The 114234-nt window shown below is 62.7% G+C and carries 100 protein-coding genes and 1 tRNA gene (1 of these 101 only partly in view); 47 read left to right on the top strand and 54 right to left on the bottom strand.

Annotation, left to right across the window (positions count from 1 at the left end; genetic code table 11):
* From glnE to A0O30_RS17475, 8 genes are all read left to right on the top strand, one after another.
* Window positions 1-2371, top strand: partial view of a bifunctional [glutamate--ammonia ligase]-adenylyl-L-tyrosine phosphorylase/[glutamate--ammonia-ligase] adenylyltransferase gene (gene glnE, locus A0O30_RS17510; protein WP_105947325.1) — the 3' portion only. Its footprint begins 563 nt before the window's first position; the window shows 2371 of its 2934 coding nt (coding positions 564-2934); its start codon lies off the left edge, out of view; it ends in the stop codon at window positions 2369-2371.
* Window positions 2372-2511: 140 nt separating this feature from the next.
* Window positions 2512-3561: a lipopolysaccharide heptosyltransferase II gene (gene waaF, locus A0O30_RS17505; RefSeq protein ID WP_105947324.1), complete on the top strand. Its 1050-nt coding sequence runs from the start codon at window positions 2512-2514 to the stop codon at window positions 3559-3561.
* Window positions 3562-4620, top strand: a complete 1059-nt coding sequence (gene waaC / locus A0O30_RS17500; protein WP_105947323.1) for a lipopolysaccharide heptosyltransferase I — start codon at window positions 3562-3564, stop codon at window positions 4618-4620.
* Window positions 4620-5744: a glycosyltransferase family 4 protein gene (locus A0O30_RS17495; protein ID WP_105947322.1), complete on the top strand. Its 1125-nt coding sequence runs from the start codon at window positions 4620-4622 to the stop codon at window positions 5742-5744. The genes waaC and A0O30_RS17495 overlap by 1 nt, the downstream gene beginning before the upstream one ends.
* Window positions 5741-6547: a lipopolysaccharide core heptose(I) kinase RfaP gene (gene rfaP / locus A0O30_RS17490; RefSeq protein WP_105947321.1), complete on the top strand. Its 807-nt coding sequence runs from the start codon at window positions 5741-5743 to the stop codon at window positions 6545-6547. The genes A0O30_RS17495 and rfaP overlap by 4 nt, the downstream gene beginning before the upstream one ends.
* The gene (locus tag A0O30_RS17485; RefSeq protein WP_016714545.1) at window positions 6547-7281 is read left to right on the top strand and encodes a lipopolysaccharide kinase InaA family protein; all 735 of its coding nucleotides are present in this window, start codon (window positions 6547-6549) and stop codon (window positions 7279-7281) included. Before rfaP ends, A0O30_RS17485 begins: the two co-directional genes overlap by 1 nt.
* Entirely contained in the window at window positions 7278-8030 is a 753-nt protein-coding gene (locus tag A0O30_RS17480) for a lipopolysaccharide kinase InaA family protein (protein ID WP_105947320.1), read from the top strand. The genes A0O30_RS17485 and A0O30_RS17480 overlap by 4 nt, the downstream gene beginning before the upstream one ends.
* The gene (locus A0O30_RS17475; RefSeq protein ID WP_105947319.1) at window positions 8030-9472 is read left to right on the top strand and encodes a lipopolysaccharide kinase InaA family protein; all 1443 of its coding nucleotides are present in this window, start codon (window positions 8030-8032) and stop codon (window positions 9470-9472) included. Before A0O30_RS17480 ends, A0O30_RS17475 begins: the two co-directional genes overlap by 1 nt.
* Here the strand turns inward: A0O30_RS17475 and A0O30_RS17470 are convergent.
* From A0O30_RS17470 to A0O30_RS17440, 8 genes are all read right to left on the bottom strand, one after another.
* Window positions 9433-12462 carry a dermonecrotic toxin domain-containing protein gene (locus tag A0O30_RS17470; protein WP_105947318.1) on the bottom strand — a complete coding sequence of 1010 codons (3030 nt, stop codon included), beginning with the start codon at window positions 12460-12462 and terminating at the stop codon, window positions 9433-9435. The two genes, A0O30_RS17475 and A0O30_RS17470, sit on opposite strands and share 40 nt — an antisense overlap.
* A gap of 71 nt (window positions 12463-12533) precedes the next feature.
* The gene (locus A0O30_RS27870) at window positions 12534-12710 is read right to left on the bottom strand and encodes a hypothetical protein (protein WP_177410290.1); all 177 of its coding nucleotides are present in this window, start codon (window positions 12708-12710) and stop codon (window positions 12534-12536) included.
* Complete coding sequence (locus A0O30_RS17465; protein WP_105947317.1) at window positions 12707-13819, bottom strand: PepSY domain-containing protein; 1113 nt, start codon at window positions 13817-13819, stop codon at window positions 12707-12709. The genes A0O30_RS27870 and A0O30_RS17465 overlap by 4 nt, the downstream gene beginning before the upstream one ends.
* A gap of 56 nt (window positions 13820-13875) precedes the next feature.
* The gene (locus A0O30_RS17460) at window positions 13876-16281 is read right to left on the bottom strand and encodes a TonB-dependent siderophore receptor (RefSeq protein ID WP_105947316.1); all 2406 of its coding nucleotides are present in this window, start codon (window positions 16279-16281) and stop codon (window positions 13876-13878) included.
* A gap of 108 nt (window positions 16282-16389) precedes the next feature.
* Entirely contained in the window at window positions 16390-17346 is a 957-nt protein-coding gene (locus A0O30_RS17455; RefSeq protein WP_105947315.1) for a FecR domain-containing protein, read from the bottom strand.
* Window positions 17343-17861, bottom strand: coding sequence for an RNA polymerase sigma factor (locus tag A0O30_RS17450; protein WP_019097171.1), 519 nt, complete (start codon window positions 17859-17861; stop codon window positions 17343-17345). The genes A0O30_RS17455 and A0O30_RS17450 overlap by 4 nt, the downstream gene beginning before the upstream one ends.
* Before the next feature lie 257 nt (window positions 17862-18118).
* Entirely contained in the window at window positions 18119-18829 is a 711-nt protein-coding gene (locus tag A0O30_RS17445) for a PolC-type DNA polymerase III (protein ID WP_105947314.1), read from the bottom strand.
* Window positions 18826-20763 carry a DUF294 nucleotidyltransferase-like domain-containing protein gene (locus A0O30_RS17440; protein WP_105947313.1) on the bottom strand — a complete coding sequence of 646 codons (1938 nt, stop codon included), beginning with the start codon at window positions 20761-20763 and terminating at the stop codon, window positions 18826-18828. Before A0O30_RS17440 ends, A0O30_RS17445 begins: the two co-directional genes overlap by 4 nt.
* Before the next feature lie 116 nt (window positions 20764-20879).
* Here A0O30_RS17440 and A0O30_RS17435 point away from each other — a divergent pair, with 116 nt between their 5' ends.
* Entirely contained in the window at window positions 20880-21419 is a 540-nt protein-coding gene (locus A0O30_RS17435) for a response regulator (RefSeq protein ID WP_105947312.1), read from the top strand.
* Between the two features lie 34 nt (window positions 21420-21453).
* On the opposite strand, the gene A0O30_RS17430 is transcribed toward A0O30_RS17435, so the two are convergent.
* Window positions 21454-23631 (bottom strand): malate synthase G, encoded by a 2178-nt coding sequence (locus A0O30_RS17430; protein ID WP_104833571.1) that lies wholly within the window; start codon window positions 23629-23631, stop codon window positions 21454-21456.
* Window positions 23632-24080: 449 nt separating this feature from the next.
* Here A0O30_RS17430 and A0O30_RS17425 point away from each other — a divergent pair, with 449 nt between their 5' ends.
* Window positions 24081-24599, top strand: a complete 519-nt coding sequence (locus tag A0O30_RS17425) for a glycine cleavage system protein R (protein WP_105947311.1) — start codon at window positions 24081-24083, stop codon at window positions 24597-24599.
* A 332-nt stretch (window positions 24600-24931) separates the two neighbouring features.
* On the opposite strand, the gene rarD is transcribed toward A0O30_RS17425, so the two are convergent.
* The 4 genes from rarD to A0O30_RS17400 form a co-directional block, all read right to left on the bottom strand.
* Window positions 24932-25819 carry an EamA family transporter RarD gene (gene rarD, locus A0O30_RS17420; protein ID WP_060499101.1) on the bottom strand — a complete coding sequence of 296 codons (888 nt, stop codon included), beginning with the start codon at window positions 25817-25819 and terminating at the stop codon, window positions 24932-24934.
* Between the two features lie 64 nt (window positions 25820-25883).
* A complete protein-coding gene (locus A0O30_RS17415) occupies window positions 25884-26858 on the bottom strand; it encodes a serine/threonine protein kinase (protein WP_060499100.1) in 975 nt (324 codons plus the stop codon).
* A gap of 162 nt (window positions 26859-27020) precedes the next feature.
* Window positions 27021-27785 (bottom strand): TOBE domain-containing protein, encoded by a 765-nt coding sequence (locus tag A0O30_RS17405; RefSeq protein ID WP_105947310.1) that lies wholly within the window; start codon window positions 27783-27785, stop codon window positions 27021-27023.
* A 59-nt stretch (window positions 27786-27844) separates the two neighbouring features.
* Complete coding sequence (locus A0O30_RS17400) at window positions 27845-28576, bottom strand: ComF family protein (protein ID WP_105947309.1); 732 nt, start codon at window positions 28574-28576, stop codon at window positions 27845-27847.
* A gap of 89 nt (window positions 28577-28665) precedes the next feature.
* Here A0O30_RS17400 and bioB point away from each other — a divergent pair, with 89 nt between their 5' ends.
* The 9 genes from bioB to A0O30_RS17355 all read left to right on the top strand — a co-directional run bounded on the left by bioB (window position 28666) and on the right by A0O30_RS17355 (window position 39007).
* Complete coding sequence (bioB, locus tag A0O30_RS17395; protein ID WP_016714563.1) at window positions 28666-29724, top strand: biotin synthase BioB; 1059 nt, start codon at window positions 28666-28668, stop codon at window positions 29722-29724.
* Window position 29725: 1 nt separating this feature from the next.
* Entirely contained in the window at window positions 29726-30898 is a 1173-nt protein-coding gene (gene bioF / locus A0O30_RS17390; RefSeq protein WP_105947308.1) for an 8-amino-7-oxononanoate synthase, read from the top strand.
* Window positions 30891-31622 (top strand): alpha/beta fold hydrolase, encoded by a 732-nt coding sequence (locus A0O30_RS17385; RefSeq protein ID WP_105947307.1) that lies wholly within the window; start codon window positions 30891-30893, stop codon window positions 31620-31622. Before bioF ends, A0O30_RS17385 begins: the two co-directional genes overlap by 8 nt.
* Window positions 31615-32433: a malonyl-ACP O-methyltransferase BioC gene (bioC, locus tag A0O30_RS17380; RefSeq protein ID WP_105947306.1), complete on the top strand. Its 819-nt coding sequence runs from the start codon at window positions 31615-31617 to the stop codon at window positions 32431-32433. Before A0O30_RS17385 ends, bioC begins: the two co-directional genes overlap by 8 nt.
* Before the next feature lie 10 nt (window positions 32434-32443).
* Window positions 32444-33124 (top strand): dethiobiotin synthase, encoded by a 681-nt coding sequence (gene bioD, locus A0O30_RS17375; protein WP_105947305.1) that lies wholly within the window; start codon window positions 32444-32446, stop codon window positions 33122-33124.
* A 146-nt stretch (window positions 33125-33270) separates the two neighbouring features.
* Window positions 33271-33567: a pyrroloquinoline quinone biosynthesis protein PqqE gene (locus tag A0O30_RS17370; protein WP_105947304.1), complete on the top strand. Its 297-nt coding sequence runs from the start codon at window positions 33271-33273 to the stop codon at window positions 33565-33567.
* A gap of 290 nt (window positions 33568-33857) precedes the next feature.
* Window positions 33858-35663: a phenylacyl-CoA dehydrogenase gene (locus tag A0O30_RS17365; RefSeq protein ID WP_105947303.1), complete on the top strand. Its 1806-nt coding sequence runs from the start codon at window positions 33858-33860 to the stop codon at window positions 35661-35663.
* A gap of 157 nt (window positions 35664-35820) precedes the next feature.
* Window positions 35821-37104 (top strand): diguanylate cyclase, encoded by a 1284-nt coding sequence (locus A0O30_RS17360; protein ID WP_105947302.1) that lies wholly within the window; start codon window positions 35821-35823, stop codon window positions 37102-37104.
* A 124-nt stretch (window positions 37105-37228) separates the two neighbouring features.
* The gene (locus A0O30_RS17355; protein WP_105947301.1) at window positions 37229-39007 is read left to right on the top strand and encodes an acyl-CoA dehydrogenase C-terminal domain-containing protein; all 1779 of its coding nucleotides are present in this window, start codon (window positions 37229-37231) and stop codon (window positions 39005-39007) included.
* 280 nt (window positions 39008-39287) lie between these two features.
* Here A0O30_RS17355 and A0O30_RS17350 read toward each other — a convergent pair whose 3' ends face one another.
* A complete protein-coding gene (locus A0O30_RS17350) occupies window positions 39288-40211 on the bottom strand; it encodes a LysR family transcriptional regulator (protein ID WP_012270171.1) in 924 nt (307 codons plus the stop codon).
* Between the two features lie 210 nt (window positions 40212-40421).
* Here A0O30_RS17350 and A0O30_RS17345 point away from each other — a divergent pair, with 210 nt between their 5' ends.
* Both A0O30_RS17345 and A0O30_RS17340 read left to right on the top strand, forming a co-directional pair.
* Window positions 40422-41702 carry an aspartate aminotransferase family protein gene (locus tag A0O30_RS17345; protein WP_104833565.1) on the top strand — a complete coding sequence of 427 codons (1281 nt, stop codon included), beginning with the start codon at window positions 40422-40424 and terminating at the stop codon, window positions 41700-41702.
* Between the two features lie 152 nt (window positions 41703-41854).
* Complete coding sequence (locus A0O30_RS17340; protein WP_009681539.1) at window positions 41855-42013, top strand: YqaE/Pmp3 family membrane protein; 159 nt, start codon at window positions 41855-41857, stop codon at window positions 42011-42013.
* A 33-nt stretch (window positions 42014-42046) separates the two neighbouring features.
* On the opposite strand, the gene A0O30_RS17335 is transcribed toward A0O30_RS17340, so the two are convergent.
* From A0O30_RS17335 to A0O30_RS17295, 9 genes are all read right to left on the bottom strand, one after another.
* A complete protein-coding gene (locus A0O30_RS17335; protein ID WP_105947300.1) occupies window positions 42047-43870 on the bottom strand; it encodes a S9 family peptidase in 1824 nt (607 codons plus the stop codon).
* Entirely contained in the window at window positions 43836-44996 is a 1161-nt protein-coding gene (pqqE, locus tag A0O30_RS17330; RefSeq protein WP_105947299.1) for a pyrroloquinoline quinone biosynthesis protein PqqE, read from the bottom strand. Before pqqE ends, A0O30_RS17335 begins: the two co-directional genes overlap by 35 nt.
* Window positions 44968-45243 (bottom strand): pyrroloquinoline quinone biosynthesis peptide chaperone PqqD, encoded by a 276-nt coding sequence (gene pqqD, locus A0O30_RS17325; RefSeq protein WP_105947298.1) that lies wholly within the window; start codon window positions 45241-45243, stop codon window positions 44968-44970. The genes pqqE and pqqD overlap by 29 nt, the downstream gene beginning before the upstream one ends.
* Window positions 45240-45995, bottom strand: coding sequence for a pyrroloquinoline-quinone synthase PqqC (gene pqqC, locus A0O30_RS17320; protein WP_003255592.1), 756 nt, complete (start codon window positions 45993-45995; stop codon window positions 45240-45242). The genes pqqD and pqqC overlap by 4 nt, the downstream gene beginning before the upstream one ends.
* Before the next feature lie 9 nt (window positions 45996-46004).
* Complete coding sequence (pqqB, locus tag A0O30_RS17315; protein WP_105947297.1) at window positions 46005-46916, bottom strand: pyrroloquinoline quinone biosynthesis protein PqqB; 912 nt, start codon at window positions 46914-46916, stop codon at window positions 46005-46007.
* Window positions 46917-46995: 79 nt separating this feature from the next.
* On the bottom strand, window positions 46996-47067 hold the full coding sequence (gene pqqA, locus A0O30_RS17310) for a pyrroloquinoline quinone precursor peptide PqqA (RefSeq protein ID WP_003243383.1): 72 nt from the start codon (window positions 47065-47067) through the stop codon (window positions 46996-46998).
* Between the two features lie 171 nt (window positions 47068-47238).
* Window positions 47239-49527, bottom strand: a complete 2289-nt coding sequence (pqqF, locus tag A0O30_RS17305) for a pyrroloquinoline quinone biosynthesis protein PqqF (RefSeq protein WP_105947296.1) — start codon at window positions 49525-49527, stop codon at window positions 47239-47241.
* A gap of 157 nt (window positions 49528-49684) precedes the next feature.
* A complete protein-coding gene (locus A0O30_RS17300) occupies window positions 49685-50479 on the bottom strand; it encodes a carbon-nitrogen hydrolase family protein (protein ID WP_105947295.1) in 795 nt (264 codons plus the stop codon).
* 14 nt (window positions 50480-50493) lie between these two features.
* Complete coding sequence (locus A0O30_RS17295) at window positions 50494-52176, bottom strand: NAD(P)/FAD-dependent oxidoreductase (protein ID WP_019097148.1); 1683 nt, start codon at window positions 52174-52176, stop codon at window positions 50494-50496.
* Window positions 52177-52786: 610 nt separating this feature from the next.
* Here A0O30_RS17295 and A0O30_RS17285 point away from each other — a divergent pair.
* Window positions 52787-53077: a hypothetical protein gene (locus A0O30_RS17285; RefSeq protein ID WP_019097147.1), complete on the top strand. Its 291-nt coding sequence runs from the start codon at window positions 52787-52789 to the stop codon at window positions 53075-53077.
* 4 nt (window positions 53078-53081) lie between these two features.
* Here the strand turns inward: A0O30_RS17285 and A0O30_RS17280 are convergent, their stop codons facing one another.
* Entirely contained in the window at window positions 53082-53543 is a 462-nt protein-coding gene (locus A0O30_RS17280; protein WP_016484597.1) for an Lrp/AsnC family transcriptional regulator, read from the bottom strand.
* A gap of 274 nt (window positions 53544-53817) precedes the next feature.
* On the opposite strand from A0O30_RS17280, the gene A0O30_RS17270 reads away from it, so the two are divergent.
* Window positions 53818-54372 (top strand): serine acetyltransferase, encoded by a 555-nt coding sequence (locus A0O30_RS17270; RefSeq protein WP_105947293.1) that lies wholly within the window; start codon window positions 53818-53820, stop codon window positions 54370-54372.
* A 48-nt stretch (window positions 54373-54420) separates the two neighbouring features.
* Here A0O30_RS17270 and A0O30_RS17265 read toward each other — a convergent pair whose 3' ends face one another.
* Window positions 54421-55047, bottom strand: a complete 627-nt coding sequence (locus A0O30_RS17265) for a hypothetical protein (protein ID WP_177410289.1) — start codon at window positions 55045-55047, stop codon at window positions 54421-54423.
* A complete protein-coding gene (locus tag A0O30_RS17260) occupies window positions 55044-55739 on the bottom strand; it encodes an F-box domain-containing protein (protein ID WP_256589697.1) in 696 nt (231 codons plus the stop codon). The genes A0O30_RS17265 and A0O30_RS17260 overlap by 4 nt, the downstream gene beginning before the upstream one ends.
* 176 nt (window positions 55740-55915) lie before the next feature.
* Between A0O30_RS17260 and A0O30_RS17255 the strand changes: the two genes are divergently transcribed.
* Window positions 55916-56587 (top strand): hypothetical protein, encoded by a 672-nt coding sequence (locus A0O30_RS17255; RefSeq protein ID WP_105947292.1) that lies wholly within the window; start codon window positions 55916-55918, stop codon window positions 56585-56587.
* A gap of 48 nt (window positions 56588-56635) precedes the next feature.
* Here A0O30_RS17255 and A0O30_RS17250 read toward each other — a convergent pair.
* The 5 genes from A0O30_RS17250 to rpsU form a co-directional block, all read right to left on the bottom strand.
* Window positions 56636-56712: transfer RNA gene (locus A0O30_RS17250), tRNA-Ile, on the bottom strand.
* 16 nt (window positions 56713-56728) lie between these two features.
* On the bottom strand, window positions 56729-60472 hold the full coding sequence (locus tag A0O30_RS17245) for a bifunctional diguanylate cyclase/phosphodiesterase (protein WP_105947291.1): 3744 nt from the start codon (window positions 60470-60472) through the stop codon (window positions 56729-56731).
* A gap of 126 nt (window positions 60473-60598) precedes the next feature.
* Window positions 60599-62449: an RNA polymerase sigma factor RpoD gene (gene rpoD, locus A0O30_RS17240; RefSeq protein WP_060499073.1), complete on the bottom strand. Its 1851-nt coding sequence runs from the start codon at window positions 62447-62449 to the stop codon at window positions 60599-60601.
* A gap of 67 nt (window positions 62450-62516) precedes the next feature.
* Window positions 62517-64499, bottom strand: a complete 1983-nt coding sequence (gene dnaG / locus A0O30_RS17235; RefSeq protein WP_105947290.1) for a DNA primase — start codon at window positions 64497-64499, stop codon at window positions 62517-62519.
* 301 nt (window positions 64500-64800) lie between these two features.
* Window positions 64801-65016, bottom strand: coding sequence for a 30S ribosomal protein S21 (rpsU, locus tag A0O30_RS17230; RefSeq protein ID WP_003255575.1), 216 nt, complete (start codon window positions 65014-65016; stop codon window positions 64801-64803).
* A 204-nt stretch (window positions 65017-65220) separates the two neighbouring features.
* Between rpsU and tsaD the strand changes: the two genes are divergently transcribed.
* Window positions 65221-66246: a tRNA (adenosine(37)-N6)-threonylcarbamoyltransferase complex transferase subunit TsaD gene (gene tsaD / locus A0O30_RS17225; RefSeq protein ID WP_016715759.1), complete on the top strand. Its 1026-nt coding sequence runs from the start codon at window positions 65221-65223 to the stop codon at window positions 66244-66246.
* Between the two features lie 3 nt (window positions 66247-66249).
* On the opposite strand, the gene plsY is transcribed toward tsaD, so the two are convergent.
* Window positions 66250-66819, bottom strand: coding sequence for a glycerol-3-phosphate 1-O-acyltransferase PlsY (plsY, locus tag A0O30_RS17220; RefSeq protein ID WP_105947289.1), 570 nt, complete (start codon window positions 66817-66819; stop codon window positions 66250-66252).
* Between the two features lie 74 nt (window positions 66820-66893).
* Between plsY and folB the strand changes: the two genes are divergently transcribed.
* Both folB and folK read left to right on the top strand, forming a co-directional pair.
* Window positions 66894-67250 carry a dihydroneopterin aldolase gene (gene folB / locus A0O30_RS17215; RefSeq protein ID WP_016715761.1) on the top strand — a complete coding sequence of 119 codons (357 nt, stop codon included), beginning with the start codon at window positions 66894-66896 and terminating at the stop codon, window positions 67248-67250.
* Complete coding sequence (folK, locus tag A0O30_RS17210) at window positions 67241-67750, top strand: 2-amino-4-hydroxy-6-hydroxymethyldihydropteridine diphosphokinase (RefSeq protein ID WP_060499071.1); 510 nt, start codon at window positions 67241-67243, stop codon at window positions 67748-67750. Before folB ends, folK begins: the two co-directional genes overlap by 10 nt.
* Before the next feature lie 115 nt (window positions 67751-67865).
* Here the strand turns inward: folK and A0O30_RS17205 are convergent, their stop codons facing one another.
* From A0O30_RS17205 to A0O30_RS17155, 11 genes are all read right to left on the bottom strand, one after another.
* On the bottom strand, window positions 67866-68972 hold the full coding sequence (locus A0O30_RS17205) for a multifunctional CCA addition/repair protein (protein WP_105947288.1): 1107 nt from the start codon (window positions 68970-68972) through the stop codon (window positions 67866-67868).
* A gap of 55 nt (window positions 68973-69027) precedes the next feature.
* Window positions 69028-70596: a SpoVR family protein gene (locus tag A0O30_RS17200; protein WP_105947287.1), complete on the bottom strand. Its 1569-nt coding sequence runs from the start codon at window positions 70594-70596 to the stop codon at window positions 69028-69030.
* Entirely contained in the window at window positions 70593-71867 is a 1275-nt protein-coding gene (locus tag A0O30_RS17195) for a YeaH/YhbH family protein (protein WP_025754030.1), read from the bottom strand. The genes A0O30_RS17200 and A0O30_RS17195 overlap by 4 nt, the downstream gene beginning before the upstream one ends.
* Before the next feature lie 130 nt (window positions 71868-71997).
* On the bottom strand, window positions 71998-73920 hold the full coding sequence (locus tag A0O30_RS17190) for a PrkA family serine protein kinase (RefSeq protein ID WP_003255563.1): 1923 nt from the start codon (window positions 73918-73920) through the stop codon (window positions 71998-72000).
* 284 nt (window positions 73921-74204) lie between these two features.
* On the bottom strand, window positions 74205-74534 hold the full coding sequence (gene glpE / locus A0O30_RS17185) for a thiosulfate sulfurtransferase GlpE (RefSeq protein ID WP_060499068.1): 330 nt from the start codon (window positions 74532-74534) through the stop codon (window positions 74205-74207).
* A gap of 14 nt (window positions 74535-74548) precedes the next feature.
* Window positions 74549-75415, bottom strand: a complete 867-nt coding sequence (locus tag A0O30_RS17180) for a symmetrical bis(5'-nucleosyl)-tetraphosphatase (protein ID WP_105947286.1) — start codon at window positions 75413-75415, stop codon at window positions 74549-74551.
* Window positions 75415-75795 carry a Co2+/Mg2+ efflux protein ApaG gene (apaG, locus tag A0O30_RS17175; protein WP_012270198.1) on the bottom strand — a complete coding sequence of 127 codons (381 nt, stop codon included), beginning with the start codon at window positions 75793-75795 and terminating at the stop codon, window positions 75415-75417. The genes A0O30_RS17180 and apaG overlap by 1 nt, the downstream gene beginning before the upstream one ends.
* A 206-nt stretch (window positions 75796-76001) precedes the next feature.
* Window positions 76002-76805: a 16S rRNA (adenine(1518)-N(6)/adenine(1519)-N(6))-dimethyltransferase RsmA gene (gene rsmA, locus A0O30_RS17170; RefSeq protein ID WP_105947285.1), complete on the bottom strand. Its 804-nt coding sequence runs from the start codon at window positions 76803-76805 to the stop codon at window positions 76002-76004.
* Window positions 76802-77791, bottom strand: coding sequence for a 4-hydroxythreonine-4-phosphate dehydrogenase PdxA (gene pdxA / locus A0O30_RS17165; protein ID WP_105947284.1), 990 nt, complete (start codon window positions 77789-77791; stop codon window positions 76802-76804). The genes rsmA and pdxA overlap by 4 nt, the downstream gene beginning before the upstream one ends.
* The gene (gene surA, locus A0O30_RS17160; RefSeq protein WP_105947283.1) at window positions 77788-79107 is read right to left on the bottom strand and encodes a peptidylprolyl isomerase SurA; all 1320 of its coding nucleotides are present in this window, start codon (window positions 79105-79107) and stop codon (window positions 77788-77790) included. Before surA ends, pdxA begins: the two co-directional genes overlap by 4 nt.
* Entirely contained in the window at window positions 79088-81889 is a 2802-nt protein-coding gene (locus tag A0O30_RS17155; protein ID WP_105947282.1) for an LPS-assembly protein LptD, read from the bottom strand. The genes surA and A0O30_RS17155 overlap by 20 nt, the downstream gene beginning before the upstream one ends.
* Window positions 81890-82019: 130 nt before the next feature.
* Between A0O30_RS17155 and A0O30_RS17150 the strand changes: the two genes are divergently transcribed.
* The 3 genes from A0O30_RS17150 to A0O30_RS17140 are packed head-to-tail and all read left to right on the top strand — an operon-like array spanning window position 82020 to window position 84476.
* Complete coding sequence (locus A0O30_RS17150) at window positions 82020-83039, top strand: aminoglycoside phosphotransferase family protein (protein WP_105947281.1); 1020 nt, start codon at window positions 82020-82022, stop codon at window positions 83037-83039.
* Window positions 83036-83707, top strand: coding sequence for an N-acetylmuramate alpha-1-phosphate uridylyltransferase MurU (gene murU, locus A0O30_RS17145; protein WP_105947280.1), 672 nt, complete (start codon window positions 83036-83038; stop codon window positions 83705-83707). Before A0O30_RS17150 ends, murU begins: the two co-directional genes overlap by 4 nt.
* Window position 83708: 1 nt before the next feature.
* Window positions 83709-84476: a TerB family tellurite resistance protein gene (locus A0O30_RS17140; RefSeq protein WP_105947279.1), complete on the top strand. Its 768-nt coding sequence runs from the start codon at window positions 83709-83711 to the stop codon at window positions 84474-84476.
* A 108-nt stretch (window positions 84477-84584) separates the two neighbouring features.
* Here the strand turns inward: A0O30_RS17140 and A0O30_RS17135 are convergent, their stop codons facing one another.
* Window positions 84585-85583 (bottom strand): alpha/beta hydrolase family protein, encoded by a 999-nt coding sequence (locus tag A0O30_RS17135; RefSeq protein WP_105947278.1) that lies wholly within the window; start codon window positions 85581-85583, stop codon window positions 84585-84587.
* A gap of 95 nt (window positions 85584-85678) precedes the next feature.
* Between A0O30_RS17135 and A0O30_RS17130 the strand changes: the two genes are divergently transcribed.
* The 9 genes from A0O30_RS17130 to trpE all read left to right on the top strand — a co-directional run bounded on the left by A0O30_RS17130 (window position 85679) and on the right by trpE (window position 96725).
* Complete coding sequence (locus tag A0O30_RS17130; protein WP_105947277.1) at window positions 85679-88066, top strand: PAS domain S-box protein; 2388 nt, start codon at window positions 85679-85681, stop codon at window positions 88064-88066.
* 7 nt (window positions 88067-88073) lie between these two features.
* A complete protein-coding gene (locus A0O30_RS17125; RefSeq protein WP_173401663.1) occupies window positions 88074-88706 on the top strand; it encodes a response regulator transcription factor in 633 nt (210 codons plus the stop codon).
* Window positions 88707-89010: 304 nt separating this feature from the next.
* A complete protein-coding gene (locus tag A0O30_RS17120) occupies window positions 89011-90135 on the top strand; it encodes an ABC transporter ATP-binding protein (protein WP_016715779.1) in 1125 nt (374 codons plus the stop codon).
* Window positions 90136-90175: 40 nt separating this feature from the next.
* Window positions 90176-91210 carry an ABC transporter substrate-binding protein gene (locus A0O30_RS17115; RefSeq protein ID WP_105947276.1) on the top strand — a complete coding sequence of 345 codons (1035 nt, stop codon included), beginning with the start codon at window positions 90176-90178 and terminating at the stop codon, window positions 91208-91210.
* A gap of 159 nt (window positions 91211-91369) precedes the next feature.
* Window positions 91370-92617 carry an ABC transporter permease gene (locus A0O30_RS17110; protein ID WP_105947275.1) on the top strand — a complete coding sequence of 416 codons (1248 nt, stop codon included), beginning with the start codon at window positions 91370-91372 and terminating at the stop codon, window positions 92615-92617.
* Window positions 92618-92628: 11 nt separating this feature from the next.
* Window positions 92629-93456, top strand: a complete 828-nt coding sequence (locus A0O30_RS17105; protein WP_016715782.1) for an ABC transporter permease — start codon at window positions 92629-92631, stop codon at window positions 93454-93456.
* A 228-nt stretch (window positions 93457-93684) separates the two neighbouring features.
* Window positions 93685-94359: a ribulose-phosphate 3-epimerase gene (gene rpe, locus A0O30_RS17100; RefSeq protein WP_016484625.1), complete on the top strand. Its 675-nt coding sequence runs from the start codon at window positions 93685-93687 to the stop codon at window positions 94357-94359.
* A complete protein-coding gene (locus tag A0O30_RS17095; protein ID WP_105947274.1) occupies window positions 94356-95174 on the top strand; it encodes a phosphoglycolate phosphatase in 819 nt (272 codons plus the stop codon). The genes rpe and A0O30_RS17095 overlap by 4 nt, the downstream gene beginning before the upstream one ends.
* 69 nt (window positions 95175-95243) lie before the next feature.
* The gene (gene trpE, locus A0O30_RS17090; protein ID WP_105947273.1) at window positions 95244-96725 is read left to right on the top strand and encodes an anthranilate synthase component I; all 1482 of its coding nucleotides are present in this window, start codon (window positions 95244-95246) and stop codon (window positions 96723-96725) included.
* Between the two features lie 141 nt (window positions 96726-96866).
* Here the strand turns inward: trpE and estP are convergent, their stop codons facing one another.
* A complete protein-coding gene (estP, locus tag A0O30_RS17085) occupies window positions 96867-98747 on the bottom strand; it encodes an esterase EstP (RefSeq protein WP_105947272.1) in 1881 nt (626 codons plus the stop codon).
* Window positions 98748-99116: 369 nt separating this feature from the next.
* Between estP and A0O30_RS17080 the strand changes: the two genes are divergently transcribed.
* The 4 genes from A0O30_RS17080 to A0O30_RS17065 all read left to right on the top strand — a co-directional run bounded on the left by A0O30_RS17080 (window position 99117) and on the right by A0O30_RS17065 (window position 102409).
* The gene (locus tag A0O30_RS17080; protein ID WP_016715787.1) at window positions 99117-99710 is read left to right on the top strand and encodes an aminodeoxychorismate/anthranilate synthase component II; all 594 of its coding nucleotides are present in this window, start codon (window positions 99117-99119) and stop codon (window positions 99708-99710) included.
* Between the two features lie 9 nt (window positions 99711-99719).
* Window positions 99720-100769 carry an anthranilate phosphoribosyltransferase gene (gene trpD / locus A0O30_RS17075; protein ID WP_019097608.1) on the top strand — a complete coding sequence of 350 codons (1050 nt, stop codon included), beginning with the start codon at window positions 99720-99722 and terminating at the stop codon, window positions 100767-100769.
* Window positions 100766-101599, top strand: a complete 834-nt coding sequence (gene trpC / locus A0O30_RS17070) for an indole-3-glycerol phosphate synthase TrpC (RefSeq protein ID WP_105947271.1) — start codon at window positions 100766-100768, stop codon at window positions 101597-101599. The genes trpD and trpC overlap by 4 nt, the downstream gene beginning before the upstream one ends.
* 105 nt (window positions 101600-101704) lie before the next feature.
* Window positions 101705-102409, top strand: coding sequence for a lipoate--protein ligase family protein (locus A0O30_RS17065; RefSeq protein WP_105947270.1), 705 nt, complete (start codon window positions 101705-101707; stop codon window positions 102407-102409).
* Here the strand turns inward: A0O30_RS17065 and crp are convergent.
* Window positions 102406-103050: a cAMP-activated global transcriptional regulator CRP gene (gene crp / locus A0O30_RS17060; RefSeq protein WP_012270218.1), complete on the bottom strand. Its 645-nt coding sequence runs from the start codon at window positions 103048-103050 to the stop codon at window positions 102406-102408. The genes A0O30_RS17065 and crp overlap by 4 nt on opposite strands.
* 191 nt (window positions 103051-103241) lie before the next feature.
* Between crp and A0O30_RS17055 the strand changes: the two genes are divergently transcribed.
* A complete protein-coding gene (locus A0O30_RS17055; RefSeq protein ID WP_016715792.1) occupies window positions 103242-103664 on the top strand; it encodes an OsmC family protein in 423 nt (140 codons plus the stop codon).
* Window positions 103665-103831: 167 nt separating this feature from the next.
* Here A0O30_RS17055 and A0O30_RS17050 read toward each other — a convergent pair whose 3' ends face one another.
* From A0O30_RS17050 to hemJ, 6 genes are all read right to left on the bottom strand, one after another.
* A complete protein-coding gene (locus A0O30_RS17050; RefSeq protein ID WP_105947269.1) occupies window positions 103832-104872 on the bottom strand; it encodes a DUF2157 domain-containing protein in 1041 nt (346 codons plus the stop codon).
* Window positions 104873-104882: 10 nt separating this feature from the next.
* A complete protein-coding gene (gene coq7 / locus A0O30_RS17045) occupies window positions 104883-105530 on the bottom strand; it encodes a 2-polyprenyl-3-methyl-6-methoxy-1,4-benzoquinone monooxygenase (RefSeq protein ID WP_105947268.1) in 648 nt (215 codons plus the stop codon).
* Window positions 105531-105595: 65 nt separating this feature from the next.
* The gene (locus tag A0O30_RS17040) at window positions 105596-105934 is read right to left on the bottom strand and encodes a histidine triad nucleotide-binding protein (RefSeq protein WP_003255518.1); all 339 of its coding nucleotides are present in this window, start codon (window positions 105932-105934) and stop codon (window positions 105596-105598) included.
* A 63-nt stretch (window positions 105935-105997) separates the two neighbouring features.
* The gene (locus A0O30_RS17035) at window positions 105998-106780 is read right to left on the bottom strand and encodes an SDR family oxidoreductase (protein ID WP_105947267.1); all 783 of its coding nucleotides are present in this window, start codon (window positions 106778-106780) and stop codon (window positions 105998-106000) included.
* A 67-nt stretch (window positions 106781-106847) separates the two neighbouring features.
* Complete coding sequence (locus A0O30_RS17030; RefSeq protein ID WP_105947266.1) at window positions 106848-107804, bottom strand: nitronate monooxygenase family protein; 957 nt, start codon at window positions 107802-107804, stop codon at window positions 106848-106850.
* A 28-nt stretch (window positions 107805-107832) separates the two neighbouring features.
* Window positions 107833-108258: a protoporphyrinogen oxidase HemJ gene (gene hemJ, locus A0O30_RS17025; RefSeq protein ID WP_060501620.1), complete on the bottom strand. Its 426-nt coding sequence runs from the start codon at window positions 108256-108258 to the stop codon at window positions 107833-107835.
* Window positions 108259-108400: 142 nt separating this feature from the next.
* Between hemJ and argC the strand changes: the two genes are divergently transcribed.
* Both argC and erpA read left to right on the top strand, forming a co-directional pair.
* The gene (gene argC, locus A0O30_RS17020) at window positions 108401-109435 is read left to right on the top strand and encodes an N-acetyl-gamma-glutamyl-phosphate reductase (protein WP_019472953.1); all 1035 of its coding nucleotides are present in this window, start codon (window positions 108401-108403) and stop codon (window positions 109433-109435) included.
* 146 nt (window positions 109436-109581) lie between these two features.
* On the top strand, window positions 109582-109932 hold the full coding sequence (gene erpA, locus A0O30_RS17015) for an iron-sulfur cluster insertion protein ErpA (RefSeq protein ID WP_003255511.1): 351 nt from the start codon (window positions 109582-109584) through the stop codon (window positions 109930-109932).
* Between the two features lie 59 nt (window positions 109933-109991).
* Here erpA and A0O30_RS17010 read toward each other — a convergent pair whose 3' ends face one another.
* Entirely contained in the window at window positions 109992-111083 is a 1092-nt protein-coding gene (locus tag A0O30_RS17010) for an anhydro-N-acetylmuramic acid kinase (RefSeq protein WP_105947265.1), read from the bottom strand.
* A gap of 3 nt (window positions 111084-111086) precedes the next feature.
* A complete protein-coding gene (locus A0O30_RS17005) occupies window positions 111087-112508 on the bottom strand; it encodes a peptidoglycan DD-metalloendopeptidase family protein (protein ID WP_105947264.1) in 1422 nt (473 codons plus the stop codon).
* A 213-nt stretch (window positions 112509-112721) separates the two neighbouring features.
* Between A0O30_RS17005 and tyrS the strand changes: the two genes are divergently transcribed.
* Window positions 112722-113921, top strand: coding sequence for a tyrosine--tRNA ligase (tyrS, locus tag A0O30_RS16995; protein ID WP_016715801.1), 1200 nt, complete (start codon window positions 112722-112724; stop codon window positions 113919-113921).
* The last annotated feature ends 313 nt before the right edge of the window (window positions 113922-114234 follow it).

The following is a 114234-nucleotide window of genomic DNA, read 5'->3' as shown; positions in this document are numbered from 1 at the left end:
GTCGTCGGACATCGACCTGATCTTCGGCTTCCCCGAAGGCGGCGAAACCGAAGGGGTGAAGCGCTCGCTGGAAAACCAGGAGTTCTTCACCCGCCTGGGCCAGCGGCTGATCAAGGCGCTGGACCCGGTGACCGTCGACGGCTTCGTGTTCCGCGTCGACATGCGCCTGCGCCCCTATGGTTCGGCCGGCGCACTGGTGCTCAGCTTCAATGCCCTGGAGCAGTACTACCAGGACCAGGGGCGCGACTGGGAGCGTTACGCGATGATCAAGGCGCGGGTGGTGGCCGGTGACCAGGCTACCGGCGCGCAACTGCAGGAGATGCTGCGCCCGTTCGTGTACCGCCGTTACCTGGACTTTTCCGCGATCGAAGCGCTGCGCACCATGAAGCAGTTGATCCAGCAGGAAGTGCGGCGCAAGGGCATGGCAGACAACATCAAGCTGGGGGCCGGTGGTATCCGCGAGGTTGAGTTCATCGCCCAGGCCTTCCAGCTGATCCACGGCGGGCGCGACCTGAGCTTGCAGCAACGGCCGTTGCTCAAGGTGCTGGCCACCCTCGAAGGCCAGGGTTACCTGCCGCCGGCGGTGGTCGCCGAGCTGCGCGAGGGGTATGAGTTCCTGCGTTATACCGAGCACGCCATCCAGGCCATTGCCGACCGCCAGACGCAAATGTTGCCAGAGGGCGAGACCGACCAGGCGCGGGTGGCCTACATGCTCGGTTTTGCCGACTGGCAGAGCTTCCACGACCAGTTGACCTACTGGCGTGGCCGTATCGACTGGCACTTCCGCCAGGTGATCGCCGACCCGGATGATGAAGACGGTGAAGGCGAACTGGTGGTGGGGGGCGAATGGTCGCCACTGTGGGAACAGGCGCAGGATGAAGAAGCCGCTGGCCGGCAGCTGGAAGAGGCTGGCTTCAAGGAGCCTGTCGAAGCCTTGCGGCGTTTGGCGGGGCTGCGCTCCAGCCCGCAGTTGCGGTCTATGCAGCGCATTGGCCGTGAGCGGCTGGATGCCTTTATTCCACGTTTGCTGGCCCAGGCGGTCGAGCACGACAACCCTGACCTGGTGCTGGAACGTGTGCTGCCGCTGGTCGAGGCCGTGGCGCGGCGTTCGGCTTACCTGGTGCTGCTGACCGAAAACCCGGGTGCCCTGCGCCGTCTGCTGACCTTGTGCGCCGCCAGCCCGTGGATTGCCGAGCAGATTGCGCTGTACCCGTTGCTGCTCGACGAACTGCTTAACGAAGGCCGCCTGTTCAGCCCGCCCTTGGCTCCAGAGCTGGCCAGCGAGTTGCGTGAACGCCTGACGCGCATCCCCGAGGATGACCTGGAGCAGCAGATGGAAGCGTTGCGCCACTTCAAACTGGCCCACAGCCTGCGCGTGGCCGCCTCGGAAATCAGTGGCAACCTGCCGTTGATGAAAGTCAGCGACTACCTGACCTGGCTGGCCGAAGCCATCCTCGACCAGGTACTGGCCCTGGCCTGGCGCCAGACCGTGGCCCGCCACGGCCAGCCCAAGCGCAGCGACGGCAGCCTGTGCGATCCGGGATTCATCATCATTGGTTATGGCAAGGTCGGCGGCCTGGAGCTGGGGCACGGCTCTGACCTGGACCTGGTGTTCATCCACGACGGCGACCCGCAAGAGGAAACCGACGGTGCCAAGCCCATCGACAGTGCGCAGTTCTTCACCCGGCTGGGCCAGCGCATCATCCACCTGCTGACCACCCAGACCAACTCAGGCCAGCTGTATGACGTGGACATGCGCCTGCGTCCGTCCGGCGCCTCCGGTTTGCTGGTGAGTTCGCTGGGCGCCTTCGAGCGCTACCAGCAGAACGAAGCCTGGACCTGGGAGCATCAGGCCTTGGTGCGAGCTCGCGTGCTGGTGGGCTGCAAACAGGTCGGCACCGCGTTCGAAGGCGTGCGCGCCAAGGTACTGGGCCAGGCCCGCGACCTGGAAAAACTGCGCACCGAAGTGAGTGAAATGCGCGCCAAGATGCGTGACAACCTGGGGACCAAGGCCACAGCTGCGGGCACTGCGGCTAACGCGTTCGAGGCCGGTGTGCCCTTCGATATCAAGCAGGATGCCGGCGGTATCGTCGATATCGAATTTATGGTGCAATACGCCGCTTTGGCCTGGTCCCATGACCACCCGGCCATACTCCGATGGACCGATAACATCCGCATTCTGGAAGAGCTGGAACAGGCGAGTTTGATGCCGGCCAGTGACGCGGTGCTGTTGCGTGAAGTGTACAAGGCGTTCCGCTCGGCCTCGCACCGCCAGGCCCTGCAGAAGCAGGCCGGGGTGATCGACGCGGCGCAGTTTGCCGATGAACGCCGTCAAGTGCGGCGGATCTGGGGGGAACTGGGTTTGACCTGAAGGCCACCGTCCCCACAGGGGCTGTGATCAGCCATGGACTTGCCTGAGTGGTACACTGTCCGCCACATAGCCTGAATATAAAGAGGGGAGGCCAGGCTGTACCGCAGTCTGTAGCCTCCCCGAGCGTTTCTGGACTAAGCATGAGAATACTGATCATTGGCCCCAGCTGGGTCGGCGACATGGTGATGGCGCAGACCCTGTTCCAGTGCCTGAAACAGCAGCACCCCGACTGCGTGATCGACGTGTTGGCCCCCGAGTGGAGCCGGCCGATCCTGGAACGCATGCCCGAGGTGCGCCAGGCCTTGAGCTTCCCGCTCGGCCACGGCGCGCTGGAGCTGGCCACGCGCCGGCGCATCGGCAAGTCCCTGGCCGGCCAGTACGACCAGGCCATCCTGCTGCCCAACTCGCTGAAGTCGGCACTGGTGCCGTTCTTCGCCGGTATCCCCAAACGCACCGGCTGGCGCGGCGAAATGCGCTTTGGACTGCTGAACGATGTGCGCAAGCTGGACAAGGCCCGCTACCCGCTGATGATCGAGCGCTTCATGGCCCTGGCCTACGCGCCCGGTGCCGAGCTGCCGCAGCCGTACCCGCGGCCCAGCCTGCAGATCGAAGCGCAAAGCCGCGAAGCCGCGCTGGCCAAGTTCGGCCTGGAACTGGACCGCCCGGTGCTGGCGCTATGCCCTGGTGCCGAGTTTGGTGAGGCCAAGCGCTGGCCGTCCGAGCATTACGCTGCCGTGGCCGACGCGATGATCCGTCAGGGCTGGCAGGTGTGGCTGTTCGGCTCGAAGAAAGATCACCCGGTCGGTGAGCAGATCCGTGACCGGTTGATCCCGGGTTTTCGTGAAGAGTCGTCCAACCTGGCCGGCGAAACCTCGCTGGCCGAGGCCATCGACCTGATGTCCTGCGCCCATGCCGTGGTGTCCAACGACTCCGGCCTGATGCACGTGGCCGCCGCGCTGAACCGCCCATTGGTGGCGGTGTACGGCTCGACCTCGCCCGGCTTTACCCCGCCGCTGGCCGAGCAGGTGGAAGTGGTGCGCACCGGCATCGAGTGCAGCCCGTGTTTCGACCGTACCTGCCGTTTCGGCCACTACAACTGCCTGCGCCTGCTGGAGCCGGGCAAAGTCATTGCCGCCCTGCACAGCCTGAGCGGGCCGGACCTGATCGATACCGTGGCCGAGGTCGACTAAGTGCGGGTACTGATCATCAAGACTTCGTCGCTGGGTGATGTGATTCACACCCTGCCGGCGCTTACCGATGCCGCCCATGCCATCCCGGGCATCCGTTTCGACTGGGTGGTGGAAGAAGGCTTCGCCGAAATCCCCAGCTGGCACCCGGCGGTCGACCAGGTTATCCCGGTGGCCATCCGCCGCTGGCGCAAGAACCTTTGGCAAACCCTCAAGAGTGGCGAGTGGAAGGCGTTCAAGCAGCGTGTGCGCGAACGCAAATACGACCTGGTGATCGACGCTCAGGGTCTGGTGAAGTCGGCCTGGCTGACCCGCTACGTGAAGGCCCCGGTCGCCGGCCTGGACCGCTACTCGGCCCGCGAAGGCTGGGCCAGCCGCTTCTATGACCGGCGTCTGTCGGTTGCCACCGGCCAGCATGCGGTGGAGCGGGTGCGCCAGTTGTTCGCCATGGCCCTGGCCTACGACCTGCCGGAAGGCATCGGCAACTACGGCCTGGACCTGGACCGCCTGCAGCTGCCGCCGGCTGCGCCCTATGTGGTGTTCCTGCATGGCACCACCTGGGCAACCAAGCATTGGCCTGAAGCTTATTGGCGCGAACTGGCCGAGCGCATGGGCCGGCGCAAGCTGGAAGTGCGTCTGCCTTGGGGCAACCCGGCCGAGAAGGCGCGCGCCGAGCGTATCGCCCAGGGCTTGAACAACTGCCAGGTACTCCCCAAATTGAACCTTGCCGGCGTTGCCCGCGTACTGGCAGCGGCAAAAGCCTGCGTGGCGGTCGATACCGGCCTTGGCCACCTGGCCGCAGCACTCGATGTACCCACCATTTCGCTGTTCGGCCCGACCAACCCGGGCCTGACTGGCGCCTACGGACGGACCCAGATTCACCAGGCCAGTGACTGGCCTTGCGCTCCCTGCCTGCAGAAGAAGTGCACCTACAAACCGAGCGCCGATGACCTGCGCCGGTTCGATCTGAAACGCGAGTGGCCACTGTGCTTCACTCGCCTGAATCCCGAGCATGTGGCGGGCCGCTTGAGCGCGTTGCTGCTGGCTGAGGATGTCCGTTGATGCAACTGGCTTTCGTGCTTTACAAATATTTCCCCTTCGGCGGGCTGCAGCGCGACTTCATGCGCATTGCCCTGGAATGCCAGAAGCGGGGCCACCAGATCCGTGTGTACACGCTGATCTGGGAAGGTGACATTCCGCCGGGCTTTGAAGTGCTGGTGGCGCCGGTGAAGGCGATTTTCAACCACCGCCGTAACGAGAAGCTCAGCGCCTGGATGGCCGCCGACCTGGCCAAGCGCCCGGTCGACCGCCTGATTGGCTTCAACAAGATGCCGGGGCTGGATGTGTACTACGCCGCCGACGGCTGCTTCGAGGACAAGGCGCAGACCCTGCGTGGTGGCCTGTACCGTCGCTGGGGCCGCTACCGGCACTTTGCCGAGTACGAGCGTGCGGTGTTCGCCAAGGACGCCCACACCGAAGTGCTGATGATTTCCGAAGTGCAGCAGCCGCTGTTCATCAAGCATTACGGCACCCCGGTGGAACGCTTCCACCTGCTGCCGCCGGGAATTTCCCAGGACCGCCGTGCGCCGGCCAATGCCGCCGAGATCCGCGCCGAGTTCCGCAAGGAATTCAACCTGGGCGATGACGACCTGTTGCTGGTGCAGATTGGCTCGGGCTTCAAGACCAAGGGCGTGGACCGCAGCCTCAAGGCGCTGGCCGCACTGCCGTCGGCCCTGCGCAAACGCACGAAGCTGATGGTGATCGGCCAGGACGACCCCAAGGTGTTCCAGCTGCAAAGCGCCACCCTGGGCCTGGGCGACCAGGTGCAGTTCCTCAAGGGCCGCAGCGACATCCCGCGCTTCCTGCTGGGTGCCGATGTGCTGATTCACCCGGCCTACAACGAGAACACCGGTACGGTGCTGCTCGAAGCGCTGGTGGCCGGCCTGCCGGTGCTGGTGTCCAAGGTGTGCGGCTACGCCCACTACATTGCCGAGGCCGACTGCGGCCTGGTGCTGGACGAGCCGTTCGAACAGGACCAGCTCAATGGCTACCTGCAACGCATGCTCGAAGACTCGCAGGCCCGCGCCAGTTGGTCGCGCAACGGCCTGGCGTTCGCTGAAACCGCTGATCTGTACAGCATGCCGCAGCATGCTGCCGACGTGATCCTGGGGCAGAAAACCGCATGAAGCTGATAGTGGCCGAGCCCTTCAAGCGCCTGTGGGCCGGGCGGGATGCCTTCGACGCCGTCGAGGCGCTGCAAGGCGAGGTCTATCGCGAACTGGAAGGGCGCCGCACGCTGCGTACCGAGGTGGAGGGCGAAGGGTTTTTCGTCAAGATCCACCGCGGCATCGGCTGGGGCGAGATCTTCAAGAACCTGTTCACCGCCAAGCTGCCGGTGCTCGGTGCCGGCCAGGAATGGCGGGCCATCCAGCGCCTGCACGAGGTGGGCGTGCCGACCATGACCGCCGTTGCCTATGGCGAGCGCGGCAGCAACCCGGCTGCGCAGCACTCGTTCATCATCACCGAGGAACTGGCGCCGACCATCAGCCTGGAAGATTTCAGCATCGACTGGGTCAAGCAGCCGCCCGCGCCACGCCTGAAGCGCGCGCTGATCGCCGAAGTGGCGAAAATGACCGGCGGCATGCATCGCGCCGGGGTCAACCACCGCGACTGCTACATCTGCCACTTCCTGCTGCACACCGACCGCCCGGTGACGGCGGATGACTTCAAACTGTCGGTTATCGACCTGCACCGTGCCCAGACCCGAGCGAAAATCAGCCGCCGCTGGCGCGACAAGGACCTGGCCGCGCTGTACTTCTCGGCGCTGGACATCGGCCTGACCCAGCGCGACAAGCTGCGCTTTTTGCGGGGTTACTTCCAGCGCCCGCTGCGGCAAATCCTCAAGGACGAAGCCCGGTTGCTCGCCTGGCTGGACCGCAAGGCGCAGAAACTCTACGACCGCAAGCAACGCTATGGGGATGCACTCTGATGGCGGGTTGGACACTGGCGCCAGGCTATGAACACCTGGCGGCGGACTTCGGCAGCCTCGATGCGGTATTTGCCCTGCAAGGCGAGCGCCTGACCCGCGACCCGCTCAGCGAGGTGGTGCGCATCGAGCGTGACGGGGTCAACTACTACGTCAAACGCTACACCGGGGCCGGCAAGCACATGCGCCGCTACCTGGGCCGGCCACGCATCAAGGCCGAATGGCAGAACCTCAAGCAGTTCGCCAAGTGGGGTATTCCCACTGCCGAAGTGGTGGCGTGGGGGCTTGAGCGCAATGGCCTGGCCTTTGGCCGTGGGGCGATGATCACCCGTGAGCTGCCGCGCACCGAAGACCTGTCGGCGCTGGCTGAACGCAACGATGCACGCTTGGCCGACCGGGCCTGGGTCGATCACCTCAGCCGTCAGCTGGCGCGCCATACCCGGGTGATGCACGAGCACCGCTTTGCCCATAACGACCTGAAGTGGCGCAACCTGCTGGTCGATGACCAAGGCACGCTATTCTTCATCGACTGCCCTACCGGCGACTTCTGGCGCGGCTTCATGTGGCGGCACCGGATGATCAAGGACCTGGCCTGCCTGGACAAAGTGGCCAAATACCACCTGTCGGCCACCCAGCGTCTGCGCTTCTACCTGCAATACCGTGGCCGCGACCGGCTGAATGTGCGTGACAAGAAGCGCATTCGCCAGGTGCTGGGCTTTTTCGAGGGAAGGGAATGACCGATTACCTGGCCAGCGCGGACCTCGCGCTGCTCAAACGCCATGGCCTGGACGACTTCGAGGCGCTGTGGGCGCTGCAACTGGATGCCGTGGACGAACCCAACACGGGCCGTGGCGGCTGGAGCAGCGTGTTCCGCCTGGAGCTCGAAGGCAAGGGCTACTACCTCAAGCGCCAGAGCGACTACCTGACCCGCACCCTGCACCGACCGTTCGGCGAGCCGACCTTCGCGCGAGAATTTCGCAACATCAGCCGCTACCAGAAGCTGCACATCCCGGCCTTGCAGGCGGTGTTCTATGGCGAGCGCAAGCAAGGCGGCAAGCACCGGGCCATCCTGATGACCCGTGCCCTGGACGAGTGGGCCGACCTCGACAGCCTGCTGGCCCAGTGGCCGCAGCTAGGTGACGGCGAACGCACCGGTATCCTGCAGGCCTGCGGTCAGCTGGCGCGCACCCTGCACAGCGCCGGCCAGGTGCACGGCTGCTTCTACCCCAAGCACATCTTCCTGCGCCAACGCCGCGATGGCTGGGACGCGCAACTGATCGACCTGGAAAAGACCCGGCCTTTGCTGTTCGGCATGCGCGACCGCCTCAAGGACCTGGAGCCGCTGCTGCGCCGCGCCCGGGCCTGGGGCGAGGCCGATGTGCGCACGATGCTGGCGACCTACCTGGCGCAGCCGGCTGACAGCACACTGGTCGATACCTGGCTGCAACGCCTGACGCAACGCCGTCGTGAAAAAGAGGCCCGCTGATGTGTTTGTCTGAACTGAAGGACGCCGGGCGTAGCCCGTCGTTACCCCTGAGTATCACCCTGGCTGATGCCGCCGGCAGCGCCGACCTGCAACTGCTCAGCCTGCTGCGCGTGCTGCCGGGCCAGCGCTATGTGGGCGCTGGCGTCTGGCGCGGCACCCCGGTGCTGGCCAAGTTGCTGGTAGGCGGTAGCGCCGCCCGGCATTTCCAGCGTGAGCTGCAAGGCGTGAAGCTGCTGGCCGAACAGGGGCTGACCACGCCGAAGCTGCTGGCTGACGGCCTCAAGGAAGGCGAGGGCGGCTGGCTGCTGTTCGAATTCCTCGACGGCGCCGAAAGCCTCGCCGATGCCTGGGCTGCGGTGGAAAACCTGCCGGTGTTGGCCGACGAGCAACACCTGGTGCTGGGCGAAGCGCTAACGGCTGTCGCGCACATGCACGCTCAGGGCCTGTGGCAGGAAGACCTGCACCTGGACAACCTGCTGCGCCATGGCGGCAAGCTGTACCTGATCGATGGTGCTGGCATCAAGGCCGAAACGCCTGGCCAGCAACTGTCGCGCCCACGCGTGCTGGAAAACCTCGGCGTGTTCTTCGCCCAGCTGCCCAAGCGCCTGGAGCCGTTCATCGAAGAACTGCTGGTGCATTACCTGCTGGCCAATGCCGAACATGCACTGCCGATGGAGGCCTTGCAGAAGCAGGTGGACAAGGTGCGCAACTGGCGCCAGAAGGATTACCTGGAAAAGGCCGGCCGCGAGTGCAGCCTGTTCAGCGTCGAGCGCACCCTGTCGGGCTTGCAGGCGATTCGCCGCAGCGAGGTCGATGCCATGCAACCTGTGCTGGCGCAGGCCGATGCGTTGATCGACCAGGGCCACCTGTACAAGACCGGAGGCGCTGCAAGCGTGGCGCGGATCGAGATCAATGGCCGCCAGCTGGTGCTCAAGCGCTACAACATCAAGAACACCGCGCACTGGTTCAAGCGCTTCTGGCGCCCGAGCCGTGCCTGGCATTCGTGGATCGAAGGCCACCGCCTGGAATTTCTCGACATCGCCACACCCAAGCCGCTGGCGGTGCTGGAACAGCGGGTGATGGGCCTGCGCAGCCGCGCCTACCTGGTCACCGAGTATGTCGATGGCCCGGACCTGACGGCCTGCTTCGCGCCCTACGTGGAGAGCGGCGAGGCACCCGAGGAACAGGTGGATGCCCTGGTGCATGTGATGCAGCAGCTGATCCGCGAACGCATCAGCCATGGCGACTTCAAGGGCCATAACCTGTTCTGGGACAACGGCCAGTGGTCGCTGATCGACCTTGACGCCATGTGCCAGCACGCCACCCAGCTCAGCTTCGCCCCGGCCTATGCCCGGGACCGGGCGCGGCTGTTACGCAACTGGCCGAGTGGCAGCGCTTTGCATCAGCGGCTGGACCGGCTACTGCCCAGGCTGGCCGAATAGCTTGAGGGTAACGCCAGCCAGTCGCTGCCGCGGCCGGCCTGGCGAACCCGGATGCGCCATTCACCCTCCTGGTGGCGCAGCACCGCCCAGGCAGGCACTACGCCAGACAAGCTCGCGGGCAACACCAGGTGATAGTGGCCAGGCAGCAGGTGGCGGCGTACTGGCAACTGATGGTTATGCAGTTGCAGGTACTGTGTGCTGTCGTGGTTGAACAGGTGTTCGTCTTCAATCGCTACAGTGCCCTTGAGCGGTGTTGCCAGCCGGCACTGTTCGAGCAGTTGCGTGATGTCTGGCAAACCGTCATGCCAGCGTATGGGAGAGTCCACTACCCAGTTGCCATCCTGACTGCGCTTGATCGGCAGTTTCAGGTACGCATAAGGCTGGTCGGGATCGGTGGCTCGCCAACGGGTGCCGTCAAAACTGACATTGAAGTAGCGGCCCAGGTTATCCCGCACGAAGTACTGGGTCAGCCCGGGGCTGGCCGACAGTTGTTCATAGACGGCCTCACCATGTACCGAGTCGATCCGGTAGCGCAACCTGGCAAGGTCCGGCGCGGTTTCGTAGTGTTTAGGTAGGGGTATCGGCGGCGGTTTGGGCAGCCCCCGCAAAGCACGGCGCATCAAGCTGGAACCTGCCATATCGTTCAGCCCGGCGGTGGCATGGCCGAGAGCAGCCACGGCATGGTGCAAGGCGCCCGCATGGTCGTCTTGGTCGAACGCTTCGAAACCATCCCATATGGAAATCGCCATACGGCCAAATGCCAAGGCGACCAAAGCCCGTTGCGGCAGTACGAAGGTGACAACATCCAGCACCAGCCGCAGCACATTGACCGAGAACTCCCCCAGCAGCTCCTGATTGCTGCGGGTGACGGAGTCGGTGTGCGCGATCAGGTTTCTGACCTCGGCCCGGTAGAGTGCCTGATACAGGTCGCCAGTGATGGTTTGCCGTGTTATGGATGCGCCACTTACCCGCCCCTTGAGCAACCGTGCCTTGAGCTTTTTGCTGCTGGCCTGCGGCAGGCGCTGGACCAGGTAGTCCTGCAGCATCAGGTCACCGCGAAGGGCCCGGATCAACGCTTTGATGTTGCGGTACTCACGCCAATAGCGCCTGTCCGGGACGTCAGGGCAATGAACGACAATTCGATTCGAGTTCTCTGGCGAGACGAGCAGCAAAACGCCCATCAAGGTATCGCCGTGCACGAGCAGTTGCTGAACGATCACCTGTTGCTCGTTGTAATGTGGGCGTGCATGGCTGTCGGGGTTGTTGATGACCGTGCTGGCCCAGCCATACCCCTGCGCGAAAGTGTCTGCGAGAAAATGGCCGACATAGTGCGCTTTCACCGCTTCGGCATTCAGCCGGGCGCGGTAGATCTGTGCATAGGCTGCCTCGCGCCAGCGGCCTTCAGGCGAGTCGAGCAGTTGCGTGCGCAGGTAAGCCTTGTAACCACTGCCGGCATTCAGGCGCCGTACGATCTGCTTGACCCGCAGTGGGGTGAGCGCTGGCAGTGGTTGATCACCGTGAAGATAGACCCGGGCAGTCAGCCAGTAGTCCACATCGAACCAGCTGATGTTCAGCAACGCCAGTTCGTCGAACCGGTAGGTGTGCTTCACCAGTTCGACGGTAGCGCCCACCTGTTGTCGGCTGACCACCGGAATGTAGCCCACCGTACTGCCCAGTGGGAGAGGGTTCACGGTCGGCCCAACCTGGCGGGCAAGGGTGACGCTGATGGTGATATCACGCGGATCGCAGTCCAGACCCGGGTCACGTTGCAGATACTCGCGCAGGCGCAAGTTCACCCAGTGCAGCAGTGAATGCTGCTGGCTGAACTGTTCCAACGTCAGAATGCCAGGGGCGCTGGCTGCTTCGATGGCCATAACCTGTTCTTGCATGGCCTGCATGATGTGAGCGACACCTTGCTGCGATGTGTTGCGCAGCCAATTGGGCAGGTGCTTTTCCAGCAGCAGGCCGTAGCGGTTGGCCAGTGGGCCGCGGCTACCGACGGCGCTGCGTATGTCGAGTGCAGGGGCAAGCGCGTTGTCCAGCTGCTCGATATCACGCTGCTTGCCTTGCTTCCATGCAAGTTGCCAGGCATGGCTCAAGTGCCTGGCCTGGGCGTCACGCACGGTCGAGGCCAGGTAGTCGGCCACGTCCTCGGTATACCAGTCATAACGTAAACGCGCCGCGCAACGCGCGCTTTGCTGGTCAGCAGGGGCAATCATGAGTTTGAGCAGGTGCTCGCTCTGCTGCGGATCTTCCAGACGCTCGCATACCTCCTTGTGGAGATCGCTCAGGTTGTCGAAGGCTTCGATGCCGTGAGCGATACTGCACAATAGTGCTCGGCCAACCGGTTCATGGTGCTCAAGCGTATGTCCTTCAGCCCCCTGCTCGGTAATCACCAGAAAACCCGGCACATGGCTGCGCCAGTTGGGTGCAGTACTGGTAAGCAGCAGGCGATAAACCTGAGGGCGCGCGGTGACTGGCAAGTGCCGTCGCTGCCAAGGTTGTGGCAGTTCCAGGCACGTCCTGAGCAGTTGGGTATGCGCTGCAGGCAGGGTCTGATCGGTACTGCGCAAACGAATTTCCGCATCCAGTTGGTCGCGGAACAGCGCTGCCAGGCTGACGGTGCGCGTCAGCCCTTTGCTGTTGCGCTCCAGCCAGTACGCTGCCAGGCGCGCGTGCAGTTGCTGGCGAATGGTTTGGCAGAAACTGCCGATACGGCTGCTGAAATCGACAGGTAGGCTAAGCGCCGGGTAGTCGACATGACTGATGCGGCTACCCGCAGGCAGACGAAAAGTGCCACCGTCGAACAGATGGAAACCCACCAGTTGCAATAGGTGATGCGTACCGAAAAACAGCGTGCGCGCACTGATGGAAAGGCCCGGGAACAGTTGGGCAAGCGTCAGCTCAAGGCTGTGCTCGACGCCATGAATGGGGGGTAGCAGTGCATCAAGCTGGTTATCCAGCGTGTGAAAATGCGGCAGGGTGGTCATGGTCCGGCTCCTGTTGCGAAGGCGGACCATGCTGCGCCAGGGCGCCAGGACGGCGGTGTTAGCCGGCTACCTCAGCGGCGCCACAGGCCGCGTAGCGAGAACCATGCCGGTAGGCCGAGCCCGAGCCAGGACAGCCCATCCCACCAGCCATCACCCAGCAAGGCGGCGAACAGCCCCAGGGCTCCCAGCAAGGCGATCAGCGCCGGCCAGGCAAAAATGCGCAAGGCGGGTTGCGACGTGTGGCTCATGCGCGTGCCTCCTTGGGTTTGCGTTGCTTGCCCCACCACAGGTACAGGCCGCTGCCGAGCACGATGATGGTCAGCACATCGAGCACTGCCCAGAGGATTTGCATCGGGCGCCCGCCGTAATCGCCGAAATGCAAGGGTTGCGACAGGCCCATGGCGTCCATGTACCAGGGGCGCTCGCCGACTGCTGTAACTGCCAGGGTACGGGCATCGATCAACACGGGTGTGAACAGGTGCGAGCTCAGGTGTGTGGCACCGTTCATGAACACGGCATAGTGGTGTTCGCTGGAAAAGCGCGTACCGGGGAAGGCTATGAAGTCCGGGCGCATGCCGGGGGCAGCCTGTTCGGCAATCTCCAGCAGGCGTGTGGCGGGCGCGCGCTCGGTGAGCGGCGGGGCGTCGCGGTAAGGCGCGACCATGGCAGCCAGGCTGTCGTTGCGCCAGGCGGCGATAACCAGGTCGGACAGGGCGCTGATTACGCCGGTCACGCCTACCGTGAGTGCCCAGGCCAGGGTTACCACGCCGATCAGATTATGCAGGTCGAGCCAGCGCAGGCGACGGGATTTTTCGTGGCGTACCGTGCCAAAGTCCAGGCGGCGCATGAACGGCGCATAGAGCACGGTGCCGGAGACAATTGCGAGGATGAACAATACGCCCATGAAGGCCAGCAGCAGCTTGCCGGGCAGGCCGGCGAACATGTCCACATGCAGGCGCAGCATCACCATCATGAACCCGCCATTGGCAGCCGGCATGGCCACCGCTTCGCCGGTGCGGGCGTCGAGCATGAAGGTGTGCGACAAGTTGGGGTCGGTGCCCGCAGTGGCGGCGGTGATGGCGACCACGCCATTGGGTTCGTCTTTGTCGTAGCCGAAGTACTGCATGACCTCGCCGGGGCGGTGCTGCTCCGCTTTCAGTACAAGCTGTTGCAGATCAAGGTGCGGGGTACCTACTGGCATGTCACGCAGTTCGGGGGCGTCGCCGAGCAGGTGTTCGAGTTCGTGGTGGAAAATCAGCGGCAGGCCGGTGAGCGCCAGCAACAGCAGGAACAGGGTACAGACCAGGCTGCTCCAGGTGTGGATCACGGACCAGCGGCGGATGGTTGGGCTTTTCATCACGGTACCGTTTTTTGTCTGTTGGAACAGGGGGCCGCAAAGCGGCCCCCGTTCACTCAGAACTTGTAATTGACGCTGGCGACCACGTTGCGTTCATCGCCGTAGTAGCACCAGTAACCGTCACAGTTGGACAGGTAGTCTTTGTTGAACAGGTTCTTGGCTTCCACTGCTACGGTCAGGCCTTTCATGCTGTTGTCCAGTCGGCCCAGGTCATAGTGCACCGAGGCGTCATACACGGTGTACGAACTCACATGGGCCAGGTCGGTGTTGGCGGTATTGCCATAGGTATCACCCACGTAGCGCACGCCGCCACCGATGCCGAAACCCTCCAGCCAGCCGCTGTTCCAGGTGTAGTCAGCCCACAAGGTCGCCTGATTACGGGGGATCAGCGCCATACGGTTACCCTTGTCGTTACCTTTCAGGATTTCGGTATCGGTATAGGTGTACGACGCAATTGCCTTGAGGTTTTCGGTGACGTGGGTGGAGGCTTCCAGCTCCAGGCCGCGTACCTGCAGTTCGCCCACCTGGCGGGTGATGCTGCCTTCCGTAACGCTGACGTTCTGCTGTTTCAGGTCGTACACCGCAGCGGTGAGCAGGGTGTCGGTGCCGACAGGCTGATACTTCACACCCACTTCGTACTGACGGCCCTCGGTCGGCTTGAAGGACTCAGTGGAGTTCACGTTGGCACCACTGGCCGGCTGGAACGACTCGGTGTAGGAGAAGTACGGCGTGATGCCGTTGTCGAACACATAGCTCAGGCCAACGTTGCCGCTGAACGCTTTGTCGCGCTGGGTATTGGTGGCGTCGTTGCTGTTGTGGAACACGGTGCCCGTGTGAATCCAGTCTTCACGCCCTCCCAGGGTCAGCCGCCAGTTGTCGAGCGACATCTGATCCTGGATGTAGGCACCCGTCTGGTGGGTTTTTTGCTGGAAGTCCTGCATGGCGAAGTAGGTGACGTTCGACATGTCGGCGCCATACACAGGGCGGTTGACGTTGATCGGCGGCACACCCATGCCATACAGCCACTGATAGTTGGTATTCGAGCGCTGGTGGTCCAGGCCTAGCAGCAAGGTGTGGCTGACGTCGCCTGTCTGGAAATCAGCCTGGAAGTTGTTGTCCACAGCGAACTGGCTGATGTCTTCGTTGACGATACCCGATTCGCGGTTGACGTTGCCGTCGGCATCGACAGTGTTGAATGTGGCGACGTTGACCGCCTGGAACGACAAGTCGCTCTTGGTGTAACGCAGGTTCTGGCGGAACTGCCAGGTGTCGTTCAGCCGGTGCTCGAATGCGTAGCCCAGTGCGTAGTAGGTACGATCGTAGAAGTCCCAGTCTGGTTCGCCCAGGTTTTTGTGGTGGGAAATCTTGCCCGTCGGGCCGTCCAGCTTGGTGCCTTGCAGCGGCAGAAACTGGCCGGTGATACCGGTATCGTCCCGCGTGTACTGGGAGATGAAGGTCAGCTTGGTGTCGTCATCGATGTTCCAGGTCAGGCTGGGAGCGATGTTGTAGCGCTTGTCCGGAATGTGGTCGATGGGGGAATTGCTGTCACGCACCACGCCACTTACGCGGTACAGAAACTTGCCTTCTTCGTCGATTTTGCCGGTGCTGTCGAAGTTGATCTGCTTGTGTTCATTGCTGCCGACCTGGGCTTCGATCTGGTGGGCACTCTCTGACTGTGGGCGACGGCTGACCATGTCGAGCATGCCGCCCGGCGGGGTCTGGCCATACACCGACGATGCCGGGCCGCGCAGTACGGTGATTCGCTCCAGGTTCCACGGCTCAACCTTGGGGTTGGCGAACGAGCCTTTTGGCAGTGGCAGGCCGTCGAGGAACTGGGTCGGGTCGAAACCACGTACACGCAGCCAGTCGGCGCGCGAGTCCGAACCGTAACCGCTGCTTTGCACGCCAGCGGTATAGCGCAGGGCGTCATTGAGGTTGAGAACCTGGCGGTCATCCAGCTGCTGACGGGTGATGACCGTCATCGAGCGCGGAGTCTCGACGATGGGGGTGTCGGTTTTGGTGCCCGCAGCCGTGCGTGTGGCGACGTAACCGCTGGAGGCACCCCAGGCACTTTCATAGCTGGAAGTGGCGTTGATCGCTGTTTCTGGTAACGCCAGTGTCCCTTCCGGCGTAGCCACCAGGCTGTAGCTGCCCACGCTGCTTTGTTGCAGTTGCAGGCCAGTGCCGCGCAGGGCGGCCTGCAGGGCACCGAGGCCGTCATATTGGCCGGTCACCGGGGCCGAGGTGCGGCCGCTGACCAACGCCGGGTCGATGGCCAGGGCGATACCGGCCTGGCTGGCGATCTGGTTCAGGGTGGTGGCCAGCGGGGCGCTGGGCAGGTCATAGGCGCGCGCAGCGGATTGCTCGGCGGCGCACAAGACAGGGCTGGCCAATGGCGCGGTTACGGCGATGGCAAGGGCCATCAGGCTAGGGCGCAAGATACGATCAACAGCACGGGACATGCAGTGGCTCCTGGACGGATAAGTGCTAACTGCTTCCTTGCCGAGCGAGATTTGAAAAGTGACAGGGCTGATCTGAAAAATATTGAGCAGTATTTTTGGCGTTCAGCCTTACTTCGGCACCACGTTCACCCACCACTGGGTATGCCGCTCGATTTTCACCGGCAAAGCCGGCACCAGCGATGCCAGCGCCAGGTCGGTGTCGGTCAGCGGGAAGCTGCCGGTCACGCGCAGGTCGGCGACCTTGGCGTCCACCCCGAGGTGGCCACTGCGGTACTGGCCCAGCGCGGCCAGCAGGTCGCCCAGGCGTACGTTGTCGACCACCAGCATGCCCCGGGTCCAGGCATCGGCACCGGCGGGCACCGTGCCGATCCGGCCGAGGCCGTTGGCGTTCATCAACACTTGCTGGCCTTCACGCAGCACCTGCTCGTCGCCACTGTTATGCGGCATGGCCGCGACCGAGGCTTGCAGCACCTCCAGGCGCGTACCGTCGGCTTCGCGGCGCACCAGGAAGCGCGTGCCCAGTGGCCGCAGGCGACCATCGTCGGTGCGTACCAGCAGCGGACGCGGGTCCTGGTGGCCGGTTTCGACCGAAATTTCGCCTTGGTGCAGCACGATCACCCGTTGTTCGCCTGCGTAGTCGATGTCCACGGCGGTGTGGGTGTTCAGGCTCAGCAATGTACCGTCTTGCAGGCGCAAGGTACGTAACTCGCCAGTTGCGGTGCGCTGGTCGGCCAGCCAGTAGCTGGGTGCCAGCGACGGGGCGCCGACCCAGGCCAGCAGTGAGCCGAGCAGGAACATGCCGGCCAGCCCGCCGCCAACCTTGCCGATTCGGCGCCGCAGGCTGACGCGCGATTGCAGCAGGGCCTGGCGTGCCGGGCCGGCCGCCGCGCTGACCCGTTGGTCCATGGCGCCGAGCTGGCGCCAGGCCCGCGCGTGTTCTTCGCTGGCGGCATGCCAGCGCATGAATTCGTTGCGTTCATCCGGTGTGCCGCTGGCGTCGCCGAGGCTCAGTTTCCAGGCGATGGCGGCTTCCAGTACCCGGGACGAAACCGGCGCGTTGCTCACGTCGGCTCCCCGTACAGGGCCACGTAGCACTGGCGCATGCCTTGGGCAATGTACTGGCGCACACGCGATACCGAAACGCCCAGGCGCTCGGCGATCTCGGCATGGCCCATGCCGTCCAGACGGTTGTGCAGGAACGCCGCGCGGGCCTTGCTCGACAGCTTGCCCAGTAGGCGGTCGATGGCCTTGAGGTCTTCGAGGATCAGGTGCTGCACTTCGGGCGAAGGCTGTTCGGCTTCCGGGATCAGCGCCAGCTCGGCCAGGTAGGCCTGTTCCAGCGCCGCGCGGCGGAAGTGGTCGAACATCAGCCCCTTGGCCACGGCGGCGAGGAAAGCGCGGGGCTCGCGGGGGGTGTCCAGTTGCTCGCGACCGAGCAGGCGCACGAAGGTATCCTGGCTCAGGTCTTCGGCACGTTGGCGGCAGGCCATGCTGCGTTGCAGCCAGGCGAGCAGCCAGCCGCGATGGTCGCGGTACAGCGCACCGACCAGATCGGCGTGTGGGCTCTGTGCAGAAGACAAGCAGCGTCCCCCCGGAACGTATGCATTAACTAACGATAATTATTCGCGATTGTTGCAGAGGGGAGGGGGTGGGTGCAATGGACGCTTATCGGATTGCCATCATCGAAAAGGCTGATGGCCCAATCGCCCCCACAGGGACCGCTTAATCTCAGGCCTTGTGCAGACCCTCTGGAGCAGTTGTCGAGTGTTTTCAGCCCTTGTGCAGTACCTGTGGGAGCTGGCTTGCCGGCGATTGGGCCGGTCAGGCCAATACACATCTACAGACCGTGACTCTGTAATTTGCGCCTGCGCCACCCACGCAACCGCTGCTCCAGCTGCAACGGGCTGTCCAGCTGCTGGCGCCGGGCCTGGCTGAACAAAATCAGCGCCAGCTCAGCCGTTACCTGAGCATCGGCACTGGCATGGTGGCGTTCTTCCACCTGCAAGCCAAACCGCGCGACCCAGTCATCCAGCCCGGCCTCGCGCAGCACGGTGTCGGGGTTAAGCATCGGCGCCAGTTCGGCCACATCGAGGAACGGTGACTGCAAGCGGTAACCCAGGCTTTCCTTCAGCGCCCGCGCCAGCATGCGTTGGTCGAATGGCGCATGAAACGCCAGCACCGGGCTGCTGCCAATGAAATCGAGCAAATCCAGCAAGGCCTCGGCCGGGTCGCAACCGGCGGCCAGGGCACTAGGCCCCAGTCCGTGGATCAACACGCTGGCGTTGGTTTTCTGCAAAGGCCGGTGCAGGGTACGTTCGAACTGTTGGGCAAAATCGATGGCACCGTCCTCGATGGCCACCGCCCCGATCGACAACACCTGATCACGGTTGGGGTTAAGCCCGCTGGTTTCCAGGTCCAGCACTACCCAGCGCTGCTCACGCAAACTGCACACACCCAGCGGCGCGGGCTTGGGCTGTCGGGCCAGGCGCTGACGCATGGCGTGGTCCAGCTCGGGCGCGCTGGGGCGCAGCCAGGCAAACAGGCTCATAGCTGATACCGCAAGGCCAGGCTGCTTTGCAGGCGTTGGGCCTGGCGCAGGGACTCGCGCAGGATGCGCCGGTCCAGGTGGTTGAGGCTGTCTGGGTCGAGCCGGTTGGAGTACGGCAGGTTGTCGCGGGTCTGACGCTGATGCTGCTGCATGCGGGTCTGCTGGATGAAGTGATAAGCCTCTTCATAGGCAGCGCCGTCCAGTGGCTCGATCACGCCCTTGGCCACCAGTTGGCGCAGGCGCTCCAGGGTATTGCAGGCGCCGATGCCATTGGCCAGGGCCAGCAAGCGTGCGCCATCGACGAAGGGCGTCAGGCCCTGGACCTTGAGGTCGAGGGTGGCGGCCTTGTCGTTGCCCTGGCGGGTCAGCACGAATTCGCGCAGGCGGCCCACCGGTGGGCGCTGGCGCAGGGCATTGTCGGCCAGCATGCGCTGGAAGAGGCGGTTGTCGGCTACTTGCGCCAGAAGGCTCTGGCGCAACTGCTCGCAGCCTTGCTCGTCGCCCCACACCACGCGCAGGTCGAAATAGATGCTGGAGCCCAGCAGGTTCTCCGGGCTGGCTTCGCGGACAAAACCGGCAAAGCGGCGTGTCCACTCGCTGCGTGACAGGCACAATTCAGGGTTGCCGGCCATGATGTTGCCCTTGCACAGGGTAAAGCCGCACTGTGCCAGGCACTGGTTGATGTACTGCGCCAGCGGCAGCAGGCGCGCACGGATGCTGTCGGCCTCGGCGCTGTCGGCGGCCTCGAACAGGATGCCGTTGTCCTGGTCGGTGTGCAGGGTTTGCTCGCGCCGCCCTTCGCTGCCGAAGCACAGCCAGCTGAATGGCACGCCCGGGTCGCCGCGCTCGGCCAGAGCCAGCTCGATCACCCGGCACACGGTGTGGTCGTTGAGCAAGGTGATGATCTGGGTGATCTGCGTGGACGATGCGCCGTGGGCGAGCATGCGCTCGACCAGCTGGCTGATTTCACCGCGCAGCGAAACCAGAGTGTCCAGCCGAGGCGCATGGCGGATGGTACGCGCCAGATGCACCAGGTCGACCCGTTGCAGCGAGAACAGGTCGCGCTCGGAAACCACCCCGCACAGGCGTCGGTTTTCCACCAGGCATACGTGGGCGATATGCCGTTCGGTCATGGCCATGGCCGCGTCGAAGGCGCTGGCCTGGGGGCTGAGGTAGAAGGGCTTGGCGGTCATGTGCCGCTCGATGGGGGCGCCCAGGTCCGCATCCATCGACGCCACCACCTGGCGCAGATCGCGCAGGGTGAAGATGCCGACAGGGTAGCGCTGCAGGTCGATCACCACGATGCTGCCGACCTGCTGTTCGTGCATCAGCCGCACGGCATCGCGCAACGGTGTATCGGCGCTGCACACCACCGGGTGACGCATGGCCAGCTCACCCAGCGGGGTGTTCAGCGAGTACTGGGTACCGAGGGTTTCCACTGCGCGCTGGCGTACCTGTTGGTTGACCTGGTCGAGCAGGCTGCTGACCCCACGCAAGGCAAAATCCCGAAACACTTCAGACATCGAGAACACGCGGATGAACGCGGCTTTGTTCAACTGCAGGCAGAAGGTGTCTTCACCGGCCAGGTGCTCGGTACGGGTCGCCCGTTCGCCCAGCAGTGCGGCCAGCGGGAAGCATTCGCCGCTGGTGATTTCGAAGGTGGTCTCCACGCCCGGTTTGACCAGGTGCTGGCGCTCGCCAACCACTCGCCCCTGCTTGACGATGTAGAAGTGCTCCACCGGCCCGTCGGCAGGTTTGACGATGCTTTCGCCGCTGGCATAGAAGCGCAGCTGGCACTGTTCCACCAGGAAGGCCAGGTGGCTGTGCTCCATCTGGTTGAACGGCGGGAAGCGCTGCAGGAACTGCAGGGTGCCCTGGATGTTCTGCAGCACTGCCGTCCTGCCCGCCTGGCTGTAGGCGTCCTTTTTGCTCATGAAACTGACCGTATCGCTATGCCGAACTATATATATCTATATATAGGTGCCGGCCCTGTTGTTCTCTGCCTCCATGGTCGGCTTGCGGCGGGGTGGTGCCCATTGGACGTAAGTCTATGAGCACTCCTGTCAAAGACCCGACGAAAGGCGAACCGGGTTACGCAAGTAAAGTGGTCCTACTGCTGAAGCGGAATTTTTTTGACGAGATGACCATGCCTGAGCAAACCGACATCCTGAGCGACGCCGAGCGCGAGGCATTGGCCGTGGTGAGTGCGCCTGTGGCGCCCAGGCCGTTAGTGCTGGTGGTGGACGATAACGCGGTTAACCGCGAGGCGCTGATCCTGTACCTGAAAAGCCGGGGCATCGATGCGGTAGGGGCGGACGGGGCGCAGGAGGCCAGGCTGTACCTGCATTACCAGCAGCGGATTGGTTTGATGATTACGGATTTGCGCATGCAGCCCGAGGATGGCCTGGACTTGATCCGGACGATTCGTGAGTCGGAGCGGGCGGCGTTGTCGATCATCGTGGTGTCGGGCGACACCGATGTGAAGGAGGCAGTGGACGTGATGCACCTGGGGGTGGTGGATTTCCTGCTCAAGCCTGTGGACCTGGGCAAGCTGCTGGAACTGGTGAAGAGAGAACTGAAAATAGAGTGATGCAGAAAGGGGCCGCCAAGCGGCCCCTTTCGATTTACAGCCCGTTACGCGCCTTGAACTCGCGGCGACGGCGGTGCAGTACCGGCTCGGTATAACCGTTCGGCTGCTTACCACCTTCCACCACCAACTCTACAGCCGCCTGGAACGCGACGTTGTCGTCGAAGTTCGGCGCCATCGGGCGGTACAGGGCGTCGCCGGCGTTCTGCTGGTCAACCACCACGGCCATGCGTTTGAGGCTTTCCAGCACTTGCTCCTGGCTGACTACGCCATGGCGCAGCCAGTTGGCCAGCAACTGGGCCGAAATACGCAGGGTGGCGCGGTCTTCCATCAGGCCGACGTTGTTGATGTCCGGCACCTTCGAGCAACCCACGCCCTGGTCGATCCAGCGCACCACGTAGCCGAGGATGCCCTGGGCGTTGTTGTCCAGCTCGTTGCGAATTTCTTCGGCAGACCAGTTGGTATCGGCAGCCAGCGGGATGGCCAGGATGTCGTCTACCGAAGCCGGGGTACGCGAAGCCAGTTCACGCTGGCGCGCCTGTACGTCCACCTTGTGGTAGTGCAGGGCGTGCAGGGTGGCGGCAGTCGGCGACGGCACCCAGGCGGTGTTGGCACCGGCCAGCGGGTGGGCGATTTTCTGCTCCAGCATGGCGGCCATCAGGTCAGGCATGGCCCACATGCCTTTGCCGATCTGCGCACGGCCTTGCAGGCCGGTGGCCAAGCCAACGTCGACGTTGTTGTTCTCGTAGGCGCCGATCCACTTCTCGTTCTTCATGGCGCCCTTGCGCACCACGGCGCCGGCTTCCATCGAGGTGTGGATTTCATCGCCCGTGCGGTCGAGGAAACCGGTGTTGATGAACGCCACGCGTTCTGCGGCTGCCTTGATGCAGGACTTGAGGTTGACCGTGGTGCGGCGCTCTTCGTCCATGATGCCGACCTTGACGGTGTTGCGCGGCATGCCCAGCAGGTCTTCGACCTGGCTGAAGATTTCGGCGGCGAAGGCCACTTCTTCCGGCCCGTGCATCTTCGGCTTCACGATGTACACGCTGCCGCTGCGGGTGTTCTTGCGGGTGGTGTTGCCGTTGAGGTTGTGCAGGGCGATCAGGTTGGTGAACAGGCCGTCCTGGATACCTTCAGGAATTTCGTTGCCCTGGGCATCGAGAATCGCCGGGTTGGTCATCAGGTGGCCAACGTTACGCACGAACAGCAGCGAACGGCCATGCAGGGTCACGCTGCCGCCGTTTGGCGCGGCGTACTCGCGGTCCGGGTTCATGGTGCGGGTGAAGGTTTTGCCACCCTTGCTCACGCTTTCGGCCAGGTCGCCTTTCATCAGGCCCAGCCAGTTGCGGTAGACGATCACCTTGTCGTCGGCATCGACGGCGGCAACCGAGTCTTCGCAGTCCATGATGGTGGTCAGTGCCGATTCCATCAGGATGTCTTTCACGCCGGCAGCGTCGGTGCTGCCAACCGGGGTGCTGGCATCGACCTGGATTTCGAAGTGCAGGCCGTTGTGCTTGAGCAGCACGGCAGTCGGCGCGGCGGCGTCGCCGTGGAAGCCGATCAGTTGCGCGTCATCACGCAGGCCGCTGTTGCTGCCGCCTTTGAGGGCCACAACCAGTTTGCCGCCTTCGATGCGGTAGCCGGTGGAGTCGACGTGCGAGCCGGCGGCCAGTGGCGCGGCTTCGTCGAGGAAGGCGCGGGCGAAGGCAATGACCTTGTCGCCACGGACCTTGTTGTAACCCTGGCCTTTTTCGGCGCCGCCTTCATCGCTGATGGCGTCGGTGCCGTACAGCGCATCGTACAGCGAACCCCAACGGGCGTTGGCGGCGTTGAGGGCGAAGCGGGCGTTCATCACCGGAACGACCAGCTGTGGGCCGGCCATGTGGGCGATTTCTTCGTCCACGTTCTGGGTGGTGGCCTGGAAATCGTCGGCTTGTGGCAGCAGGTAGCCGATTTCCTGGAGGAATGCTTTGTAGGCTGCGGCGTCGTGGGCCTGGCCTTTGCGTGCCTGGTGCCAGGCGTCGATCTTGGCTTGCAGCTCGTCGCGCTTGGCGAGCAGGGCTTTGTTCTTTGGAGCGAGGTCATTGATGATCTTCTCTGCACCCGCCCAGAACTGCTCGGCGACGATGCCGGTCCCGGGGATGGCTTCGTTGTTCACGAAGTCGTACAGGACCTTGGCGACCTGAAGGCCACCGACTTGAACGTATCCAGTCATTGCTTGCCTCACTCTGCTCAGCTATTTCGCTCTTCTGTATTAAGCCTGTAGCGCTTCTCTAAACACGGCACCAGTGCATGCCCCCGGGTTGCGCCGGACGCGGCTGGGTGCGGCCTGCCAGACTGGCTGGCGGGCAGTGTGCGTATTTTCACAGGCGCCTTGGCAGACATCCAAACGACGTTTTGTAGTCCGCGCCACGGGATACTACATGAAGCAGTAGGCGGGGCAAAATCAGACTAAAAGCGCCGTTATGCGACCCATTGGTCGCGTATGGTCACGCTGGGAGTGGGTATGTTCGCAAAAAACAGGTGGATTGTTCCAGATAAATCTTGAAACAGTACACGATTGGCTGTGCGGATTGCCCTGCGGCAGGTTGCCGCGCCTTGCCTATACTGAGTCGATCTCCCGATTTTCTGCCGCCCGGCGCGGTCCGACACGAGGAAGGGCTTGTGGATCATCTTGTACTGACGGTTATTGCCCCTGACAAGGCCGGGCAGGTCGAACGCATTGCCCAATGCATCGCCGACCACAGTGGCAACTGGCTGGAAAGCCGCATGTCGCGTATGGCCGGGCAGTTTGCCGGCATCCTGCGGGTGGCGGTGCCGGCTGAGAATTATGCCGAACTGGTGGCATCGCTGGAGGGGCTGGCCCGGTATGGGATCCGGGTGCTGATTGCCGAGAGCGGGATTGAGCCCTCTTGCACATGGAAACCGATTGCCATGGAACTGGTGGGTAACGACCGACCAGGGATCGTGCGTGACATTACTCGTTTGCTGGCTGAGTTGCAGGTGAACGTCGAGCGGTTTTCCACAGAGGTGCGGCCTGCACCGATGAGCAGCGAGCCGCTGTTTCATGCCGATGCGCTGCTGGCGCTGCCGTTGACCTTGCCGCTGGATGTGCTGCAGCAGAAACTGGAGAGCCTGGCGGACGACTTGATGGTGGAGTTGCACTTGCGGGCCGAGGATTGATTCGAGATTGCCGGGGCTGCTTTGCAGCCCATCGCGACACAAGGCCGCTCCTACAGGGGAATGCATAACCTTTGCAGGAGCGGCCTTGTGTCGCGATGGGGCGCGAAGCGGCCCCCTGCGGTTATCCCGATATCACGGGGAAGGCCCTGTGGATAACCTGGGGGTTCCCCTCTCCAGCCCAGGCCGCGCGTGCCTTGCACAGCTTTGCTCAAAAAACACCCAAAAATCAGCACCTTGTGCACAAAGCACGGGGACGAGGGTGTGGATAACCTTTGGAGATGTCTCTGCAGGCCGCGCATCACAAGGCCTGCAGAGATTTGATCGTTTTTTGATCAGCTGCGCTTGCGCAAACTCAACCAGGCATCGACGCTGTAAATGGCCAAACCTGCCCAGATGAACATGAACGCCACCAGGTTGCTCGACGACAGGTGCTCATCAAACAGCAGCACTGCCTGCAGCAACACCAGTGTGGGTGCCAGGTATTGCAGGAAGCCCAGCGTGGTGTACGGCAGGTGCCGCGCCGCCGCGTTGAAGCACACCAACGGTATCAGCGTCACCGGCCCGGCAGCCATCAGCCACAGCGCCTCGCTGCTGGTATAGAACGCCCCTTGAGCACTCATCGCCGCCGGGTGCAGCAGCAGCCAGCCAAGGGCCAGCGGCACCAGCATCCAGGTTTCCACTACCAGGCCCGGCAATGCCGCCACTGGCGCCTGTTTGCGAATCAGCCCATAGAAGCCGAAGCTCAGCGCCAGCACCAGCGACACCCAGGGCAGGCTGCCCACTTGCCACACCTGCTGGGCCACGCCCACGGCGGCCATGCCCACCGCCAGCCACTGCAGGCGGCGCAGGCGTTCGCCAAGAATCAGCATGCCCAACAGCACATTGATCAGCGGGTTGATGTAGTAGCCCAGGCTGGCTTCGAGCATGCGGCCGTTGTTCACCGACCACACGTACGTCAGCCAGTTACCGGCGATCAGTGCCCCGCTCAGGGCCAGGATGCCCAGCCGGCGTGGGTTGTCGCGCAGTTCACGCCACCAGCCAGGGTGTTTCCACACCAGTAGCAGCAGCGAACCGAACAATGCCGACCAGAGTACCCGGTGGACAATGATCTCCACCGCCGGGACGCTCTGGATCGCCTTGAAGTACAGGGGGAACAGGCCCCAGATGATGTAGGCACTGAGGCCCAGTATGTACCCGCGACGCGGGTTTGCGGCGTGCATGCAGAATCCTTGCTTAGGTAGCTAAATAAAGCGACGCCTATTGTAGACAGAGGCGGGCGTGCTTCTAGAACAATTTCAGCGGTGCTTCATCCAGTGCCGCCATTTGTTCGCGCAGGGCGAGAATCTGGTCGCCCCAGTAGCGGGGCTGGCCGAACCACGGGAAGCTTGGCGGGAACGCCGGGTCGTCCCAACGCCGCGCCAGCCAGGCACTGTAGTGCAGCTGGCGCAGGGCGCGCAGGGGTTCGATCAGGGCCAGCTCGCGCGGGTCGAAGTCGTGGAACTCGTTGTAGCCGTCGATCAGCTCGGCCAACTGCCCCAGGCGCTCCTCGCGGCTGCCGGCCAGCATCATCCACAGGTCTTGCACGGCCGGGCCCATACGGCAGTCGTCGAGGTCGACCACGTGGTACACCTCGTCGCGGTGCATCAGGTTGCCGGGGTGCAGGTCGCCGTGCAGGCGGATGAGCTGGTGGGGCGTGCGGGCGTAGATCTCCTCGACCCGCTTGAGCACGTCGCGGGCCACGGACTCGAACGCTGGCAGCAACTCACGCGGGACAAAATCGCCTTCCAGCAAGGTGTTGAGCGAGGCGTGGCCAAAATTGTCCACAGCCAGGGCCTCACGGTGTTCGAACGGTTTGCTGGCGCCTACGGCGTGCAGGCGACCGAGCAGTTGGCCCAGGCGATACAGCTGGTCAAGGTTGCCCGGCTCCGGGGCGTGACCACCGCGGCGGGGGAACAGGGTGAAACGGAAACCCTGGTGTTCGAACAAGGTGCGGCCATCGTGCTGCAGGGGCGCAACCACCGGCACTTCGCAGTCAGCCAGTTCGGCGGTGAAGCTGTGTTCTTCGAGGATGGCCGCATCGCTCCAGCGGCCTGGGCGGTAGAACTTGGCGATCAGCGGCTGCGCGTCCTCGATGCCCACCTGATAGACGCGGTTTTCGTAGCTGTTCAGTGCCAGCACCCGTGCATCGCTGAGAAAGCCGATGCTTTCCACGGCGTCCAGGACCAGGTCGGGAGTGAGGGTGTCGAAGGGGTGGGACATGGGGGCTCCGGGGATAAGCGGCATGGGGCCATGTTACCGCGTTCCGCTTGTACCGGCCTCTTCGCGGGCGCGCCCGCTCCCACAAGTACAGCGAAGCCTTCAAGGTGTGCGAAATTCCTGTGGGAGCGGGCGCGCCCGCGAACCGCGCGAAGCGCGGCCAGGCTAGGCAGGAACGCCGATCAGCACATAGGACGGATGAAACTGCACCCGAACAGAACTGCCAGCTGCTACCTGCTGACCAGCCAACCAATCCCCCTCGGCAATTGCACACAGTGTCTGCCCATTGCCCAGCGCCAGCCGGACCTCACCAGGTCCGTCATCCTCGGTCAGCACGTCTTCCACCGTAGCGCTCAAGCAATTGCTGCCCGCTTCAGCCTCTTCTCCCTCCGCCAACAACCGCACCCAGCCAGCCTTGAGCAACGCCACCACCATCGTCCCCAACGTCAGCTCCAGCCGCGCGGTACTGTCGTGCGTGATCAGCGCATCAATTTCCAGCCCGCCGCCCAATGCCAGGCTGACACGATCATACCGGCCTTCGCGGCGCAGGCCGCTGACCTGGCCCTGCAGCTGGTTACGCGCACTGGTGCGCAGCATCAGGCGGCCGAGCAGGTCGAGGTCGCTGGACTCTTCGGCGGCTTCAAGGATTTGCGCCTGCAAGGCCTGCAGCCGCTGATACAGGCGCAGTACCCGCTCGCCTTCCGGCGACAAACGCGCACCGCCACCGCCACGGCCACCGGTGCTGCGCTCCACCAAGGGCTGGCTGGCCAGGTTGTTGAGCTCGTCAATGGCATCCCAGGCGGCCTTGTAGCTGATGCCCGCAGCCTTGGCGGCGCGGGTGATCGAGCCTTGCTCGGCAATGTGCTGCAGCAGCGCAATGCGCTGGGGGCGGCGGGCGATGTGCTGGGTAAGCAAAGTAGGCAGCGGCATGAGCATTGAGTCGTTGTAGGTGAAGGGCCTGAAGGTGGATTGTGTAGGACTGTGCAGTGTCATGCATACCCCGGCTTGGGCGTGCGTGCCAGGCAATACACATCCACACGCTGCGCGCCGGCTTTGCGCAGCACTTCGGCAATGGCCTGCACAGTGGCACTGGTGGTTACCACATCATCGACAATGGCGACATGCTTGCCTGTCAAATCGCCCGTGACCGCAAACGCGTGACGTAAATTGCGCCGCCGTGCCTTGGCGTCCAGCTGTTGTTGTGCAGGCGTCTCGCGCGTGCGCACCAATAACCGCTCGTCGCAAACCAGCCCAAGCTGCGAAGACAACCAACGTCCAAGCATCCCCGCCTGGTTGAACCCTCGTTCGCGCAGTCGACGCCTGGCCAAAGGTACCGGCAACAGCAGGTCAGGGCGGGCTAACCCTTCGGCAAAGCGATGCAGCAGTCCATGCCCCAGCAATTCAGCCATCAACCGCCCCAAGGGCCACTGCCGGTTGTGCTTGAAGCGGCTGACCAGCGTATCGACCGGAAAGCCGAATTGCCAAAGCGCAAACACCTGGTCGAAGGCCGGCAGGCGGCGACAGCACTGGGCGCAGCTCAGGCCCGCCATGGGCATCGGCAGAGCGCAGCGCAGGCAATGATCACCTAGCCAAGGCAATTCCTGCTCGCAGGCCATACACAGGGGGTAGGCCTGCTCGGCAGGCTCATCACACAATAAACACGATTGATTAATAAGTGAGCACTTGTAAACCAGTGTTTTCCAGTATGGTTGACAGTTCATAGGCCTTCCATGACTATGCGAGCTATCCGTGATGCGCTGGCGGGCTTTCCTGTCCCGGCGCCAGCTACAGCCTAAACAAGGAAACGCCGATGAGCGCCAGCACAACTGCAACAACACGTCACGACTGGTCCCTGGCCGAGGTCAAGGCGCTGTTCCAGCAACCGTTCAATGACCTGCTGTTCCAGGCGCAGACCGTGCACCGCGCGCATTTCGACCCGAACCGCGTGCAGGTTTCGACCCTGCTGTCGATCAAGACCGGCGCCTGCCCGGAAGATTGCAAATATTGTCCACAGTCCGGTCACTACAACACCGGGCTGGAAAAACAGAAGCTGATGGAAGTGCAGAAGGTGCTTGAAGAAGCCGCGCGCGCCAAAGCCATCGGCTCCACCCGCTTCTGCATGGGCGCAGCGTGGAAGCACCCGTCGGCCAAAGACATGCCCTATGTGCTGGAAATGGTCAAAGGCGTGAAGGCCATGGGCCTGGAAACCTGCATGACCCTGGGCAAGCTTGACCAGGAGCAAACCGTGGCTTTGGCCCAGGCGGGCCTGGACTACTACAACCACAACCTCGACACCTCGCCGGAGTTCTACGGCAGCATCATCACCACCCGCACCTACAGCGAACGCCTGCAAACCCTGGCCTACGTGCGTGATGCCGGGATGAAGATCTGCTCTGGCGGCATCCTGGGCATGGGTGAGTCGCTGGACGACCGCGCCGGGCTGCTGATCCAGCTGGCCAACCTGCCCGAGCACCCGGAGTCGGTGCCGATCAACATGCTGGTCAAGGTGGCCGGCACGCCGTTGGCCGAGGAAGAGGATGTGGACCCGTTCGACTTCATCCGCATGCTGGCCGTGGCCCGCTTGCTGATGCCCAAGTCGCACGTGCGGCTGTCCGCCGGCCGCGAGCAAATGAACGAGCAGATGCAGGCCCTGGCCTTCATGGCTGGCGCCAACTCGATCTTCTACGGCGAAAAACTGCTGACCACCGCCAACCCGCAAGCCGACAAGGACATGCAACTGTTCGCGCGCCTGGGCATCAAGCCTGAAGCGCGTGAAGAGCACGCCGACGAAGTGCACCAGGCGGCCATCGAGCAGGCGTTGGTCGAACAGCGCAGCAGCGAGATGTTCTACAACGCTGCATCGGCCTGACATGGCCTTCGACCTGGCGGCGCGCCTGGCCGAACGGCGCGGCGCAGACCTGTATCGGCAGCGGCCACTGCTGGAAAGCCCGCAGGGGCCTGAAGTGGTGGTCGACGGCCAGCGCTTGCTGGCCTTCTGCAGCAATGACTACCTGGGCCTGGCCAACCACCCTGAAGTGATCGCCGCCTGGCAGACCGGCGCCGAGCGCTGGGGTGTGGGCGGTGGCGCTTCGCACCTGGTGGTCGGCCACAGCACGCCGCACCATCAGGTTGAAGAGGCGCTGGCCGAACTGACCGGGCGCCCGCGTGCGCTGCTGTTCTCCACCGGCTACATGGCCAACCTGGGTGCTATCACCGCATTGGTGGGGCAGGGCGACACCGTGCTGCAGGATCGCTTGAACCACGCGTCCCTGCTGGATGGCGGGTTGCTCAGTGGTGCCCGCTTCAACCGCTACCTGCACAACGACCCGGCCAGCCTGGCCAGCCGCCTGGACAAGGCCGTCGGCAATACCCTGGTGGTGACCGATGGCGTGTTCAGCATGGACGGCGACCTGGCCGACCTGCCGGCACTGGCCGATGTCGCCCGGGCGCGTGGTGCCTGGCTGATGGTTGACGATGCCCATGGTCTGGGGACCTTGGGTACGCAGGGCGGCGGTATCGTCGAGCACTTCGGCCTGGGCGTGGAAGACGTGCCGGTGCTGATCGGCACGCTGGGTAAGGCCTGCGGTACTGCCGGTGCCTTTGTTGCCGGCAGCGAAGAGCTGATCGAAGCGCTGGTGCAATTCGCCCGCCCCTACATCTACACCACCAGCCAGCCACCGGCACTTGCCTGCGCCACGCTCAAGAGCCTGGAGTTGCTGCGCCGCGAGACTTGGCGGCGTGAGCATCTGACTGCGTTGATTCGCCAGTTCCGCGAGGGCGCGCAGCAGATCGGGCTGCAACTGATGGACAGCCCAACGCCGATCCAGCCTATCGTGATCGGCGACAGTGCACAGGCCCTGCGCCTGTCGCGCATGCTGCGCGAGCGCGGCTTGCTGGTGACGGCCATCCGCCCACCCACCGTGCCGGCTGGTAGTGCGCGCCTGCGGGTGACCCTGAGCGCTGCGCACAGCGAAGCGCAGGTGCAGCTATTGTTGAATGCATTGGCCGAGTGTTATCCACAGCTGGAGAACGCCGATGCGTAATCGCCTTGTACTGCTGCCCGGCTGGGGCCTGGGCACTGCTTCCCTGGAACCGCTGGCAGCGAGCCTGCGCGCCCAGGACGCCCGCCTGCAGGTGGAGCTGATGCCCTTGCCGGAACTGGCCGACAGCGATGTTCAGGCCTGGGTCGACCACCTGGATCGCAAGCTGCCGAACGACGTGTGGCTGGGCGGGTGGTCGCTGGGCGGCATGCTGGCCAGCGCATTGGCACACAAGCGCGGTGACCACTGCTGCGGCCTGCTGACACTGGCCAGCAACCCCAGCTTCGTGGCCCGCCCGGACTGGCCCCATGGCATGGCCGAAGACACCTTCGGCACCTTCCTCGATGGCTGCCGCAGCCATACCCAGGTCACGCTCAAGCGCTTCCGCACGCTGTGCAGCGATGGCGCCCAGCAACCGCGCACGTTGCTGCGGCAACTGGGTGTCGGCGTGCCGGATACCGACCCGTTGTACCTGGCCACAGGCCTTGAAGTGCTGGCCAGGCTTGATACCCGTGAAGCCCTGCAGGCCTATGCTGGCCCGCAGTTGCACCTGTTTGCCGGTAGCGATGCACTGGTGCCGGCAGAGGCGGCAAAAGCGTTGAGCGAGTTGTTGCCCGATGTGGAAGTGGGCCTGGTCGAAGACAGTTCCCACGCTTTCCTGCTGGAGTACCCGCAGGAGCTGGCGGCGGGCATCAAGAGTTTCCTGCATGAGAGTGGCGATGACTGACCTTTCCCGTCCGACTTTACCCGGCGCGCTGCCCGATAAACGCCAGGTGGCAGCTTCGTTCTCCCGCGCTGCCGCCAGCTACGACAGCGTGGCGGCCTTGCAGCGCGCTGTAGGTTTAAGCCTGCTGGAGCAGTTGCCGACTGGCCTGCAGCCGTCGCGCTGGCTGGACCTGGGCAGCGGCACTGGCCATTTCAGCCGCATCCTGGCGCAGCGTTTTACCCAGGCCAGTGGCGTGGCGGTGGATATCGCCGAAGGCATGCTGCGCCATGCCCGTCATGAACAGGGTGGGGCGCAGTATCACGTGGCAGGTGATGCCGAGCGTTTGCCGCTGCGTGACGGCAGTGTCGACCTGGTGTTTTCCAGCCTGGCCGTGCAGTGGTGCGACCAGTTCGCCAGCGTGCTGGCAGAGGCGTCGCGTGTGCTGCGCCCAGGCGGTGTGCTGGCCTTCAGTAGCCTGTGCGTGGGCACCCTCGACGAACTGCGGGCCAGTTGGCAGGCAGTGGATGGCCTGGTGCATGTGAACCGCTTCCGGCGTTTTGAGGATTATCAACGCCTGTGTGCTGGCAGCGGGCTGGAACAGCTTGAATTGCAGCGTTGCCCACACGTGCTCCACTACCCGGATGTACGTAGCCTGACCCATGAACTCAAGGCGTTGGGGGCACACAACCTGAACCCCGGGCGACCTTCCGGGCTTACCGGTAGGGCGCGCATGCAGGGCCTGCTGCACGCCTATGAGGCATTTCGCCAGCCTGCGGGGCTGCCAGCCACCTATCAAGTGGTCTATGGTGTGTTGCGCAAGCCACAGGCGTAAGGGGAGCACGATGAGCCAGGCCTATTTCATCGCCGGTACCGATACCGATGTCGGCAAGACCACCATCGCCGCCGGGCTGTTGCATGCGGCGCGGTCGCAGGGCATGAGCACGCTGGGCGCCAAGCCGGTGGCCTCGGGCTGCACGATGACCCCCAAAGGGTTGCGCAATAGTGATGCCCAGGCGCTGATCGATGAAAGTACGATCAAGTTGCCCTACGAGCAGGTAAATCCGTTTGCCTTCGAGCCGGCGATTGCCCCGCATGTGGCGGCGCGCGAGGCGGGGGTGACGCTGGCCGTGCCGGCGCTGTTGGCAGCGATGCGCAATGTGCTGCAACAAAATGCCGACTTCACGTTGGTTGAAGGTGCGGGTGGCTGGCGTGTGCCGTTGTCGGGGTTGGAGAACCTTTCGGACCTTGCCGTTGCCCTGCAATTGCCGGTGATTCTGGTTGTGGGCGTTCGCTTGGGTTGTATCAGCCATGCCTTGCTCAGCGCCGAGGCGATCGAGCGAGACGGGCTGCAACTGGCCGGGTGGGTGGCCAACATCATCGAGCCGCGGACCTCGCGACTTGAAGAGAACCTGGCCAGCCTGGCCGAGCGGTTGCCGGCGCCTTGCCTTGGGCGGGTGCCCAAACTGAAGCAGGCCAGTGCCGATATGGTGGCTGAGCACCTGCAACTGGATCTTCTGGATTAGTGGTTTCCAGGCTTGGCCGTTTCGCGGGCAGGGATACCCAAGGCCTATCAGCTGGCACCAGGCCATTAGGGATTTAAACGGGCCTTTTCACGGCAGGCCTGCTTTAATTGAGCCTGTTCGTCATCCAGCGTCAATGGAGTCCTGACATGGAAATCACCGGTAGCTCCGCCTATTACGCGGGCCTGAGCGCAATCCAGACCGGCCAGAACCGCGTCGATCAGGCCGCCGGCCAGATCGCCAACGCCACCGCCGAACGTACCGCCACCAGCCAGTCCAGCGACTTTCAGGCTGAGCGCTTGCGCGCGGTCGACCGCAGCCAGCAGATGGACCTGGCCACCAGCACCGTGCAGATGGCCTTGGGCAAAACCGAAGTCGAGCTTGGCGCAAAGGTGGCCAAGGCATCCGACGAAATGCTCGGCCGGATTATCGACACTTACGCCTGAGAGGGCGCTCCCTCGAATTACACACAGCCCCTGTGGGAGCGGGCGTGCCCGCGAAAGCGTCAGGTCAGGCACCTCCAATTGCCTGATCGGACGCTTTCGCGGGCACGCCCGCTCCCACAGGGACATTGTTTTTTCTAGGTTTGGCGTATTTGCCATTTTTCGTGGCGTAAATGGCACCATAGTCCATCCTTGACAGAATGCGGTGCTAAACGTAAGTTTCAAACAACTGTTTGATAAGACGGCCGCCAAGAGCTGGTCACCCCACAGAACTGACTCAGAGGTTCATCGCAATGCCTGATTACAAAGCCCCCTTGCGTGATATCCGCTTCGTTCGCGACGAGCTGCTTGGCTATGAGGCGCACTATCAGAGCCTGCCGGGCTGCCAGGACGCCACGCCCGACATGGTCGACGCGATCCTCGAAGAAGGCGCGAAGTTCTGTGAGCAGGTGCTGTCGCCGCTGAACCGTGTGGGTGACCAGGAAGGCTGCACCTGGAGCGAATCGGGCGTTAAAACCCCGACTGGCTTCAAGGCAGCCTACGAACAGTTCGTCGAAGGCGGCTGGCCGAGCCTGGCCCATGACGTCGAGCACGGCGGCCAGGGCTTGCCAGAGTCGCTGGGCCTGGCCCTGAGTGAAATGGTCGGTGGTTCGAACTGGTCGTGGGGCATGTACCCAGGCCTGTCCCATGGCGCGATGAACACCATCTCTGCGCACGGCACCCCCGAGCAGCAGCACACCTACCTGACCAAGCTGGTGTCCGGCGAGTGGACCGGCACCATGTGCCTGACCGAGCCACACTGCGGCACCGACCTGGGCATGCTGCGCACCAAGGCCGAGCCACAGGCTGACGGCAGCTACAAGGTGTCGGGTACCAAGATCTTCATTTCGGCCGGTGAGCACGACATGGCCGGCAACATCGTCCATATCGTCCTGGCCCGCCTGCCGGACGCACCGGCCGGTACCAAGGGTATTTCGCTGTTCATCGTGCCGAAGTTCCTGCCCAACGCCGAAGGCGGCGTGGGTGAGCGCAACGGCGTGAGCTGCGGCTCTATCGAACACAAGATGGGCATCCACGGTAACGCTACCTGCGTGATGAACTTCGATGCGGCCACCGGTTACCTGATCGGCCCGGCCAACAAAGGCCTGAACTGCATGTTCACCTTCATGAACACCGCTCGCCTGGGTACCGCGCTGCAAGGCCTGGCCCACGCCGAAGTGGCGTTCCAGGGTGGCCTGAAGTACGCCCGTGAGCGCCTGCAGATGCGCTCCCTGACTGGCCCGAAAGCGCCGGACAAAGCCGCTGACCCGATCATCGTCCACCCGGACGTGCGCCGCATGCTGCTGACCATGAAGGCCTTCGCCGAAGGTAACCGCGCGATGGTGTACTTCACGGCCAAGCAGGTGGACATCGTCAAGTACAGCCAGGACGAAGAAGAGCGCAAGAAGGCCGATGCCCTGCTGGCGTTCCTGACCCCGATTGCCAAGGCGTTCATGACCGAAGTCGGCTTCGAGGCTGCCAACCATGGTGTGCAGATCTACGGCGGCCACGGCTTCATCGCCGAGTGGGGCATGGAGCAGAACGTTCGCGACAGCCGTATCTCCATGCTGTACGAAGGCACCACCGGCATTCAGGCGCTGGACCTGCTCGGCCGTAAAGTGCTGATGACCCAGGGCGAAGCACTGAAGGGCTTCACCAAGATCGTGCACAAGTTCTGCCAGGCGCAGGAAGGTAACGAAGCGGTCAAGGAGTTTGTCGAGCCGCTGGCGGCAATCAACAAGGAGTGGGGCGAGCTGACCATGAAAGTGGGCATGGCCGCCATGAAAGACCGCGAAGAGGTGGGTGCGGCCTCGGTCGATTACCTGATGTATTCCGGCTACGCCTGCCTGGCCTACTTCTGGGCCGACATCGCCCGCCTGGCGGCCGAAAAACTGGCAGCCGGCACCAGCGAAGAGGCGTTCTACACCGCCAAGTTGCAAACGGCGCGCTTCTACTTCCAGCGCATCCTGCCGCGCACCCGTACCCATGTAGCGACCATGCTGTCGGGTGCCAACAACCTGATGGCGATGGACGAAGAAAACTTCGGCCTGTCGTACTGATCCTACCGCTGTACACGGAACCCGCCTGCCCTTACCGGCAGGCGGGTTTTTCGCATCTGGGGCCAATTGACCCAACGGCAAATTCAACTGTTCATGTGCACTGCCGATGAACTAAGGGCACAATGCCACTATTGATCTGCCGGGTTGGAGATTACCCTTGTTTCGTCTTAATGCTGTTCGCGCAAGCCACTTCCTGCCTTCGCTGTTCTTGTTGCTGGCAGGGCTCGCCGCAGCCTATGTGAGAGACCTCAGTGTCTTCTTCACATCGCTGTTCAATGTCTTGCCTACGTTGGTTCTGCTGCTGGGCGGCGCCTACTGCGCCGTGTACCGTCGGCAACGTGAGCTGTTCCTGATGCTTACGGTGTACATCGCCTACTTTCTGCTCGACACCCAGACCGACTTCTACCGTGACCATGGCCGCGTGCGCGAGGACGCGGCGGTGATCTTCCACCTGGTGTGCCTGTTGCTGCCCGCGCTGTTCGGCTTGTATGGCGCCTGGCAGGAACGTACCCACCTGCTGCAGGACCTGGTCGCACGCGGCGCTGTGCTGTTTGCCGTGGGCAGCGTGGCGGTGGCCCTCGAACAAAGCTACCCCGAAGCGCTGCTGAGCTGGTTGGCGGAAATCCGCTGGCCAGCCTTGCATGGCCAGTGGATGAGCCTGATCCAGATGGTTTACCCACTGTTCCTCGCTGTGTTCATCCTGCTGGTGGTGCAATACCTGCGTGCCCCCAGGCCGCTGCATGCTGCGCAGTTGACCGGCCTGCTGGGCATTTTCTGGATGCTGCCGCAAACCTTCATCCTGCCGTTCACCCTTAACATCATGTGCAGCCAGGTGATGTTGATGATCGCCGCAGCGGTAGCGCACGAGGCCTACCAGATGGCCTTCCGCGACGAGCTGACCGGCCTGCCGGGGCGCCGCGCGCTGAACGAGCGCATGCAGCGTCTGGGGCGCAATTATGTGATCGCCATGACCGACGTGGACCACTTCAAGAAATTCAACGATACCCATGGTCACGACGTGGGTGACCAGGTGTTGCGCCTGGTGGCCAGCCGTTTGTCCAAGGTGACCGGCGGCGGCCGGGCCTACCGATATGGCGGCGAGGAGTTCGCCCTGGTGTTCGCGGGCAAGACAGCCGAGGAGTGTGTGCCCCACGTGGAAGCGGTGCGTGAGGTAATCGCCAACTATGTGATGCACCTGCGCGATCAGCACAACCGCCCGCAGGACGATACGGCCGGGCGCCAGCGCCGGGCGGGCAGCAGTGGCGGCACGGTGTCGGTCACCATCAGTATCGGTGTGGCCGAGCGCCAGGCCGATCATCGCAACCCCGAGGCGGTGCTGAAATCCGCCGACCAGGCGCTCTACAGCGCCAAAGGCGCGGGGCGCAATTGTGTCATGGTGCATGGGCAACAATCGCAGCGAGGGGCCGTACGCACGGCGTGACCGGGCAATACTGTATGGTCAGTTGATGACCCTATGTCTCGTAAAAGTTGTTCGGTTACACTGCCAGTAACCCCTGTGTCGCGGTTCCCCGAGACCGCCCCGACCCGACTAGCGAGAGGTTGTCATGGCTGACTATAAAGCGCCCCTGCGCGACATGCGCTTCGTACTGAATGAAGTCTTCAACGTGGCCGAGCAGTGGGCGCAGTTGCCCGGGCTGGCCGAGGTTGTCGATGCCGACACCGCCATGGCCGTGCTGGAAGAAGCCGGCAAGGTCACCGCCAAGTCCATCGCGCCGCTCAGCCGAGCAGCGGATGAAGAAGGTTGCCACTGGGACAACGGCGCGGTGCGCACGCCGGCCGGTTTCATCGAGGCCTACAACACCTACGCCGAAGGCGGTTGGGTCGGCGTGGGCGGCGACCCGTTGTTCGGCGGCATGGGCATGCCCAAGGCCATCTCGGCCCAGGTCGAGGAAATGGTCAACGCCTCCAGCCTGGCGTTTGGCTTGTACCCGATGCTGACCGCCGGCGCCTGCCTGTCGATCAATGCCCACGCCAGCGAAGCGCTGAAGGAAAAGTACCTGCCGAACATGTATGCCGGCGTATGGGCCGGTTCCATGTGCCTGACCGAGCCGCACGCCGGTACCGACCTGGGCATCATCCGTACCAAGGCCGAGCCCCAGGCCGATGGCAGCTACAAGGTCAGCGGCACCAAGATCTTCATCACCGGTGGCGAGCACGACCTGACCGAGAACATCATCCACCTGGTGCTGGCCAAGCTGCCGGACGCACCGGCGGGGCCGAAAGGTATTTCGCTGTTCCTGGTGCCGAAGTTTCTGGTCAACGAAGATGGCAGCCTCGGTGCATGCAACCCGGCCACTTGCGGTTCGATCGAACACAAGATGGGCATCCAGGCCTCGGCTACCTGCGTGATGAACTTCGACGAAGCAGTCGGCTATATCGTCGGTGAGCCGAACAAGGGCCTGGCGGCCATGTTCACCATGATGAACTACGAGCGCCTGGGTGTTGGTATCCAGGGCCTGGCCTCGGCCGAACGCTCCTACCAGAACGCCGTGGAATACGCCCGCGACCGCCTGCAGAGCCGTGCCCCGACTGGCCCACAGGCCAAGGACAAGGCCGCCGACCCGATCATCGTCCACCCGGACGTTCGTCGCATGCTGCTGACCATGAAGGCGTTGATCGAAGGTGGCCGCGCCTTCTCCACCTACGTGGCCATGCAACTGGACAGTGCCAAGTACAGCGAAGACGCCAATGTGCGCAAACGCAGCGAAGAGCTGGTGGCGCTGCTGACGCCGGTGGCCAAGGCCTTCCTCACCGACCTGGGGCTGGAGTGCGCGGTGCATGGCCAGCAGGTGTTCGGCGGGCATGGCTACATTCGCGAATGGGGGCAGGAGCAGTTGGTGCGTGATGTGCGCATCACACAGATCTACGAAGGCACCAACGGCATCCAGGCCCTCGACCTGATGGGGCGCAAGGTGGTGGCCAGCGGTGGCGCGTACTACCGGTTGTTCTCCGACGAGATCCGCCAGTTCATTGCCAGCGCAGCTGGCGAGCTGGACGAATTTGCCAAGCCGTTGGCGGCCAGCCTCGACCAGCTCGACGGGCTGACTGAGTGGGTGCTGGAAAAGGCCAAGGGCAACCCGAATGAAATCGGCGCGGCTTCGGTCGAGTACCTGCATGCATTTGGTTATGTGGCCTACGGCTATATGTGGGCACTGATGGCACGGGCGGCCAAGGCGGGTGAGGGCGACGAAGCGTTCTACTCGGGCAAGCTGGGTACGGCGCGGTTCTACTTTGCGCGGTTGCTGCCACGGGTGGATTCGATGGTGGCTTCGGTGAAGGCGGGCAGTGAATCGCTGTATCTGCTGGATGCCGAACAGTTCTGACGTATTTAGGGGCCGCTCGGCGGCCCCGATTTTCGGCATGTCTGGGAATGAATCCCCTTTGTAAGCTTTTTCCTACACGACGTGGTGACTTTTCACCACTGTTCTCAGATTGGATCCACGGTTAATCTTTACCACATGGACGTTGCGCAGGAAGCGCAAAGGACAGATCAAGGAAGACGACGAAGGACCACCTGCCAGGACGGCGGGGCGATACGGATGTCACAGGGAAACAGTCTGGAAAACCCCGCTTCGGCGGGGTTTTCTTTGTGTGCGTGTTTTTTCAGGCCAGCACATCCAGCGGTGATGCCCCCAACAGGCGGGCGTCCGTCTCTTCTTCCAGTAGCGTGCGCAGTAGCTCCACAGAGGCCTGCTGGCGCTGGGCATCGCGGAACACCAGGCCAACCTTCAGCGGCACCCGTGGCTCGCTCAATGGCTTCCACAACAGCCCCTGATCATCTTCGGCGGCCTCCTTGGCCCGCCCCGGCAGGATGGTCGCCAGCGCCGTGTGCGCCAGGCTGTCGAGAATCCCCGCCATGTTGTTCATCTCTGCCTGAACCTGCGGCCGACGGCCCTGGCTGGCCAGTTGCGCCTGCCAGATCTGACGGATCTGGAATTCTTCGCCCAGCATCAGCATGGGCAATTCGGCAGCCTGGCGGATAGACACCTTCTTGAAGTCCTTCAGCGGGTGAGTATCGGGGATGACCAGTTGCAGCTCGTCTTCATACAGCAGCAGGCCATGCAACCCGGGCTGGCGCGGCGGCAGGTAGCTGATGCCGATGTCCAGGCTGCCGTTAAGCAGGCGCCGTTCGATCTCCAGCCCCGACAACTCGTAGATCTGCACGACAAGGTGCGGCTGGGCCTTGCGCAGCCGCTCGAGCAGCTGCGGTACCAGGCTCGGTCGCACGGTCTGCAGCACGCCGATGGCCAGGGTGCGCAGCGACTGCCCCTTGAAGTTGCGCATGGCCTCGTGGGCGCGTTGCAGGCCGTCAAGCAAGGGCAAGGCATGGTTGTACAGGGTATGGGCAGCCAAGGTAGGCAACAGGCGCTTGTTGCTGCGCTCGAACAGGCTCAAATCAAGGCTGTGCTCCAGTTGCCGGATCTGCTGGGAGAGTGCCGGCTGGGACAGCGACAGACGTTCTGCAGCGCGGCCCACGTGGCCTTCTTCATACACCGCGACGAAATAACGCAGTTGGCGGAAATCCATAAGTAACACTTATCGAAAATGCTGGAAAAACGAAATGGTCGAAAACCCTCTTGAAGCCTAGTCTATCGCCGTATTCCAACGGGTTACAGCGATGAATCGGTCGATTGTTACCCCGGATGAAAAACACTTTTGATAGGCAAGGCAAAATATTGAGTGCCGGCACCAAGACCGCACCGTTGCCGCCCCTTACCGTGATTGGTTGGAGCCCTGATGAACCTGTTCAACCTGCGCCGCTCGGCCCCTGTCGCTGCCGCCGAGCCCAAGCGTGCGCCGGTGATCGTGCCGCAAGCCGCTGAGCTTTCGCGTGATCGCCTGATGCCCAGCGCCGAGCGCGCAGCGCAGGTGTTCGTGCGCGGCCAAGGCTCCTGGTTGTGGGACAGTGAAGGGCATGCCTACCTGGACTTCACCCAAGGCGGCGCGGTCAACAGCCTGGGCCACAGCCCGAGCGTGCTGGTGAAAGCGCTGGGCAACCAGGCCCAGGCGCTGATCAACCCGGGTTCGGGCTTCCATAGCCGTGGCTTGCTGGGATTGGTGAACCGCTTGTGTCAGAGCACTGGCAGCGACCAGGCCTACCTGCTCAACAGTGGTGCCGAGGCCTGCGAAGGCGCGATCAAACTGGCGCGCAAGTGGGGCCAGCTGCACCGCAACGGCGCCTACCACATCATCACGGCCAGCCAGGCCTGTCACGGCCGCAGCCTGGGTGCACTGTCGGCGTCCGACCCGCTGCCATGCAACCGCTGCGAGCCTGGCCTGCCGGGGTTCAGCAAGGTGCCGTTCAATGACCTGGCGGCACTGCACGCCGAGGTGGATTCACGCACCGTGGCGATCATGCTCGAGCCGATCCAGGGCGAGGCGGGCGTGATTCCGGCAACCCAGGAATACCTCAAGGGCGTGGAAACACTGTGCCGTGAACTGGGCATCCTGCTGATCCTCGATGAGGTGCAGACCGGTATTGGCCGCTGTGGCGCACTGCTGGCCGAGGAAACCTATGGCGTGCGTGCCGACATCATCACCCTGGGCAAGGGTTTGGGCGGCGGTGTGCCACTGGCCGCCTTGCTGGCTCGGGGCACGGCGTGCTGCGCCGAGCCTGGCGAACTGGAAGGCAGCCACCACGGCAATGCGCTGATGTGCGCCGCCGGCCTGGCGGTGCTGGACACCGTGCTGGAGCCTGGCTTTTTCACGCATGTGCAGGACAACGGCCGTCACCTGCGTGAAGGCCTGAGCCGACTGGCCGGGCGCTATGGCCAGGGCGAAGTGCGTGGGCAAGGCCTGCTGTGGGCGCTGCAACTCAAAGAAAACCTGGCCCGTGAACTGGTGGCTGCGGCGCTGCACGAAGGCCTGCTGCTCAATGCGCCACAGGCGGATGTGGTGCGCTTTTCACCTGCGCTAACCGTGAGCAAGGGCAACATCGACGAAATGCTGCTGCGCCTGGCACGCGCTTTTGCCCGTCTTCATGCCCAGCAGCAGGCCCGCCGCGAAGTGCCGGCCTGACTGTGTAGCAACACTGAGAATTCAACGAACCGTCTGGCGTTCCTGCGCATCGCCCCTGGCCTGTTTCATTCGGCCCGGGGCGTTTTTTTTGCCTGTGGAACCTCTGCGGTGGGCGGCTAGTCTGTGAGATAACCCCTTCAGGAGAGACTCGCATGGACTTTATCCGCATCATCATCGCCATCATCCTGCCGCCGCTTGGCGTGTTCTTGCAGGTGGGGTTTGGCGGGGCGTTCTGGCTGAATATTCTGCTGACCTTGCTGGGCTACATTCCGGGGATCGTGCATGCGGTTTACATCATCGCCAAACGGTGAGGTTTTCCGGGGCTGCAAAACGGCCCCGGAATTTCAACCGTTCAACACCCGGCAATAGAACTTCCACTCTTCTTCGAGCGCATGCGCCAGGTTCTCTGCCTTACGGAACCCATGCCGCTCACCCGCATAGAAGTGCCCTTCAGCCTCGATCCCGTTGGCCTGCAACGCCGTCAGCATCGACCGCGTCTGCTCCGGCACCACCACCGCGTCCAGCTCACCCTGGAAGAAAATCACCGGCACCTTGATCTGCCCCGCATGCAGCAGCGGCGTGCGCTGGCGATAGCGCTCGGCATCCTGTTGCGGATCGCCGATCAGCCAGTCCAGATAATCGCCCTCAAACTTGTGCGTGGCCCGGCCCAGGGCAACCGGGTCGCTGACTCCGTACAGGCTGGCACCGGCGCGGAACACGTCGTGGAAGGCCAAGGCACACAGGGTGGTGTAGCCACCGGCGCTGCCGCCACGGATGAACGCCTTGCGTTTGTCGACCAGGCCCTGAGCCGCCAGGTACTCGACCGCCGCGCAGGCATCGGCCACATCGCTTTCGCCCCAGCGCAGGTGCAACGCCTGGCGGTATTCCCGGCCATAGCCGGTGCTACCCCGGTAATTCAGGTCGGCCACGGCAAAGCCGCGTTGGGTCCAGTACTGGATGCGAGGCTCGAGCACCGGATAACAGGCCGAGGTCGGCCCGCCGTGGATGAACACCACCAGCGGCGTGGCGCCTTGCGAGTGCGCTGCCGGGTAGAAGAATCCGTGGGCCCGCTCGCCGTCACTGCCATAGTGAATCGACCGCGGCAGGCTGATTTGCCCTGCCGGCAGTATCTCGCCCCCCCCGGCCAGCACACGTACTTCGTGGTTACTGCGGTCGACGGCAATCACTGCAGGCGGGCTGATGGGCGAGGCGGCAATGGCATAAAGGTGATCGCTGTCCATGGCCAGGCTGCGAAAACGCGTGTAGCCACTGGCGAAACGCTCCATGCGCCCATCGGTGTTACGCAGCCCCAGTTGCCCGAAGCCGTCATTGAACCAACTCGCCAGATAGCTTTGCGACCCCAGTGCCAACCAGGTACAGGTACCCAATTGCCAGGGCGCAGCAGCATGGTCCGCAGTCTCGGCAGGCAACGCCTGCCAGTGGCCATCGACCTCGCCCCAGGGCTGCCAGAAGCCATTGCGGTCGGACAGGCAGTAGAGCCGGCCTTCGGCATCGAAACGCGGTTGTTGCAGCGATTCATCATTGCTGGCGATGCACTGCGCGGGTCCCCAGTGGCCACTGCTGTCGCGTGTGCGGCACATCAATCGGGTGATAGTCCAAGGCTGTGCCGGTCGGTCCCATTCGATCCACGCCAGGCGTATGCCATCTGCACTCACCGTGGGTGAGGCGTAGAAATCGGCGCCCTCGGCGAGCACCACCCGGCCGCTCTCACTCAACGCGACAAGCCGATGCTCCACCTGCTCGGCATGGCGTTCCTCGACGGCCAGCACCTGGCCGTCGTGCCACTGCACATCGCCGTAGCGGCAGCTGGCATCCTCGGTCAGCGCACGCGGTTGCGAATCGTCCAGCGGCTGGGTGTAGACCTGCTGGTCCTTTTCGTTGACGAACACCAGCCCGTCGCCACCCAGGCAGAAGCTACCACCGCCGTACTCGTAGACCCGGCTGCGCACGCTGAAGCCATCCGGCGTCAGGCAGCGCGCCTGGTGGTACAGCCAGTGCCAGACACGGCAAGCACCATCGGCCGGGCGAAACTCGATCCAGAACAGCCCGTCGGCACTGGCTTTGAGTTCGGCGAAGTCGGTGCCGGCGGCAACGGCCTGGGCCGCGCTGAATTCAGCCACGGGCGATGACTCGGGAGTTTCGTTCATTGCGGAAGGTCATCTGTTCAATGGCGAGCTGGGCGCTTTCTGCCTCCTCGCGGGCCTTGAGGATGATGCGGTGGTCGGCCGACTTGGCGCATACCGGGTCGGCGTTGCTGGCATCGCCGGTCAGCATGAAGGCCTGGCAGCGACAGCCGCCGAAGTCCTTTTCTTTTTCGTCACAGGAGCGGCACGGTTCGCGCATCCACTCGTAACCACGGAAGCGGTTGAAGCCAAACGACTCATACCAGATATGGTGCAGGTCGTGGTCGCGTACATTGGGGAACTGCACCGGCAGCTGGCGGGCGCCGTGGCAGGGCAGCGCGGTGCCGTCCGGGGTGATGGTGAGGAACAGGTTGCCCCAGCCATTCATGCAGGCCTTGGGACGCTCTTCGTAGTAGTCCGGGGTGACGAAGATCAGCTTGCACGGGTTGCCCTCGGCCTTGAGCTTGTCCCGGTATTCGTTGGTGATGCGCTCGGCCCGCTCAAGCTGCGAGCGGGTCGGCAGCAGGCCCAGGCGGTTGAGGTGCGCCCAACCGTAGAACTGGCAGGTGGCAAGCTCGACGAAGTCGGCTTCAAGGGCGATGCACAGCTCGATGATGCGGTCGATCTTGTCGATGTTGTGCCGATGGGTAACGAAGTTGAGCACCATCGGGTAACCGTGGGCCTTCACCGCGCGGGCCATCTCCAGCTTTTGCGCAAAGGCCTTCTTCGAACCGGCCAGCAGGTTGTTCACCTGCTCGTCGCTGGCCTGGAAGCTGATCTGGATATGGTCCAGGCCGGCCTTCTTGAAGTCAGCGATACGGGCTTCGGTCAGGCCGATGCCCGAGGTGATCAGGTTGGTGTAGTAACCCAGCCGGCGGGCTTCGCCGATCAGTTCGGCCAGGTCCTGGCGCACCAGCGGTTCACCGCCGGAAAAGCCGATTTGCGCCGCGCCCATTTCACGCGCCTCGGCCATGACCTTGAACCACTGCTCGGTGCTCAGCTCCTGCCCCTGGGCGGCAAAGTCCAGCGGGTTGGAGCAGTACGGGCATTGCAGCGGGCAGCGGTAGGTGAGCTCGGCCAGCAGCCAAAGCGGCAGGCCGACCTCGGGCGTGGGCGGCAACTCAGGCGAGGACGATCCAGTGTTCGGCACGGGCCACCTCCATGAACTGCTCGATGTCGTCGGCCACTTCCGGGACATCGGGGAATTGCTGTTCGAGTTCGCTGATGATGGCGGCCACGTCACGTTGGCCATCGATCAGGCCACCGATCAGGCTGGCACTCTCGTTGAGCTTGATCATGCCCTCGGGGTAGAGCAGTACGTGGCCTTTCTGCGCCGGTTCGTACTGGAAGCGGTAGCCGGGGCGCCAGTTCGGCACCTGATTGCGGTCAAAACTCATAGGGTGATCCCCTTGTGCCACACCCGTTCCTGGGTGACGGAATGATAGGGCGGGCGGTTCAGCTCGTAGGCCATGCTCATGGCGTCGAGCATGCTCCAGAGGATATCCAGCTTGAACTGCAGGATCTCCAGCATACGCTCCTGGCCCGCGCGGGTGGTGTAGTGCTGCAGGGTAATCGCCAGGCCGTGCTCTACGTCACGACGAGCCTGGCCCAGGCGGGTGCGGAAGTATTCGTAGCCGGCCGGGTCGATCCACGGGTAGTGCTGTGGCCAGCTGTCCAGGCGCGACTGGTGGATTTGCGGGGCGAACAACTCGGTCAGCGAACTGCTGGCCGCTTCCTGCCAACTGGCGCGGCGGGCGAAGTTGACGTAGGCATCGACGGCAAAGCGTACGCCGGGCAGTACCAGCTCTTGCGAACGCAACTGGTCCGGGTCCAGGCCGACAGCCTGGCCCAGGCGCAACCAGGCTTCGATGCCACCGTCCTCGCCAGGCGCGCCGTCGTGGTCGAGCAGGCGCTGGATCCACTCGCGGCGTACTTCGCGGTCAGGGCAGTTGGCCAGGATCGCGGCATCCTTCATTGGGATGTTGACCTGATAGTAGAAGCGGTTGGCCACCCAGCCCTGGATCTGCTCACGGGTGGCGCGGCCCTGGTACATCGCCACGTGGTACGGGTGATGAATGTGGTAATAGGCGCCCTTGGCGCGCAGGGCCTGCTCGAATTCGGCAGGGGACATTGGCAATGCGTCGCTCATCAGGCCTCCTTACAACTCAATGCTCATTCCGTCGAAGGCAACTTCCACACCGCGGCGCTGGACTTCGGCGCGCTCCGGGGAGTCTTCATCGAGAATCGGGTTTGTGTTGTTGATGTGGATAAGCACTTTGCGCTGACGCGGGAAAGCGTCCAGCACTTCGAGCATGCCGCCCGGGCCGTTCTGCGCCAGGTGGCCCATTTCGCGGCCCGTGCGAGTGCCCACGCCACGGCGTTGCATTTCATCGTCTTCCCACAGCGTGCCGTCGACCAGCAGGCAGTCGGCGCCGTGCATCATCGCCAGCAGCTTGTCGTCCACCTGGCCCAGGCCTGGGGCGTAGAACAGCTTGCCGCCGGTGCGGGTGTCTTCGACCAGCAGGCCCAGGTTGTCGCCCGGGTGCGGGTCGAAGCGGTGCGGCGAATAAGGCGGTGCGGCGCTGCGCAGAGGGAATGGAGTGAACTTGAGGTTTGGGCAGGCCTCGATAACGAAGCTACCTTCCAGCTCGATGCGGTTCCACTGCAGGCCACCGTTCCAGTGGTTGAGCATGTTGAACAACGGGAAGCCGGTGGTGAGGTCCTGGTGGACCATGTCGGTGCACCACACCTGGTGCGGGCAGCCTTCACGCAGGCTGAGCAGGCCGGTGGTGTGGTCGATCTGGCTGTCCAGCAGCACGATGGCGTTGATGCCGGTGTCGCGCAGGGCACGGGCTGGCTGCATCGGCGCGAAGGCCTGGAGCTGGGCGCGGATGTCGGGCGAGGCATTGCACAGCACCCAGTGTACGCCGTCGTCGGACAGGGCGATGGACGACTGGGTGCGCGCCGTGGCCCGCAGGGTGCCGTCACGAAAGCCCTTGCAGTTGACGCAGTTGCAGTTCCACTGCGGGAACCCGCCACCGGCGGCGGAGCCGAGAACCTGGATGTACATGGCCACTCTCTATGCAAAAAACCGGATCGGAAAAACGAAAACGCCCCGGCAGGCCGAGGCGTGGAACCCTAAGCCGGGCTTAGCGGTTAGCGAAGTACATGGTGACTTCGAAGCCGATACGCAGATCAGTGTATGCAGGTTTGGTCCACATGGGATTACTCCTTCCGGATGGGTTTGGGGTTGCTCAGTTACTACTTGGGTACCGCCACGCAAAGGCGGTTCCCGGAACTGGGATTGCGCTATCTTACAAGAAAAATTTGTACTGGAAGGTTAATTATTCGAAAAGTGCCGTTGCAATTTGCGTAACAATCACGGGCCTGGATCACTTCCACGTAGGGGGTGGTGCGGCAGCGTTGGCCAAACACAACCAGGATGCGTCTGCATCGAGCAGGTTACCCAGCAGGTGGTCCAGATCCGTCTGCCGCGTGTTCAGAATAGCCCTGCGCAACGTATCCAGCCTGCCGGGTTGTGTAGCCAGGTGTGTCTGCCACGCCCATTCGGCGACATCGGCGTTGGCCATGGCCGGTTCATCGAATTGACTGGCCAGGGCCTGTTGGGTGTCTGGGTCAAGGGTGACACCCTTGCTGAGTAGCGTGAGCAGGTGGTCGAGGATCTGTGCCTGGTGGGTGTGCGGCGATTGCACCCCGAACAACAGGCCACCGACCCCCTCTATCTGACGAAAGGTACTGAATACCGCATAGCCGAGTTGCAGCTCCACCCGCAGCCGCTGGTAAACCGGCCCTTGCAGGTGTTGCGCGAGCAAGCGGCCGCCCGCTTCGCTGGCTGCAGGCAGCGGGCAGAACAGCAGCAGGGCGTGTTCGCTGCCCGCTACTTCGGCATGCTGCCAACGGCGTTTGGCCCAAGTGGGCAGGGGGCTTGGCAGCGAGCCGTGCCCTGGGCAGTGCTGTAGAGCAGTGCCCAGGGCGTTCAGGGCTGAATCGTCGAAGCCTGCGGCCAGGCCGTGCCAGCGTGTGTGCTGCCACAGCTTGTCGAGTTGCTGCTGCTCCAGCGTGCAGGCAGGACCCGTTGGGGGCGGGGTGCCGAGCACCGCGTCAGGCAGTTGCTTGAGCAAGGCCCTGATGGGGATCAGGGCCGCCGGTGGCGTTGTGCAAGGCAGCCAGCATCTGGCCGGGGGGGTGACGATCAAAACCAAGGCCTGCGCCACGGCCCGCAGCACCGCTGCCGGTAGCCCGGCGCAGCGCAACTGCCAGTATTCCCCGGCGGCCGTGAATTGCAGTTGTACCGAGGCGCGTTCACAACGCTCCTGCAGTGGCGCCAGGGCCTGTTCGAGCACACCCTGAAAACGTTGGCGCAACGTTGAGGGTACGTGCCAGCGCAGGTAGAGCGCTGCGTATTGGCGGGCGCCAGGGAGCAGCTCACTGACACGCAGTGCTGCCGGTACAGGCTTTGTATTCGCACTGGGTAGATCAGCCATCAGCAAGGGGTCGACCAAGGGCATGTGCCATTCGCCATACACGTTGCATGGCAGGCCTTGCAGTACGGCTTGAAGGGCCTGCAAACCGTGCGTATCCAACTTGGCGAACGGCTGCCCCGTGCTGTCACGGCGGGCCAGTTCAAGTGCACTGGCGCTGCGTTCGCGGCTGTGCTGCAGCAGGCCGAATTCGCGGTTCAACAGCTCGAGGTCGGCCTGGCGGGTGAAGCTGAACCAGCCGTGCAACAGGGCGCTGGCTTCGTCTGGGCAGGCGTCTGCGCTGAGCTTGAGGTCGAGGTGCCACAGCAGTTGGCCAGCAAAGGCATACAGCGTTTCGGCCTTGAAACGTTGCAGCCAGCCACGCTCGCGAAGTGCGCCCAGCCAGGTACCCGGGCGGCTGTCGCCGAGGCAGGCGATCAGCAGCTCCAGCGCTTGCTCGGCACCTGCCGGGAGGTTTTCGTGAGTGAAGGCCAGTGGTGTAGCCGTCGCCGACAATGGCGGCGGTTCGATTCGCGGCACATGCTTGCCTGTGGCGAACAGCGTCGCATGCTGCCGGCCAAGTTGCTCCAGCTCATCCAGCGGCTGCGGCCCGCATAGGCTCAAGACGATCTGGCCACCCTGATAGAAGCGTTGGTGGAAACCCGTAAGTGCTTGCTGAAAGGCAGGGGCCTGCAGGGCCAGGGTATACCGGTTGCCGGCATGAAATGCGCCCAGCGGATGGCCTTGCGACACCGACTGCAACAAGGCGAATTGCTGCTGGGCCTGCGGGTTGCGTGACCAGGCAATGAACTCGGCGTGGATCACTTCACGCTCGCGGCGTTGGCGCTCGATGCCCAGATCCGGTTCGGCCAGCATCTGGCACAGGCGCTCGAGGCCCCCGGCCAACGCATTGGGCGGGACTTCGAAGAAAAAGTCGGTCGTGCGTTCCCGGGTGCTGGCGTTGACTTGGCCGCCCAGGGTCTGCACGTAACGCATCAGGCCGTCGTCCAGCGCAAAGCGTGGGGTGCCGAGGAAGAACAGGTGTTCGAGGAAGTGGGCCAGGCCCGGCCATTTGCCCGGTGCGTCGTGGCTACCCGCGTGCACCCGCAGTGCGGCGGCCGAACGTTTCAGGCGCGGGGCGTGGCGCAGGGTCAGTTGCAGGCCGTTGGCGAGGGTGAGGTGGCGGATGGCGTCAGGCATGGGGGCTCCGGTTGCTGCTGTCCATGCTAACCCATTTGTTTGCAGGCCCGGCCCAATCGCCGGCAAGCCAGCTCCCACAAGTACCCCACAATGTTCCAATCTGTCGCGATCCTGTGGGAGCTGGCTTGCCGGCGATTGGGCCGCACCGCGGCCCCTGTCAGCGGTTACGCAGATGCAGCTCCTGACGCAGATCTGTCAGGTAAGGAAATGCCATCCGCCCATGCACCACTTGCTCATGCTCCAGCTCGGCCAGCAACAGGCATTCATCCCGCCCGCCCATGGCCAGCAAACTACCATCCGGGCCGATGATGCTGCTCTGCCCGCAATACTGGATCTCGTCTTCCGCGCCGCAATAATTGGCATATACCAGGTAGCACTGGTTCTCCTGCGCCCGTACCCTTACGGTCACCTGGCAGATGAAGTCATACGGCGCCATGTTCGCCGTCGGCACCAGGATCAGCTCGGCACCCGCCAGCGCCAGGCGCCGGGCGTTTTCCGGGAACTCGATGTCGTAGCAGATCAGCAGGCCGACTTTCCAGCCTTCAAGCTCGACCACCGGAAAGTGGTCCGGGCCTGCGCTGAACATCGAACGGTCCAGCTCGCCAAACAGGTGGGTCTTGCGGTAGTTGCACAGGCTGCGGCCATGCGCATCGATCAACTGCACGCTGTTGTAGATTGCGCCATCATCTGCCCGCTCCGGGTAGCCATAGACAATGGCAATGCGGTGCGTCTGGGCGATTTCCGCTACCTCCATGGCCGCCGCGCCATCGTCAGCTTCGGCCAGGCGCTCGACCTGGGCCAGGCCGATGTTGTAGCCGGTCAGGAACATCTCCGGGCACACCAGCAGCTGTGCACCGCGCTCGGCTGCCAACTGCGCCTGATGGCGCAGCCGTAGCAAGTTGCCGGGCACATCCAGTGGCTTGGGTGTGCCCTGGAACAAAGCGATGCGCATGACGCCTCCTTGATTCAGTCTGCCAGGGCAATAGGGCCGATTTCATCGAACACATCGCCCGGGCCGGGGTTGTCCGGGTGGGTGTGGCCACCGAAGTGGTTCATGATACCCCACACCGCATTCAGCGATGTTTGCACCGCGCCCTCCACCCAGGCGGGTGTCCACGATACATCGTCACCGGCGATGAACATGCCGCGCTGCTCGGCGGGCATGTCCTGCTGCATGAAGTGTGCGTACATGCGCTGGTTGTAGCGGTAGTGACCCGGCAGTGCGCCCTTGAAGGCGCCCAGGAAGTGCGGATCAGCCTCCCACGAAATGGTGATCGGATCGCCGATGATGTGCCCGGCGATATCGGTTTTCGGGTAGATCTTCTTCAGCGCATCCAGGGCCAGCTGCACGCGTTTTTCCACCGGATGCGGCAGCATTTTCAGCGCATCGCTCATCCACGCATAGGACAGGCAGATTACCCCCGGCTTGTCGTCGCCGTTGTCGAACAGGTAGGTGCCGCGGGTGAGGCGGTCAGTGAGGGTCATGCTCATCAGGTCACGACCGGTTTCCGGGTCCTTGTCCTTCCAGAATGGCCGGTCGACCATGACGAACGTCTTCGACGACTGCATGTAGCGGGTGCGGTCCAGGGCCATCCACATCTTTTGCGAGAACAGCGATTCCTCGCAGTCGATCTGGGTGGTCAGCAGCCAGGTCTGGCAGGTGGCGAGCACGGCGCCGTAGTGGCGGGTGTCGCCCCAGTTGTCGGTGACCGCCAGGCGGCCATCGGCGGCACGGGCAATGCGTTTTACTCCAGTGCGCGGCGCGCCGCCATGCAGGCCGCTCAGGCTGGTGCCCTCCGGCCAGTGGGCACAGCGCTCCGGCACATGGCGCCAGATCCCTTGCGGCACCTGCTCCACACCGCCGACGACCAGGTGTTGGTGGTCGTCGCAGTTGGTCATCACCACGCGGAAGATTTCCAGCATCGAGTTGGGGAAGTCCGAGTCCCAGCCACCGGTGCCGAAACCAACCTGGCCGAACACTTCGCGGTGCTGGAAGCTCAGTTTGGCGAACGAACGTGAGGTGGCGACGAAGTCGTAGAACGTGCGGTCGTCCCACAGTGGGACCAGCTTGTTCCACAGCTCTTTAAGGCGCGGTACATCCCGATCGCGGATGGCTTGCTGGATGTCGGCGAACTGGGCACCACTTTCCAGCGCGTCGGCCCAGGCGTCGGCCACTTCGTGGAACAGCTTGGGCAAGTCGGTGGTTTTTTCGGCGTAATAGGTCTGGCCTTCAAGGTCGATCACAGTGCTGCCCGAGGCCGGGGTCAGCGGGTTAGGGAAAGGCTTGGTTTCCAGGCCCAACTTGTCCACGTAGTGGTAGAAGGCAGTGGACGACACCGGGAAGCGCATGCCGCCCAGCTCGGCGATGATCCCGTCGGTGCCATTGAAGGCTTGCGAGCGCAGCCGGCCGCCCAGTTTGGAGGCCTCATACACCACCGGTTTGAGGCCTAGCTTCATCAGCTCGTAGGCCGCCACCAGGCCGGCAATACCGGCACCCACGATGGCCACTTCTTCACCCTGGCGCTCAGCCGGAATACTGCCCAGGCCTGCGGGGTGCTCCAGCCAGTCATCGAAAGCGAAGGGGAAGTCCGGGCCGAAGATGGTGATGGGCTTTTTGCCGTCGGCGGGGTGGCGGTTTTTCTTGTTCATGAAGTGACCTTGCCAGAGGGGCTGCGCGGGTGGCGGAGCCTGAGTATAGGAGATGGCTGGAGGTCATTTTAGGGGGTGGGGTGTTCGTTAATAAGATGCATATTGATGTCTGAATGTATGTTGTTTCGTCAAAGTGAGCTTATTCATGAACATTTAGACGGTTCAGGCAAATGAGCAATTCAGGAGCTGCGCCGGCCCCTGTGGGAGCGGGTTCACCCGCGAATGCGTCGGTCGATTCTCCACAGCATTCGCGGGTGAACCCGCTCCTACAGGGGACAGTGCTGCCCTTGCGATGCGAGTGATCAGACACTTCCTACACCCATGGCTTGAAATAAAGAATTACCCTACACCCGCTATCGCCTTGGTCTGGCAGCGTGGGAAAAGCTTCAGCGTTAACTTCACGGAGTCGCCGTTTTTCGGGCGATTGGGTGTGAGAACCCATCCTCCAACTTCGCACCAAGGCTTATGTCATGGCAGCCGTGCGCGGGCAGGCTTTCGCCTGGCCGGATTTCCAAGTTGGCCGGTTTCTCACCCCGTGCATGGCTGCCACCTATTCCTGTGAGAAGGTTTTGGTAGGCGGTTTCCACAATCTCAATTTGGAAATTGCATCATGAAGCCGACTGATTCTGACCAAGCTGGAAAACTGCAACCCACCGCTGAAAAAGCCTTTTGCAACTGCGAATCCAGCCACCCGCCGTTATTCGCCATCCGCCCCGGGATCGACGCCGCAGACGCCCTGGTCCACGCCTGCCTATTGGCCCGAGGCCTTAACCAGATCGCCACTGACTACGCCCAACACCACGCCCCCGAGCGCAGCCGTGACATCGTCTGGTCGATGCAGCATTCTGCCGAGAGCCTTTCGGCGATTCTGGAGGGATTGCTTGACGGGCAGGAGGTCTGACTGATCAGAGCGGCTGCCCACGGTCCACCTTGCTGCTGAGAATGATCGACGTGGTGGTCTTCTCCACCCCGTCGACACTGCCGATCTGGTCGAGCAACTGGTCCAGTTGCTCAGGCGAATCCGTAAGCAGCCAGGCCACGTAGTCGAACTCGCCGCTCACTGCGCACAGCTGTTGGACTTGGCCCATGGCACTCAGGCGCCGCACCACTTCCTTGCCGGAGCGCGGCTGCACTTTGATCCCCACATACGCCTGCAGGCCGCCACCCAGCACCCGCTGGCCCAAGCGCACGCCATAACCGGAGATGACCTTGTTCTTCTCCAGGCGCTCCAGGCGCGAGTTGACGGTGGTGCGGGCGATACCCAGCTGGCGGGCGAGGGTGGCGACGCTTTCGCGGGCGTTGATCTGCAGCAGGGCGATCAGCTGGCGATCGATTTCATCCAGCGTGATGGAGCGGGAATCCGACATGGCGAGTCTCTACGGTTGGCCTGCTAGCCTAGCGAGCGACTGCCAATCAGGGCAAGACCGAGCACAGGTGACCAATCTGACGCGGTCTCCTGTAGGAGCGGCCTTGTGTCGCGAAAGGGCCGCAAAGCGGCCCCGGCAATATATGCATCGGCGCTGAAACCCTGGGGCTGCTTTGCAGCCCTTTCGCGACACAAGGCCGCTCCTACAATGACCGCGCTGGCCTGAAGGCTGAGCCTTCGGCATGATGAAACGCTAGTCCAACGAGAACCTGAGCGTGAACCTCGACAACCTGCTTGAATGCTGGCGACTGGAAGTCTCCAACAAGAAAAGGCCAGGACGCCGTATCAGCCTGCTGTTCAACGTACTGCGCCGCGCACGCAAGGACAACAAACTGCGCTTTCTCTTTGCCTACCGCCTGGCCCAATACCTCGATGCTCGCGGCGGCCTGGCCCGGCGTCACGCTCGGCGCATGCAACAACGGCTCAACCTCAAGTACGCGGTGGACATCGACATCGGCGCACAAATCGCGCCCGGCCTGCGTATTGCTCACCTACCGGGGGTGGTGATTACTCGGCATGTGAGCATCGGGCGCAATTTCTTCATCCGGCAGAACTGCTCGATCGGCATCAAGACGCTCGGGCTGGAGGAATACGCGCTGCGCATTGGCGACAACGTAAGCATGGGTGCCAACAGCTGCATCGTTGCTGATCGCATCGATATTGGTGACGACGTGGTGATTGGCGCGATGTCGCTGGTTACGCGGGATATTCCGACTGGGATGACCTTCTACAATCCTCGGCAGGTCGAGATGCAGCCCCGTCCTGAATAGGCATTGAGCAAGCCGACAACGAATCAGTCCTCACAGAGAAAGCCTGCATCAAATCGCATGAAGGCTGATGGTGGTATCGAGTTTGTCGCTGGCATCTGCGCACCAGGCGCCCAAGGCGGCCTCGACGGCTGCCTTGTCTGTCAGCTGGGCCAACGGGATAGGCTTGCTGAAGCAGCGATAGCCAGGCACGTCTGTTGAGTTGACTTCGCCGTCCTCGGGGTAGTCGATCCCAAGCCAGTATTTGTGGTACCAGTTGCCCTCGCTGGGTTTGTCACAAATCACCACAGAAAGCACCAGTTCGCTGCGCGTTTGCTCTGCAGGGTCACAAACGAATGTCCCTGCTTGCTTATCGAAGCCGGTGTCGCTGCGGATCCAGGCGCCGAACATGAGGTCGCCTGCTACTTGGTTGTCCCAGTGCGCCTCCTGGCCGTGCGGGTATCTGAGCCAGATGGCGGAAAGATCGTAGAAAGGCAGGTAACGCAGGCCACTGTCTTCGCGCTTTTCCAAGCCCGCCAAGCTTCTGGGTTGTGGATAGACATACTCGTGATGGTAGTCCACTGCGCCCAACCGATCTCGTATGTAGCCCAACAGTTCGAACATTCGTTGCTGGTAGTCAGCGATCAGCCGATAGGCGCGACGTACGTCCAGCAGTGCGTTTTCCAGATTCCCTGTCATTTGATATTCCATGCTGCGAAAGCTTCAGGCTGGGTAGTGATGGCGGCTGAGTGAAGATCTTTCAACCAACGTTGCTCGTGGGTGCGCAGACCATGCCAGGCGTAACAGGCGGAGATGTCATCGAGCAAGCGCTGACAACTGGTCGAACCAGCGGGTTGGATATGGGTTTGCAGGATCTGAAAGAGCCCTGTCCAACTCTGGCAAACCAGTTTGTAAGGTTTTCCTGCATTGCTGGCCAATGCTTGCTGCAGGGCAGCTTGCAAGTGTGGCTGGGCTTTGTGGGGCTGGAGCTCCAAGCCGCCCAGGGCAAGCAGAATGCAGCCTTCCTCCAGCTGGCCGTCATGCCATCCAGCAAGTAGCTCGGCGGATAACTGGGTTGCGTTCTGTTGGCGGACATTGTCGAAGCGCTTGGCCTCCACTACCACAGTACGACGGCCATCGTAGAGCACGAGGTCCGGCTCGACGCGGGTGCCGCAGGGCAGGTGCCAACTGGGCCAGTACTCAACCTCTTGCAGCGGCCCAAAGTTTTCACCTAGCAGTTCTGACATCACGGCACAGAATTGCTCGTTTGGCAGGTATGCCAAGCGCTCGAAGATCGTGGCCGTCAGCACATCTTCTGCGCCCTGCGCGTCGAACGCCTGTCCTTGCAGCCCCGTGCCGCGTTTCTTGCCGGCCAAGATGGCATTCAGCATGAAGACTTCCTGCAATTGCATAGGTAGTGGAGGTGTTGGCAGGTACTTTATAGCAAGTGATGGCACTTAGGCACCACCAAGGCGGTGTTGGGTTTATGGATGCGATGATGCCCTATTGATATCATTCGACCCCTTCCCCAAGCTGCTCCCCCTCAAGCCATGCAAGGATTTGCCCAATGAACAAAATGACAGTCAGCCCATGGTTGATGGTGTCTCCGGACGGCCCACTTACTTATGCGCGAAACGGTCAGTTGGTACACCTGCGCCAAGGTGGCCTTGATGGTGCGTGCGGTCCGTACAGTGTGGTAATGGCCTTGGTCACCCTTGGCGTCATGTGCTACGAGGAAGTACAGAACATGTACCTATGGCATGGCAACAGCCGTGAGGGCCGGTTCCGTACAGAGATCCGCAATCTGGGTGCATTGGTTTCAGAGGGTACTGATCACAAGGACATGCTCCGGCTGGTCGAATGCTTCAGCGGTGTCGGTGTTGGCGCGGAGTACGTAGCTGGAAGCAAGAAGGACATCGTCCAGCAGGTACAGGATGCTGTCGACTGCCAATGTGCACCCATCATTGGCGTGCGTTGGCCTGGTGGTAGCGGGCATTGGATGATGGTGGTCGGTTATCAAGGTTATGAAGAGGGCGGCAACTTTCAGATAACCCACTTGTTATGCCTGGATCCTGGCAGCGATACACCGCGCACCAGCCTGTGGAACGCGGTTATTGAGGTGTTCAACGAGGACGGCAGTTCCGTAGCTAGTGGCCCGCTTCCTTCGCTGTTCTGGGGCTTCTCTGGAGAGCCGAGAAGCTGCCGAATTGAGGAAGCGCTGATCATTTGCCAGGGCTGAGCAAACCTTGAATGAAAAAGCCGCGCATTAGCGCGGCTTTGTCGTATCTGGTGGGCCCACACGGACTCGAACCGTGGACCAAAGGATTATGAGTCCTCTGCTCTAACCGACTGAGCTATAGGCCCTCAGTAAGTGGCCGGATTATAACGAGGGTTTCGCACCTGTGCCATCTGAAAGATCCGATAGTGCTATGCGAAGAAACGCGGCTGCAAATTCCTCGGGTGGCAGCGGCAGGCTGACGATGTAGCCCTGGATCTGCTCGCACCCTTCGGCTGCCAGAAAACGTTGCTGGGCCTGGTTTTCAACACCCTCGGCAATGATCGTCAGTTGCATGCTGCGGCCCAGGGCGATGATCGCACGGGCTATGGCAGCGTCGTGTGGGTCGTCGGGCAGGCCACGGATGAACGACTTGTCGATCTTGAGGATGTCCAGCGGCAGGCGCTTGAGATAGCTCAGCGATGAGTAGCCGGTGCCAAAGTCGTCGATGGCCAACTGCACGCCCAGTTTTTTCAGCTGGTACAGCACGGCCAAGGCCTCTTCTGCCTGGCTCATGATGAAGTTTTCGGTGATTTCCAACTGCAAGTCGCCGGCCTTGAGCTGGTGCTGCTTGAGCAGTTGCTCGATGCGTCGGGCCAGGTGTGGGTGGCGTAGCTGGGCGCCGGCGAGGTTGATCGACAACGGGCCGAACGGTTCGTAGTGTTGCTTCCAGGCCTGCATCTGCCGGCAGGCTTGCTCCAGCACCCAGTCGCCGAGCTGGAGAATGGTGCCGTTCTCTTCCGCTAGGTGGATGAAGTGCTCCGGCGGTACTTCACCAAAGGTGGGGTGGCTCCAGCGGATCAGCGCCTCGGCGCCTACCAGGCTTTGGGTCTTGAGGCTGAGCTTGGGCTGGAAGCACAGGCTCATTTCGTTGCGTTCGACGGCGCGGCGCAGCTCGTGCTCAAGGGCGATGCGCTCGCTGGCCTGAGCGGTGAGGTCGCGGGTGTAGGCTTCGACGCGGTTGCGGCCTTTGGCCTTGGAGCGGTACATGGCCGCGTCGGCGTTGCGGATCAATGTCGCGACATCAGTGCCGTCCTGTGGGTACAGGCTGATGCCGATACTGGCGCTGGTAAAGAACTCGTGCTCACCGGCCTGGAACGGCGCGACGAAGCAGGCCAGCAGTTTGTTGGCGATGGTGCTGGCGTCACTGGGCTTGTGCAGGCCCGGTAGCAGGATGATGAACTCGTCGCCGCCCAGGCGGGCCACGGTGTCGACGTCACGCACCTGCTCCTTCAGGCGTTGGGCGATGCCTTTGAGCAGCAGGTCGCCGACCGGGTGACCGAGGCTGTCGTTGATGTGCTTGAAGCGGTCGAGGTCGAGGAACAGCACCGCGCCCTGGCGGTTCGATACTTGCGCGCAGGTAAGCACGGCCTGCAGGCGGTTCTCGAACAGGGCGCGGTTGGGCAGGCCGGTCAGCGGGTCGTGGTGGGCCTGGTAGTCGAGCTTGGCCTGGGCGTGCTTGAGGCTGGAAATATCGGCAAACACGGCCACGAAATGGGTGATCTCGCGCTCATTGTTGCGTACTGCACTGATGGTCAGCCAGCCGGGGTACAGCTCGCCGTTCTTGCGCTTGTTATAGATCTCGCCTTGCCAGTGGCCTTCATCGGTAAGCTGGTGCCACATGGCGGCATAAAAGGCGCTGTCGTGCTGGCCGGAAGCGAGCAGGCGCGGGGTTTGGCCAAGGGCTTCGATTTCGCTATAGCCGGTGATTTCGCTGAAGGCGCGGTTGACGGCACTGATGCGTTGGTCGATGTCGGTAATCAGCACGCCTTCGGCGGTGTTTTCGAACACGGTGGCCGCCAGTTGCAGCTTTTCCTGCATCAGATGGCGTTCGGTGATGTCGCGGGCAATGGTCAGCATGCAGTCGACGCCGGCAATCGGTAGGGGCCTGGCGGACAGCTCGCAGAGGCGGATTTGCCCGTCACTGCGGCGGATGTGGCAGGTGAAGTCGCGCACGAAGCCGTCGCGGTTGAGCTGGTCGACGAGGCGCTTGCGCTCGTTGAGGTCGACCCAGATACCCAGGTCCAGCGAGGTCTGGTCGATGGTCGGGTTGAGGTCATAGCCGGTAAGGCGGCAGAAACCCTCGTTCACCTCCAGCAGCAAACCGTCGCTCTGGCGCGACAGTAACAGGCCGTCGGGCGAGGCGTGGAAGGCTTTGGCGAACTTCTCTTCCGAGGTTTGCAGCTGTTCCTGGGTTTCCTTGAGCTGGCTGATATCGCGTACTGCCACCACCAGCGCCGGGGTGCCGTCGAGCTCGAAGGTTTCGGCCGAGGTCAGGCCGGTGAACAGTTGGCCGTTGCTGCGGCGGAAGCTCATTTCCAGGTTGCGGATACCGCCCTGGTGCAGGCGTTCGAGCACCCGCGGGCCGCTGCCTTCGACACCCCACAGGTTGAGGTCGGTGGCGGTACGGCCAATCACCTGGCCTGGGGTCAGGCCGATCTGTTCTTCGAACGCTTCGTTCACCTCCAACAGGCAGCCATCACTGTGACGGGCGATCAGCAAAATATCAGGGCACTGCTGGAACACCGAGGCGAACTTCTGCTCGGACAGGCGCAGGGCGTCCTCGGTGCGCTTGGTTTCGCTGATGTCGATCATCAGCCCGCGCATCACCGGTTGGTGGCCGTGCTCGATCATGCTGACAATGTTGCGTACCCAGAGGGGCTGGCCGTCGGCTCGGATTACCCGGTAATCCAGGCTGTGGTCGCGCCCGGCTGCAGTTTCGCTGTCGCAGTAGGCCTGGGCCCAGAGGGCGTCTTCCGGGTGCAGAATGCTGCGCCAGAAACCAGGCTTGAGCCAGTCACTCAAGGGATAGCCGAGCAGATCTTCGGCATGCGGCGAAACGTAGCTGTAGGTGAAGTCGTTGGCATCGGCTTCCCAGGCGATGGCCGACAGGCTTTCTATCAACCCTCGGTAGTGGTATTCGCTGCTGCGCAGCTCCTGTTCCAAGGCAATGCGCCGTGAAATTTCCGAACTGAGGCGGCGGTTGATGCGGATCACCACGGCCAGTACGGCCATCAGCAACAGCACCGTTGGCAGGCCATACACCAGCAGGTCGGACCAGAACATCCGCTGGTCGACCACATTGCCTACCCAGCGCTGCTGTATCTGGCTGACTTCGCTGCTGCTCATGTCGGCCATCACTTTGTCGAGAATACCGACCAGTACGTGGTTGCTGCGGGGGACCGCCATCGCCAGTTGGTAGCGATAGGGCGTTTCGCCGCTGACGTAGAGGCCGTCGAGCTTGAGCTGGCGCAGGCTCCAGATGCTGGAAGCGAGGTCGCCGACGACGGCATCTACCTGATCGGTGGCCAAGGCCTGCAGCGTGGAGCTTACATTGGGCAGTGCGACCAGGTTGAGGTCCGGGTGGTGGGTGCGCAGCAACTCGTGCGGGGCGTAGTTCTCGACCACAGCGATTTTCAGGCCGTACAGGTCTTCCAGTTTGCGCGGCTGTGCGCCGCCTTTGTGGGCAAGGATGACAATGGGAAAGTCGAGGTATGGGCGGGTGAAAGCCAGGTAGCCCTGGCGTTCAGGGGTAGACATGATACCGGGCAGCAGGTCGATGCGGCTTTCGCGCGCCTGCGCCAATACTTCGGTCCAGCTACTGGGTTCGACCGGTTTTAGCGTCACACCCAGACGTTGCTGGATCATGGCGATGTAATCGGCGGCCAATCCCTGGTACCGGCCCTCCTGGTCGCGAAACTCGAACGGTGGCCAAGAGGCGTCGACACCCAGGCTTAGCTGCGGGTGGGCAGCCAGCCAGGCTTTTTCCTCGTCTGTCAGGGTCAGGGCGCCGGCCGTTGTGTTCCACAGCATCAGGAGCAGCAACAGAATGGCCGGCTTCAAGGACATGGCAGCCTCGCATTCAGGTGGTCTGAAGTCGAGTGTAGACGGGCATTGCTGCAGATGTGCAGTGGAAGCCGGGCTTTATGTTACGGGCCACTAAAGAAAAACCCCGGCCTGGGCCGGGGTTTGTCATCACTCGTCGAGGAAGGAGCGCAGGTGCTCGCTGCGAGTCGGGTGGCGCAGTTTGCGCAACGCCTTCGCTTCGATCTGACGGATCCGCTCACGCGTTACGTCAAACTGCTTGCCCACTTCTTCGAGGGTGTGGTCGGTGTTCATGTCGATACCGAAACGCATGCGCAGCACCTTGGCTTCGCGTGCGGTAAGGCCCGAGAGCACGTCGCGGGTGGCTTCCTTGAGGCTTTCGACCGTGGCTACGTCGATCGGGGACTGCATGGTCGAGTCCTCGATGAAGTCGCCCAGGTGCGAATCTTCGTCGTCACCGATCGGGGTTTCCATGGAGATCGGCTCTTTGGCGATCTTCAATACCTTGCGGATCTTGTCCTCAGGCATTTCCATGCGCTCGCCCAGCTCTTCCGGGGTCGGTTCACGGCCCATTTCCTGCAGCATCTGGCGGGAAATACGGTTGAGCTTGTTGATCGTTTCGATCATGTGCACCGGAATACGGATGGTGCGTGCCTGGTCGGCGATCGAACGGGTGATCGCCTGACGAATCCACCAGGTGGCGTAGGTCGAGAACTTGTAACCGCGACGGTATTCGAACTTGTCCACCGCTTTCATCAAGCCGATGTTGCCTTCCTGGATCAGGTCGAGGAACTGCAGGCCACGGTTGGTGTACTTCTTGGCGATGGAGATCACCAGACGCAGGTTCGCCTCGACCATTTCTTTCTTGGCGCGGCGGGCCTTGGCTTCACCGATCGACATGCGACGGTTGATTTCCTTGATCTCGGCAACGGTCAGGCCGGTTTCGGTCTCAAGGTCGATCAGCTTCTGCTGGCAGGCAACGATGGCGGCGTCCTTTTCACCCAGGGCAGCAGCCCATTTGGTGTTGCGCTTGGCCAGGTCACCGCTCCAGGTCTGGTCGGTTTCGTTGCTTGGGAACATGCGCAGGAAGTCGGCACGCGGCATGCGGGCGTCACGCACGCACAGCTGCATGATGGCGCGTTCTTGCTGGCGCAGGCGGTTCAGGGCATCACGTACACGCTCGACCAGTACCTCGAACTGCTTCGGTACCAGCTTGATCGGCATGAACAGGTCGGCCAGGGCCTGCAGGGCCTCGACGCTTTCCTTGTGGGTACGACCGTTTTTCTTCAGGACCTTGGTGGTCGCCTGAAGCTGCTCGGATACCGCACCGAAGCGCTGGGCTGCGACAACCGGGTCCGGGCCGCTTTCGGCCTCTTCCTCGTCGTCACCGCCTTCGGACTCTTCTTCGTCGTCGTCGGACTCTTCTTTCGCAGCGGCGGCCTTGGTGCCAGGGATCGGCACTTCTTCGGTCGGCGCAGCGATGTTGTCGTCAGGGTCGATGTAACCGCTGAGAACGTCCGACAGACGGCCACCCTCGGTGGTGACGCGGTCATATTCGCCGAGAATGTAGTCGACAGTGCCCGGGAAGTGGGCGATGGCGCCCATGACTTCACGGATGCCTTCCTCGATACGCTTGGCGATTTCGATTTCGCCTTCGCGGGTCAGCAGCTCGACGGTACCCATTTCGCGCATGTACATGCGCACCGGGTCGGTCGTGCGGCCGATATCGGTTTCAACTGCCGCCAACGCAGCAGCGGCTTCTTCGGCCGCGGCTTCGTCAGTGTCGGCTTCCGCCAACAGAAGGGCATCCGCATCCGGAGCACTCTCGAATACGTTGATCCCCATGTCGTTGATCATGCGGATGATGTCTTCCACCTGTTCCGGATCTGAAATATCCTCAGGCAGGTGGTCGTTGACCTCCGCGTAAGTCAGGTAGCCCTGCTCACGACCGCGGGTGATCAACTCTTTGATACGAGACTGCTGTTGCGCTTTTCCGGACATAACACCCTATCCACTGAAGGTCTTGGCGGGCAAAAAACAAGCCGAGGATTATACCCGAGCATGGGCCTCACGCGCCAGATGAGGTCGGCGTTTGTGCGGGAACATTCCGGCTCAGCAGGGCGAGGAGCTGGGTTTTTTCCTCGCTGGTCAATTCGCTTTGACGTGATTTCCTGAGCAGTTGTTCCAGGCTGCGCTCGCGTTGGCGGGCGGACAAGCTAGTTATAGTGTCGAAAAACTGTTGTTCAAGGTTGTCGGCCACGATCAGCCATTCCTTTTCTGCCAGCGCCCGCAGCAGGCGGCCCTGTTCGGTGCCGTGCCAACGTGCGATCAACTGCATTGAGCTTAGCCCAGGATTTTTCTGCGCGGCTTCGATCAGCGCCACCAGCAGCTGGCTGTACAGATGTTCTTCGTCGGCAAAATGGCTGGCGTCTTCCACCTTGCCGGCCAGCAGCGGGTGGTGCAGCAGGGTGCGCAAGGCCGCCAGGGTTGGGGGTTCGACCGGGGCCGGTACGCGTGGTGGCGCTTCGTCGCGTTGCTGCCAGGGCTTGCCACCTTTGCGGTTCTTGTCCCAGGGCTTGTCGCTCCATTGCTTCTTGCCGCCGCCCTTGTTCGGCTTCCACTCCTGTTCCTGATGAGCAGGGGCGTAGTCGTGCTGCGGCATGTCGCCGAAGTCGGGGGTGTAGCTGGCCATGGCGTCGTAGTCGTAGCCAGGGTCGTAATCCGGCACACTGTTGGCCGCGGGTGCGTGTTGCGCCAGTTGCTCGACCTGCTGCGGATCGAGGCCGGTGATTTCCTTCAGGCGGTTGCGCATCAACTGGCGCAGGTTGGCGCCTGGGATCTTTTCGATCAACGGTGCGGCCAGGGTCGCCATGTGCGCCTTGCCTTCCAGTGAGCGAGGGTCGGCTTCGACACTCAGCTGCTCGAAGAAGTAGTCGGCCAGTGGCTGGGCATGCTGGTTGATGCGGGCCATGAAGGCATCGGTGCCTTCAGCGCGCACCAGGCTATCCGGGTCTTCGCCTTCGGGCAGGAACAGGAAGCGCGCGCGGCGGCCGTCCTGCAGGTTCGACAGGGTCGATTCCAGCGCACGCCAGGCGGCCTTGCGCCCGGCCTGGTCGCCGTCGAAGCAGAACAGCACGCTGGGCACCACACGGAACAGCCGCTTGAGGTGCTCCTCGCTGGTGGCGGTGCCCAGGGTGGCCACGGCATTGCGCAAGCCTTGCTGGGCCAGGGCGATGACGTCCATGTAGCCCTCGACGACGATGATTTCGTCGAGGTTGCGGTTGTGCTTGCGCGCCTCGTACAGCCCGTACAGTTCCTGGCCCTTGTGGAACACCGGGGTTTCCGGGGAGTTCAGGTACTTGGGTTTGTCGTCGCCGAGCACCCGGCCGCCGAAGGCGATGATGCGCCCACGGCTGTCGCGGATCGGGAACATCACCCGGTCGCGGAAGCGGTCGTAACGCTTGCCGCTTTCGGCGTTCTCGATCAGTAGGCCGGCATCGATCATCACTTTCTGCTGCAGGGTGTCGGCACCCAGGTGCTTGAGCAGGTTGTCCCAGCCTGGCGGGGCAAAGCCCAGGCCGAAGTCGCGGGCAATTTCCCCGGACAGGCCGCGGCCTTTGAGGTAATCCACCGCCGCCTTGCGGGTCGGGTGGCTGCGCAGGGCCTGGCGGTAGAACTCCGAGGCGGCATCCAGTAGCGGGTACAGTGGCGAGTCGGTGGGCTGGCGCGGCTTGTGGTCGCGGCGGCCTTGTTCGCGGGGCACTTCCATGCCGGCGGCGCGGGCCAGTTCCTCGACGGCCTGGGGGAAGTCCAGGTTGTCGTGGTCCATGACGAAGCCCAGGGCGTTGCCGCCGGCGCCGCAGCCGAAGCAGTAGTAGAACTGCTTGTCGGGGCTGACCGTGAAGGAGGGGGTTTTCTCCTTGTGGAACGGGCAGCAGGCGGAGTAGTTCTTGCCGGTTTTTTTCAGCTGGACGCGCGAACTCACCACGTCGACGATGTCGAGGCGGTTGATCAGGTCGTCAATGAAGCTCTGGGGAATCAGCCCGGCCATGGCAGTCTCGTCATCTGGCAACTGGCAAGTCTAATCGCTCACGCGCCGAATGGGGCGAGTGTTGCTTGGGGAAGTGCGAGGGAGTGTGCTCGTCGCCGGCCCTTGAGGGCCCGTCAGTCGGACGTGCACGTCTGGTCATACAACAAGGAGGACCAGCTCTGACGTTTCAGGCAGGTTGCCCATGTGCAGTTCGCATGACGCTTGTGCAGGGCCTTGAGCTAGCTGCTCAAGTTTGAAGCGACCACTGCCATCGCCCGGCGGTTAGCCGGGCAGGGCAGAAGCTTTGCGTTGAACGCCTGTATTAGTACAGACGAACGGCGCGGCGCTGTTCGCGCTGAACTTTCTTGGCGTGACGCTTAACAGCGGCAGCTGCTTTGCGCTTACGCTCTGCGGTCGGCTTCTCGTAAAACTCGCGGCTACGAACTTCAGCCAGTACACCGGCTTTTTCGCAGGAGCGCTTGAAACGACGCAGAGCTACGTCGAAGGGTTCGTTCTCTTTAACTTTGACGGCTGGCATCCAGGGCTACCTTAATTCATTACCGGGGTAGACGTGCTCCTGGCAAAACAAAGGTGTGCTGGAGAACGTCGGTTTTCAAGGGTTGCGGATGTTAACCCTTAGCAAGCCGGAATGCAAAGCCTCTGATCGAAAACCGCTGGTCGGCACCCGACACGGGGACTATCATGCGCGGCTTCGAATTCAGCCCCCACAAGGGACGAACCCATGCTAGTACTGGGATTGGAAACATCCTGCGACGAAACTGGTGTCGCATTATACGACAGTGAACGCGGTTTGTTGGCCGACGCACTGTTCAGCCAGATCGACCTGCACCGCGTGTTTGGCGGTGTGGTGCCCGAGCTTGCCTCGCGTGACCACGTCAAGCGCATGCTGCCGCTCATCCGCCAGGTGCTGGACGAAGCCGGCTGCGTCGCCACCGAGATCGACGCCATCGCCTACACCGCAGGCCCTGGCCTGGTCGGTGCATTGCTGGTGGGCGCCTCCTGCGCCCAGGCACTGGCCTTTGCCTGGGACATTCCGGCAATTGGCGTACACCACATGGAAGGCCACTTGCTGGCGCCCATGCTGGAAGAAAACCCACCGGAGTTTCCGTTCGTCGCTTTGTTGGTTTCCGGCGGGCATACCCAGTTGGTTCGGGTCGATGGCATCGGCCAGTACGAACTGCTGGGCGAGAGCTTGGATGACGCTGCCGGTGAAGCGTTCGACAAGACCGCCAAGCTGATCGGCCTCAACTACCCCGGTGGCCCGGAAATCGCGCGCCTTGCTGAAAAGGGTGTGCCTGGGCGTTTCGTTTTCCCACGGCCGATGACCGACCGCCCGGGCCTGGAGTTCAGCTTCAGCGGCTTGAAAACCTTCGCCCTCAACACCTGGCAGCAATGCAAGGATGCTGGCGACGACGGTGAGCAAACCCGTTGCGACGTGTCTCTCGCATTCCAGCAGGCGGTGGTGGAGACTTTGACCATCAAGTGCAAGCGGGCGCTCAAGCAGGCCGGCCTCAAGCGCCTGGTCATCGCCGGTGGCGTGAGTGCCAACAAGGCGTTGCGGGCGTCCCTCGAGGACATGCTCGGCAGCATCAAGGGCAACGTGTACTACGCGCGGCCGCAGTTTTGTACCGACAATGGCGCGATGATCGCTTACGCCGGCTGCCAGCGCCTGTTGGCCGGGCAGCAGCAGGACCTGGCCATCAGCGTGCAGGCACGCTGGCCGATGGAACAGTTGCCGCCGCTGTAGGTTTTAGAAGTGCCGTTCGCGCCCGGCAAACAGGTCGCGCAGGTTGCTGCGGTGGCGCCACACGATCATCACCGTCAGCACGCTGATCGGTAGCAGGGCTTCCGGCTCGCGCCAGGCCAGCAATGGCAAGGTCAGTGGCGTGGCAATCAGCGCCGCCAGCGAGCTGGTACGGGTAAGGTAGAACGTCAGTAGCCAGGCGCCAATGGCCAGCAGCGCGGCCGGGAAGTACAGGCCCATGAGCATGCCTGCGGCGGTGGCTACGCCTTTGCCGCCGCGGAAGCAGAAATACAGCGGGAACAGGTGGCCCAGCACTGCGCACACGCCTACCCAGGCTTGCGCGTGCAGGTCCAGCCCGGCAAAGCGGGCAAGCAATACCGGCAAAAGGCCCTTGCACAGGTCGCCAAGCAGGGTCAGGATCGCCAGTTTACGGCCTGCCAGGCGTAGCATGTTGGTGGCGCCGGCATTGCCTGAGCCGCTGGAACGCGGGTCCGGGCTGCCCGAAAGGCGGCTGAGGACAATGGCGAAGGACAGCGAGCCGAGCAGGTAGGCGAGCAACGCCAGTAACCAAAACATGCTAACTATTCCGGGCGAGGACGCCCTGATTCTAACGGCGCCAGTCGCCCTTGTCGTGCTGTGGAGAGAAGTGCTTGGACAGAGTGTTCATCGAAGGCCTGGAAGTCGATACCGTCATCGGTGCCTATGACTGGGAGCGGGATATTCGCCAGTGCTTGCGCCTGGACCTGAGCTTCGCCTGGGACAACCGCCCGGCGGCGGCGGGTGACGACCTGAGCCTGGCGCTGGACTATGCCAGCGTGTCGGCGCGCGTCCAGGCGTTTGCCGAGCAGGCGCGCTTCGAGTTGGTGGAAACCTTTGCCGAGCGCCTGGTGGCCACCTTGATGGAAGAGTTCCAGATCCCGTGGGTGCGGTTGAAGCTGACCAAGCCGGGAGCGGTGCCGGCGGCCCGTGGTGGTGTTGGCGTGGAGATCGAGCGCGGATGTCTCTGAGCACGGTTTACCTTGGCCTGGGTAGCAACATCGACCGCGAGGCGCATTTGTGCGCCGGGCTTGATGCGCTGGCCGGCATCCTGACCGACATGCGCTGCTCGCCGGCGTTCGAAAGCCAGGCGGTGGGGATCAAGAGCGGGCCGTTCATCAACTTCGTGGTGACCGGGCAAACCGAGCTGCCGCTGATTGAACTGGACCGCCGGCTGAAGTTCATCGAGGCCGACAATGGCCGCTATGCGCCGGACCGCAAAGGGTTGCCGCTGGATATCGACGTGCTGATGTATGACGAATTGCACGGTACGTTTGATGGGCTGGTGCTGCCCAGGGCCGAGATTCTGAAGAATGCGTTTGTGCTGTGGCCGTTGTCGTTGCTGGCGCCTGAGCTGGTGCATCCGGGGGCGGGCAAGACCATGGCGCAGTTGTGGCAAGAGGCGCAGATCGATCAGGTGTTGGCGCCGGTCGCTTTTGAGTGGCGTGGGTTACAGCTGACACCGGCCTGACTGGTTTTCGCGGTCATTGTGGGAGCGGGCTTGCCCGCGAACACCGGCGGAGCCGGTGCCATACACCGAGTCGGGTTCTTCGCGGGCACGCCCGCTCCCACAGGTGGCGCGCTGGTCAGCTGGGTTTGTAAGCCTCTACAGCCTTCAGCCGCTCAGCCTTGAGCGCCTCGCCCAGTGCCTGGCCCGTCAGCCCGGCCTGCACCAGGGGCTTCACATCCACCGCCCGTACCGCCGCCGCTGCGCCACGCAGATATTCCGCCTGTGGATAACTCGCCTCGCCATCACCCAGCGCCACCATCTCGCACGCCGCAATAAAATCCTCGAACCGCTGCGGCCGCCGATACACATCGAACTTCTGCAACAGCTCCAGCAATGCCGCGGCAGACAGCGCCAGCGCTTGATTGCCCTGCGTCAGGCACTCTCCCGTCAGCAGCGCCAGCTCCTGGCATTCCCGAGGCGCCTTGAGGCGCTGGTTGACGGCTTTGATCGAGGCCGGTGCCAAGCCGCTCAGCAGGCACGCCCAGCGTACGTGCAAGGGCTGCTCGTGCGCCGCCGCTTGCTCCAGGGCTGCCAATGCCCGGGAGTTGTCTGCAAGCTCAGGCAGCATTGCTAGTAGTGCATCGCAAGCACGCAGTACCTGGAAGAACACCTGCGGCTGCGCTTCCATCAATGCCCGCTCGATTTCCTTCCAGCTACGCTCGGCTGTCAGTGCTTGCAGCTCCCCCGAAGCACTGATCTGGCGCATCAGCTCCAGGGTCTCTTCGGCAACCCGGAAACCCAGTGGTGCATAGCGGGCAGCAAACCGCGCAACGCGCAGCACGCGTAAAGGATCTTCTGCGAATGCCGGGGAAACGTGGCGTAACAGGCGCTGATCGAGATCGGCTTTGCCATGGTAGGGGTCGTATACCGTGCCCGCCTCATCCTCGGCCATCGCATTGATGGTGAGGTCGCGGCGGATCAGGTCTTCTTCCAGGGTCACGTCAGGGCTGGCGTGAAAGGTGAAACCGCCATAGCCGCGCCCACTCTTGCGCTCGGTGCGCGCCAGCGCGTATTCCTCGCCGGTTTTCGGGTGCAGGAACACCGGGAAATCGGCGCCGACCGGCCGATAGCCGTTGGCGAGCATTTCTTCGACGGTGGCGCCCACCACCAGCCAGTCGATATCGCTGACCGGGCGGCCGAGCAGGCGGTCGCGCACGGCGCCGCCGACTTTGTAGATGTGCATGTGCAGCTCTCCATAACTGCCGACAGGATAACCTGTCGGCAGTTATGGCGTTGCACTAGAGGTGGTGGATGACCGCCAGGTCCATGCGCCCGTAGTCCGCGCTTTCGCCGTGCTCGCCACGCGGCGGCATGTGATGGGTCTTCATCACCTGCTCACCTTGCACGGTTTCCAGGTGGATATCGAAACCCCACAGGCGGTGCAGGTGCTTGAGCACTTCATCGGTCGAGTCGCCCAGCGGTTTGCGGTTGTGCTGCTGGTGGCGCAGGGTCAGCGAGCGGTCGCCACGGCGGTCGACGCTCCAGATCTGCACGTTCGGTTCACGGTTGCCCAGGTTGTACTGTGCTGCCAGTTGCTCACGAATCACCCGATACCCGGCTTCATCGTGAATCGCGGGCACCAGCAGGTCGTCGCGCTGGTCGTCATCGAGGATGCTGAACAGCTTGAGGTCGCGCATCACTTTAGGCGACAGGTACTGCAGGATGAAGCTTTCGTCCTTGAAACTGCTCATGGCGAACTTGATGGTAGAAAGCCAATCGCTGCCGGCAATGTCGGGGAACCAGCGGCGATCTTCCTCGGTCGGGTTCTCGCACATGCGGCGGATGTCGGTGTACATGGCAAAGCCCAGTGCATACGGGTTGATGCCGCTGTAGTACGGGCTGTCGAAGCCGGGCTGGAACACCACGCTGGTGTGCGACTGCAAGAACTCCATCATGAAGCCTTCGGTAATCAACCCCTCGTCGTACAGGTCGTTCATCAGGGTGTAGTGCCAGAACGTCGCCCAGCCTTCGTTCATCACCTGGGTCTGGCGCTGCGGGTAGAAGTACTGGGCGATCTTGCGCACGATGCGCACCACTTCACGTTGCCAGGGCTCCAGCAGCGGGGCGTTTTTCTCGATGAAATACAGGATGTTTTCCTGAGGTTCGGCGGGGAAGCGCCCGTCATAGCGGTCGTTACCCTTTTCGGCGCTTTTCGGAATGGTGCGCCACAGGTCATTGATCTGGCGCTGCAGGTGCTCCTCGCGCTCCTGTTGCCGGCGCCGCTCTTCCTCGGCGGAAATAGGGTAGGGCCGCTTGTAGCGGTCCACGCCATAGTTCATCAGGGCATGGCAGGAGTCGATCAGGTCTTCAACTGCATCAATGCCATGACGCTCTTCGCACTGGGCGATGTACTGCTTGGCGAACACCAGGTAGTCGATGATCGAACTGGCGTCGGTCCAGGTGCGGAACAGGTAGTTGCCCTTGAAGAAACTGTTATGGCCGTAGCAGGCATGGGCGATCACCAGTGCCTGCATGCACATGGTGTTTTCTTCCATCAGGTAAGCGATACACGGGTCGGAGTTGATCACGATTTCGTAGGCCAGGCCCATCTGGCCACGGCTGTACGACTTTTCCGTGCTGAGGAACTGCTTGCCGTAGGACCAGTGGTGATAGCCCAGCGGCATGCCGACCGAGGCGTAGGCGTCCATCATCTGCTCGGCCGTGATCACCTCGATCTGGTTGGGGTAGGTGTCCAGGGCGTAACGCTCGGCCAGGCGGCTGATTTCCCGATCGTAGGTCTGGATCAGCTCGAACGTCCACTCGGACCCGGTGGAAATGGGTTGGCGTCTCTGTGCTCTGGCGGTCATGTGGCTAACCTGCGCTGGAAGAGTTCACGGAAGACCGGGTAGATGTCGCCGGCCGATACCAGCTGCTGCTGAGCGAACGTGTCGGGGTAGGCTTCACCGATGCGTTCGTATTCATACCACAGCGCCTGGTGCTCACGGGGGGTGATCTCGACGTAAGTGTAGTACTGCACATGCGGCATGATCTGCTTGGAGAGGATCTCGCGGCAGATGGGCGAGTCGTCGTTCCAGTTATCGCCGTCGGAGGCCTGCGCGGCATAGATGTTCCAGTCGCTGGCCGGGTAGCGTTCGGCCATGATTTCCTGCATCAGCTTGAGTGCACTGGAAACGATGGTGCCGCCCGTTTCCCGTGAGTAGAAGAACTCCTCCTCGTCGACTTCCCGGGCGCTGGTGTGGTGGCGGATGAACACCACTTCGATGCGGTCGTAGTTACGCTTGAGGAACAGGTACAACAGGATGAAGAAGCGCTTGGCGATGTCCTTGGTGGCCTGGGTCATCGAGCCGGACACGTCCATCAGGCAGAACATCACCGCCTTCGAGCTAGGGTTGGGCTGCTTGACCAGCAGGTTGTACTTGAGGTCGAAGGTGTCGAGGAAGGGCAGGCGGTTGATGCGTGCCTTCAAGCGTTCGATTTCCTGTTCGACTTCCTGGATATCGGTGAAATTGTCCGGTTCTTCGACCCGCAGGCGGGCGAGTTCCTTTTGTGCTTCGCGCAGCAGTGCACGGCTGCTTCCGGTCAGGGCGATACGCCTGGCATGGGCCGAGCGCAGGGTACGCACGATATTGATGCGCGACGGGTTACCTTCATTGGCGATACCGGCGCGCACGGTCTTGAAGGTGTCGGCGCCTGTCAGGTGACGCTTGACCAGGTTGGGCAGTTCGAGGTCTTCGAACATGAATTCGAGAAACTCTTCCTGAGTGATCTGGAAGACGAATTCATCCATGCCTTCGCCGGAATTACCGGCCTTGCCACGGCCACCGCCGCCACCCCCGCCGCCTTGCGGCCTTGGGATGTGTTCGCCTGCTGTGAATTCCTTGTTGCCAGGATGCACGATGGTCTGTTTGCCCCCGCGACCATGGTGCAGCACCGGTTCGTCGATGTCGCGACCGGGAATGCTGATCTGCTCGCCATGTTCCATGTCCATGATGGAACGGCGGCTCACCGCCTCTTCGACGGCCTTCTTGATGTGTTCGCGGTACCGCCGCAAAAAGCGCTGGCGGTTGACCGTGCTCTTGTTCTTGCCGTTCAGGCGTCGGTCGATAACGTAGCTCATGGTCCCTCCGGTAGCTGGGAACAGCTGCACGCTTCAAGCTACGAGCTGCTGCACGTCATGGCAGCAAAGCAGCTGCCGCCGCCCAAGGCCGGCATGGCAGCCTTGGGCGCGCGGTGTATAGCTTGTCGCTTTATTGCGATTTCCTGACCCGCAGGTACCATTCCGACAGCAGGCGCACCTGTTTGTCGGTGTATCCACGCTCCACCATCCGGGTGACGAAGTCGTTGTGTTTCTTCTGGTCCTCTTTGCTGGCCTTGGCGTTGAAGCTGATGACGGGCAGCAGGTCTTCGGTGTTGGAGAACATTTTCTTCTCGATCACCACCCGCAGCTTTTCATAGCTCAGCCAGCTTGGATTCTTGCCGTTGTTGTTGGCGCGTGCGCGCAGTACGAAGTTGACGATCTCGTTGCGGAAGTCTTTCGGGTTGCTGATGCCGGCCGGTTTCTCGATCTTTTCCAGCTCCTCGTTGAGGGCGATACGGTTGAGGATTTCGCCGGTTTCCGGGTCGCGGTATTCCTGGTCCTGAATCCAGAAGTCGGCGTACAGCACATAGCGGTCGAAGATGTTCTGGCCGTATTCGCTGTAGGACTCCAGGTAGGCCGTCTGGATTTCCTTGCCGATGAACTCGATGTAGCGTGGTGCCAGGTATTCCTTCAGGTAGCGCAGGTAGCGTTCGCGCACTTCCGCAGGGAACTGTTCCTGTTCGATCTGCTGTTCCAGCACGTACAGCAAGTGCACCGGGTTGGCGGCAATCTCGTGTGGGTCGAAGTTGAACACCTTGGACAGGATCTTGAAGGCGAAGCGGGTCGAAAGGCCGTTCATGCCTTCATCAACGCCAGCGGAGTCACGGTATTCCTGGATCGACTTGGCCTTCGGATCGGTATCCTTGAGGTTTTCCCCGTCGTAAACGCGCATCTTCGAGTAGATATTGGAGTTTTCTGGCTCTTTGAGGCGGGAAAGCACCGTGAACTGAGCCAGCATCTTGAGCGTATCCGGCGCGCAATGGGCCTTGGACAGCGAGCTGTTGACCAGCAGCTTGTCGTAGATCTTGATCTCATCGCTGACGCGCAGGCAGTACGGCACCTTCACGATGTAGATCCGGTCGATGAACGCTTCGTTGTTCTTGTTGTTGCGGAAGGTGTGCCACTCCGATTCGTTGGAGTGCGCCAGCAGGATACCGGTATAGGGAATCGCCCCAAGGCCTTCGGTACTGTTGTAGTTGCCTTCCTGGGTGGCAGTGAGCAAGGGGTGCAGGACCTTGATCGGCGCCTTGAACATTTCGACGAATTCCATCAGGCCCTGGTTGGCCCGGCACAGCGCGCCCGAGTAGCTGTAAGCATCGGCGTCGTTCTGTGGGTATTCTTCAAGCTTGCGGATATCGACCTTGCCGACCAGGGCCGAGATGTCCTGGTTGTTCTCGTCGCCGGGCTCGGTCTTGGCAATGGCGATCTGGTTGAGAATCGACGGGTAGAGTTTCACTACCTTGAACTTGGAGATATCGCCGCCAAACTCCTGCAGGCGCTTGGTGGCCCATGGCGACATGATGGTGTTCAGGTAGCGCCGTGGGATGCCGAACTCTTCCTCGAGAATGGCCCCATCTTCGGTGGCGTTGAACAAACCCAAGGGTGATTCGAACACCGGCGAACCCTTGATCGCGTAGAACGGCACCTTTTCCATCAGCTGCTTGAGTTTTTCGGCCAGCGACGACTTGCCGCCGCCCACCGGGCCCAGCAGATAGAGGATCTGTTTCTTCTCTTCCAGGCCTTGGGCGGCGTGGCGGAAGTACGAAACGATCTGGTCGATGCACTCTTCCATGCCATGGAAGTCGGCAAAGGCCGGATAGCGGCGAATTACCTTGTTGGAAAAGATGCGCGACAGCCTGGAGTTGGTAGAGGTGTCGATCAGCTCTGGCTCACCGATGGCCAGCAACAGCCGTTCGGCCGCCGATGCGTAGGCACTGCGATCCTCTTTGCACAGCTCGAGGTACTCCTGCAGCGAGAGTTCTTCCTGGCGCGTAGACTCGAAACGTTGTTGGAAGTGGCTAAAAATACTCATGACGTCACCTCGCTCGATACGTGGAGACGACGCCGGATCAGTCAGCTGATGCTGGCATGCAACCGGGTTCGCCGATTGCTGTATACCCCCCAGAACACCCTGTAACGCTACCGATGACCCGCACGCCGGTGTACCGGCTCTCCCCTTTTTTGGATGGCCTGAGCTTAAGCGTAGTTGGTTATCTGCAAGGTCAAGGGGCGAGGTGGGCAGAAGTTACGAACGACCGTTCGTCAGATAAGCCGCAAGCCCGCACGGGGCGCGGGCTGCAGGAAAAATGAAAATATTTATTCGGCGCTGCCTTGGGCGGTCTCGGCCGGGTAGGTGGCGCGCCACAGTTCGAAACCGCCGTCCACGCTGTACACGTTGGAGAAGCCCTGGCCGACCAGGTAGGCGGCAGCGCTCTGGCTGGAGTTGCCGTGGTAGCAGACCACCAGGGTCGGGGCATCGAGGTCGGCATTGCGGATGAACTCGGCAACCGAGTGGTTATCCAGGTGCTGGGCACCCGTGATGTGGCCAGCGGCAAAGGCCTGCGGGTCGCGAATGTCGACGACGACCGCACCTTGCGCGCGCAGTGCCAGTGCCTGCTCGGGAGGGATGCGCTTGAATTCGCTCATGGGTACTACTTCCTTCAGGTGTGGTCGTTGAGTGTAGTGCGTTGTGCCGGTTGGCGCAGGGTGCCGTCGTCGGCGCAGTCGCAGCGGTGGTATTCGCCGCTGTCGACGTTGTACAGGGTCATGGCGCCGCCCCACACGCAGCCGGTGTCCAGGGCGATGATACCGGGCTCGTCGACGCGGCCTTCGAGGGCCGCCCAGTGGCCGAAGATGATCTTCACATGCCGCGAGCGACGGTCCTTGTGTGCGAACCAGGGCTTGTAGCCCTTGGGCGCGGTGCCCAGGCCCTCTTTGCTCTTGAGGTCGAGCTTGCCCTCGGCGGTGCAGAAGCGCATGCGGGTGAAGTAGTTGGTGATGACCCGCAGGCGTTCGACGCCGGTGAGGTTCTTGCTCCACTTGTTCGGCTCATTGCCATACATGCCATCGAGGTAGAGCTTCAGGCGGCCATCGTCGCGCAGTACTTCTTCCACCTCAGCCGCCAGGCCAAGTGCCTGGCCGAGCGTCCACTGTGGCGGGATGCCGGCGTGCGCCATGGCAATGCCGCGTGCCTCGTCGTAATGCAGCAGCTTTTGCTGGCGCAGCCAGTCGAACAGTTGATCGGCATCCGGCGCTTCGATGATTTCGCGCAGGGTGTCGCTTTTTTTCAGGCGCTCGACGTTATGCCAGGCGGCCAGCAGGTGCAGGTCATGGTTACCCAGCACGCAGACCAGCGACTGGCGGATCGAGTACAGGAAGCGCAGGGTTTCCAGCGACTCGGGGCCGCGGTTGACCAGGTCGCCGACCAGCCACAGGCGGTCGACGGCCGGGTTGAAATTGACACGTTCAAGCAGGCACTTGAGGGGTTGCAGGCAGCCTTGCAGATCGCCGACGGCGTAGGTGGCCATCAGTGCAGCGCCCCGGGCACCGCCAGGCGGAAGGGCGCGATTTCGGCGTCGAAGCGCTTACCGTCTTCGGCGAACATCTGGTAGCTGCCCTGCATGGTGCCCACGCGGGTGCTGATGACCGCACCACTGCTGTAGGTGTGGCTCTGGCCCGGGTCGATGTTGGGTTGCTGGCCAACCACACCGGCGCCGCGCACTTCCTCGACTTCGCCGTCACCGTTGGTGATCAGCCAGTGCCGCGACAACAGCTTGGCCTTGAGCGAGCCGTTGTTCTGCACGGTGATGGTGTAGGCGAACGCGAAACGACTGTTTTCCGGGTCGGATTGTTCTTTCAGGTAGCGGGTCACGACGCTGACGTCGATTTGATAGCGGGGGTCGGACATGCAAGGGCCTTGGGCGAACTGACGCAATAATGCAGTCTAGGCCATTGGGAGGGGGGAGGGCCAGCGGTGTGGGGCTTGGGGATATGTGTTACCGGTTCTGGCCCTATCGCCGGCAAGCCAGCTCCCACAGGATCGCCACAGGTCTTGAGGCCTGTGCATTGCCTGTGGGAGCTGGCTTGCCGGCGATAGGGCCGATACAGGCTGAATCAGGCTTGTTGCTGATCGGCCAACTGGTCAGCCAGGCGCACAAAGGCCGCCAGGTCCAGCTGTTCAGGGCGCAGGCTGCCATCCACGCCGGCAGCTTCGATGGCCGCGCTGTCGAGCAGGCCCTTCATGGTGTTGCGCAGGGTCTTGCGGCGCTGGTTGAACGCCTCGCGTACCACCTGCTCCAGCAGCTTGGCATCCTTGGCCGGGTGTGGCAGCACTTCGTGCGGTACCAGGCGCACGATGGCCGAGTCCACTTTCGGCGGCGGGTTGAAGGCGCCAGGGCCTACGTTGAACAGGTGCTCGACCCGGCAGTGGTACTGCACCATGATCGACAAACGCCCCCAATCACCACCACCGGGGTCGGCGGCCATGCGCTCGACCACTTCCTTCTGCAGCATGAAGTGCATGTCGCGGATCAGCCCGGCATGGCTGAGCAGGTGGAAGATGAGCGGGGTGGAGATGTTGTAGGGCAGGTTGCCCACCACCTTGAGGCTGCGCGGCGGCACGCCCAGCTGGTTGAAGTCGAACTTCAGGGCGTCACCCTGGTGCAGGCGGAAGTTGCTGCGGTCAGCGAACTTGTGCTGCAGGATCGGCACCAGGTCTTTGTCCAGTTCCACCACATCCAGCTGTGCACCGCTGCCCAGCAGGCCTTCGGTCAGGGCACCCTGGCCCGGGCCGATTTCCAGCAGGTGTTCGCCGGCCTTGGCGTTGATGGCACGCAGGATGCGGTCGATGATGCCGGCGTCGTGCAGGAAGTTCTGGCCGAAACGCTTGCGCGCCCGGTGTTGGTATTGCTCGTTCATGGTCGGTTCTCGGCCATCTGGTAGGCGGTTTCCAGCGCGACGCGCAGGCTGCCGGTGTCGACCTTGCCGGTGCCGGCCAGGTCCAGGGCGGTGCCGTGGTCGACCGACGTGCGGATGATCGGCAGGCCCAAGGTTACGTTGACCGCAGCGCCGAAGCCTTTGTACTTGAGTACGGGCAGGCCCTGGTCGTGGTACATCGCCAGCACCGCGTCGCAGTGCTCCAGATATTTGGGGGTAAACAGGGTATCGGCCGGCAGTGGCCCGCGCAGGTCCATGCCTTCGGCGCGCAGGCGGGCCAGGGTCGGCTCGATGATGTCGATTTCTTCGCGGCCAAGATGGCCGCCCTCGCCCGCATGCGGGTTGAGGCCGCACACCAGAATGCGCGGGTTGGCGATGCCGAACTTGTCGCGCATGTCGGCATGCAGGATACGGGTTACACGCTCCACGCGCTCGGTGGTGATGGCGTCGGCAATATCACGCAGCGGCAGGTGTGTGGTCACCAGGGCCACACGCAAGCCACGGGTGGCCAGCATCATCACCACCTGTGCGGTGTGGGTCAGTTCGGCAAGGAATTCGGTATGCCCGGAGAAGGCGATACCGCTTTCGTTGATAACACCCTTGTGCACAGGGGCGGTGATCATCCCGGCAAAGTGCCCGTCCAGGCAGCCTTGGCCTGCACGGGTCAGGGTCTCCAGCACGAACGCGGCGTTGGCTTTGTCGAGCTGGCCTGGCGCTACCGGGGCAGCGAGGGGGGTATCCCAGACGTAAAGGCTGCCTGCGGGTGCCGGCTGGTCGGGCCATTGGCCCGGTGCTACCGGCAGCAGGCTGACAGCCAGCCCCAGCTGCGTGGCCCGCTCGGCGAGCAGGTCACGGCTGGTGATGGCGATCAGTGGGTGGGGCTGGGCGTCTGCGGCGAGCAGCAGGCACAGGTCGGGACCTATGCCGGCTGGTTCGCCGGGAGTGACGGCGAAGCGCAGGGGCTTCACTGGGCGGCCTGGTCAGCGCCAGGCAGCTTGATTTCAACGTAGGCTTCGTCGCGGATCTGGCGCAGCCAGGTTTGCAGCTCTTCGTCGTACTTGCGGTTACGCAGAACGCTCAGGGCCTGTTGTTCGCGAGCCTGCTCGGTGCTGTCGGTGGCACGGCGGCCCAGCACTTCCAGCACATGCCAGCCGTACTGGGTCTTGAACGGCTTGGTCACCACGCCTTGCTGGGCGTTGGCCATCTGTTCACGGAACTCCGGTACCAGGCTGTTCGGGTCTACCCAGTTGAGGTCGCCGCCGTTAAGCGCCGAGCCTGGGTCTTCCGAGAAGCTCTTCGCCAGTTCGCCGAAGTCTTCGCCGTTCTTGATGCGGTCGTACAGGCGCTCGGCCAATTGCTCGGTGGCCGCATCGCTGCGGATCTCGCTTGGCTTGATCAGGATGTGGCGTACATGCACTTCGTCACGCAGCACGTTCTCGCTGCCCCCGCGCTTCTCCTCGAGCTTGAGGATGATGAAGCCGTTAGGGATGCGGATAGGCTGGGTAATTTCGCCGACCGGCATGCTGCTGAGCATCTTGGCGAAGTCGGGTGGCAGCTGGCCGGCTTTACGCCAGCCCATTTCGCCGCCTTCCAGGGCGTTTTCGCTGGCGGAGCGGGCAATGGCCAGTTGGCCGAAGTCTGCGCCTTGCTTGAGCTGCTGGTACACATCGCCAACCTGGCGCGCCGCCGCCTGGATGGCTTCCGAGTTGGCGCCTTCCGGGGTCGGGATCAGGATGTTGGCCAGGCGGTACTCTTCCGACATCTGCATCTTGCCCATGTCCGAAGCCAGGAAGTTCTTCACTTCCTGCTCCGACACCTGGATGCGCTCGGCCACACGGCGCTGGCGCACGCGGCTGATGATCATCTCGCGCTTGACCTGCTCGCGAGCGTCGTCGAACGACAGGCCGTCATGGGCCAGGGCAGCGCGGAACTGGTCCAGCGACATGCCATTGCGCTGGGCAATGGTGCCGATGGCCTGGTTCAGCTCTTCGTCGGTGATGCGGATGCCGGAGCGCTCGCCGATCTGCAGTTGCAGGTTTTCGACGATCAGGCGTTCCAGTACCTGTTGTTCCAGGGCGCCGGTTGGCGGCACACCGCCGCCGCGCTTGGCGATGGTCTGCTGCACCTCGTGGACGCGCTGGTCCAGCTGGCTTTGCATGACCACGTCGTTGTCGACGATGGCCACCACGCGATCAAGAGGTTGCACCGCGGCATGCACCGCGCCACTCAGCAATGCAACGCCCAGCAACGCCGGGCGCAGTCGATCAATAAGCTTGGTCTTCACGTTCACGGTAACCTTGAATGCCTTGGTCGAGGAAAGATTCGACCTTGTTGCCAACTACGCCACCGAGGCCTTTCAGGACGATCTGAAGGAAGACACCGTGGTCGCCTTTTTCGTTCGCCGGGAGGGCTTGGCTGAAGTCGTCGTAATCGATCCAGTAGCGGTTGATCAGGCGCAGCTTCCAGCAGCAGTTGTCGTACTCGAAACCGCCCATGGCTTCCAGGGTGCGGTTGCGGTTGTAGTCATGCTGCCAGCGAGCGATAACGTTCCACTGCGGAACGATCGGCCAGATGACCGAGAAATCGTGCTGCTGGATCTTGTAGTAATCCTTGATGTAGTTCGCGCTGCCAGGAACACCGTAGTCGCCACCGCCCACTTTCCAGGTACCAGTCGTGGAGTCGTAGGAGATGGTGTCGTTGCGGTAGCGATAACCGAGGTTGAGCACCTTGTTCGGGTTGTCTTCAGGCTGGTAGTGGAACATCGCGCTGCCCGAGCGGGTGCTGCGGCTGTCCGGGTCCCAGTTGAAGTCCGAATTGAAGCGCCAGTCGCGGTTGAAGAAGTAGTTGTACATCAGCGCGTACGGCGACACATCAGATTGCGAGTCGCTGCGAGTGCGGTAGTCGATACCCGGCAGCTGGACCTTGCGATCCTTGAAGTAGTACGCCTGACCGATGCTGAAGTTCTGGCGCTCGAAGCCGTTGTCTTCGATCCAGCGGGTAGTCACGCCCAGCGACAGTTTGTTTTCGTCGCCGATACGGTCGGTGCCGCTGAAGCGGTTGTCGCGGAACAGCGAGTCGTAACTGAACAGGGTTTCGCCCGAGTCGAACAGCGGAATGTCCTTCTGGTCCTCGTACGGGACGTAGAGGTAGAACAGGCGCGGTTCGAGAGTCTGTTTATAGTCGGTGCCGAACAACGACGTCTTGCGGTCGAAGTAGAGGCCGCTGTCCACGCTGAAGATAGGTACATCGCGGTTCAAGGAGCTGTTGTAGCTGCCATACGCCGGGTTTGCCGACTGCGCAATGGCCTGGGCTTTACCCTGGCTGTCCAGGTCCAGATCGTAGTGGGTATACGCATACTTCAGCTTGGGCGTCAGGTAACCGTAGCTGGCTTCCATCGGCAGACTGATCGACGGCGCAACGTTGTAGCGGTTGCCGTTGGCACGGGCAATGCCGCTGACGTTCTGGTCCAGGCGACGGCCAGCGGCACCGGCGGAGAAGTCGGGGTTGCCGTCTTTATCCAGGACGAAGTCGTCTTTCAGATCACGGTCGAAGCGAACCGCCTCGGTTTCGTAGGCAATGTTCAGCCCACCCGGCTCGTACGGCAGCTTACCGTTAAAGGTGATTTGCGGCAGGCGATCGTACGGCGTGATCTTCGAGATGGTCGCCATCTCGTAGGCATGCACATTCAGGCGCGCGGTGTAGCTGTCACCACGGTAGGTCAGTGCACCCTGCTGGTTCAGCAGGTCCTGGCTTTCAACACCGATCTGGTCGGACTCCAGGTCCTGGAAGTAGAACGGGTCGCTGATGTCGGTGTAGTCCACCTCGGCCATCAGGCGCTCGTCCAGCCCGCCCTTGTGCTGCCAGTTGACCATCCAGCGCTGATCTTTGTAGTCAGTCTGGTCTTTGCGGTCGTCGTTCTTGTCGTTCAGATACGCACCGCCGAACTGGCCTTCGCTCGAAGGCGTCAGGTAGCGGAACTCGCCTTCCATCAGCAGGCCGCGCTTGGCCATGTAACGCGGGTACAACGTGGCGTCGTAGTTAGGCGCCAGGTTGAAGTAGTACGGCGTCACCAGCATGAAACCGGTGTCGCTGCTGGTGCTGAACGATGGCGGCAGGAAGCCGGACTGGCGACGGTCGTCGATCGGGAAGTAGATGTACGGTGTGTAGAACACCGGGAAATCCTTGACCCGCAGCGTCACGTTGGTCGCGGTACCGAAACCGGTGGCCGGGTTCAGGGTGATGTTGTTGCCCTTCAGCTGCCAGGCGTTGCTGCCCGGTTCGCAGGTGGTGTACGTACCGTCCTTGAGGCGGATGATGGCGTTTTCGCCACGTTTGGCGTACAGGGCGCTGCCGCGGATGTGCGACTTGTGCATCACGTATTCGGCGTTATCGACCTGGGCTTCGCCAGTGTCGAGCTGAATCTGTGCCTCGTCACCGACGACCAGCGAGCCGTTGTCACGGATCTTGACGTTGCCCTTGAGCTCGCCACGGTTCTCGGTCTGGTACAGGTTGGCCTCGTCGGCTTCGGCCTGCATGCTGCCCTGGCGCATCACCACGTCACCGGCGAGGGTAGCGATCTGCTGCTCCTGCTGGTACTTGGACACCTTGGCGTTGATGTAGGTCGGCGACTCGTCCTTCGGCGTGGTGTCGGCCATGCCCGGGCGGGTTGGCTCGATGTACGCACCCCCGCAATACGGGCCGGTTTCGGCCAGCTGCGCGGCGGTGAGTTTTTCACGCGGAACCCAGTCCAGGTGGCTGTAGTCTTCGCTGCGCGACTTCAGGGCGCGGCCTTTGGCCTCGGTGACCAGCATTGGCCGGTCCGCGGTTTCGCCTTCGCTCGCGGCTTCGGTGCCAGTGCTGACAGCAGCACCCTCATGCACCGGGCGCGGCGGCAGGTTGTTGACTGGGGCCTTGGGCTTGCAGTCCCAACCACCGGCAGCGGACACTTGGCAGTCGAACTGTTCGGCTGCCACCACGTACGACGTGGCCAGAGGTTGCAGGGCCAGCAGACCGCCGGTTACCAGCAACGGAAACTTTCTACGAAACGCGGGGGATTTCAATGCCATCTTATTAGTCCGGGCTTCCTGCGTGCCATCTGCCCGCGTGTGGGGCCGCACGCCTCTCGATGGTCTGAAAAAGATGCTGGATAATAAAGCATGACCCGCTTGACGGCTAGGGCCGTCGGAGACCCTTGTAATGCCTGAACACGATGTACGCTTGCAACAACTGACGGTCTGGCTCGATGAGCAGCTCAATGATCTTTTCCGCAACAACGCCTGGGGCGAAGTGCCGGCCGGCAGCCTGACTGCGGCCAGCAGCGACGCGAGCTTCCGCCGCTACTTCCGCTGGCAGGGCGCCGGCCACAGCTTTGTGGTCATGGACGCACCGCCTCCGCAGGAGAACTGCCGACCGTTCGTCGCCATCGACCATCTGCTGGCCAGCGCTGGCGTGCATGTGCCGCTGATCCACGCCCAAGACCTGGAGCGCGGCTTCCTGCTGCTGGGTGATCTGGGCCACCAGACATACCTTGATATCATTGGTGCCGACAACGCCGACGGGTTGTTCGCGGATGCCATCGATGCACTGCTGGCCTTCCAGCGCCTGCCGATGGACGCGCCACTGCCCAGCTACGACGACGCGTTGCTGCGCCGTGAAGTGGAATTGTTCCCGGAGTGGTACGTGGGCCGTGAACTGGGCCTGACCTTCACCGATGCCCAGAAGGCTGCCTGGCAGCGTATCAGCCAGCTGCTGATCGACAGTGCCCTGGCCCAGCCCAAGGTGTTGGTGCACCGCGACTACATGCCGCGCAACCTGATGCAAAGCACCCCCAACCCCGGCGTGCTGGACTTCCAGGACGCGGTATACGGCCCGGTCACCTACGACATCACCTGCCTGTTCAAGGACGCCTTCCTTAGCTGGCCTCAGCCACGGGTCGAAGGTTGGCTGCGTGACTACTGGCAGAAGGCGCAGGTTGCCGGTATCCCGGTACAGGCCGACTTCGAGGCGTTCCAGCGTGCCAGCGACCTGATGGGCGTGCAGCGCCACCTGAAGGTGATCGGCATCTTCGCCCGTATCTGCCACCGTGACGGTAAACCCCGTTATCTGGGCGACGTGCCGCGTTTCTTCGCCTATATAGAAGAAGTGATCAGCCGCCGGCCCGAATTGGCGGAGCTGGGTGAACTGATCGCGCAGTTGCAGGCCGGAGCGCGTGCATGAAGGCAATGATCCTGGCGGCGGGTAAAGGCGAGCGCATGCGCCCGCTGACCCTGCACACCCCTAAACCGCTGGTCCCGGTGGCCGGCCAGCCGCTGATCGAGTATCACCTGCGCGCCCTGGCGGCGGCAGGCGTTACCGAGGTGGTGATCAACCATGCCTGGCTCGGCCAGCAGATCGAAGACCACCTGGGTGACGGCAGCCGCTTTGGCTTGAGCATCCGCTATTCGCCTGAGGGCGAGCCGCTGGAAACCGGTGGTGGCATCTTCAAGGCCTTGCCTTTGCTGGGTGACGCGCCATTTCTGCTGGTGAACGGCGATGTCTGGACCGACTACGACTTCGCACGCTTGCAAGCCCCCTTGCAAGGGCTTGCTCACCTGGTGCTGGTCGACAACCCGGGCCACCATGGCCGAGGTGACTTCCGCCTGCTGGGCGAACAGGTTGTCGACGGCGATGAGGTACCGGGCACGCTGACTTTCAGTGGTATTTCGGTGCTGAACCCTGCGCTGTTCGACGGCTGCCAACCGGGAGCCTTCAAGCTGGCACCGCTGTTGCGCCAGGCCATGGCGGCAGGGCAGGTCAGTGGCGAACACTACCGTGGGCACTGGGTGGATGTCGGCACGCTCGAGCGCTTGGCCGAAGCCGAGCGCCTGATTGGCGAGCGCGCCTGACATGTGGTGGCCAGGGACAGTGATTGGCGCCGGCGCCGGCTTTGCCGTGGCCAGCATTCCGGGCGCTTTGCTGGGCCTGTTGCTTGGGCAGGCCCTTGACCGCCGCTTGCGCCTGGAAGGTTGGGAAGACATGCGCGAGCGCCTGGGCGGGCGCCCGGCCTTGCGCGATGACGAGTTGCTGTTTGTGATGCTTGGGCGCCTGGCCAAGTGCGATGGTCGGGTGGGCGAGCAGCACATCCAGCAGGCGCGTCAGGAGATGGTGCGCCTGGACCTGGCCGAAGCGGCCCGGCTACGCGCTATCAATGCGTTCAACCGTGGCAAGGCGGGCAAGGACCGGCTTGGCAGGCACCTGCGGCGCATTCGCCAGCAGCCACATGCGGCGGAAGGCACCTTGCGTGCCTGTTGGCGCATGGTCTGGGCCGACGGCAAGATGGGCAACAAGGAGCGTGAGCTGCTGCTGGACTGGGGGCAGAAACTGGGCCTGAGCCGGCGGCAGGTGCAGGCCATGTCGCTGGAGTACGAGCCGCGCAAGGCTACGGGGGCGGAAGGTGTCCCCATGACCTATGCGGCTGCCTTGCGCTTGCTGGCGGTGGAGGCGGACACCGAAGGCGACAAGGTCAAGCAGGCCTATCGTCGGCTGGTCAGCCGTCACCACCCGGACAAGCTGGCGGGCACTGGTGCCAGTGAGGCGCAGGTGCGGGAAGCGACCGAGCGTACCCGTGAGTTGCACCAGGCCTATGCCATGATCCGCAAGCGGCGGGGCCTTTGATGGCCTCATCGCCGGCAAGCCAGCTCCCACAGGTAATACACAAGTCCTGAATTTTGCGGGATACCTGTGGGAGCTGGCTTGCCGGCGATAGGGCCATCATGGCGAATCTCAACCCTGCGGGCTCATCCACCCCCGCACCCGGCGGAACAACTGCTCTTGTTCTGTAGCCTTGTTCCCCGGCATGGCGATCAACGACAACTGCCGGTACTGGCTGTCCTTCTGCCGCTTGCTGGCCTGCAGTCGCTGTTCGGCTGCGCTGCGGTCCTGGCTGCGGGTGGCATAGTAGATATCGGCTGTCGGTACCTTCAAGGTTGGCGCCAGGCTTTCCAGGTCATGTTCCACCCGCGCTGGCGTCTGCGCAGCCACCATCACCAGTTTCTGCACTTGCGGTGGCTGTTTTTCGCTCAGGTAGCGGGCTGCCCAGTACGCACCGCTGCCATGTCCGATCAGCACGATGCTGCGGGCATTGTGCTGCTGGGCAAACGCCACGGCAGCGTCCAGGCGGGCGAAAATACGCTCGGCGTCGGCGGGGTCTGTCTGCTCGCTGGCCTGTTCGGCGTCGGTGCTTTCCGCCGTATCGGCATCGGCAGCAGTGGCCTGGGCGACATTGGCATTGGCGTCGGCGGGTACGTCCTTGGCTGGCGCACTTTCACCCTTGGTTTTTTCGGGTTCGGCAGCCGGCTTGGCTTCGACCCGCGCCTGCGGGCTGTCGGCCAGCAGATCCGGCAGGCTAAGGCTCAGGCTGTGCCAGCCGACATCCGGGAATTTTTGCCGCAGGGGGCCTACGGCATTTGGCCAGTCGGCCGTTTCACCAGCCCCCGGGACGATGATCACCGCCCCTTGCGGGTCGCTGTCGTTGGCCGGCTTCCACAAGGCCAGGAAGCTGTCGGCGCCCGCCTGCAATGTCTGCTGCTCGGCCTTGGGTACCAGCCGCTCCAGCGCCAGGGCATCTTCCTGGCTGCGCTCCAGCAGGGGCGGGCGCGGGGTTTCGGCAGCGGGTGCCTCGGTTGTGGCGGGTGCTTTTTCTGCATCGGCGGCCAAGGCGGCGAGCGGAAGGATCGAGGCCAGGCAGCACATTGCCAGCGTCGTGCGATAAAGTGTGGACATGCGTCAACCCAAGGCCAGAATGATACCGGCAGCCTAATAGTATTTGCCCGTGACGGCCATGCTGCATGGCCGCCTTTGCCAAGACGAGCGTGTAGATGAAGCGAGTGCGTCGCCTGTTGGTTATCGGCTGCTTGTGGCTGCCCTTGATAGCCTTGGCCAGGACCGAGGCGCAGCCCACGGTTGTACTGGAACCTGCGCAGCAGCAGTGGCTGGACAGCCATCGCAGCCTGCGCGTCGGCCTGGTGCTGCAGGCGCCCTACGCCCAGTTCGACCGGCGCCTGCAGCAACTGTATGGGGCCAACGTAGAGCTGGTGAACAGCCTGGCGCAGGCACTGCGCCTGGACCTTACCTGGCGCAACTTCACCGACCAGACCAGCCTTGAACATGCCCTGCAGGCCGGGGAAATCGACTTTGCCCCAGGCCTTACCCAGACACCAGCCAGCCTGCGCCTGTGGTTGTTCAGCGACCCGTACATGCGCGTGCCGCAACTGGTGGTGGGGCCGCGCACCGGGGCCATGGCGGTAGAGCTGGAAAAGCTCGAAGCCGAGCAGCGCGTGGCGGTGCGCATGCCCAGCCAACTGGCGGATTATCTGCGTGGCAACTACGGCAACCTCAACCTGCAGGGGGTACCCAACGAGCGTGAGGCCTTGCAACTGGTAGTAGGCGGCCAGGCGAGTTTCGCCGTGCTGGATGAAGCCCAGCTCAGCCGCCTGTCGCGTGAGAGCGAGTTCAGTGAGCTGGCGGTGGTTGGCGATATAGGCCTGCCACAGCTACTGCGCATTGGTTCTCGGCGTGACTGGCCACTGCTGGCCGATGTGCTGGAGCGTGGCCTGCAGGCATTGCCGGCCAAAGAGCTGGAGCAAATGCACCAGCGCTGGTTGCAGCCGAAGTACCCGCGCCTGAGCGAGTCGCCTGGCTTCTGGCAGAACCTGGCCTTGCTGTTCGGCATGCTGTTGTTGTGCGCGCTGGCCACGCTGGTGTGGCAACGCCGGCAGCAGCGCCAGCTGGAGCGCAGCCTGTTGGCCACGCGGGAAAGCCTGGTGGAGCGCCAGGTGCGCGAAGAGGCGTTGCGATTGAGCCAGTTCGCCATCGACCAGAGCACGGTGGGTATCTTGTGGGTCAACTGGGACAGCCACGTGCGCTACGCCAACCACGCTGCCGAGCGCATGCTGGGTTACGCCGAGGGGGAGCTGCTGGAGCGGCCGCTGGGTGACTTCGAGCCAAGCCTTAACATGGACCGCTGGCTGGAACTGTGGAAAGGCGCGCGTACGGGGGCAACGGGTATCGGCCAGTTCGAGACGCAATGCCGACGGGCTGACCACAGCCTGCTGCCGGTCGAGCTGTCGCTGAGTTTTCTGCGCTTTCGTGATTCCGAATACCTGGTGGTCTACCTTGCCGACGTCACCGAGCGCCACCGAGCCCTGGCGGCACTGCGCGAAAGCGAGGCGCGGCTGAAGGGCATTGCTGGCAATGTGCCGGGGCTGGTATTTCGTCTGGAGCGCGACCCGGCCGAGGGCGATCTGGAGTTTCCCTACATCAGTGAAGGCAGCGAGGCCCTGGTGGGGTATACGCCCGGCGAAATCCAGCACCCGCAGATGGGGCTGCGTAACCTGGTGCACCCTGAGGACCGCGCCGATTACCACCGGGTGCAGGACCTGGCCCTGGCCAGTGACCAGGACTGGTCCTGGCAGGGCCGCATCCTCACCCGCCAGGGCGAACAGCGTTGGGCCGACATCAAGGCCAGTACCCGGCGCCTGGGTAACGGCCAGGTGGTGTGGGATGGCGTGGTGTGGGACATCACCCAAGGCAAGCGGGCGGAAATGGCACTGGCCAAGTCCCAGGAGCAGCTACGCGAGCTGTCGGCCCATCTGGAAAGTGTGCGTGAAGAAGAGAAAGCCCGCATCGCCCGGGAAGTGCATGATGAGCTGGGGCAGATGCTGACCGTGCTCAAGCTGGAAGTGTCGATGTGCGAGCTGGCCTTCGCCGAGCTGGACCCGGGCCTGAACGAGCGCCTGGCTAGCATGAAACGCCTGATCGCCCAGCTGTTCCAGTTGGTGCGCGACGTGGCCACGGCCTTGCGTCCGCCAATTCTCGATGCCGGCATTGCCTCGGCCATCGAATGGCAGGCACGGCGTTTCGAGGCGCGCACGCAGATCCCGTGCCTGGTACAAGTGCCGGATAATCTGCCAGCATTGAGCGATGCCAAGGCCATTGGGTTATTCCGTATCCTCCAGGAGGCGCTGACCAACGTGATGCGTCATGCCCAGGCGCACAGCGTGGAGATCGAGCTGGTGCTTGCACAGGGGCAATTGCGCATGACGGTCAGCGATGATGGCCAGGGCTTTTGCCGCGAGCAGACCCGGCCCACCTCGTTTGGCCTGGTGGGCGTACGTGAGCGGGTGCTGATGCTGGGGGGCAGCATGGCGCTGGACAGCGAGCCGGGCGAAGGCACCAGCCTGAGCGTGGCCATACCGTTGGAGTAGGAGAGCGATCGTGATTCGAGTTCTGGTGGCCGAAGACCACACCATTGTCCGTGAAGGGATCAAGCAACTGATTGGCCTGGCCAAGGACATGCAGGTGGCGGGGGAGGCCGGTAACGGCGAGCAGTTGCTTGAAACCTTGCGTCATACGCCGTGCGAAGTGGTGTTGCTGGATATCTCCATGCCGGGCGTGAATGGCCTGGAGGCGATCCCGCGGATTCGTGCGTTGCACGATGCGCCGGCAATCCTGATGCTGTCGATGCACGATGAGGCGCAGATGGCGGCGCGGGCGCTGAAGGCCGGAGCGGCAGGTTATGCCACCAAGGACAGTGATCCGGCGCTGTTGCTGACCGCGATTCGCCGGGTGGCGGGTGGCGGCCGTTACATCGACCCGTCGCTGGCTGACCGCATGGTGTTCGAAGTGGGCCTGACCGAGTCGCGGCCGTTGCACACGCTGCTGTCGGAGCGCGAGTTTTCGGTGTTCGAGCGCCTGGCCCAGGGCGCCAACGTCAACGACATCGCCCAGCAGCTGGCGCTGTCGAGCAAGACCATCAGCACCCACAAGGCGCGCCTGATGCAGAAGCTGAAAGTGAACTCGTTGGCGGAGCTGGTGAAGTACGCCATGGAGCACAAGCTGGTCTGATTGCGACTATCAGAGGCGACGCCATCTTTGTGGGAGCGGCCTTGTGTCGCGAAAGGGCTGCAAAGCAGCCCCACAATTCATGCGATGCCGCAGAAACAAGGGGGCCGCTTTGCGGCCCTTTCGCGACACAAGGCCGCTCCCACAAAGACCGCATCAGTGTTCTGAATACGCCACCTGTGTAGGGCAATCCCTACAACAAATCTTCCATCCGGATGATGGCATTCTCTCAGCACCCCCGATTTTCGGGCGCTTGCGCCTCTTCTACTCTTTTGCCTACGCAGTCATCCAACAAGAAGGTGCAGGCATGAGCGAGGCGAAGTCGAACGCTGCAACCAGCGAAACGCTGGTCAGCTTCCGTGGTGTGCAGAAGAGCTACGACGGCGAGTCGCTGATCGTCAAAGACCTCAACCTGGAGATTCGCAAGGGCGAGTTCCTGACCCTGCTCGGCCCGTCCGGCTCGGGCAAGACCACCAGCCTGATGATGCTGGCCGGCTTCGAAACGCCCACCGCGGGTGAAATCCAGCTGGCCGGGCGCTCGATCAACAACGTGCCGCCGCACAAGCGCGACATCGGCATGGTGTTCCAGAACTACGCGCTGTTCCCGCATATGACCGTGGCCGAAAACCTGGCCTTCCCGCTGACCGTGCGCAACCTCAGCAAGACCGACATCAGCGAGCGGGTCAAGCGCGTGCTGAACATGGTCCAGCTCGATGCCTTCGCCAAGCGCTATCCCGGCCAGCTGTCCGGCGGCCAGCAGCAGCGCGTGGCCCTGGCCCGTGCGCTGGTGTTCGAGCCACAGCTGGTGCTGATGGACGAACCACTCGGGGCGCTGGACAAGCAACTGCGTGAACACATGCAGATGGAGATCAAGCACATTCACCAGCGCCTTGGCGTGACCGTGGTGTACGTGACCCACGACCAGGGCGAAGCGCTGACCATGTCCGACCGCGTGGCGGTGTTCCACCAGGGCGAGATCCAGCAGATCGCCGACCCGCGCACGCTGTACGAAGAACCTTGCAACACCTTCGTCGCCAACTTCATCGGCGAGAACAACCGCATCAACGGCACCCTGCTGGCCAGCGATGGCAAGCGCTGCCAGGTGCAACTGCCGCGCGGTGAGCGGGTCGAGGCGCTGGCGGTGAATGTCGGCCAGGCCGGCGAGCCGGTCACCTTGTCGATCCGCCCCGAACGCGTACGCCTGAACGGCCACAGCGAAAGCTGCGTGAACCGCTTCTCTGGCCGGGTGGCCGAATTCATTTACCTGGGCGACCACGTGCGGGTGCGCCTGGAAGTTTGCGGCAAGGGCGACTTCTTCGTGAAACAGCCGATTGCCGAGCTCGACCCGGCGTTGGCCGTGGGCGATGTAGTACCGCTGGGCTGGGAGGTGGAGCACGCCCGCGCGCTCGATCCGATTGCCGAAGCCCATTGATGGATTGCTTCACCAACCCTGTACTGTGGAGAGAATAAGAATGCGCAAGCAGTTGAAACTGACCGCCCTGGCCTTGGGGCTGTTCGCCGCTGGCCAGGTCATGGCCGCAGACCTCACCGTGATCTCGTTCGGGGGCGCCAACAAGGCGGCCCAGGTAAAGGCGTTCTACGAGCCATGGGAGAAGGCGGGTAATGGCAAGATCGTCGCCGGTGAGTACAACGGCGAAATGGCCAAGGTCAAGGCGATGGTCGACACCAAGAGTGTGTCGTGGAACCTGGTAGAGGTTGAGTCGCCAGAGCTGGCGCGTGGTTGCGATGAGGGCATGTTCGAAGAGCTCGACCCAGCCCTGTTTGGCAATGAGGGTGACTACGTGCCGGGTGCCATCCAGCCGTGCGGCGTGGGCTTCTTCGTCTGGTCCACGGTCATGGCCTACAACGCCGACAAGCTGAAAACCGCACCTACCAGCTGGGCTGATTTCTGGGACACCAAGAAATTCCCGGGCAAGCGCGGCCTGCGCAAAGGTGCCAAGTACACCATGGAATTCGCACTGATGGCCGATGGCGTTGCGCCCAAGGACGTCTACAAAGTGCTGGCCACCAAGGAAGGCCAGGACCGCGCCTTCAAGAAACTCGATGAGCTCAAGCCCAGCATCCAGTGGTGGGAAGCGGGTGCACAGCCACCGCAGTTCCTGGCTTCGGGTGACGTGGTCATGAGTTCTGCGTACAACGGCCGTATTGCCGCTGTGCAGAAAGAGAGCAACCTCAAGGTGGTGTGGAACGGCGGCATCTACGACTTCGATGCCTGGGCCATTCCGAAAGGTGCCAAGGATGCCGACGAAGCGAAGAAATTCATCGCTTTCAGCGTGCAGCCCGAGCAGCAGAAGACCTACTCCGAGAACATCGCCTACGGCCCGGCCAACTCCAAGGCTGTGAGCCTGCTGTCGGACGAAGTGAAGAAGGACATGCCGACCACGCCTGAAAACATCGCCAACCAGGTGCAGATCGACGTGGCCTTCTGGGCCGACAACAGCGAGCAGCTGGAGCAACGCTTCAACGCCTGGGCGGCGAAGAAGTAAACGACCGGCGTAGGGGGCCGCTTTGCGGCCCATCGCAGGCAAGCCAGCTCCCACAGGGACCGCACCGTTCCTGAGGGTAATGCAGTACCTGTAGGAGCTGGCTTGCCTGCGATGGGCTGCGCAGCAGCCCCATTTTCAGTTCGTATCGCGGAGTTCGCCATGGCCATTGCAGTGCCCCTCAACGAAGGCGCAGGTCCAAGTCTCAAGCAGCGCCTCAAGCACGCCGAGCGGGTCAACCGCTGGAAGGCGCAGGCGTTGATCGCGCCGCTGGCGCTGTTTCTTCTGCTGGTGTTCCTGGTGCCGATCGCGGCGCTGCTGTACAAGAGCGTCGGCAACCCGGAAGTGGTGGGCGGCCTGCCGCGCACGGTCGAAGTCATCAGCCAGTGGGATGGCAAGAGCCTGCCCGGCGAGGACGTGTACAAGGCGCTGAGCCAGGACCTGGCCGAGTCGCGCAAGAACCAGGCCCTTGGCGACCTTTCCAAGCGCTTGAACATGGAACTGGCCGGCTACCGCAGCTTGTTGACCAAGACCGCCCGGGCACTGCCATTCAAGGCTGAGCCTGCCTCTTATAAAGACGCGCTGCAGGCCGTCGACGAGCGTTGGGGTGATCCAGCCTACTGGCAGGCGATACGGCGCAATACCAGTTCGGTGACATCGTTCTACCTGCTGGCCTCTGTCGACCACCGCATCGATGACCTTGGCGAACTGGCCAAGGCCACCCCGGACCAGGCCATTTACCTGGACATTTTTGCCCGTACCCTGTGGATGGGTGTGGTGATCACCGCCATCTGTCTGGTGCTGGCCTACCCGCTGGCCTATTTGCTGGCCAACCTGCCGACCCGGCAGAGCAACCTGCTGATGATCCTGGTGCTGCTGCCGTTCTGGACTTCGATCCTGGTGCGGGTGGCGGCGTGGATCGTGCTGCTGCAGTCGGGCGGCCTGATCAACAGCGCGCTGATGGCCATGGGCATCATCGATCAACCGCTGGAACTGGTGTTCAACCGTACCGGCGTTTACATCTCGATGGTGCACATCCTGCTGCCGTTCATGATCCTGCCACTGTACAGCGTGATGAAGGGCATTTCGCCCAGCTATATGCGTGCGGCAATTTCGCTGGGCTGCCACCCGTTCGCCAGCTTCTGGCGGGTTTACTTCCCGCAGACTTACGCCGGTGTAGGTGCGGGTTGCCTGCTGGTGTTCATCCTGGCCATTGGCTACTACATCACCCCGGCACTGCTGGGCAGCCCGAACGACCAGATGGTCAGCTACTTCGTTGCCTTCTACACCAACACCAGCATCAACTGGGGCATGGCCACCGCGCTGGGCGGGCTGTTGCTGCTGGCGACCGTGCTGTTGTACCTGATCTATAGCTGGCTGGTCGGCGCCAGCCGCCTGCGCCTGAGCTGAGGAGCCTTGTCATGCTGAGCCCATACATGTCGCCCGTGGAGCGGGTCTGGTTCTACAGCCTGCGCATTCTTTGCGGTTTGATCCTGCTGTTCCTGATCCTGCCGGTATTGGTGATCGTGCCGCTGTCGTTCAACAGTGGCAGCTTCCTGGTGTACCCGCTGCAGGGCTTCTCGTTGCAGTGGTACCAGGACTTCTTCGGCTCGGCCGAATGGATGCGGGCGCTGAAGAACAGCATCATCGTCGCCCCGGCGGCCACGGTGCTGGCCATGGTATTCGGCACCCTGGCGGCCATCGGCCTGACCCGTGGCGACTTCCCCGGCAAGTCGCTGGTGATGGCGTTGGTGATTTCGCCGATGGTGGTGCCGGTCGTGATTATCGGTGTAGCTAGTTACCTGTTCTTTGCACCGCTGGGGATGGGCAACAGCTTCACCTCGCTGATTCTGGTGCATGCGGTGCTGGGTGTACCGTTCGTCATCATTACCGTGTCGGCCACCTTGCAGGGTTTCAACTACAACCTGGTGCGTGCGGCGGCCAGCCTGGGCGCGTCGCCACTGCTGACCTTCCGCCGGGTGACCCTGCCGCTGATTGCGCCTGGGGTTATCTCTGGTGCGTTGTTCGCCTTTGCCACATCGTTTGACGAGGTGGTGGTGACCCTGTTCCTGGCAGGGCCAGAGCAGGCGACCCTGCCACGGCAGATGTTCAGTGGTATTCGTGAAAACCTGAGCCCGACCATTGCAGCGGCAGCGACCTTGCTGATTGCCTTCTCGGTGATATTGCTGCTGACCCTGGAGTGGTTGCGTGGGCGTAGCGAGAAGCTGAGAACCCAACAGCCTGCCTGATTTTCTGGTGTCTGCACTGGCCTCATCGCCGGCAAGCCAGCTCCCACAGAGAGCTCACAGGACTCTGCATCTCTGAAGGCCTGTGGAGAATACTGTGGGAGCTGGCTTGCCGGCGATGAGGCCGGTACAGGTTGGAACAGCTGGTCGACACGGATTGATACCAATCAGCCTCTACCCGTTTGCCTGAGTTACAATGCGCGCCACCGTGATTCTGCCAACAGGTGCGCCATGCAGCCCTACGCTATTGCCCCCTCCATTCTTTCCGCCGATTTCGCCCGCCTGGGTGAGGACGTCGACAAGGTTTTGGCTGCGGGTGCCGACATCGTTCACTTCGATGTCATGGACAACCACTACGTTCCCAACCTGACCATCGGCCCGATGGTGTGCACTGCCCTGCGCAAGTACGGCGTCACCGCGCCCATCGACGTGCACCTGATGGTCAGCCCGGTTGACCGCATCATCGGCGACTTCATCGAGGCCGGCGCCACCTACATCACCTTCCACCCGGAAGCCACCCAGCACATCGACCGCTCGCTGCAGTTGATCAAGGACGGTGGCTGCAAGGCCGGCCTGGTGTTCAACCCGGCCACCAGCCTGGACGCCCTGAAGTACGTGATGGACAAGATCGACATGGTGCTGCTGATGAGCGTCAACCCAGGCTTCGGCGGGCAGAAGTTCATCCCCGGCACCCTCGACAAACTGCGCGAAGCGCGTGCGCTGATCGACGCCAGTGGCCGTGATATTCGCCTGGAAATCGACGGCGGCGTCAACGTCAACAACATCCGCGAGATCGCTGCCGCTGGCGCCGACACTTTCGTGGCCGGCTCGGCGATCTTCAACGCCCCGGACTACCAGGAAGTCATCGCCAAGATGCGCGCCGAACTGGCCCAGGCCCGCCCATGAGTGGCTTCGAGCAGCTGTTCCCGGGGACGCTGCCCAGGCTGGTGATGTTCGATCTGGACGGTACCCTGATCGATTCCGTGCCAGACCTGGCCGCCGCCGTGGACCGCATGCTGCTCGAACTGGGGCGCCCGCCTGCTGGCCTTGAGGCGGTGCGCCATTGGGTTGGCAATGGCGCCCAGGTGCTGGTGCGCCGAGCACTGGCGGGCGGTATTGAGCATGACGCTGTGGATGATGCGCTGGCCGAGCAGGGCCTGGCACTGTTCATGGAAGCCTATGCCGAAAGCCATGAGCTCACCGTGGTTTATCCCGGCGTGAAGGACACCCTGCGCTGGCTGCAGAAGCAGGGCGTGGAAATGGCGCTGATCACCAACAAGCCGGAGCGCTTCGTCGCCCCGTTGTTGGACCAGATGAAGATCGGCCGCTATTTCCGCTGGATCATCGGCGGCGACACCCTGCCGCAGAAAAAACCGGACCCGGCGGCGTTGCTGTTCGTCATGCAGATGGCCGGCGTTACCCCGCAACAATCGTTGTTTGTGGGCGATTCGCGCAGTGATGTGCTGGCGGCCAAGGCAGCTGGCGTGCAATGCGTGGGGCTGACCTACGGCTACAACCATGGCCGGCCGATCCACGACGAAACCCCCAGCCTTGTGATCGATGACCTGCGCGCCTTGCTGCCCGGTTGCGAAGACCCGGCCACTGGGATAACGTTGGCGGACCTTCAAGCCTCACAAGACAGAGAGTCCACCGTGGCGGTTACTGGCAAATTCTGGATGAAAGTCATCAAGGCCCTGGCCCGTTGGCGTTGGCGCGCCTGACTTCTGCCTGCCGGCGTGTGCCGGCCCATCCGTTTGCCTGACTTATTGCTGCTTGCCACGAGGCTACTCATGAACCGCGAAGAATTCCTGCGCCTGGCCGCTGCCGGCTACAACCGCATCCCCCTGGCCTGCGAAACCCTGGCCGACTTCGACACGCCGCTGTCGATCTACCTGAAACTGGCCGACCAACCCAACTCGTACCTGCTCGAATCGGTTCAGGGCGGCGAGAAGTGGGGCCGTTACTCGATGATCGGCCTGCCGTCGCGCACCGTGATGCGCGTTCACGGCTACCACGTCAGCATCCTGCAGGATGGCGTCGAGGTGGAAAGCCACGATGTCGAAGACCCGCTGGCGTTCGTCGAAAGCTTCAAGGACCGTTACAAGGTCGCCGACATCCCTGGCCTGCCGCGCTTCAACGGCGGCCTGGTCGGCTACTTCGGCTACGACTGCGTGCGTTATGTGGAAAAGCGCCTGGGCGCCAGCCCCAACCCGGACCCGCTGGGTGTGCCGGATATCCTGCTGATGGTGTCCGATGCCGTCGTGGTGTTCGACAACCTGGCAGGCAAGATGCACGCGATCGTGCTGGTCGACCCGGCTGAAGCGCACGCCTTCGAACAGGGCCAGGCACGGCTGCAAGGCCTGCTGGAAACACTGCGTCAGCCGATCACCCCGCGCCGTGGCCTGGACTTGAGTGGCCCGCAGGCCGCCGAGCCGGAGTTCCGCTCCAGCTACACGCGTGAGGACTACGAGAACGCGGTTGGCCGTATCAAGGAGTACATCCTGGCCGGTGACTGCATGCAAGTGGTGCCGTCGCAGCGCATGTCCATCGACTTCAAGGCAGCGCCTATCGACCTGTACCGCGCGCTGCGCTGCTTCAACCCGACGCCCTACATGTACTTCTTCAACTTCGGTGACTTCCATGTGGTTGGCAGTTCGCCCGAGGTGCTGGTGCGTGTCGAGGACAACCTGGTTACCGTGCGCCCGATTGCCGGTACTCGCCCGCGTGGTGCGACTGAAGAGGCCGACCGTGCGCTGGAAGACGACCTGCTGTCGGACGACAAGGAGATCGCCGAGCACCTGATGCTGATCGACCTGGGCCGTAACGACGTGGGCCGTGTGTCCTCGACCGGGAGCGTGCGGCTGACCGAGAAGATGGTGATCGAGCGTTATTCCAACGTGATGCACATTGTCTCCAACGTCACCGGCCAGCTGCGTGAAGGGCTGACGGCGATGGATGCGCTGCGGGCGATTTTGCCGGCTGGCACCTTGTCGGGCGCACCGAAGATTCGTGCGATGGAGATCATCGACGAACTGGAGCCGGTCAAGCGTGGGGTTTACGGTGGTGCCGTGGGGTACTTTGCCTGGAATGGCAACATGGACACCGCGATTGCCATCCGTACTGCGGTGATCAAGGACGGCGAACTGCATGTGCAGGCCGGTGGCGGCATCGTTGCCGACTCGGTACCGGCGCTGGAGTGGGAAGAAACCATCAACAAGCGCCGCGCGATGTTCCGTGCGGTCGCCCTGGCTGAGCAGACTTCAGCCAAGTAACTCACTGGCCTTTTGGGGCTGCTTTGCAGCCCATCGCGACACAAGGCCGCTCCCACAGGTGTTGCGCAGACTTCAAGCCTTGCGCTGTACCTGTGGGAGCGGCCTTGTGTCGCGAAAGGGCCGCAAAGCGGCCCCAGTAATCTAGAAGTCGATGCTAACCCCCAGGCTCACCCCCTGCTGGGTCAATTCATCACTCTTGCGCCAGTTGTAGTTCCCGCGCAAATGCACCCCTGCCACCACTTCATGGCTCACCCCCAGGCTCGCCCGGGTCAGGTCGCTGTGCGGCGTATACCCGGTCAGGGTGAAGTCATTCGCCGGTAAGCTGGTGAGGTGCATGGTCACATCCTGCCGGTCATCCTCAAACTCATGTTCCTGCGCCACTTCTGCGAACAGCCGGGTACTCGGCAGCACCTGCACACTGCCCTGCAACCCCAGGCCCAGGCGGCGTGACGTGCGCTCCTGGTCATCGAAGCCCAGCGCCGTCGAGCGCCCACTCTTCTCGTCGTAGCCATCCACCTTCACGCGCGCATAGTCGGCACTGATGAAGGGTGCCAGCTGCCAGTTGCTGCTGTCGGCCGCCAGGTTGTAGCCCAGCCGCCCGGACATCGCCCAGGCCTCGCCATCAGTGTCGCCTTTTTCGCTGCGGTCATTCACGCCAAGGGCGAAAGTGCGCTTGAGGTCGCTGTAGTCCAGGTGCCCGACGGTCAACGCGGCATCCGCCCACCAGCGGTCCTGGCGGTATTGGGCAAAGGCGCTGGCCAGATAACTGTTCAGCGTGTAGTCCGAGTCGTGTTCGCCGGCTTCCAGCTTCTGCCGGTATACGCCACCGGCCAGGCCCAGGCGCCAGGCGTCGTTCAGGCGGTAGCTGCCGCCCACGGTCAGGTTGTAGCCGCGGCCATCGCCACTGGCCGCGCTGCTCTGGCCGTCGAAGTCCAGGTCCTGGGCGCCGCTGGCGACAAAGGCTTGCCACTGGCCAACGGCCTGCCAGGGTGTCTGCCACTGGTTGCGCAGTTCGTCCTGGTGGGCACGCAGGCTTGTGTGGGCCATTTCCGGAAGCAGGGTCAGTTCCCATGGTGCGGAGAGGATCGAGTAGGCGTAATCGGCGATCAGTTGCTGGCCAGCGATGGTCGGGTGCACCAAGTCGTTGAACAGCAGCTTGGTCGGGTCTGGTGTTGTGCCGTTGATGCCGTACACCGGGTTTTCCACGCAGCCTTCGCCGCTGTAGCAGGTACCCACCAGGTTCTGGCCGGTGGCCAGGCCGAACTGGCTGGGGCTGGCCAGTGCCTCGCTCAGCAGCATGGGCACGTTCAGCGGGATGATCTCGGCGTCAATTTGCCCCAGTTGGCTGAGCAGCGACTGGTTGAAGACACCAGACAGTAATGACAGGGGGTTCTGCTGCGGCGTGCCGCTGAAATTCGGTGTTTGGCCGAGGTCCGGGAGCAGCCAGACCATGATGTAGCGGGCGCCACCTTGTTGCAGGGCCTGGGCGCTGGCGGCCAGGCGGGCACCGGCGGCTGCGGCATCGGTGGGGCTGTTGACCAGGCCCTGCAGGAAGTCATTACCACCGCCAGTCAGGTAGTACAGTGCGTTGGGGTCGGCGCGCAGGCCGTTGGCCAGATAGCCTGGCTTTTCCCGGAGCACCTGCCCGGCACCGGGGCGTCCTGGCGGGATGACGGTCTCGGAAGTGCTGGTGATCGAATCCAGGATCTGTTGGGTGGTGTAGCCACCGACTGCCCAGTTATTGCCGTCGGGAAGCCCCAATGCCGGGTTGAGAGGGGAGGTGGACGGGCCAAGCTCGGTCGGGTTCACACCCAGCCGTCCGCCCAGAATCATCGGCGACACTGGCGCATAGTTGCCATTGGCATCGAGGTTGGTGAAGCGCACGCCGCCAAACTGCCCGGCATCGCTGAGGCTGTCGCCAAACACGATCATGCTGGAGTAGGGCGAGGGTGCGGCGAATGCCTGGCTGCAGGCTAATGCCAATGAGGCGAGGGTAAAGCGCAATAACGGGGCTTTTCGCATCAGGGAACATCCTTTTCTTTGTTTTTATGAGGGACTGCCCGATCGACCTTAGCAAATCGCCGTGCATCCCTCCCAAGTCCATTCGTTTCCCCGTGTTTACAGGCATATTGCGCCCGCCGCCCCGGTAAGCTACTGTGCCGGGACGTATGAGCGAGACCTATCCTGTGTTGATCGTCAGCAAACTCTTGATGCGCGTAATCAAGGCCCACGCCCGTTGGCGTTGGCGCGCCTGACTTTATCTCTTGCCGGCCCGTCCGGCCCGCCTCCGTTTGCCTTCTTCATTTTCTGCCCTTTGTGGCGAAGCTGTGCCTGTTGCGACAGCAAGAAGGTTCGAATTCTGAAGTCAGTACGTTCAAGAGGTTTAACACCATGTTACTGATGATCGACAATTACGACTCATTCACTTACAACGTCGTTCAGTACCTGGGCGAGTTGGGTGCCGAGGTGAAGGTCATTCGCAACGACGAAATGACCATCGCCCAGATCGAAGCCCTTAACCCCGAACGCATCGTCGTATCCCCAGGCCCGTGCACGCCGAGCGAGGCTGGTGTGTCTATCGAAGCCATCCTGCATTTTGCCGGCAAGCTGCCGATCCTGGGCGTGTGCCTGGGCCATCAGTCCATCGGCCAGGCCTTTGGGGGCGACGTGGTGCGTGCCCGCCAGGTGATGCACGGCAAGACCAGCCCGGTGCACCACCGCGACCTGGGTGTGTTCACCGGGCTCAACAACCCGTTGACCGTTACCCGATACCACTCGCTGGTGGTCAAGCGCGAAACCTTGCCCGACTGCCTGGAAGTCACGGCCTGGACTGCGCATGAAGACGGCTCGGTCGATGAAATCATGGGCCTGCGCCACAAGACGCTGAATATCGAAGGGGTGCAGTTCCACCCAGAGTCGATCCTGACCGAACAGGGCCACGAGCTGTTCGCCAACTTCCTCAAGCAGACCGGCGGCCGCCGCTAAGGATCGAACATGGATATCAAGAGCGCGTTAAGCCGTATCGTCGGCCAGCTGGACCTTACTACCGAAGAAATGCGCGATGTGATGCGCCAGATCATGACTGGCCAGTGCACTGAAGCGCAGATCGGTGCCTTCCTGATGGGCATGCGCATGAAAAGCGAAAGCATCGACGAAATTGTCGGTGCGGTTTCGGTCATGCGTGAACTGGCCGACAAGGTCGAGCTGAAAAGCCTCGATGGCGTGGTCGACATCGTCGGCACCGGCGGTGATGGCGCCAATATCTTCAACGTGTCCACCGCTTCATCGTTCGTCCTGGCGGCGGCAGGCTGCACCGTGGCCAAGCACGGTAACCGCGCGGTGTCGGGCAAGAGCGGCAGCGCCGACTTGCTGGAAGCCGCCGGTATCTACCTGAACCTGACGCCCACCCAGGTGGCCCGCTGCATTGACAGCTTGGGCATCGGCTTCATGTTCGCGCAAAGCCATCATTCGGCCATGAAGCATGCTGCCGGCCCGCGTCGCGACCTGGGGCTGCGTACCCTGTTCAACATGCTCGGCCCGCTTACGAATCCGGCCGGAGTGAAGCACCAGGTGGTCGGCGTGTTCGCCCAGACCCTGTGCCGCCCGTTGGCCGAGGTACTGCAACGCCTGGGCAGCAAGCATGTGCTGGTGGTGCATTCGAAGGACGGTCTGGATGAGTTCAGCCTGGCAGCGCCTACTTTTGTTGCCGAGTTGAAGAACGGCGAAATTACTGAATACTGGGTCGAGCCGGAAGACCTTGGCATGAAGAGCCAGAGCCTGCATGGCCTGGCTGTCGAGAACCCGCAGGCATCGCTGGAGCTGATCCGCGATGCGCTGGGCCGCCGCAAGACCGAAAACGGCCAGAAGGCCGCTGAAATGATCGTGCTCAACGCGGGGGCTGCGCTCTATGCCGCCGATCACGCGATGACCCTGGCCCAGGGCGTGGAACTGGCCCACGATGTACTGCACACCGGCCTGGCCTGGGAAAAGCTGCAGGAGCTGGGTGCCTTTACTGCAGTATTCAAGGTGGAGAACGAAGCATGAGTGTGCCGACGGTGCTGGAAAGGATCATTGCCCGCAAGTTCCAGGAAGTGGCCGAGCGCAGCGCGCGCGTCAGCCTTGCCGAGCTGGAACGCCTGGCCAAAGCTGCCGATGCCCCGCGTGGCTTCGCCAATGCGCTGATCGAGCAGGCCAAGCGCAAGCAGCCAGCCGTGATTGCCGAAATCAAGAAGGCTTCGCCGAGCAAGGGCGTGATCCGCGAGCACTTCGTGCCGGCGGAAATCGCGGTTAGCTACGAGAAAGGTGGCGCAACCTGCCTGTCGGTGCTGACCGATGTCGATTATTTCCAGGGTGCCGATGAATACCTGCAGCAGGCCCGCGCTGCGGTATCGCTGCCGGTTATCCGTAAAGACTTCATGGTCGACCCCTACCAGATCGTCGAAGCCCGCGCCTTGGGTGCGGACTGTGTGCTGTTGATCGTGTCGGCACTGGATGACGTGAAGATGGCCGAGCTGGCGGCTACGGCCAAGGATGTCGGCCTCGACGTGCTGGTGGAAGTGCACGACGGCGATGAGCTGGAGCGCGCACTGAAAACTCTGGATACGCCGCTGGTGGGGGTGAACAACCGCAACCTGCATACCTTCGAGGTCAGCCTGGAAACCACCCTCGATCTGCTGCCGCGTATTCCGCGTGACCGCCTGGCAATTACCGAGAGCGGCATTCTCAACCGGGCCGATGTGGAGCTGATGGCGATCAACGAGGTTTACTCGTTCCTGGTGGGCGAAGCGTTCATGCGCGCCGAGCAGCCTGGGTTGGAGTTGCAGCGGTTGTTCTTCCCGGAGCAGGTGAAGAAGACTGTTCAGCCACTGGACTGAATAAATGAAGCCGGCGTTTTTGCCGGCTTTTTTGTATGCCTGTCATGGCCTCTCGCGCCGGACCGCCGCGAAGAGGCCATCCATAACAACATCAAAGGTGGATCAATGACCGATCAACCCCTGGCCCTGACTGTCGAACAAGGCCTGCACGCCGAACAGGAACTGCTGGCCGCTGTGTGCCGCGGCGAACGCGACAGTGGCGTGCTGTTCTGGCGCCCCACCGACCATGCCCTGGTCATGCCCCGGCGCATGAGCCGTCTGGACAACTTCGAGGCCGCCTGCTCGGAGCTGGCGATTGCCGGCTGGCCGGTGCTGCTGCGTGAGACGGGCGGTGAGCCGGTACCGCAGTCGCATTCGACCGTGAACGTTGCACTGGTCTATGTCGCCCCGCGCAGCGAAGGTGATCATGGCCGCATCGAGAACGCCTACGAACGTTTGTGCCTGCCGCTGTGCGATGTGCTGCGCGAGTGGGGTGGGGTAGCGTCGGTCGGGGAAATCGACGGGGCGTTCTGCGATGGCCGTTACAACGTCAACCTCAATGGCCGTAAGCTGGTGGGCACTGCCCAGCGCTGGCGCCAAGGGCTGGGCGGCAAGCGCCCGGTGGTGCTGGTGCACGGTGCGTTGCTGCTGGACAACGAACGGGAGTCGATGGTGGCGGCGGTCAACCGCTTCAATGAGTGCTGCGAGCTGGAGCAACGCTGCCGCGCCGACGCGCACATCGCCTTGCATGAAGTGGCACCCGAGGCGCCCTGGTTCGAGCGCCTGTCACAGGCCTACGCCAAGGTGCTGGCAGACCTGCCCAAAGACTAGCGGGTACCGTAGACCACCATGGTCTTGCCCTTGACCTGCACCAGGCTGCGCTCTTCTAGGTCCTTGAGGACGCGGCCGACCATTTCCCGCGAGCAACCGACGATACGACCGATTTCCTGACGGGTAATCTTGATCTGCATGCCGTCGGGGTGGGTCATGGCATCAGGCTGCTTGCACAGCTCTAGCAAACAGCGGGCAACCCGCCCGGTCACGTCGAAAAAGGCCAGGTCGCCGACTTTGCGCGTGGTGTTGCGCAGGCGCTGGGCCATCTGGCTGCCCAGGGCGTAGAGGATTTCCGGGTCCTGGCGCGCCAGTTCGCGAAACTTCTCGTAACTGATCTCGGCCACTTCGCACTCGGTCTTGGCCCGTACCCAGGCACTGCGCTGCTGTTCACCTTCAACGGGTTCGAACAGGCCCAGCTCGCCAAAGAAATCGCCATTGTTGAGGTAGGCAATGATCATTTCATGCCCGTCGTCGTCTTCGATGAGGATGGTCACCGAACCCTTGATGATGAACGACAGTGTCTCGGCCCGGTCGCCGGCGCAGATGATGTTGCTTTTGGCGGTATAGCGGCGGCGCTGGCAGTGCACCAGCAGCTTGTCGATATTCTTGATTTTGGCGGGTAGGGCGGAGGCAACCATCACGAAATCCTGTTCGATACGACGCATAGGCTTTTTATAGAGGTTGGCTGGCGGCAAGTGCCAGTCATTTGGCGCCAGCTTATCAGACACTACAGGATGTTTCGGTACTAAACCGACACCTCTCGTACTTTTCCCACAGGCGCACAAGGTCTAAGCTGACACCCTTTTCCGAAAATCAGGAGTCCGGGTAGATGAAGGCACGTATCCAGTGGGCCGGTGAGGCCATGTTCCTCGGCGAATCGGGGAGTGGCCATGTCGTCGTGATGGACGGCCCGCCCGAGGCCGGCGGCCGCAACCTGGGTGTGCGCCCGATGGAAATGCTGCTGTTGGGCCTGGGTGGCTGCAGCAGCTTTGACGTGGTGAGCATCCTGAAGAAATCGCGCCAGGCGGTGGAAAGCTGCGAGGCCTTTCTGGAAGCCGAGCGTGCCAGCGAAGACCCGAAGGTGTTTACCAAGATTCACATGAATTTCGTGGTGAAAGGCCGTGCGTTGAAAGAAGCCCAGGTCAAGCGGGCGGTGGAGCTGTCGGCGGAGAAGTACTGCTCGGCTTCGATCATGCTGGAGCGTGCCGGGGTTGAGATTACCCATGGGTATGAAATCGTAGAGCTGGGTTAAAGCTGAGATCTTGGGGCCGCTTTGCGGCCCATCGCAGCGGTTCGTCGCCACGACAAGCCAGCTCCCACAGGTACAGCGCCAAATTCAGGTCCGGCGCAGTACCTGTGGGAGCTGGCTTGTCGTGGCGACGAACCGCTGCGATGGGCTGCAAAGCAGCCCTGGCAATATCAGCGCCGAAGCGCCGGCAGTGCAGCTTGCACCCACCCTGGCAACCATCCTCGCATCACTTGGCTCAACCGCTCCCGCCGCTTCTGATAAACCAGCCCCAACCCGATAACTCCCAACCCGATCAGGGTCAACACCACCGGGAACAGCAGCGATTCGGCAAACACCTCGTACGATAAATACCCAAGGTAAGCCGCCACCCCCAGCGCCCCGAACACCATGAACACTGGCCGGCGCAACAGCACCGCCATCCCCATCAGCAAAATGTTGATCAGGCAGTACATGGCCTTGCCCAACTCACTGCCGCTGTCCAGCAATGTCAATCCGCCCCAAAATGCCGCCAGCCCGGCCAGGTAGCCCCAGCGGGCGTAGTCTTCACGCGTGCGGCCGTCTATTACCAGGAACACCACCAGCAGCCCCAACCCGAACCACAACGAAACCTCGCGACGTTGCTCCCAGCTGAACGGTGAGCCGAAGAACCATTCGCTCAAATCCATGGACATGAACCACAAGGCCAAGGCCATTGGCATGACGATGAACGGGTAGGGGATCAGCCGCAGCATCAGCAGCCCGGCAACTACCGTCGCTGCTTCCATCGCCAGCCAGCCGCCCTGTACGTAGGTGTAGTACTGGTGATAGTCCGCCTGTGCGTCATCCAGCGGCCACCAACCGGCCAGGCGTTCGATGGCGAACACCGCCAGCGGGACGATGCTGACGGCTACCGCCGCCAACACCCCGGCAGCGACAGGCTGGGCGCGCCGTTGCAGGTTGAGGGCAAACACTGTGAGCAACAGGATGTACAGGCTGGCGATGACCAGTAGGGCGATGTCACCGATGCGCATCCAGGCTTCGGTGAGCAACCAGCCCATCGCTGCCATGATCAGCATGGCGCCGAAGTAGAAAGCGACATGGGCCAGCTGGAAGCTGCCACGTTGGGCCGGTTGCTGGCGCAGGAAAGCCAGCAGGGCCTGGTCCTGGCCCGGCTGGAGAATGCCGGCTTGCACGGCGCGCGCCAGGTCCTTGGCGTCGAATCGATCCGTCATGGTGATGCCTTCAGATACGGTAGGTGCTCTTGGTCATGACCTTGGCCAACAGGCTCATGCCAAAGCGAACCGGGGCAGGGAAGCGATAACCGCCAGCTTCCAGTGCGGACTCGGCGTGCTGTTCCTCATCGATGCGCATCTGTTCGAGAATGGCCCGGGACTTTTCATCTTCCTGCGGGATCTGCTCCAGGTGCTCGTCGAGGTGCTTGCACACCTGGTGCTCGGTGGCGGCGACGAAACCCAGGCTTACCTTGTCGCTGACCAGCCCGGCGAGCGCGCCGATGCCGAACGACATACCGTAGAACAGGGGGTTGAGCACGCTCGGGTGGCTGTTCAGCTGGCGAATGCGTTGCTCGCACCAGGCCAGGTGGTCCACTTCTTCCTCGGCGGCATGCTCCATGGCCTTGCGCACTTCGGGCAGCTTGGCGGTCAGGGCCTGGCCCTGGTACAGCGCCTGGGCGCACACTTCACCGGTGTGGTTGATGCGCATCAGCCCGGCGATGTGGCGGGCCTGCTGCTCGTCGAGGTCGACGTCTGGCTGGACGATGGCCGGCGATGGCCGGGCGGGTTGGCCGCTGAAGGGCAGCAAGGTGCGCATGGCGGTATCGGCCTGCAGCAACAAGCGGTCGAGCGGCGAGTAGTGACGTTCGGTAGCCATCGGGCACCTCCACAAGAATGTGCCCGACAGTTTACCGCAATAGCGGCGGGGTCGCTTGCCGTGGATCAGCCCGGTGGCCAGTTCATCTGGCGCTGGCCAAGCACATGCATATGGATGTGGTAGACAGTCTGGCCGCCTTTCGGGTTGCAGTTCATGACCACGCGGAAGCCTTCCTCGCAGCCTTGCTCGACAGCCAGGCGCTGGGCGGTGAACAGGATGTGGCCAGCCAGGGCCTTGTCTTCTTCGGTCAGGTCATTGAGCGTGCGGATGTGCTTTTTCGGGATGACCAGAAAATGTACCGGTGCCGCGGGTGCAATGTCCTTGAAGGCCAGGATCTGGTCGTCTTCGTAGATGATATCCGCCGGGATTTCCCGGTTGATGATTTTGAGGAAAAGATCGTCCACAGCACTTGCTCCATGGTGAGGGTCGGGCCGAGTGTACTCAGCCGGGCGCCGCTCGCCCAGTGCCTATTCCATGCCGACCGGGCAATAGCGGCGGTGGATGGCCCCGGCCAGCTTGCGCAGCAGCCAGCGTGGCAGCAGACGCGGCGCAAACGCCAGCCAGCGGTTGCGCCGGCCGGGCATGATCAGTGCGTGGTTCTTGTCCAGTGCACGCACGGTGTACAGCGCCACTTCCTCGGGGCTCAGGCAGCGTGGTTTGCCATCGAGCCGCGGTATGCGCCGGCGCGAGGAGCGGACCGGGCCGGGGCACAGCACCGAAACCTTGATGCCGGCACGCTTGAGCTCTTCGCGCAGAGCCTGGGAAAAACTCAGTACGTACGCCTTGCTGGCAGCATAGGCTGCCATCCAGGGGCCAGGTGCGACCCCGGCCAGGCCTGCGACGTTGAGGATCTGCCCACCACCCTGCACGGCCATCAGGTTGCCGATGGCGTGGCACAGGCGGCTCAGGGCCAGTACATTGACCTCCAGCAGGTCCTGCTCGTCCGCCCACTCATGGGCCAGGAACGGCCCGTAGGTGCGCAAGCCGGCACAGTTCACCAGCAGGTCGATACGCCGTTCGCCTTCTTCCAACTCCAGCACGAAGCCAGACAGGCGTAGCGGCTGGCTGAGGTCGCAGGCGCGGAACAGCACCTCGACGCCAAAGCGTTGGGTCAGTTCGATGGCCACCGGCTCCAGCGTTTCACGCTGGCGTGCCACCAGGATCAGGTTGCGCCCGCGCCGTGCCAGAGCTTCCGCCAGGGCCAGGCCCAGGCCGCTGGAAGCACCGGTGATCATGGCGTAACGGGTCATGCAAGGCTCCTGGGGGCGGAAGAGGGCGCCTAGTGTACAGCTTGGCCGGGCAAGGTGTTGCCTTTTGCTACAAGGTGCGGGCGCGCAGGGCCTGGCAGCGTACCAGTGCCTCCCGGTACTCGTTGTGCAGGCGCTCGATCAGCGCGCGGGCACTGGGCAGGTCGTCGATACCACCGACGCCCTGGCCCGCCGACCAGACGGTCTTCCAGGCTTTGGCTTCGTCGTCGATCGGTTTGAGCTTGCCCTGTTCGTGGCCGCTCTTGAGGGCATTCATGTCATACCCGGCCTGCTCCAGGCTCGGGCGCAGGAAGCTGGCAGGGATGCCGGATACTGCCGGGGTGTGGATGATGTCTGCCGCGTGGGCGCTCAGCAGCATCTGCTTGTAGGCATTCTGGGCGTGGCTTTCTGCCGTGGCGATGAAGCGCGTGCCCATGTAGGCCAGGTCAGCGCCCAACAGTTGCGCAGCCAGGATCTCATGGCCGTGGTTCATGCAGCCGGCCAGCAGCAGGGTCTTGTCGAAGAACTGGCGAATCTCCGCAGCCAGGGCGAACGGGCTCCAGGTGCCGGCATGGCCACCCGCACCAGCGGCGACAGCGATCAACCCGTCCACGCCTGCTTCAGCAGCTTTTTCGGCGTGGCGGCGGGTGGTGACATCGTGGAACACCAGCCCACCGTAACCGTGCACCGCATCGACCACCTCCTTCACTGCGCCGAGGCTGGTGATGACGATTGGTACGCGGTGCTCTACGCACAAGGCCAGGTCGGCCTGCAGACGCGGGTTGGTCGGGTGGACGATCAGGTTGACCGCGTAGGGCGCGGGTGTCTGCAGTTGTGCCAGACCTGCCTCGATCTCTTCCAGCCACGCCTTGAAGCCGGCGCTGTCACGCTGGTTCAGGGCCGGAAAGCTGCCCACCACGCCGTTGGCGCAGCAGGCCAGCACCAGTTGGGGGTTGGAGATCAGGAACATCGGTGCGGCAACCACGGGCAGGCGCAGGCGTTGTTCGAGCGAGGCGGGTAGCGACATGGCAAGGCTCCTTGTGCGGGTGGCTATGTCAGAACGGTTTGACCACCACCAGAATTACGATACCCAGCAGGAACAGCACGGGCACTTCGTTGAACCAGCGATAGTAGACGTGGCTGCGGGTGTTGGTACCGCTGGCGAAGCGTTTGCGCTGGGCCCCGCACACGTGATGGTAGCCGGTCAGCAGGATGACAAGTGTCAGTTTGGCATGCAGCCAGCCCTGGCTCAGCCAGCCGGGGGTGAGGTAGAGCATCCACGCGCCGAACACGTAGGTGGCGATCATCGCCGGGTTCATGATGCCGCGGTACAGCTTGCGCTCCATGGTTACGAAGCGGTCCTGGCTGATGCTGTCCTGGCTTTGGGCGTGGTAGACGAACAGCCTGGGCAGGTAGAAAAGGCCGGCGAACCAGCAGACCACGCTGACGATATGCAGCGCTTTGATCCATAGGTAGAGCATGGAGGGAGTTCCTTCAGGTATTCACGGTCGTCAGATAGTAGTGGTCAAGCGCCCGAAGGGTCACCCGAAGAGTTGTTACAGGCGCCTTGCGCCCCTATTATCGTGCGCTTTCCAGACGGCTCGTTGATAAGGGGCAAGCGTTATGATCAAGGTCGGTATCGTCGGCGGCACGGGTTACACCGGCGTCGAACTGTTGCGTCTGCTGGCACAGCATCCACAGGCCGAAGTGGCGGTCATCACTTCGCGCTCCGAGGCGGGCGTGGCGGTGGCGGACATGTACCCGAACCTGCGCGGCCACTATGACGGGCTGGCGTTCAGCGTGCCGGACAGCAAGGCCCTGGCTGCCTGCGATGTGGTGTTCTTCGCCACCCCGCACGGTGTTGCCCATGCACTGGCCGGTGAGCTGCTGGCAGCCGGCACCAAGGTGATCGACCTGTCGGCCGACTTCCGCCTGCAGGATGCCACCGAGTGGGGCAAGTGGTACGGTCAGCCGCACGGTGCTCCAGAGCTGCTCAAGGACGCGGTGTACGGCCTGCCTGAAGTCAACCGCGAGAAGATCCGCCAGGCGCGCCTGATTGCAGTGCCGGGTTGCTACCCGACCGCCACCCAGCTGGGCTTCCTGCCGCTGCTGGAAGCGGGCCTGGCCGACCCGTCGCGCCTGATCGCCGACTGCAAGTCGGGTGTCAGCGGCGCTGGCCGTGGTGCGGCAGTGGGTTCGCTGTTCTGCGAAGCCGGCGAAAGCATGAAGGCCTACGCGGTCAAGGGCCATCGCCACCTGCCGGAAATCAGCCAGGGCCTGCGCCTGGCCGCTGGCAAGGACATCGGCCTGACCTTCGTGCCGCACCTGACGCCGATGATCCGTGGTATCCACGCCACCCTGTACGCAAATGTCGTCGATACCTCGGTCGACCTGCAGGCGCTGTTCGAGAAGCGCTACGCCGATGAGCCGTTCGTCGACGTGATGCCAGCGGGCAGCCACCCGGAAACCCGTAGCGTGCGCGGCGCCAACGTCTGCCGCATTGCGGTTCACCGCCCGCAGGGTGGTGACCTGGTGGTGGTGCTGTCGGTGATCGACAACCTGGTCAAGGGCGCGTCGGGCCAGGCGGTACAGAACCTGAACATCCTGTTCGGCCTGGACGAGCGCATGGGCTTGTCCCACGCTGGCCTGCTGCCGTAAGCATCCTTGCTTTGAAAAGGCCCGCGTCGTGCGGGCCTTTTTGTATGTCGCGACTAAAGCCGCACAATTCTTGACCAATTTTCTCGGAGAAGCGGATAATGCGCGTCATCGAGTTTTAAGACGGCTACCGCGCCGGGAGAATCAACATGAGCGTCGAAACCTTCACCCCTACCGGTCTGGAATTCACCCATGGGGCAGCCCAGAAAGTGAAGAACCTGGTCAATGAGGAAGGCAATGAACGTCTGAAGTTGCGGGTGTTCGTGACCGGTGGCGGTTGCTCGGGCTTCCAGTACGGCTTCACTTTCGATGAGGATGTGGCCGAAGACGACACCATCGTCGAGCGTGAGGGCGTGTCGCTGGTGGTCGACCCAATGAGCTTCCAGTACCTGGCCGGCGCCGAAGTGGACTACCAGGAAGGCCTGGAAGGCTCGCGTTTTGTGATCAAGAACCCGAATGCCGCCACTACCTGCGGTTGTGGGTCCTCGTTCTCGATCTGAGGCCTGGCCATATGAAAACGCCGCGCAATTGCGCGGCGTTTTGCTTTCTGGCGTAGCGGTTAGGCCGGGTAGATTGCGCCCAGTACGCGCAGGCCCTTGGCGGCAGTGACGCTGGGGCGGTTGGCGGGGATGCCTTCCAGACAGCAATGGGCCAGCCAGGCGAAAGCCATGGCCTCGACCCAGTCTGGGTCAACGCCGTGGGCGCCAGTGCTGGTGACGCGCGCTTCAGGCAGCAACTGGCCGAGGCGGGCCATGAGTGCACCGTTGCGTGCACCGCCACCACATACCAGCAGTGCTTCGGTGTCTTGTTGGGCGTTCACCAGCGAGTCGATGATGCTGCGTGCGGTCAGCTCAAGCAGTGTCGCCTGTACATCCTCATCGCGGTAGGCAGGCAGGCGGGCCAGGTGGCCATCCAGCCAAGGTAGGTTGAATACCTCGCGGCCCGTGCTCTTCGGGCCGCTACCGGCGAAGAACGGGTCGGCCAGCAATGCGTTGAGCAAGCCGGCCTGCACCACTCCAGACGCTGCCCAGGCACCATCGGCATCATAGGCCTGGCCGTGCTTGCGCTCGATCCAGGCATCCAGCAACACGTTACCTGGGCCGCAGTCGAAACCGTGGACCGGCTTGTCTTGCTCGATCAGGCTGAGGTTGCTGAAACCGCCCACGTTCAAGACTGCCAGACGCTTGCCGAGATGGCCGAAAAGGGTTTCGTGGAAGGCCGGCACCAGCGGCGCACCTTGACCACCGGCAGCCACATCGCGCCGGCGAAAGTCGCCGACCACGCTGATGCCGGTAAGCTCGGCGAGCAGTGCCGGGTTACCGATCTGAACGGTAAAGCCGCGCGCAGGCTCGTGGCGAATGGTCTGGCCGTGGCTGCCGATGGCGCGGATGGCATCGGCCTGCAGGCCCTGGCGAGCCAGCAGTTGGCGGATGCCTTCGCCTGCCAGGCTGGCCCAGCGATTTTCCGCCAGCGCCGCACGAGCGATCTCGTCAGGGCCGCTGCTACATAGCGCTAGCAGTTCCTGGCGCAGGTCGACGGGCATGGGCAGGTAGTGCGTGGCGAGCAGTTCAGGCTGCTCGCCTTGTTCGATCAGGGCAATGTCCAGGCCATCGAGGCTGGTACCGGACATTACCCCCAAGTAGAGCGCCATGGCTTAGCGCTTGTTCGCTGCGAGCAAGGTGGCCTTTTCCTGATCCATGCGGGCGATCAGCGGCTGGCTCTGCTGCAGGAAGCGCTGGCGCTCGTTCCTGGCGATCGGGTCGGCCATCGGTACCTTCTGGCTCAGCGGGTCGACGTGCACGCCATTGACCTGGAACTCGTAGTGCAGGTGTGGGCCGGTGGACAGGCCTGTGGTGCCGATGTAACCAATGATCTGACCCTGCTTCACGGTGCTGCCGGTCTTGATGCCTTTGGCGAAGCCCTGCATGTGGCCGTACAGCGTCTTGTAACGGTTGCCGTGCTGGATGATCACGGTGTTGCCGTAACCGCCACGGCGCCCGGCCAGCTCGATGCGGCCGTCACCCGCTGCCTTGATTGGCGTACCGCGTGGGGCGGCGTAGTCGACGCCTTTGTGGGCGCGGATCTTGTTCAGGATCGGGTGCTTGCGGCCGGCGGAAAAGCGCGAGCTGATGCGGGCAAAGTCCACCGGGGTACGGATGAATGCCTTGCGCAGGCTGTTGCCGTCGGCGGTGTAGTAGGTAGTGTTGCCCTGCTTGTTGGTGTAGCGCACGGCAGTGTAGGTTTTGCCCCGGTTGGTGAAGCGGGCGGACAGGATATTGCCGGTGCCGACGACCTTGCCGTCCATCACCTTCTGCTCGTAGACCACGTCGAATTCATCGCCTGGGCGAATATCCTGGGCAAAGTCGATGTCGTAACCCAGCACGCGGGCCATGTCCATGGTCATGCTGTGAGACAGGCCGGCGCGCTGGGCCGAAGCCGACAGAGAGCTTTTGATCACGCCATGGGCATAGGCGGTACGCACGACCGGCTTGCTGATTTCACGGTTGAAGGTGTAGCCCTTGGCGGTCTTGGTCAGGCGAATGGTTTCGAGGTTGCTGACCTTGCTGTGCAGGCTGGCCAACTGGCCGTCCTTGTCGAGTTCGAACTGCAGCACCTGGCCGTGCTTGAGCTGGCTGAACTGTTTGGCCTGCTTGTTGCTGGCCAGCAGGTCATGCACAGCATTGGCCGGCAGGCCAACCTTGGCAAACAGGGTGGACAGCGTGTCGCCACGGGCCACGGTGACTTCGCGGTGGCCAGGTTCCTTGGCTGCCTCGGCGACCGGCTCGGCGGCAGGGGCTTGCTGTTCGGCCTTCTGGGTCTCTGGGGTAGCGTCTTCGATCTGGGCGAAGGGCGAGCCTTGCTCACCTTGTGCCTGCACCAGAGGCGCAGCGCGGGATTCGTCTTTCAACTGCTCGGCAGGGCTTTCCAGCTCGAGGTTGAGGGTGGTTTTCTTGGCTTCCACTTCGCTGGAGGGAAATACCAGCAAAGCCAGGCTGAGCAGGGCGGCGATGCCGCTGGCGGCCAACAGATGGCTCTTCGGATAAAGCGGGGGCGCTTTAGGCGGTTCGTTGGTCATGGGCAAGGTGACTTTGAAAAAGGTGAAATGGAAAAGATGAATGACATGATGAAGATGAAATAACTGTATAAAATATAACCAAATCCATTTTCACGCAAGGGCGCGTAGACGCCGCAACCCCGTGTTCGGGTCACATTCCTTTGCGAAACTTGTAATTGACGGCCGATCTTGTATGGTTGGCTCCCCCTGAATCTGAGCCTTGCGGGTTTGTCTATGAAGTCGGTTGAAGAGCAGCTGGCGCTTATCAAGCGCGGTGCGGAAGAAGTACTGGTCGAGTCGGAACTGGTGGAGAAGCTCAAGCGCGGCCAACCTCTGCGCATCAAGGCCGGCTTCGACCCGACCGCGCCTGACCTGCACCTTGGCCACACGGTGCTGATCAACAAGCTGCGCCAGTTCCAGGAGCTGGGCCACCAGGTCATCTTCCTGATCGGTGACTTCACCGGCATGATCGGTGACCCGAGCGGCAAGAGCGCCACACGTCCGCCGCTGACCCGTGAACAGGTGCTGGACAATGCTGAGACCTATAAGCAGCAGGTGTTCAAGATTCTCGATCCGGCCAAGACCGAGGTCGCGTTCAACTCTACCTGGATGGACAAGCTGACCCCGGCCGACTTCATTCGCCTGGCGTCGCAGTACACCGTGGCGCGCATGCTGGAGCGCGACGACTTCGACAAGCGCTATACCACCAACCAGCCAATTGCCATTCACGAGTTCCTTTATCCGCTGGTGCAAGGCTATGACTCGGTGGCGCTGAAGGCGGACGTCGAGCTGGGGGGTACTGATCAGAAGTTCAACCTGTTGATGGGGCGCGAGCTGCAGCGCGCCTATGGCCAGGAAGCGCAGAACATCGTGACCATGCCGCTGCTCGAAGGGCTCGATGGCGTGAAGAAGATGTCCAAGTCGCTGGGCAACTATGTCGGCATCCAGGAAGCGCCGGGGGTGATGTACAGCAAGCTGGTATCGATCCCGGATACCTTGATGTGGCGCTATTTCGAGCTGCTGAGCTTCCGTTCGATGGAAGAGATCGAGCAGTTCCGTGCTGATGTCGCCAACGGTGCCAACCCGCGTGACATCAAGATCAAGCTGGCTGAAGAGATTGTGGCGCGCTTCCATGGTGAAGAGGCTGCGGCCAATGCTCACCGCGCTGCGGGTAATCGCATGAAGGAAGGTGAGCTGCCGGAAGATCTGCCGGAGATCGAAGTGGCTGCGGCCGAAGACTTGCCAATTGCTGCCGTGCTGAACCGGGCTGGCCTGGTGAAGAACTCGGCGCAGGCGCGGGATCTGCTGAGTGGCGGTGCAGTAAAGGTTGATGGCGCAGTGGTCGACAAGGACTTCATCTTTGTTCTTGGTGCCACTCACGTGTGCCAGGCGGGCAAGAAGTCGTTTGGCCGGGTTACCCTCAAGGCTGAGTGATCGTCTGATGGTGTAGCTATAATAGAAGCGGGGAGGCCGACAGGCCTCCCCGCTTTGTTTTTCAGCGATGTTAAGGTTTCTTGAAATTAAGGGTTGACGCGCTTTCGAATCCCCTTATAATGCGCCCCACTTCCAGCGACATCGGAACGAAAAACTCCTTGAGATTCAACGAGTTAACTAGTTAAGGTGAAGTTGAAAGGGCTACGATCGAATGATCGCAAGCGGTTGAAATGGTGGTTGACAGCGGTTTTAAACGCTGTATGATTCGCCTCCCGCTACGAGAGATCGCAGCGAGCCAAGTGGTTGAAGCTAA

This window comes from Pseudomonas sp. LLC-1, from assembly GCF_002992185.1.
GTDB classification, from domain to species: domain Bacteria; phylum Pseudomonadota; class Gammaproteobacteria; order Pseudomonadales; family Pseudomonadaceae; genus Aquipseudomonas; species Aquipseudomonas monteilii.
The sequence above is the reverse complement of the archived record's forward strand: the minus strand, read 5'-3'. Positions and strand labels throughout refer to the sequence as shown.

Excerpts from the sequence above, each read along its gene's own strand:
- waaF (WP_105947324.1), top strand. The coding sequence starts at position 2,512 with ATGAGAATACTGATCATTGGCCCCAGCTGGGTCGGCGACATGGTGATG.
- A0O30_RS17495 (WP_105947322.1), top strand. The coding sequence starts at position 4,620 with ATGCAACTGGCTTTCGTGCTTTACAAATATTTCCCCTTCGGCGGGCTG.
- rfaP (WP_105947321.1), top strand. The coding sequence starts at position 5,741 with ATGAAGCTGATAGTGGCCGAGCCCTTCAAGCGCCTGTGGGCCGGGCGG.
- A0O30_RS17485 (WP_016714545.1), top strand. The coding sequence starts at position 6,547 with ATGGCGGGTTGGACACTGGCGCCAGGCTATGAACACCTGGCGGCGGAC.
- A0O30_RS17480 (WP_105947320.1), top strand. The coding sequence starts at position 7,278 with ATGACCGATTACCTGGCCAGCGCGGACCTCGCGCTGCTCAAACGCCAT.
- A0O30_RS17475 (WP_105947319.1), top strand. The coding sequence starts at position 8,030 with ATGTGTTTGTCTGAACTGAAGGACGCCGGGCGTAGCCCGTCGTTACCC.
- A0O30_RS17470 (WP_105947318.1), bottom strand. The coding sequence starts at position 12,462 with ATGACCACCCTGCCGCATTTTCACACGCTGGATAACCAGCTTGATGCA.
- A0O30_RS27870 (WP_177410290.1), bottom strand. The coding sequence starts at position 12,710 with ATGAGCCACACGTCGCAACCCGCCTTGCGCATTTTTGCCTGGCCGGCG.
- A0O30_RS17465 (WP_105947317.1), bottom strand. The coding sequence starts at position 13,819 with ATGAAAAGCCCAACCATCCGCCGCTGGTCCGTGATCCACACCTGGAGC.
- A0O30_RS17460 (WP_105947316.1), bottom strand. The coding sequence starts at position 16,281 with ATGTCCCGTGCTGTTGATCGTATCTTGCGCCCTAGCCTGATGGCCCTT.
- A0O30_RS17445 (WP_105947314.1), bottom strand. The coding sequence starts at position 18,829 with ATGAGCCTGTTTGCCTGGCTGCGCCCCAGCGCGCCCGAGCTGGACCAC.
- A0O30_RS17440 (WP_105947313.1), bottom strand. The coding sequence starts at position 20,763 with ATGAGCAAAAAGGACGCCTACAGCCAGGCGGGCAGGACGGCAGTGCTG.
- A0O30_RS17435 (WP_105947312.1), top strand. The coding sequence starts at position 20,880 with ATGAGCACTCCTGTCAAAGACCCGACGAAAGGCGAACCGGGTTACGCA.
- A0O30_RS17430 (WP_104833571.1), bottom strand. The coding sequence starts at position 23,631 with ATGACTGGATACGTTCAAGTCGGTGGCCTTCAGGTCGCCAAGGTCCTG.
- rarD (WP_060499101.1), bottom strand. The coding sequence starts at position 25,819 with ATGCACGCCGCAAACCCGCGTCGCGGGTACATACTGGGCCTCAGTGCC.
- A0O30_RS17415 (WP_060499100.1), bottom strand. The coding sequence starts at position 26,858 with ATGTCCCACCCCTTCGACACCCTCACTCCCGACCTGGTCCTGGACGCC.
- A0O30_RS17405 (WP_105947310.1), bottom strand. The coding sequence starts at position 27,785 with ATGCCGCTGCCTACTTTGCTTACCCAGCACATCGCCCGCCGCCCCCAG.
- A0O30_RS17400 (WP_105947309.1), bottom strand. The coding sequence starts at position 28,576 with ATGAACTGTCAACCATACTGGAAAACACTGGTTTACAAGTGCTCACTT.
- bioB (WP_016714563.1), top strand. The coding sequence starts at position 28,666 with ATGAGCGCCAGCACAACTGCAACAACACGTCACGACTGGTCCCTGGCC.
- bioF (WP_105947308.1), top strand. The coding sequence starts at position 29,726 with ATGGCCTTCGACCTGGCGGCGCGCCTGGCCGAACGGCGCGGCGCAGAC.
- A0O30_RS17385 (WP_105947307.1), top strand. The coding sequence starts at position 30,891 with ATGCGTAATCGCCTTGTACTGCTGCCCGGCTGGGGCCTGGGCACTGCT.
- bioC (WP_105947306.1), top strand. The coding sequence starts at position 31,615 with ATGACTGACCTTTCCCGTCCGACTTTACCCGGCGCGCTGCCCGATAAA.
- bioD (WP_105947305.1), top strand. The coding sequence starts at position 32,444 with ATGAGCCAGGCCTATTTCATCGCCGGTACCGATACCGATGTCGGCAAG.
- A0O30_RS17370 (WP_105947304.1), top strand. The coding sequence starts at position 33,271 with ATGGAAATCACCGGTAGCTCCGCCTATTACGCGGGCCTGAGCGCAATC.
- A0O30_RS17365 (WP_105947303.1), top strand. The coding sequence starts at position 33,858 with ATGCCTGATTACAAAGCCCCCTTGCGTGATATCCGCTTCGTTCGCGAC.
- A0O30_RS17355 (WP_105947301.1), top strand. The coding sequence starts at position 37,229 with ATGGCTGACTATAAAGCGCCCCTGCGCGACATGCGCTTCGTACTGAAT.
- A0O30_RS17350 (WP_012270171.1), bottom strand. The coding sequence starts at position 40,211 with ATGGATTTCCGCCAACTGCGTTATTTCGTCGCGGTGTATGAAGAAGGC.
- A0O30_RS17345 (WP_104833565.1), top strand. The coding sequence starts at position 40,422 with ATGAACCTGTTCAACCTGCGCCGCTCGGCCCCTGTCGCTGCCGCCGAG.
- A0O30_RS17340 (WP_009681539.1), top strand. The coding sequence starts at position 41,855 with ATGGACTTTATCCGCATCATCATCGCCATCATCCTGCCGCCGCTTGGC.
- A0O30_RS17335 (WP_105947300.1), bottom strand. The coding sequence starts at position 43,870 with ATGAACGAAACTCCCGAGTCATCGCCCGTGGCTGAATTCAGCGCGGCC.
- pqqD (WP_105947298.1), bottom strand. The coding sequence starts at position 45,243 with ATGAGTTTTGACCGCAATCAGGTGCCGAACTGGCGCCCCGGCTACCGC.
- pqqC (WP_003255592.1), bottom strand. The coding sequence starts at position 45,995 with ATGAGCGACGCATTGCCAATGTCCCCTGCCGAATTCGAGCAGGCCCTG.
- pqqB (WP_105947297.1), bottom strand. The coding sequence starts at position 46,916 with ATGTACATCCAGGTTCTCGGCTCCGCCGCCGGTGGCGGGTTCCCGCAG.
- pqqF (WP_105947296.1), bottom strand. The coding sequence starts at position 49,527 with ATGCCTGACGCCATCCGCCACCTCACCCTCGCCAACGGCCTGCAACTG.
- A0O30_RS17300 (WP_105947295.1), bottom strand. The coding sequence starts at position 50,479 with ATGCGCATCGCTTTGTTCCAGGGCACACCCAAGCCACTGGATGTGCCC.
- A0O30_RS17295 (WP_019097148.1), bottom strand. The coding sequence starts at position 52,176 with ATGAACAAGAAAAACCGCCACCCCGCCGACGGCAAAAAGCCCATCACC.
- A0O30_RS17285 (WP_019097147.1), top strand. The coding sequence starts at position 52,787 with ATGAAGCCGACTGATTCTGACCAAGCTGGAAAACTGCAACCCACCGCT.
- A0O30_RS17280 (WP_016484597.1), bottom strand. The coding sequence starts at position 53,543 with ATGTCGGATTCCCGCTCCATCACGCTGGATGAAATCGATCGCCAGCTG.
- A0O30_RS17265 (WP_177410289.1), bottom strand. The coding sequence starts at position 55,047 with ATGACAGGGAATCTGGAAAACGCACTGCTGGACGTACGTCGCGCCTAT.
- A0O30_RS17260 (WP_256589697.1), bottom strand. The coding sequence starts at position 55,739 with ATGCTGAATGCCATCTTGGCCGGCAAGAAACGCGGCACGGGGCTGCAA.
- A0O30_RS17255 (WP_105947292.1), top strand. The coding sequence starts at position 55,916 with ATGAACAAAATGACAGTCAGCCCATGGTTGATGGTGTCTCCGGACGGC.
- A0O30_RS17245 (WP_105947291.1), bottom strand. The coding sequence starts at position 60,472 with ATGTCCTTGAAGCCGGCCATTCTGTTGCTGCTCCTGATGCTGTGGAAC.
- rpoD (WP_060499073.1), bottom strand. The coding sequence starts at position 62,449 with ATGTCCGGAAAAGCGCAACAGCAGTCTCGTATCAAAGAGTTGATCACC.
- dnaG (WP_105947290.1), bottom strand. The coding sequence starts at position 64,499 with ATGGCCGGGCTGATTCCCCAGAGCTTCATTGACGACCTGATCAACCGC.
- rpsU (WP_003255575.1), bottom strand. The coding sequence starts at position 65,016 with ATGCCAGCCGTCAAAGTTAAAGAGAACGAACCCTTCGACGTAGCTCTG.
- tsaD (WP_016715759.1), top strand. The coding sequence starts at position 65,221 with ATGCTAGTACTGGGATTGGAAACATCCTGCGACGAAACTGGTGTCGCA.
- plsY (WP_105947289.1), bottom strand. The coding sequence starts at position 66,819 with ATGTTTTGGTTACTGGCGTTGCTCGCCTACCTGCTCGGCTCGCTGTCC.
- folK (WP_060499071.1), top strand. The coding sequence starts at position 67,241 with ATGTCTCTGAGCACGGTTTACCTTGGCCTGGGTAGCAACATCGACCGC.
- A0O30_RS17205 (WP_105947288.1), bottom strand. The coding sequence starts at position 68,972 with ATGCACATCTACAAAGTCGGCGGCGCCGTGCGCGACCGCCTGCTCGGC.
- A0O30_RS17200 (WP_105947287.1), bottom strand. The coding sequence starts at position 70,596 with ATGACCGCCAGAGCACAGAGACGCCAACCCATTTCCACCGGGTCCGAG.
- A0O30_RS17195 (WP_025754030.1), bottom strand. The coding sequence starts at position 71,867 with ATGAGCTACGTTATCGACCGACGCCTGAACGGCAAGAACAAGAGCACG.
- A0O30_RS17190 (WP_003255563.1), bottom strand. The coding sequence starts at position 73,920 with ATGAGTATTTTTAGCCACTTCCAACAACGTTTCGAGTCTACGCGCCAG.
- glpE (WP_060499068.1), bottom strand. The coding sequence starts at position 74,534 with ATGAGCGAATTCAAGCGCATCCCTCCCGAGCAGGCACTGGCACTGCGC.
- A0O30_RS17180 (WP_105947286.1), bottom strand. The coding sequence starts at position 75,415 with ATGGCCACCTACGCCGTCGGCGATCTGCAAGGCTGCCTGCAACCCCTC.
- apaG (WP_012270198.1), bottom strand. The coding sequence starts at position 75,795 with ATGTCCGACCCCCGCTATCAAATCGACGTCAGCGTCGTGACCCGCTAC.
- rsmA (WP_105947285.1), bottom strand. The coding sequence starts at position 76,805 with ATGAACGAGCAATACCAACACCGGGCGCGCAAGCGTTTCGGCCAGAAC.
- A0O30_RS17155 (WP_105947282.1), bottom strand. The coding sequence starts at position 81,889 with ATGGCATTGAAATCCCCCGCGTTTCGTAGAAAGTTTCCGTTGCTGGTA.
- A0O30_RS17150 (WP_105947281.1), top strand. The coding sequence starts at position 82,020 with ATGCCTGAACACGATGTACGCTTGCAACAACTGACGGTCTGGCTCGAT.
- murU (WP_105947280.1), top strand. The coding sequence starts at position 83,036 with ATGAAGGCAATGATCCTGGCGGCGGGTAAAGGCGAGCGCATGCGCCCG.
- A0O30_RS17140 (WP_105947279.1), top strand. The coding sequence starts at position 83,709 with ATGTGGTGGCCAGGGACAGTGATTGGCGCCGGCGCCGGCTTTGCCGTG.
- A0O30_RS17135 (WP_105947278.1), bottom strand. The coding sequence starts at position 85,583 with ATGTCCACACTTTATCGCACGACGCTGGCAATGTGCTGCCTGGCCTCG.
- A0O30_RS17130 (WP_105947277.1), top strand. The coding sequence starts at position 85,679 with ATGAAGCGAGTGCGTCGCCTGTTGGTTATCGGCTGCTTGTGGCTGCCC.
- A0O30_RS17120 (WP_016715779.1), top strand. The coding sequence starts at position 89,011 with ATGAGCGAGGCGAAGTCGAACGCTGCAACCAGCGAAACGCTGGTCAGC.
- A0O30_RS17115 (WP_105947276.1), top strand. The coding sequence starts at position 90,176 with ATGCGCAAGCAGTTGAAACTGACCGCCCTGGCCTTGGGGCTGTTCGCC.
- A0O30_RS17110 (WP_105947275.1), top strand. The coding sequence starts at position 91,370 with ATGGCCATTGCAGTGCCCCTCAACGAAGGCGCAGGTCCAAGTCTCAAG.
- A0O30_RS17105 (WP_016715782.1), top strand. The coding sequence starts at position 92,629 with ATGCTGAGCCCATACATGTCGCCCGTGGAGCGGGTCTGGTTCTACAGC.
- rpe (WP_016484625.1), top strand. The coding sequence starts at position 93,685 with ATGCAGCCCTACGCTATTGCCCCCTCCATTCTTTCCGCCGATTTCGCC.
- A0O30_RS17095 (WP_105947274.1), top strand. The coding sequence starts at position 94,356 with ATGAGTGGCTTCGAGCAGCTGTTCCCGGGGACGCTGCCCAGGCTGGTG.
- trpE (WP_105947273.1), top strand. The coding sequence starts at position 95,244 with ATGAACCGCGAAGAATTCCTGCGCCTGGCCGCTGCCGGCTACAACCGC.
- estP (WP_105947272.1), bottom strand. The coding sequence starts at position 98,747 with ATGCGAAAAGCCCCGTTATTGCGCTTTACCCTCGCCTCATTGGCATTA.
- A0O30_RS17080 (WP_016715787.1), top strand. The coding sequence starts at position 99,117 with ATGTTACTGATGATCGACAATTACGACTCATTCACTTACAACGTCGTT.
- trpD (WP_019097608.1), top strand. The coding sequence starts at position 99,720 with ATGGATATCAAGAGCGCGTTAAGCCGTATCGTCGGCCAGCTGGACCTT.
- trpC (WP_105947271.1), top strand. The coding sequence starts at position 100,766 with ATGAGTGTGCCGACGGTGCTGGAAAGGATCATTGCCCGCAAGTTCCAG.
- A0O30_RS17065 (WP_105947270.1), top strand. The coding sequence starts at position 101,705 with ATGACCGATCAACCCCTGGCCCTGACTGTCGAACAAGGCCTGCACGCC.
- crp (WP_012270218.1), bottom strand. The coding sequence starts at position 103,050 with ATGGTTGCCTCCGCCCTACCCGCCAAAATCAAGAATATCGACAAGCTG.
- A0O30_RS17055 (WP_016715792.1), top strand. The coding sequence starts at position 103,242 with ATGAAGGCACGTATCCAGTGGGCCGGTGAGGCCATGTTCCTCGGCGAA.
- A0O30_RS17050 (WP_105947269.1), bottom strand. The coding sequence starts at position 104,872 with ATGACGGATCGATTCGACGCCAAGGACCTGGCGCGCGCCGTGCAAGCC.
- coq7 (WP_105947268.1), bottom strand. The coding sequence starts at position 105,530 with ATGGCTACCGAACGTCACTACTCGCCGCTCGACCGCTTGTTGCTGCAG.
- A0O30_RS17035 (WP_105947267.1), bottom strand. The coding sequence starts at position 106,780 with ATGACCCGTTACGCCATGATCACCGGTGCTTCCAGCGGCCTGGGCCTG.
- A0O30_RS17030 (WP_105947266.1), bottom strand. The coding sequence starts at position 107,804 with ATGTCGCTACCCGCCTCGCTCGAACAACGCCTGCGCCTGCCCGTGGTT.
- hemJ (WP_060501620.1), bottom strand. The coding sequence starts at position 108,258 with ATGCTCTACCTATGGATCAAAGCGCTGCATATCGTCAGCGTGGTCTGC.
- argC (WP_019472953.1), top strand. The coding sequence starts at position 108,401 with ATGATCAAGGTCGGTATCGTCGGCGGCACGGGTTACACCGGCGTCGAA.
- erpA (WP_003255511.1), top strand. The coding sequence starts at position 109,582 with ATGAGCGTCGAAACCTTCACCCCTACCGGTCTGGAATTCACCCATGGG.
- A0O30_RS17010 (WP_105947265.1), bottom strand. The coding sequence starts at position 111,083 with ATGGCGCTCTACTTGGGGGTAATGTCCGGTACCAGCCTCGATGGCCTG.
- A0O30_RS17005 (WP_105947264.1), bottom strand. The coding sequence starts at position 112,508 with ATGACCAACGAACCGCCTAAAGCGCCCCCGCTTTATCCGAAGAGCCAT.
- tyrS (WP_016715801.1), top strand. The coding sequence starts at position 112,722 with ATGAAGTCGGTTGAAGAGCAGCTGGCGCTTATCAAGCGCGGTGCGGAA.